Origin of the sequence: Bradyrhizobium sp. CCGUVB23, from assembly GCF_024199885.1 — a bacterium.
Lineage (GTDB): Bacteria > Pseudomonadota > Alphaproteobacteria > Rhizobiales > Xanthobacteraceae > Bradyrhizobium.
Genome location: NZ_JANADQ010000004.1, coordinates 1 through 115343, shown reverse-complemented (window position 1 = coordinate 115343; position 115343 = coordinate 1). Strand labels below are relative to the sequence as shown.

The window sequence follows — 115343 nt, the reverse complement described above, 5'->3', positions numbered from 1 at the left end:
GGGGCGGTCAATGCGCTACGCGCGCATCTGGCCGAATTCTCGCCTTGCGGTACGATCTCGCAAGATCACACTACTTTAATATGGGGTCAAGTTTCTGATCAAAAAGGGGGTTGCGAGAAGCGGGTACGCCCCGATATGCGGTAGTGCACGATCTAATCGTGTAATGCCTCGCCCTTTGTTCGATCCGAACAAGACACCTGACCGCAAGATGCGCCATGGTTTGGCGGAGTGTATCCCGGCCCAGCGCAATGCATCGGATTTGACGCCTCAGAGGAATTATAATTGTAACACGATATTTGTTAAGCTGATCGTCCTCAGATGTTAGGCTTGGAGTGTACGGAAAAGGATCAGGATAGGGATCAATGGATCACGATCGAGAGCAAGCAAGTAAACCGCAGAGTTTAGTTGGCGATACCCGATTAACGGACCTTCCGAGTGGGGCAATATTCGAAGTGGCGAAAGGTTTAACCACCGACGACCCTGTTGAAACGGCGAAGAATCTCACGAGCTTTAAGCTCATCAGTCGCTCGGTACTAGACGCAGTTCAGACGGGCCCCGTTGGGGCATTTCAGGGTCGGCTCAATCGGCTCGGCACTTCAGGCCGGGCGCTGTATGACGCCGCGGACCCCCATAGTGCCGAGCCGGAACCTGATCACCCCATCTCTTTGCTTTGGACCGCAGCTCGTAAGCTTGACGCTATCGGGCCGATATTTAAGTTTCAATCTGATCGGCGGAAATCTGCCACGGTCGATCACATTCTCGACTTGTCTCGCAGAGGTTTGAACCCTGACGCGATCCAATCCATAGCGGCCCGCCTGGGTGACCTTGACCACGTTAATAGACGGCGTCTTATTGATCAGACGATCGAATTATTCAAAGAGAATCGACCATCATGGTACGTAAACTCTTTGGAGCATAAGCTCGCAGCCGCGACGCTTATATCGGTACATCATTACTTGGATGCGGACCACAAAATCCGAATTTACGATGCATTGATAGCTCGCCCGGAGCTGGCTGAAATCTTAGGAGGAATGGCCGAGCATGTGGCGCCCTTCCAGAAGGACTCTACATCTAGGAATACGGAAACGCCGCAAAGTTCAGAGTTGGACGGGAGCATCGAGGCGATCTCGAAATCATCTTGCGAGCTGCTCGCGAACAGGGGAATCGACGAAACCGAGCGATTAGACGCTATTCTTGAGATCGGGAAATCCATAGACAAAGCCTACAATGACGCGCGAGCGGCATTACTGGGATCCGTCAGGAGCAGAGGCACAAACCTCGGTCGATGAGCCTTGTCCAAGAGCTAGATGCCGTAATGGGCCGGCCTTCGCGAGCCTAGCCAGGTTAAGTGGCTGTCCCTCAGAATGGTGATGTTGAAACGGAGTCCGAGTGATCGGCTCCAGGCATCAAGTGAGTGCCGACGTCAGGGGCGCTCATCAATCGCCGGCAAACCTTGTCGGCACGTGCGATCTTCAGCATCTCACGATGCAACGTAAGCGGGGCTCCGAGGCCCATCAGATTGTTTGTGCGTAGACCTGTGGGCACCGTTAGAAGAGTCATCTTCTGCAAGGGTGAACCGCCCCGGGTTTGCCGGAGGCCATTTGGTTTAAGTTATGCCGCCATGGCGGGTTGTTCCAGCATGGCGTAGTAGCGTTGCTCAGCTTCGGCCGGCGGTATGTTTCCGATGGGCTCCAGGAGCCTGCGGTTGTTGAACCAATCGACCCACTCCAGGGTGGCAAATTCGACAGCCTGGAAGCTGCGCCATGGCCCGCGCCGATGGATCACTTCAGCCTTGTAGAGACCGTTGATAGTCTCGGCGAGAGCGTTGTCATAGGAATCTCCGACGCTGCCGACAGAAGGTTCGATGCCGGCTTCAGCCAGACGCTCGGTGTATTTGAGCGCGACGTATTGGCTGCCCCTGTCGCTGTGGTGCACGAGCCCGCCGCGATGGACCGGCCGTCGATCATGCAGTGCCTGCTCCAACGCATCGAGCACGAAGCCCGCATGCGCCGTACGCGAGGCCCGCCAGCCGACGATCCTACGGGCATAGGCATCGATGACGAAGGCGACGTAGACGAAGCCGGTCCAGGTCGCGAATGGAGTAAGAAGCGCATAAGCGCTTCTCCTCCCCGAACCGTACGGGCACCTTTCAGCGCATACGGCTCTCCGTTCAAGTCTGGCCCATGGCCATTGCGACATCCTGATATCGCGAGGTGATGGTCTTCCTGGGCTCCTCCCTGAAGATGTAGGGATTTGCGTCCGGGTTTCTCCATCGGAACTGCCCCTTTGGACTGGATACCAATCGGTGCAAGGCTTTCCCGACACGATGGCCTCGTTCACTGACCCCGTGGACAAACCAAGTCTTGGCCTGCCCAGCGACTGGTGATCGATACCAGCTCCGCATCAATGGTTTGATGCGGCTCCGATACTTTCTCGCCAGCCAGTGCGCCATTTTCCAGAACACGACATGATCGACGTGCCGGAACGTGGTCGCAGTGAAGTCCGTGTACTTGTAGAAAGCCGCCCAGCCCCGCAGTTGGCGGTTCAGGCGGTCCACCATATCGACCTTGGCAAGATCATGGTCACCAGAGAGGACCTTCGACAATCTTCGCGCGAATGCCTTGGCCTTCTCTTTGGGTATGGTCGTGACGACCGCCATCCGTCCGCTTGATCCCCGCTTGCGAATGATCCGATGCCCCAGAAAGACGAAGCCATCATTGACGTGGGTGATATGGGTTTTCTCCATATTCAACGTCAACTTCAGCTTGCCTTCCAGAAAGGCACGGCACTCCTCGCGGACGGCCTCGGCATGGGCCTTCGTCCCTTTGACGATGACAACGAAGTCATCGGCATAGCGACAATAGGCTACGGCAGGTTTCCACTCGCGGTTCTCTCGAACCGTGATCGGACGCCCCTGTTGAATGCCGAAGTTCCACGCCCAACGATCCTTCCTCGCTTTCTTGTTCAGGTATTTCGCCTCCAGCCAGCAATCAAACTCATGGAGCATGATGTTGGATAGGAGCGGCGACAGAACGCCGCCTTGCGGAACGCCCTCACTTGCTGCGAAGAATAAGCCACGATCAACGTGACCGGCTTTGAGGATTCGCCAGAGCAGATCAATGAATCGCAGGTCCCTGATGCGACGACGTACGCATTTTAGAAGCAGCCGATGATGGACAGTGTCGAAGTAGCTCGCCAGATCACCTTCGATGATCCAGCGGCCCTTCGAGTCAGAGCCATCCTGCAACTGCATCCTCACTGTACGTACCGCGTGATGAACACTGCGTTCAGGACGGAAGCCGTAGGAGCCAGAGTGGAAGTCGCTCTCCCAGATCGGCTCCATGGCCATCAGCATCGCCCGCTGGACGATGCGGTCCAGCAGGATCGGTATACCCAATGGTCTCAACTTGCCGTTGGTCTTCGGGATATGGATTCGCTTGACCGGCGTTGGGCGGTAAGTGCCGTCCAACAGGGCCACGCGCAACCGATCCAGATGACCCTCCAGAACGGCAGCAAGTCGTCGCTTGTCCATTCCGTCAAGACCCGGTGTATTGGCGCCTTTCGACGCCAGAACGATCCGGGCCGCTTCAGCAAGCCAATTCCTGTCGGTGATGAGCCGGAGCAATCGATCAAACCGGCGGGTCTGATCGGCCGCGGCCCACGTCGCGAGCTTGTGCTGCATTTCACTGATTATCAAAGGTCTTCACCTCATTAGGTCAGATCACGTGCACTCCAAGCAACTCAAACTGCTCCCCTTCGCCATGTGACCGGCTTTCCCGGCCTCGGACTACTACGGGAGCTCTGCCAGCATGACGGACATCGGGGTCAACTCCCTTGCCATTCCGCTCATGCCTTCCCTCGTTCATATGTTGGACTACCAGCGCATCGGTGAGGTTGCCGGTCGCAGTCTTTTCCCTTGCTTGCTGCAAGTCGATGCCGTTGCCTCAGGTTTGGCTGTGTTCTCCCCTCGGCCCACGCAAGACGCCCTACATCTACGCTCGCGTTCGGGTGTCTCCGGCTACATATCCTTCGACACCATTCAGCATTCCGCCTGTTAAACCGTGTAGGCGGAGGCGACATTTCAGCCCACAGACGCGGATGAACCGGTTCGTGTTCCTCAACCTTCCGATACTCAGCCTCGGGAACCATCTCGGCGTAACGGTTTCGCCTCAATCCCCTTTACCTGCGGGCTACGTCACCCTGCCAGTTGACAGCAGGTCACCGCCGCTTGGGCTCATGCTTCCTCACAGCAGGAAGCAGGCTCATCACATTTCCTCCTTTCCCAATGCATTCCAAACATACGCTTCCCCGATTCCTCGGGGCGAGGCGCACCATAGGTGAAGTCGGAGAGCCAAAGGACGTTCGGCCTCGACGCCTTGAACTGGCGGTTGACGTGATCCAGCGGGCATGGCGCAGCCTTGTCGCTGATCGTGGTCCTGACGGATTTGCCCCGGATCACCCCTCGCAAACCCATGTCCCGCATCAGTCGCGATACCGTGCAACGGGCAACGTCAAAGCCTTCGCGCTTGAGCTGTCGCCAGACCTTGCGTACGCCGTAGACGGAGAAGTTCTGATCGAACACGCGACGAACCTCGACCTTCAGCGCGGCGTCCTGCCTGGCGCGCGCTGACAGCTTGGCGGGATCGCGCCGTTTGGCCACATGGGCATGGTAGGTCGAGGGGGCGATCGGCAAGACCTGGCAGATCGGCTCGACCCCATGCGCACCACGATGATCATCGATGAAGGCGATCATGGCTTGGACCGGCGGTCGAGCTCCGCCATCGCAAAATAGGCGCTTGCCTTGCGCAGGATCTCGTTGGCTTGCCGAAGCTCGCGGTTCTCCCGTTCCAGGGCCTTCAGCTTCTCGGCCATCTCGGTCGGAACGCCGGCCCGCTGCCCGCTGTCAACCTCTGCCTTCTTGACCCAGTCCTGAAGCGTCTGCGGCGTGCAGCCGATCTTGGCCGCAATCGAGGTGACCGCCGCCCACCGCGAGGGATGCTCGCCGGCGTGATCCAGAACCATCCGAACCGCACGGTCCCGGACCTCACGCGAAAACTTGTTCGTCGTCTTGCTTGTCATGGCTCCATCCTCTCAGGAGTTGGAGCCTCCGGCAAACCCGGGGCGGTTCAGGGTGCTCACAATGGACGACCATTCGGACGACATAAGACGACCGCTGTCGGTATGCACACGAGGAGGGCCGCGTGATCGGCTGGTGCGCGCGTAAACAGTCCGCTCTATGATCGTCGCGTGTGAGGTGCAGGCCGCCCGCTGATCGGCAGTGGCCTGTTTTTTAGCTTCGAGCAGGCGCTTCCACTCCCAGGGCAGCAGTTCGTGCAGGCGCGAGGCGGGCAGATCAGCGATACGGGCCAGGACGTCGGCGAGCATGCTTTGGGATCGACGTCGTTCAAACGGCAGGTGGTGATCATCGTCAGCATGACGGCGCAACGTTGAGCGCCGCGCTCGCTGCCTGCAAAGGTCCAGTTGCGCCTGCCCACAGCCGTTTACCGTTCATTCTGCCCATGTCGGGGCGGATTTTGAAGTCCACTATCGCTGGCATCCCTATTTTGGCCGGATGGTGAGCGTGCGTCGCGTCGAGCAACGCGCGACAGGTCGGTTTTTGCGGATCCGAACCCCATTGGGCACGGTCATCACGATTCCCAGCTGGATGGTAGATCCGGTCGCATGCGCGGGGATGACCTCTGGGCCACCACAAGTTGATCTTGCCGCATTAGCAGAGCTGAAGAGACTGGTCACCACGCTTACCGTTTCCGCAAACTCCCGAAGCGATCGAGTCGCATGGGAGAACGCTGATGAAGCAGGAGCGCGTAGCTGCACAGATTTCGGACGGGCAACTGAGCCTGATATTCGAGCCGAACAAGCTGGACAAGATGAACGAGGCGGCGCGGGTGAAGGCGTTACTGACGCTCGCCCAAATCCTCATGCAGACCGCCGGCCTGGTAGTCGAGGAGCTCGGTGATGCCCGGCACTAACCAGATCCCGGAAGTGCTCTTGAAGCGCAAAGCTGTCATCAGCAATGATGGTCCCTACCGCGATCGATGCAACCTGGCGAACTCGTTGTATTCCTCCGTTGAGGCTTGTCACGATGACGGCCGATTTCAATAAGCTCTGGACGAATCCGGGAACCCCGAACGAAAGCGCCTGCTTGCCCACATTATTGAAGATGTCACCCTCATCAAACTGCCGAAGAGAGGAACAGCATGAATGTGTCCGTCGGAGCGCCAAAAACACATCACTTACTTGCTCCACGCGACGAAAACAGCGTGTGTTTCAGATGAAATGAAGAAGAGAAACGCCAAAATCTTAGATTAACAGTCTCTGCCGATAAGCACAGACCTAGGATGAAAGCGTCTCGTTCCGGCAGGACAGGCGGCGGTGTTTAAGAATTGAGGAGATAGGAAATGTTGACGGCAACAGGGAGGCTGTCGGTGGTCTTGCTAGCTTTCATGTGCTGCGTGTCGGCGGAGGCAGCGGCACTCTCCAGCCGTGAGTTCGATCGGCTCGCGCGCGAGTGCGCGCCATCAGCTGCCCCATCGACGCTTGCGGCGATCGCTAAGGTCGAAGGCGACTTCGATCCGCTTGCGGCATATGACGACCGTACCACCGATGAGCTCCTCCACTTGAAGGATCAGACGCCCGCGCGTCACAGCGCCACGGATCGACTTGAAGCGCAACATTTAGTCGATGTTGGGCTTATCCAGGTCAGTTCTAGAAACGTTTCCAAGCTGGGCTTGACGCCCGACATGACCTTTCAGCCATGCATCTCACTATCGACCGCGGCGCGCCTGCTTGAGAAGCGTTCTGCCGACGACACGCTCGCTGCAGCAAAGCAGTTGGTCCCTCGTCAGTCAATCTCTGACTCCAATACTGGTGATCCGGCCCGGGGCATTACGAATGGATATCGACCAAAGGTCGAGCTGGCCGCCCGACAGACGACGGCGCCTCTGATCGAGGTTCCGAAAGAAGCTGATGAAACGCCGACGGAAGAAGCATGGGATATTTGGGAGTTGTATGAGCGTCAGCGTTTGGTGGAAGAGCCATCCGAACCGCCGACGGGTCGTAGAGAAACTGAACGAGAAAAGTCGCGGTCCCCCTGTCCATCGCGAACTCGGATGAGTGGAGAGCCGAAGTGCTGATCCTTAGGGGCGTGCGTGCTGCATCAGGAGCGCAATGGCCTGCAAATCCCGGAGGACAATCAATTCCTATTCGATTGAACGATGGAGGTACGCTTGATTTCCTATTATGAGTCCGCTGGCGCGTACTGGACGCGCCTGTCTGTACGCAAGGCAGTGAGGTGTGCGTATGCCGTTGGTGCAGCGATCGGCGGGACGGTTTTGTCCGTCACGCCGGCGGCGGCTGACGGCGCGGATCCTGCCGCGATGCTCAACAACATATGCAAGTTCATCCTAGGGCCATTCGGTCAGTCACTCGCGGTTCTTGGCATTGTCGCCATCGGCGTCTCGTGGATGTTCGGTCGGGCGTCCCTCGGCCTTGTTGCCGGTGTCGTTGGAGGGGTCGTGATTATGTTTGGAGCGAGTTTTCTTGCGCAAGCTCTCATAGGAAGCGGCTAATGAGTGGCCGTCTGGAAGAAGCGACGCTCTATGTTGCAGCAACGCGGCCTGCATTATTTCTCGGAGTCCCGCTGACCCTAGCAGGGTTGCTTATGATGTTAGCCGGCATTCTCATCGTAGTCGTCCAGAATCCTCTTTATGAAGTCGTTCTCGTACCGCTGTGGTACGGGGTCCGTCTCACGGTTGAACGTGACTATAACGCAGCGAGCGTTGTTCTGCTCTTTCTGCAGACAGCCGGCAGAAGCGTTGACGGGGCACTCTGGGGTGGTGCGAGCGTCGCCCCAAATCCGATTGCGGTGCCTGCACGAGGCAGAGGAACGGTATAATGCACGGTGCAAGCGGCACGAGCGAGAGGTCCGGGGAGGTCTATCTACCCTACGTCGGACACCTAAGCGAGCATGTTGTTCTGCTAGAAGACGGCTCGATCATGAGCATGGCACATATCCGTGGCGTGGCCTTTGAGTTGGAAGACGTCGAGATGCGGAATGCTCGCTGCCGCGCATTCAATACGCTGCTTCGCAACATCGCAGACGATAATGTGTCGGTATGCGCTCATCTCGTCCGGCATACGGATATCTCGGCGCCTCCTGCGCGGCAGTTTCTCAGCACTTTCGCTGCCAGCCTGAGCGAAGCTTATGAGCAGCGTGTACTCTCCGGTAAGCTCTTTCGTAATGATCACTTCCTAACGCTGATCGTGTTTCCCTACACGGCGCTTGGTAAGGTCAAAGGCAGATTCGCGAACTTTCTTAAAAGGCAAGAGCCGCGGCTCGCAGAGCAGATACGGAATCTGGAAGATGTCTGGCACGTTGTGGCGAGCTCGCTAGAGGCATATGGACTCCGCCGCCTCGGCATTCGTGAGAAGAATGATGTACTTTTCACAGAGGTCGGGGAAGCACTTCGCTTAATTATGACCTGCCGATTCATGCCGGTGCCGGTTGTTAGCGGCTCGCTCGGCGCGTCGATCTATACTGACCGAGTCATCTGCGGCAAGCGGGCCTTGGAGGTTCAAGCCCCGCAAGATAGCTACGTCGGATCTATTTTTTCATTTCGTGAGTATCCGGCGAAGACGCGGCCGGGCATGCTCAACACCTTGTTGTCTGCCGAGTTTCCCCTCGTTTTAAGCCAAAGCTTCGCCTTTCTGACTCGTGCGCAGGCTCTTGCGAAACTCAGCCTCAAATCCAGCCAGATGACGAGTGCCGGTGACAAGGCCGTAACCCAGATAGGCGAACTTGCCGAGGCCGAGGATGCACTCGCATCCAACGAATTTGTTATGGGGTCTCATCATTTGAGCCTCTGCGTCTACGCCAATAATCTCAATGACCTTGCGGATCGCAGCGCGCGCGCACGCGCGCGGTTGACGGATGCGGGCGCGGTCGTGGTCCAAGAAGGTATTGGCATGGAGGCGGCTTATTGGGCGCAACTTCCTGGCAACTACAAGTGGCGCACGCGTCCGGGGGCGATCACCTCACGCAATTTCGCGGGTTTAGTCTCGTTTGACAACTTTCCCAGCGGCAACATCTGCGGCCACTGGGGTAAGGCCGTTGCGCGGTTTCGGAGCAACGGTGCAACCGCTTTCGATTATGTTCCACATGAGAATGACGTGGGCATGACGGCGATATTCGGCCCCATTGGTAGAGGCAAAACGACCCTCATGATGTTCATCCTTGCCATGCTCGAGCAGAGCATGGCGGATCGCAGTGGGGCGATCGTCTTCTTCGACAAGGATCGTGGAGGAGAGCTGTTGGTACGGGCTACGGGAGGCGCATACCTGACGCTACGCAGAGGCGTGGCCTCCGGCTTGGCGCCACTCCGCGGGTTGGACAATACAGCGGCCTCCCGCGATTTTCTGCGGGAATGGATTGTGGCGCTGATTGAAAGTGATGGACGCGGAGGCATCTCTCCGGAGGAGGAGCGGCGATTGGAACGCGGTATCCGTCGACAACTGTCGTTCGAGCCGTGCATGCGCTCACTCGCGGGTGTGCGCGAATTCCTGTTGCACGGCCTGTCTGAGGGCGCTGGCGCACGACTACAACGCTGGTGCCGAGGCAATGCACTCGGCTGGGCATTTGATGGTGAGTGTGACGATGTAAAGTTGGACGCGTTCATCACGGGCTTCGATATGACGCATATCTTGGAGTACGAGGAGGTATGCGCACCAGCGGCAGCATATCTATTGCATCGAATAGCAGCTGTAGTCGATGGTCGCCGCTTTGTCATGAGCTGCGATGAATTTCGGGCCTATCTGCTAAACGAAAAGTTCGCGTCGATTGTCGACAAGTTCTTGCTCACTATTCGCAAGAACAATGGCATGTTGATACTGGCAACGCAGCAGCCGGAACACATTCTGGAATCGAGTCTGGGTGCCAGCCTTGTCGCACAATGTAGGACGAAAATCATTTATCCATCACCGACAGCGGACCGATCTGCCTATATCGACGGCTTGAAGTGTACCGAGAGGGAATTTCAGGCGATCCGAGAGGATATGGCAATCGGTAGCCGCAAAGTGTTGCTCAAGCGCGAGAGCGGGAGCGTGATCTGCGAATTCGATCTTCGCGAAATGCGCGAATACGTCGCGGTATTGTCGGGTCGGGCCAACACGGTGCGCTTCGCCGATAAATTGCGCGGAACATATGGCGAGGAGCCGTCTGCTTGGCTCGATAAGTTCATGGTCCATTATCATGAAGCGGTAGATTGATCAGAAAAGGGAGTGTACCTATGAATCGTACCCAACTCATGCTGGTGGCAGCGGTTGCCACCTGTGCCATTGGGTCGGAGCCGGCCCGAGCGCAGTTCGTTGTCAGCGACGTCGTCGTGGAAGCCCAAACGGCAGCAACAGCAGTGAGTACTGCCGCGAACCTTCAGAAAACAATAGCGGTTGCAGCCAATACTGCGGCGAACCTTGAGCAGACAATGGCAATGGTGTCGATGTTGACTACGCCGTTCGGCATCACCGGGCTATTAAGTGCACTCAACCAGCCGAATCAGTACCCATCCACAAATCAACTCGAGAGGCAGATGTTTTCTACGCCGATGCCGACAGCAGGCACCGCGAGTGCGATCGCGTCAGGTGCTAATCGCAACGTGAAGGGCAACGATGCGGAAGGGACGCTACTACGTGATCACATTGCAGGGTCTGCCAATGCCGCAGGTCTTGCAGCCAACAATCTGAAGGCGATGGATTACCGCCTGACGGAGAATGCCAGCACGCCGAATCAGCTTTCGCGTTCGGGAAATATTATGCAGGCGACCGTAACCAATGGTCTAGTTCTCAAGCAAATCCACGATGCGGCCATTCAGAACGTCCAAGCGACCAGTCTACTAACAATGACCACTGCGCAGGCGGGCCTCCATCGGGCGGAAGAGGCCATTGCCCAGCGAAGAGAACATCAGGCAACTGCAGACATATTTGGCCCATAACGATCGGCAGTGCGTCAAATCACTGCCCCGTTCGGTGAAGAGAGGTGTGAGCAAGGTAGAGCAATGAACCTTAGGATTCCCGCGCCGTTCACGGCTATACACGCAATCTTCGATGGCGCGTTTTCCATTGGATTGCACGCATTCCTCGAGAGGATCCAGAGCGCAGTCAGTGAGCCTTTGCTGGCCAGTGTCACGCTTTGGATCATCGTACAGGGCATTCTAGTCATGCGCGGTGCAGTCGACGTTCGTGGTGGGATAACGAAAGTCATAACGGTCTCGGTTGTTGTCGCCCTCGTCGCTGGGCAGGCGAACTATCATGATTACGTGGTTTCGGTGTTTGAGGACACAATCCCAAAGTTTATCCATCGGGTCAGTGGAAGTGGCCCCGAGTTCATCAATGTTCCGGTGAAGCTTGATGTCATATTCGCTACAGCGCAGGCGACGTTTCAGCGGGTTGCGTCCGAGATTGGGCCAGAGAACGGTCAAGACATCCTTGCTCTTCAGGGGGCTCAATGGGTCTTCTATGGAACGCTGTGGACGGCGTTTGCGATCTATGATGGGGCCTCAATCCTAACGAAGGTGCTATTGGCGATTGGACCGGTGATCCTTGTGGGCTATCTTTTTGATCGCACGCGAGATAGCGCTGCCAAATGGGTAGGACAGCTGCTTACGTACGGAGTGCTTCTCCTCTTGCTGAATATCGTTGCGACGATAGTCATTCTAACGGAAGCAGCCAGCGTTGTGGCGATACTTGTCGTCGTTAAGGTGGCCAGTACGACCGCGGCGAAAATCATCGGCCTTTACGAGCTTGACATGTTATTACTGACGGGAGACGCCTTAATCGTCGCGCTCCCAGCTATCGCCGGAAATATTGGAGGCGCCTATTGGAGCGGCATGACCAGAGCTCCTGGTAGCCTGAATCGCCACGTCGCGCAGATACTACCTCGGTAAGTCACGGGGAAGATGGAGAGGTTCAATGAAATATTGTCTGCTGACACTGACTCTCGCTTTGGCGGCGTGTCAGTCTCCTGAGAGGCTAGCGAGCTGCGAGGGACCGGTTTTTCCGCTGAACGTGGATCGATGGCAGCCTACTCAATCGGATCTTCACGTTAGAGATGCGGAAGCACTTAATGAAAGCCCCTGAACATGCGCTCTTGGTGAAGAGGGAAGTGCTGGCCGACTACTATAAGGAAGTGGAGGCGTTTCAATCAACACGTGCTAGATCCGCGCGGCGACTTTCAAAGTTCGCGGTCGCCATTGCCGCAGCCGCTGTCTTGGGGAATATCGCGCAGGCCCTCACGATTGCCACCATGGTTCCGTTGAGCAAGCTTGTGCCGGTGTATCTTTGGGTGCGACCGGATGGGACTATCGACAGCGAAGTGTCAGTCTCCCGATTGCCAGCAACCCAAGAGGTTGCCGTTGTTAATGCGTCACTCTGGGAATATGTCCGCTTGCGCGAGAGCTACACAGCCGATACGGCTCAATACGCCTATGAGCTCGTATCGAATTTCAGTGCCCCAATCGTGCGGCACGAGTATCAAGAGTACTTCAATTACCCCAATCCAAATTCACCTCAAGTCACAATCGGTAAGCGCGGTCGGCTAGAGGTCGAGCACATCGCTTCAAATGACGTCGCTCCTGGTGTGCAACAAGTGCGTTACAAGCGCTCTGTCATTCTGGAGGGGCAGAGGCCGGTCGTGAGTACTTGGACTGCAACGGTTCGGTATGAAAAGGTGAGCGGCATGCCGGGTCGATTGAGATTGTCCAATCCCGGGGGACTAGTTGTGAGCGCCTACGGAACCTCGGAAGATACTGTTTCGAATGCGGGACGCAGCGAACCATGACGAAGACCTGCTGTATTATGCTCGCCTGTTTACTTCTCATTACGGTTGGCGCGCGGTCGGAAGACACACCGATGGCCGGCAGGCTAGATCCGCGCATGCGCTCTCTGGCGTATGACCCCGATCAGGTGGTGCACCTTTCGACTGCTGTCGGGGCCACATTGGTTATTACTTTCGGAGCCAACGAGACTGTGACAGCGGTTGGGGTGTCCAATAGCAAAGACCTCGCAGCGCATCCGCGAGGCAACTATCTTTTCTTCAAGGCAAGTCAGGTCCTCCCGTCACAACCTGTCATCGTGTTGACCGACAGCGATACAGGTATGCGACGATATGTTTTTAGCATCTCTACGAGAGCCATGTCGCGTCTCGATAAAGAGCAGCAAGATCTCTACTATAGCGTACAGTTCAGGTATCCTGTCGAAGAGGCCGCTGCTCGTCGGAGGGAAGGAGAGCAGAGGATCGCAGCCGATCGGCTCCGAGCAGAATCAGCGTATCAACAGAGAACTCAGGACTTATTGAGTCATCCGGTTACGAATCCCGCCACCAACAATTGGCACTATGTTGCTCGCGGGGATCGTTCACTATTGCCGATAGAGATCGTGGACAATGGGTTTACTACGGCATTCCGCTTCCCGGGCAACGTCCGCATACCGTCGATCTATACGATTGATCCAGATGGCAAGGAAGCTGCCGCCAACTATTCGGTCAAGGGGGACTATCTTGAGGTGTCCTTGGTTTCGGGGGAGTGGCGTCTGAGGGACGGGAACACTGTGTTGTGCATTTGGAACACCGCATACAATCCCGTTGGACGAAAGCCGGGTACGGGGACAGTAAGACCTGACGTCAGGCGCGTTCTAAAGGGGGCAGGCTGATGGTCGAGGTCGATCCACCATCGACACACGATGTGAAAGGGGCCGGATCCTTGGTCTCTGACTCGCATCGCGGACGTATTCCGGGATTGCAGAAGATAATCTTCGTAGGATTAGTTCTTGCGCTATCCCTGGGCCTGATTTGGTTCGCCGGTTCAAAGAAGAACGACGAAGCGTCTCCACCGCATGCCATGATTGCCAGCAACACTAATCCGTTCAACCCGCCCCCGACTGATGTCGTTCTTGGCCCTCCGGCCGCGCCGGCGGCCGCGCAGTCGGCTGCTCCCCCGCCGGTCCCGAGCGGGCCGGAACCAAACGGCGTGCGGCCTGAAGAAACTCCGATCTTTGCTTATAGCGGTGGTGATCAAGGCATCAGCAAGCCGGTTCAGCAGGTGGGCACTAGCCGTGAACACGAAAGAGGTAAGGAAGACGCCTCACTCAGGGGCCAAGCGTCAATCGAGAATGATATTTCAATGCGCATGAAGCCGACTTTGCTGCAGCCGAGCCAGGCGACACTCCTGCCGCATCCTGATTTCATGATTACCCAAGGAACGATTATTTCTTGTGTCTTGCAAACGGCGATCGATACGAATCTGGCAGGTTACGTGAAATGTGTACTGCCCAAGGATGTACGGGGGACAACAGGCCATGTTGTGCTCCTAGATCGCGGCACGACAGTAGTCGGAGAGATTCAGCGTGGCCTGCAGCAGGGGGATGCGCGTATTTTTGTGCTCTGGAGTCGAGCCGAGACGCCGGACCATGCGGTAATTTCGCTGGCGTCCCCAGGCGCTGATGAGCTCGGTCGCTCTGGACTGCCTGGCACAGTCGATAATCACTTATGGGAACGCTTTGGCGGGACAGTGTTCTTGAGCGTCATTCAGGGTGCGTTGCAGGCTGCTGGTAGTTATGCTGCCAGCGCCGGTGGCGGGACCAGCTTCAACAGCTTCCAGAGCAATGGTGAACAAGCTGCCGATACTGCAATAAGAGCAACGATCAACATTCCACCAACCTTGAAGAAAAACCAAGGCGACACCGTGTCCATATTTGTCGCACGGGATCTCGATTTCTCAAACATATATCAGCTTCGGATGACGGGTCAGGCAACGGCCAGGAGAAACTATCATTCCAAGCCGAGATAGGATCAAGGACGACGAAAATCGGAGAACCGAATGCAAACAGAAGCAAATCCGCAATTGTGTTTCCTCCTCAAACCAATTGTGGAGTGGCTCGATGATCCAAGGACCGAAGAGATCGCGATTAATAGACCCGGAGAGGCGTTCGTCCGCCAGGCCGGCATTTTCACAAGATATTCTTTGCCTCTCACGTACGATGATCTCGAAGATATCGCCATACTAGCGGGAGCTTTGCGAAAGCAAGATGTTGGACCACAAAGTCCTCTATGTGCCACCGAACTGCCAAATGGAGAGCGGCTACAAGTCTGTTTGCCGCCGACTGTGCCGTCAGGCACCATCAGCCTGACAATTCGGCGTCCGGGCTCTCGTGTTGCGCCTCTCAAAGAGGTTTCTTCCCGGTACGAAGCGTCCCGATGGAACCAGTGGCGATCGCGCAAGACAAGCCAAGCGCGGCAGGATGAACAGATCCTTCAGCATTACGACCGCGGGGATCTGGAGGGATTTCTGCAGGCATGCGTCGCTGGTCGGCTGACCACGCTACTTTGTGGGCACACAGGTAGCGGCAAGACGACAATGAGCAAAACCCTGATTGGGGCCATCCCGCCGGAGGAACGGCTGATTACGATCGAAGATGCGCTTGAACTCGTCATTCCGCACGAGAACCATGTTAGGCTACTCTATTCCAAGAATGGAACGGGATTAGGTGCAGTGAGTGCAGAGCAGCTTCTGCAAGCGAGCCTCCGCATGCGGCCAGATCGGATACTCCTCGGTGAGATGCGCGATGACGCCGCGTGGGCTTATCTCAGTGAAGTAGTTTCTGGCCATCCAGGATCTATTTCCACGATACATGGGGCCAATCCTGTCCAAGGATTCAAGAAGCTGTTTTCTCTCGTCAAAAGCAGCGCGCAAGGAGCTGCGTTAGAAGATCGTACACTGGTCGATTTGCTGTCAGCCGCGATCGACGTCATTGTGCCATTCCGTGCATGCGGGGCCGTCTACGAAGTGGGCGAAATCTGGCTTGCGGCGGACGCGCGCCGACGAGGGGAGACAGTGGCCGATCTTCTGGATCAGCATTAGGGGCAAATGCAGCGATTTCGTCGTGCTGGCGAGACTCGAACGCGATTGGTTTCTGCAGAGGCTCGGATCGCACAAGAATCGTCCTAAGCTACGGATAGTGTGGCGGTCAACCCCATCGGTCGACGGATGTTCGTGGTGTGTCGAGTGCTCAGGCAGTCGACGCGTCATCATCAGCATCGTTGATATGATAAAGCGTACTGCTGTTGGCGTGATTGTTCGCCCCCCATATGTAGTACGCCGAAGGCGATCTACCATCGTTTTTGTGCGTTGGAGACGACGTGCGGTCTTGGAAGCCTATATTCCATCGGCCGTTCAGCCAACCGCGCAATCGATGGACGCATCGTAGGCAAACAGCAGCACGCGGCAGCGAGCGTATAGTTTGGTGCTCATGAATCCTTCTGCTGTGACACAACGATATTGTTTAAGTGTGAACGAGATATCGTCTTGATGAGCAGGACTCTGTTGCTGAACTATCTTCATCAAAGGATAACGGAAAGGAAAGGAAATGAAACTGTTGACGTGTTGCTCCTTCAAAGGAGGTGCGGGCAAGACGACGGCACTTATGGGATTGTGTGCGGCGTTCGCGCGCGGTGGCAGACGTATCGCTTTGTTCGAGGCCGACGAAAATCGGCCGCTAACGCGCTGGAAAGAGAACGCGCGACGACGCAACGCCTGGGATTCTCAGTGCGAGATTTTCGTCGCAGACGAAATGTCCCTTCTTGAGGCCGCGTACGATGGAGCAGAACGTCGTGGCTTCGACTATGCGCTTGCCGATACACATGGCGGGTCTAGCGAGCTTAATAACACGATCATCGCGAGTTCGCACTTCCTGCTGATTCCGACCATGTTGACTCCGCTCGACATCGACGAAGCGCTTTCCACCTATCGGTATGTCCTCGAGCTTTTGATGAGCGAGAACTTGGTGATCCCGACGGCGCTGTTGCGTCAACGTGTGCCGGTCGGTCGCCTCACCACCTCGCAGCGCGCGATGTCGGATATGCTGGCGAGTCTTCCCGTCATACAGTCTCCGATGCACGAGCGAGATGCGTTCGCTGCTATGAAAGAGCGTGGTATGCTGCATCTGACACTGGAAAATCTAGGGAACGATCCGATGATGCGTCTTGTCGAACGCAACCTAAGCCTCGCGATGGAGGAGCTCGTCACGCTTTCCACGTTGGTCGATCAGGCGATGGAGGGCTGAGGTGGGAATTCGCAAACCCGTCTTGTCCGTAGGGGAAGCCAAGCGTCTCGCGACCGCCCGAGGCAGGATCGACGTGCTGGAAGTGCCGGCCACCTCCGGGGACTCGACCTCTCCGGAGCTGCCAACAAGTGCTGATCAGACAGAGTCGCCGCCACGGCCGTTCCCTGGGAGGCGTCAGCGTCGTGCCGATCAGCAACCGATGTCAACAGCAGACGCACTTAGCTCGACGATTGCCCCGGAAACAATTCAGGTCTTCCTCTCGGCGCTACCGCCGGCTCGCAAGGTTTCGCCGGTCTTTGACAATCTCTGCGGGCAATATAGCCCTGTGAAGTCGTTACAAATGATCCTACGTCGGGCGCTTGATGACTACGAGGCCATGCTGGAGAATGGATCGTTTCGCTCGGCGCCGAAGAGCTATCCCGTGCCCGACCAGGCTTGCGGCGCCTGTGTCGTCGTCCAGACATCCCGCATGTTGCCGACGTCGTTGGTGCAGATTGCTCGCGCTCACTTTGATCCATTTGGACTAGAGACGGCCCGCGCCTTCGGACACAAGTTGGCGACTGCAGCACTCGCGTGTTTTTTTGCGGCAGAGACGAATTCCCGTCGTTGACCGCGCCATCCGTCCCGTGACGAGCCGTTCCCAAGCTAGGAAGGTAAGTCGGTTCAATTTGGGATTAGTCAGGATAGGGCGGCTACGCCAACTCATGACGACGAGAGGTCTGGCTAAGTTTTCGTCTGCTGCAGGGCAATGATTTGATCCAGAATTGTCTGTTGGGCCAGAATCGCGCGGGGGTCCTGGCGAGGCTTTGTGCGATCTCGCGCAACGAGGTCGTCTAGGACGTCGTCCAGTTCGGCGGTATAGGAGTCGCTCTGGTTGGCGTCCATTCGAGAAGTAGGATCCTGGAGCGTCCGTCGCTGTAGGGCAATGATTCGTTCCAGAAGCGCCTGCTGTACAAGATTCGCGTGACCGTCCGGGCTCGCCTTTGAGCGATCACGCGCAGCAAGATCTTCTGCGAATGTGACCGGTTCGGCGATATAGGAGTTCCCCTCCTGACCGACCATTTGGGGAACTACGGCATCCTGCGTATCACTCACATTTACCCTCGAAGACGTTTCTTTCGGCGTTTCCGAGAAAGAATATTCCGTTTCTTTTGCAGTTCGGGCGATCTCTTCTCGGCTACCTTCCTCCAAAACCAGGTTGGGAACCTCTGCGAGTATCAAGGGAGCGGGCTCCGGAAGACCGCCTACCTGGCTTTCGAAGATACGCTTCAGTATACGATCGGAATAATAACGAACCTTACGCAGCCGCAAGGGGGGCTGCCCTTTAATGAGGACGATCTGGCATTTGTCATCGAGCAGGCGCACTTGTTCGGGCCGCAATAGAGGGGCTCCTTGATCAGAAATCTGGATATTGTGATCGAACCGTCGCCCTTGGCTGTACGACGTCGAGCGTGCCTGAAACGTATATTCCCCGATCGCCTTCGATATATAGCTTGGCGTTTCGTCATCCGCCGTAGCCATGAAGACTTGGAGGCCGGTATTGCTAAGGAAGTTTTGTTTACCTGCCTCATCGTATGTACCCGTCAGCGCCGAAAGGCTTTGGACAATGAGCATAAAACGACCTTTGTAACCTGCGATGGTTGTAATTGCTGTCGCAATCGCATCCATCTTGCCAAGATGCTTAAATTCGTCGAGCAAGAACAACACTTCGTGTTTCTCATCCTTGCTCGGCAGTGAACGCTGTAGAATCGACACAACCTGCTGAAAGAGTAAGCGCATGAGGGGCGCAACTACCTCAAGATCGTTTGGGCTGACGCACAGATAAACGCTAGTTCTTCTACGGCGCAGATCGTAGGTGGAGAAGTCTGATCTGCTTGTTGCCGCTTTGACGAGCGGATCGGCCCACAAGTTGAGACCCCCATCGCCCAGCACTGAGGTGTAAGAGGTTAGGATCTTTGTATCGTTGCCAGCCATGTTGTCAAAGATTCGTTGAGCCTCTTTGTTTTTGCTCTCCTCCGCGAGCCGCGCGAAGAGCTTGTACTTCTCTCCTGGCTGCGCAAAGAGGTCGTATACGGCTCCAATCGTTGGGCTGCCTCGCTCGATACAGGCCAGAATGCCGGCAACAAAAAGATCTCGTGCGCCCTCTAGAAACGCTTCTGCGTTCTTTCCTTTGGTCGTAATCAGGTTCGCCGCTAGGCGGCGCGCCTCGGTGAACTGCCGCTCTGAGGGTAGCGCCACGATATCTAGCACCGGATTGTAGCAACACGTTCGTCGCTCTGGGTCGAGGGGAGCAAACTTGAACACGCTGTTGCCGTGGGTCTTGCGTGCTCTTGATGTGAGTTCAAAAAGCTCACCCTTGACGTCGAGGGCTATCAGTGAGCCCTTGAAGGTCAGTAGCGTTGGAATGACGATGCCCACGCCCTTGCCAGCTCGCGTCGGTGCAACAACGAGGCTATGCGGCTGATCGCCATTGGTCAGGTAATGGCCGAACAAAAACGGGCTGCGCGTCTTTCCAAACACTGGGCCGCTGATGCGGCTGTACCGCTGAAGATATCCTGCACGCCGCATTTCGTCGTATCGAGCCCAGCGTGCCGTGCCGTGATGTTCGCGATTGCGCGAGGATAAGACTAGCTGCATTAGGAGGGCGAGTCCCGACGTTGAGACAACGATTGCGAGGCCGCGATAGAAGGCGGGGGACGCGTACCCCAAATGGAATGGCGTCTCGTACCAAAAAGCGAGGATGTTGAGTTTCATGATCGAGTCACCGCTAATTCCTTGGCGGAATGTCACGTACAGACTTGCCATACAAAAACCTGCAGCCAGTGAACACAGGATGCTCAGAGCCAAGCTTAAGTGCGTGGGTCTACTTCTATTCATCGTTCTACCGTAATTGAGGCATCGGCCCGGTTTTGCTGAATTCTGAAGAGGTCGGACGAGATCATGCCCACTCGGCCTTCCGAATCATCCGCTGCAAGGGCGTCTCGTCGATGGTGCGAAGGCACGGCTGAAGGCGGTCCACCGGACCTTCGGCTCGTCGTACTGCGGACGCGCGCAATCGATAGGTCGCCATCTTGAGTGTTATGATTGCGCATAAGAACGTTCAGCTGTCTATCTGGTTGAGGAGGGGGGAATTTGCTGATTGGGATGCGATCCCGTGGTTGAGCGAGGGGTTCTGTCGCGCTCGTGCGGCGATAGATTGAGCGGCAGTTGTTATAAGCGAGGCGCCGGCGAAGTGCGACGCCGGGTCGACTTCGAGGTGAGAGCTGGCTCCGCAAATTCGGACAGTAGCTTGAGTGGATTTTCTGCCTGACAGCGGCGAGGCTTCTTGCCGCGAATCAGGAGCGAAGATGACGAAGAGGAGTCGCCGGACGCATTCTCCGGCATTCAAGGCGAAGGTGGCTTTGGCAGCCGTGAAGGGAGAGAAGACGCTGGCCGAGCTGGCGCAACAGTTTGATGTTCATCCGAACCAGATCACGACCTGGAAGACCCAGCTTCTGGAAGGCGCCGCCGGCGTGTTTGGGCAGGACAAGGGATTGGCCGAGGCGCCGGTCGATTTGAAGGCGCTTCATGCCAAGATAGGCGAGCTTGCGTTGGAGAACGATTTTTTGTCCGGCGCGCTCACCAAGGCGGGGCTGCTGAGCGCAAAGCGATGATCGACCGCGACCATGATCTGCCTGTTGTGCGCCAGGCGAAGGTCCTGAACCTCGCCCGCAGCACGGTCTACTATGAACCTCGGCCGGTTTCGGCCGAGGACCTTGCCTTGATGCGTCGGCTCGATGAGCTGCACCTCGATTATCCTTTCGCGGGGGCACGCATGCTGCGATCGCTGTTGCGGCGTGAGGGCGCGCAGATTGGCCGCCGCCACGTCGCGACGCTGATGAAGCGCATGGGGATCGAGGCGATCTATCGTCGGCCGAATACGAGCAAGCCCGGGCTGGGCCACAAGATCTACCCGTATTTGTTGCGCGGATTGAAGATCGAGCGGCCGAACCAGGTCTGGGCCATGGACATCAGCTACGTTCCGATGCGGCGTGGCTTCGTCTACCTCGCCGCGGTCGTCGATGTGTTCAGCCGGCGGGCCCTGGCCCAACGCGTATCGATCACGATGGAGACGGTGTTCTGCGTCGAAGCGCTCCAGGAGGCGCTGGCGAAGCACGGCAGGCCCGAGATGTTCAACACGGATCAGGGCAGCCAGTTCACCAGCCTCGACTTCACCAGTGTGCTGCTGGACGCAAAGATTGCCATCAGCATGGACGGCAAGGGCGCCTGGCGCGACAACGTGTTCGTCGAGCGGCTCTGGCGCACGGTCAAATACGAGGAAGTCTACCTGCGCGCCTACGACAGCGTGTCCGAGGCGCGAGCATCGATCTCCAGATATCTGGCGTTCTACAATCAGGGACGCCCGCACTCGAGCCTTGACGAACGCACCCCCGACGAGGCCTACTTCGGCACGCAAGCGATGGTGATGGCCGCATGACCGTCGCCGACGATTTTGTCGTTGCTCTGGTCGGGCTACGCCCTCCCGACGCAACGACAAAATCGCAAAGCCCCGCATTCAGTGTAACCTGGCAGGAATCCACTTAATTTCCGCGGGGCACTGTCCAAACAACCGGGGCCAGCTCTGTGGTCGCCCGCCAGAGCGACCAAGAGTTGGCGTGAGTTCTGGATCGATGTGAGGCAGGCGCTGCCTGCAGATCGCTCCTGAAGTGGTGGTCGGTGAGCATGTGCTGGGGTTCTGGAAGGCCCTCGATGAGGTCGTCCCCGGCCGCGACACCAGCGGTGCTGGGAGCCACAGTCAGCAACGTGCTCGACAAGGTCGCCAGAATCCATCCAAGTCGCGATGACGAACGATCTGCGGAACGTCTATCTGGCACCGAGCCGGGAAAGCCGAACCGCGGTCGACACCTTCGTCGAGAACGACCCTGGCAAATGCGGGCCGGCGGTCGAGTACTTGATCAAGGATCGTGTGGCGCCGCTCGCGTTCTTCGGCTTGCCTGCCGAGCATTGGGGTCATCTGCGCATCTCGATTCCATTGAGAGCGTGTTCACCAGGGTGCGGCAGCAGCACCGGACGGTGCGAACGAAAGGATCGCTCTCGCCGAAAATCGCGAAGCTGATAATCGTCAAGTTGACTGGCGCTGACTGAAAGGAACAAATCAGTTGCGGTGTCATCGCCGATGTAAAGTTTACTGGCGGCGACACGGTGTAACGGGCCCTCTTCCATTTATTGCAACTGTAGCAAAGAAGCGCATGCATCGACCTTGATAAGACGCATCCGGTGCTTAGACTTTGATCCGTGCTGACCTCAATGTTCCCGCAGGCCAAATGTTGGTTTCTTCCGCTCTTCTTGGAGGAAGTGGTATGTCTCACAGTACAGATCCAGTCGGGCACGATGTCTCCAGTCGACAGCGTCGACGCGCGGAAAGGAAAGGGTTCAAGGTTGTTAGCGCCAGACTACGCTCCCCCGAATACGAGAGCTTTTCCCGGCAGGCGCGCTCTGTCGGGCTGACTGACAGCATGGCCATACGAGTCGCCGTGCGCCGAATTGGCGGCTTTCTTGAAATCGACGCTGAGACACGCCGAGGAATGGAGGGCATTCTTCAGGAGATTGGAGTGCTTTCTTCTAATGTTGCCGCGCTCTTAGCTGCTTATTGCGAGGATCCGGTCGCGAATGTGGAGGCTGTGAGGATCGAGCGTATCGCATTCGGCGAGGCCTTTGCCGATCTCGATAGTTTGCTGCGCTCTATTCTGTCGGTGTCGCGTCGGCGAACTGATGGATGCTCTATGCTGAAAAATGCGGTCGAGCAGTAGTGTCGCATGGACGAGAGTGCGTGTTAGATGTCCAATTTATCCCAGGTTGTCATTCGGATCGTACCTCATGGCGGGGCTATGACCCCTGAAAGGATGATCAAACAATGGCAGTATTTGAGCCGGAACGGCAAGCTGGAGCTTCAGTTATCTGCGCGACATCTGGATATTCCCCTGAGGTGGGACAAGATGTTAGAGACGGCGCGCAGCTGGGCCTGGGAAACCGGCAACTATGTCGAGAGCCACCGAGACGAAGAGAGGGATCAGGACCTAACTACTCATATCGTTGTCAGCTTCCCGCCAGGCACCGATCAAGAGGCCGCTTATGGAGCAGGGCGCGGGTGGGCGGCCAAGATGTTCGGCTCGGGATTTGGGGGCGGTCAGTATAACTATCTTACCGCTTTCCATACGGATCGCGGCCATCCTCACCTTCATGTGGTCGTTAATCGCCGAGAACTCCTGGGACGAGGGTGGCTGAAGATATCCCGTCGCCACCCGCACTTGAACTATAAGGCCCTGCGCACTGAGATGGCGGAGATCTCGCGGCAGCATGGCATCATGCTAGACGCGAGTTCGCGAGCGGAGCGCGGCCTCACCGAGCGGCCGATGACCTTTGCCGAATACCGCCGGCGTGAGCGGGGGGAGAATTTGCTGGTGCACTCAAATATGATTGTCGAAGGTGGGAGTACGGAAGGGGCACCTTCGGCAGAAGTGTCCCAAAACCCGATGAGGCCCGCCGATCCGTTGTGCCTTCATACCTCCTCGAGCGATTCAAGTGGTAACGGGTGCAGTAATGACGAGCCGAAGCCTCTTGACCGTTTGTTGCCATTCGGCGATCGAAGCGATTCAAATGGACCGGTCGCACCGCAGGTCGGGCCTCCTCAGCAAACGGCTGTGTCGGGTACGAAGCAAACCAAAACCGTGGCGCCCCATGGGGGGCCTCCAGAAGACATGGTCATGCAGTGGGAGGCTGTCGGCCGGCGCCGACAGGAGGAGCAGGGCAACTCAAGTGGAGACGAGCAGCGCGGAGAGCAGCAAGCAACTCTTCCGCATGTCAATGACGGAGAAGAGAAAAGAACGAAAAGAGGCGGTCGCAGCCGATGAGATAGATCGCAAGGGACAAGTCACGACGAATAAGGAGACTCATGAAGGACGCCAGCTCCACCGACCCTGGGGCGAGCGGCGAACAACGCGGCTCGACGCGCGAATCCAATACATCACGAGCAAGGGAAGTGCACAGGCTCCTTTGCGACGAACCATTCCCGGGTAACGATCGAACAGCAGGGGCTACCCATCATGTCAAGGCAGAACGCTTGCGGACGCGAAGCGCCGTGCGGTAATGCATCAACTTGATGGATGCTGAAGCCTCCATATGTAGACGGTCGATTCCATGAAGCCGATTACATGATGTGTTGCTGCACAAAACGATATGGGACAGATAAATGGTAAGAAACGCCCGCGGGTTGCCAGCGATGAATCGCGAAGAGGGATCGGGCACCCACGAAGACGAATCCCTCGCCGGTTCCAGTGGCCGCGTGGGGGAGCCATCAAGCGGTCGACGCGAAAGGAGCAATACGCTTGCCGCATCGTCGTCCGCGGATAGCCAAATAGCTGGTGCCTTCCCGCCAGACGCGGCGATGCATGAAGATTTCGATGATCTCACCGAAGACGATTGGTCGAGGATCGACGAATTGTTGCTAGCGATAAATCGCGAAGAGGGATCGGGCACCCACGAAGACGAATCCCTCGCCGGTTCCAGTGGCCGCGTGGGGGAGCCATCAAGCGGTCGACGCGAAAGGAGCAATACACTTGCCGCATCGTCGTCCGCGGATAGCCAAATAGCTGGTGCCTTCCCGCCAGACGCGGCGATGCATGATAATTTCGATGATCTCACCGAAGACGATTGGTCGAGGATCGACGAATCAATGTGGTCTCATGGAGACACACCCGTTGTCGATAAGGGTAAGGCAAAAAGTGACGTTCATGACGTAGCCCTGCCTGCTACTGCGATTGGCCACCCGAGCGAAGCGATGCCGCGATCCGTGCCGCTGCGGACCTTTGAGCGCGTTGAAGTCGGCGACGACTTACTCATTGGACATGAGTCCAATTCGGAGTGGAGCCATGCGATGCTCTTCGAAACCCCTCAGCAGCATTTTAGGAGAGTGGGAAGATGGCTCGATAAAGAAGAGTACGATCAAATGTCCGTGCTGATTAAGACAGACGATCCGAAGGTGCGTACGCCCAGAGAATCGGCTGTGCTCGCAGCTTGGGAGGCAGCGGTACATCGAGAAGATGGATGAGTTAGGCTTATCGCATAGAGTCTTCGGTTCAGTGAAAAATCCGGGGCCCCATTCCTATGATACTCCCGCCGGGAGGAGAACCGCTCTCCACAACTACGAATTTCCACTCCAAACGGGAAACTACAATCCAGATATTCTGATCCGACATGACGGCGTCTTCACCGGCCTTTGGCCGAAACTTGTCGACGCGAAAACACCACTAGCAAGTCTGACACAAGAGTTCGGCGCAGACAACGTGTGGCTCAAGGCGGCCGACAACACCTATTTGACGGAGTGCGCTTATAATTATAAGGAGCGGGAGAGAGCTGAGGAAGCCTTCGCCAAGTTCATTGCTGGCGATGATGTCATGAGCGCGACGACTTACTCATTGGACATGAGTCCAATCCGGAGTGGAGCCATGCGATGCTCTTCGAAACCCTCAGCAGCATTTTAGGAGAGTGGGAAGATGGCTCGATAAAGAAGAGTACGATCAAATGTCCGTGCTGATTAAGACAGACGATCCTGAAGGTGCGTACGCACCAGAAATCGGCTGTGCTCGCAGCAGGAGGCAGCGGTACATCGAGAAGATGGATGAGTTAGGCTTATCGCATAGAGTCTTCGGTTCAGTGAAAAATCCGGGGCCCCATTCCTATGATACTCCCGCCGGGAGGAGAACCGCTCTCCACAACTACGAATTTCCACTCCAAACGGGAAACTACAATCCAGATATTCTGATCCGACATGACGGCGTCTTCACCGGCCTTTGGCCGAAACTTGCGACGCGAAAAACACCACTAGCAAGTCTGACACAAGAGTTCGGCGCAGACAACGTGTGGCTCAAGGCGGCCGACAACACCTATTTGACGGAGTGCGCTTATAATTATAAGGAGCGGGGAGAGAGCTGAGGAAGCCTTCGCCAAGTTCATTGCTGGCGATGATGTCATTGAGCGCGACGACTTACTCATTGGACATGAGTCCAATTCGGAGTGGGAACCATGCAATGCTCTTCGAAACCCCTCAGCAGCATTTTAGGAGAGTGGGAAGATGGCTCGATAAAGAAGAGTACGATCAAATGTCCGTGCTGATTAAGACAGACGATCCTGAAGGTGCGTACGCACCAGAAATCGGCTGTGCTCGCAGCAGGAGGCAGCGGTACATCGAGAAGATGGATGAGTTAGGCTTATCGCATAGAGTCTTCGGTTCAGTGAAAAATCCGGGGCCCCATTCCTATGATACCCCGCCGGGAGGAAGAACCGCTCTCCACAACTACGAATTTCCACTCCAAACGGGAAACTACAATCCAGATATTCTGATCCGACATGACGGCGTCTTCATCGGCCTTTGGCCCCAACTTGTCGACGTGAAAACGTTAGCAAGTTTGACACAAAAGTACGGCGCAGACAACGTGGCTCAAGGCGGCCGACAACACCTATTTGACGGAGTGCGCTTATAATCATAAGGAGCGGGAGGGAGCTGAGGAGCCTTCGCCAAGTTCATTGCTCGCGATGATGTCATTCAGTGCTCTCACGAGCATGACCGCAAACGCCTTCGAGATGCGGACATCGGGCGGTAATCTCCTCCGCGCCATCGGAGTAGGTGATGAATCATCGGCACATTGTCCGTCTCGTCTTCTTCATGGTCTGCTCCGTTTATCAAAACGGAACGGCATCCGCACCACCTAAGCCGCCAGTCCAAAATCCGGGGTCCACTTCTGATCCTGGACATCGGCTTCATCGGGGCGTGTCGGCAACTGGGCGAGGACGTGCTTCAGCCATGCGAAGGGCTCGATGCGACAGGCCCGACAAGTCAGCATCAGACTATAGATGACGGCACTGGCCCTGGCTCCCTCGACGGTAGCGCTGAAGAGCCAGTTTTTCCTGCCGCAGGCAAAATCCTGATATCGCGTTCCAGAAGGTTGTTGTCGATCGGCATGCTGCCGTCCTTGGCGTAGCGTCAGATATTCCCATTGGTTGAGCGTATAGGAGACCGCATCCTCAAGCTTGGTGTCGGGCACAACCTTGGGAGCGATTGCATCGAGCCACGCCTTGAGGGCGTCCAGGACCGGGAGGCTGTGAAATGGACCCCGATTTTGGGACCGGAGGCTTAGTTGGAAAAGGCCGCTCCGTCTGATAGACGGAGTGACAATGACGAAGAAGACGAGACGCAAGATCGACGCGGCACTGAAGGCAAAGATCGCGCTGGAGGCGGTGCGGGAGCAGGCGACGGTGGCCGATTTGGCCCAGCGCTACGAGGTTCACCCGAACCAGATCTATGCCTGGAAGAAGCAACTGCTGGAACAGGCGGCCCGGGCTTTTGACGCGGGTGTCGGGCGGGAGAGCGAGGGCGCTCGCGAACGCGAGATCGAGAAGCTGCACGCCAAGATTGGACAACTGACAGTCGAGCGCGATTTTTTAGTGCGGAGGTCGGAAGATGAGCACGCCGGACCGTCGAGGAATGCTTGATCGCGCCGATAAGGCGCTGTCGATCCGCCGGCAATGCATGTTGCTTGGCATCGCGCGCTCTGGCGTCTACCGGCCGCCCCGGCCGGCCAACGACAACGACCTTGGCCTGATGCGGCGGATCGACGAGCTGTTCACCGCCTGGCCGTTCCTGGGCTCGCGGCGAATGACCGCGATGCTGAAGGCTGAGGGGCTTCAGGTCAATCGCAAGCGCGTGCAGCGCCTGATGCGCAAGATGGGCATCGCGGCGCTGGGACCGAAGCCGAACACGACGAAGCCGGCGCCGGGCCACAGATCTACCCCTATCTGCTGCGCAACATGACGATCGACCGGCCGAACCAGGTGTGGGCGGCCGACATCACGTATTTGCCCATCGGCCGTGGCTTTCTTTATCTCGTTGCCATCATCGACTGGGCGAGCCGTGCAGTGCTAGCGTGGCGTATCTCCAATACAATGGATACCTCGTTCTGCCTCGCTGCGCTCGACGACGCTCTGGCACGGTATGGCAGGCCGGAGATCTCAGCGCAATGCCGTCGGCATTGTCGCGACAACACCGACCAAGGCAGCCAATTCACGAGTGCGGCCTTCACCGGCGCGTTGGCCGGCGCAGGGATCAAGATCTCAATGGATGGCCGCGGTCGTTGGATGGACAATGTCTTCATCGAGCGGCTGTGGCGCTCGCTCAAGCATGAGGACATCTATCTCAAGGGCTATGCCGACGGTCGCGAGGCCAAGGCAGGAATCGCAAACTGGATCGCCTTCTACAACGGTCGCCGCCTTCATCAGGCACTCGGCTATCGCGCGCCGATGGCGGTCTGGCGCGAACGGATGCAGGCTGCGAAGGCTGTGGACATGATGGACAACGCCGACGCGTTGACCACATGCCAACAGCAACAGCAGCAACAGGGTTTCTCGCAGCGTGATAGAAACGGATCAGGAGCGGTCAGTTTCCAACTAACAAACCGGCTCAAGCGGTGTACGCGTACGACCATGACCGCTGAATTGCGCGTTGTGAATTTTGGCGAACAGGTGAGAAATCGCCTGTATGGACGTGCATACAGTCAATTCTGTCAGTCGGCTTGAGATCGTTGATAGGGGCGGTCGACGTCGGTTCAGCGACGAGGCCAGCTGAAAATCGTCGCCGAGAGCTATTCATTGCCCCGTTTAGGGTCGGCCACGGCCCGCAAATACGGGATCACGCGCTCGCAGTTGGCTGATTGGCGTAACGCAGCCCGGGCCGGGCGTTTTGGTTCGACTTCGGTTGAAGGATTTGTGCCAGCGGTGATCGTGCCGGAGGTTCCGGCGGCGCCCGCGACGCCGATGACGAGCGCGGCCGGCAGTCGTATGGAGATTGTGGCTTCTAACGGTTGTCGGGTGATTGTGGATAGGGGCGTCGATGTTGACGTGCTGATTCGGATCATGCGTGGTCTGGAGACGCTGCGGTGATATCGCTTCCCTCTGGCCAGAACGTGGGTGTGTGGCTAGCGACGGGCTATACCGACATGCGGTGTGGATTCCCGTCTGCGTTGCGGGTACAGGAGGTGCTCCGAATGAGCCCGATGGAGGGCAATCTCTTCGTCTTCCGCGGTCGCAGTGGTTCGCTTTGAAGTGCATCTGGCACGATGGCCAGGGCGCATGCCTTTTTACAAAAAGATTGGAACGTGGGAAGTTCATCTGGCCTACCGTTGATGGTGGCGCTATTCAATATCGCCGGCGCAGCTGAGTTATCTTCTGTCCGGAATAGATTGGCGTCATCCGCAGGAAACATGGCGCCCGACGCGTGTCGGATAGCATTTTGCGATTGCAAATTTGCGCTGATCTGATTCGATTGCTTCGTGACATCGAAAACGGACGATCTTCCCTCTGACCTTGCGAGCGCCCTGGCGGCGTTGCGGGTTGAGCGCGAGGCTCTTCGGGCCGAACGAGAAGCGCGTCAGCAAGCCGAGACGAAGGCTGCGAGTGCGCAGGCCGAAGCAGCCAACGCACTGGCAAAGCTGTCCGGCAACGAAGCGCTGATTGCACATCTTGAGCTGCGCATCGAGACGCTGAAACGCGAGCTTTATGGGCAGCGCTCCGAGCGCGGGGCGCGACTGATCGACCAGCTGGAACTGCAGCTTGAAGATGTTGTTATGTCGGCGACCGAGGACGAGCTCGCCGCGGCCGCTGCAGCGGCGAAGACGCAGAGCGTACGCGCCTTCACGCGCAAGCGGCCGGTGCGCAAGCCCTGGCCGGACGACATCGAGCGCGAGCGCATCGTCATCGATCCTCCAACGGCCTGCCACTGTTGCGGCGGGTCGCGGCTGTCGAAGCTGGGCGAGGATGCAAACAGGACGCTGGAGGAGATCCCGCGCCGGTTCAAGTTGATCGAGACGGTCCGCGAGAAGTTCACTTGCCGCGATTGCGGGCAGGTCAGCCAGGCACCGGCGCCGTTCCATGCCACGCCGCGCGGCATTGGTCCGCAGCTGCTGGCGACAATCCTGTTCGACAGTAGGGTCGAGGACTGGCGCGCCGCTCAACCAGTTTTCCTGGTCATGCACGTTTCCAGTCCCCGCCACATCGCACGCAGCGTGCGGATTTCCCGCACTACGCGCCCCCATTTGCTTCATGACGAGGCTTATTGGGCCTATCATGCTGGAGCAGCTTTCACTTCGCGGCACTCGCCCGGTAGCCGTTGAACAGCTTCAGGGTGTCATACAGCCACGAGGTACTCCACTGTTTCCAGCCGAAACCCTTTTGTTTCCGTGCCTTCGCCAGATGGCGTCTGACCTTCCTCTCTACCCAGTCCCTGATGTAGGCGAAACATTTGCTGGAATCGCCTATCCGGAAGTAGTTTACCCATCCTCGGAGCTTCGGATTGATCAGGCTTATCACCCGACTAACCGGTTGCGACCGATGGGTGCGAAACACTTCCTTGAGTCCCCGCAGAAGCGCCGTCCGCTTTTTGAGCTTGGGCGTGTAGTACGGCCGCATCATTCCGCGCAGACTGCGGAGATAGCGGAAGTCGAATCCCAGGAAGCCGAAGCTCTCGCCTCGGGCCAGGTCAACTATGCGACTCTTGTCATCATTCACTTCGACCTGTAACTTGGCAAACTCATCCCGCAATCGCTTGTTTACAGCGCCGAGCAGCCAGTCATGTCGCTGATGGGCATCGATCAAGACCACCAGATCGTCAGCAAAACGTGCATATTCGATATTGGTGTACTTGCCGCGACGTGTGACTTCACGTGCTCGCTCCAGCATCTTGTCCACCTCATTGAGGTAGAGATTACTGAGCAAGGGTGAAATCACTCCGCCTTGCGGAACGCCTTTCTTGCCACATGCTTTCAGCATAAGCCGCAGAAGATGCATGATGTCCCCATCATCAACCCGCAGGGCTACCTTCTCCAGAATCCGATCATGCCGGACGTTGTCGAAGTAGGCCCGCAAATCAAGATCGAGAACCCGCGTCTTCCGCTCAGCTATTGCTTTAGCAACTCGCTTGATTGCTTCATGTGTTGTCCGCTTGGGCCGATATCCAAACGATCCCGGTTGGAAATCCGCCTCGAATACAGGTTCGAGTATGAGCTTGAGCGCCCCCTGTACCACTCTGTCGCGGATAGCCGGAATCGACAGAACGCGGACCTTGGAGCCCCCGTCCTTCGGTATTTCCCGCTTCCTTGATGGAAGTGGCTTATAAGTGCGCTCGATCAGTTCGTCTCGTAGTCGCTCGAGTAGAGACTCCACGCCTCGCGCTTCGATGGCTTCGAACGTCACCCCGTCTATTCCCGGTGCGCCGTCGTTTTCTTTCGCCATCTCATATGACCTTGCCCCCTGGGCTTAATCCAGATTGAAGTTCGCTCTGGCCCATATGAGGACCAGAGCATGAAGCGCAGCCGCTTTACGGAAGAGCAGATCATCGGGATTTTGAAGGAGCACGAGGCTGGCGTGTCGGTTGCCGATCTGTGCCGGAAGCACGGCGTCAGCGATGCCAGCATCTACAAATGGAAAGCCAAGTTTGGCGGGATGGAGGTCTCGGAGGCCAAGCGGCTGAGGACGCTAGAAGACGAGAACACGCGGCTGAAGCGGCTTTTGGCCGACGCCATGCTGGACAATGCGGCGTTGAAGGACCTCCTGGGAAAGAAGTGGTGACGCCCGCGGGGAAGCGGAAAGCTGTCGCCCATCTCGTGGACGCCCACGGGATGAGCGAACGGCGGGCGTGTAAAGCCATCGGCTGTTGCCGCATGACCATCAGATATCGGACGACCCGGGCGGATGACGCTGCCCTACGCCAACGCATGAGAGCGATCGCCGAGGTGCGCCGTCGCTTCGGCTATCGGCGCCTGCATGTTCTGCTCAAGCGGGAGGGCTATCTGGTCAACCACAAGAAGCTGTTCCGGCTCTATCGGGAAGAGAGGCTCGTGGTCCGTCGCCGTGGTGGCCGCAAGCGGGCGCTCGGGACCAGGGCGCCGATGGTGGTGCCGATAGTGCCGAATGACCGCTGGTCGCTCGACTTCGTCTCGGATCAGCTTACCGATGGCCGCCGCTTCCGCATCCTGACCGTGGTCGACGAGTGCACGCGCGAGTGCCTGGCGTTGGTGGCCGACACCTCGCTGTCGGGCTCCCGGGTGGCTCGGGAGCTTGACCGGCTGATCATCGAGCGCGGCAAGCCCAAAATGGTGGTCAGCGACAACGGCACCGAATTGACCAGCAACGCCATCCTGACATGGGCCGATCAGAGCCGCGTCGCCTGGCATTACATCGCACCCGGCAAGCCGACGCAGAATGCCTTCATCGAAAGCTTCAATGGCCGCCTCCGAGACGAATTGTTGAACGTGTTGGTGACTTTCTAAATCCGCACAAAAATGACGACAAGAATGGGCGGTAGGATGGTGAGGGAACTAAAAAGGCGGCCCGCAAAGGCCGCCGCCGAGTGTCGCAGTGGTGTGTGTTTCAGAAGGAGTGTGGTTGCTCTTCGTCGTCGCGGTGATCGGCCGGCGCTTGTTGCTCCTGGATGAGTTCCTGGATCTTGAGGCAGTAGTGCGACCAGATGCTGTCGGATAGATCCTTGAGGAGCTCGTGGACAGCGAGCGCCTGCTCCGGGGTCCATTCGGGATTGATGAGGAAGCTGATCCCGAAGTTGAGGCCGGATGGTTGATGGTGGTTTCTGGTCATGCAACGTGCTCCTTCTCGTTGGTACTGGCGGGCCGGCTTCGATGCTGTGTGCTCTGGGCCTCGGCGCGTTCCAGAGCTTCCTTGAGGCGGTAGGATTCGCCGTCGATGGAGATCACCTCGGATCGGTGCACGAGGCGGTCGACGAGGCTGACGACGCATGCGGCATTTGGGAAGACCTCCGTCCATGCGGCGAAGGGCTTGTTGGTGGTCACGATTGTGGAGCGGGCCTGATAGCGCCGGCTGACGAGTTCGAACAGCAGGTCTGCGTGACGGTTCGAGTAGGATAGATATCCCACCTCGTCGATCGCCAGAACGTCGGCGGCGGCGTAGTGATGGAGCCTTCGGCGCAAAGCGGTATCGCTGTCGAGGGCGGCAAGCTCGCCGAGCATTTCGCTGGCCGATCGGAACAAGACCAGTGACCGGCGATGAGCGCCTGGTAGGCGATATTCTGCGCGAGGGTCGATTTGCCGACGCCGTTTGGTCCGACGAAGACGATGTTGGTTGCGTCGTTCATGAAGGACAGCGACATCAATTGCTCCACTGCGGCGCGGTCGAGGCGCCTGGGCCAGAGCCAGTCGTAATCGGCCATCGGTTTGAAGTGACCGATCCTGGCGTCGCGCAGGCGTCGCTGCAGCGAGCGCCGGGCACGTTCCTCCTCCTCCCATTGCAGCATGGGGGCCAGCCATGGGGCGCCGGCGATTTCGTCCCAGTGTTCGACCAGGCCGTTGAGGCGCAGCGCCTTGGCGCGGTTCAGCAGGGCATCATCAGTGCTCATCGTCGTTATCTCCAGAAGGGGTCAGTTGGTCGTAGCTGTCGAGGCGGTGCGGCCGGACCGTTGTATCCTTGCGCCGCACATGTTCGGGCAGGCTGGTTTCGACGGGCGGCGGTTACCACGCTCAAGGCGCCGACGTTCGAGTGCGGCGCGGACCGTCGCCGCATGGACGGAGCCCGCACGCAAAGCGTCCTCGACGGCGGCCTGCAATTCCGTTGCGCCGTAGCGATCGAGCAGCCGCAGCAGCGCGGTCGTGAGCGCACCGATGTTGGCGCCACGTTCGGCGGCCCTGATCATCAGGGTCTGACAGACCGGCACGGTTCGGGTGAGGCTGTTGAGGCCGCGATGCTGGCGCGCCTCACGCTTGATCTCGGCGAGATCCTTCAGGTGTCGTCGGTCTTCGATCTCTTGGCCACGATCATAGCTGCGACGGTGACTGGCGATCATTTGCGCGCCGTCGAAGATCCGGACCTGGCTGAGATCGGCCCGCACGCTCAGCATGCGCCGAACATGGGTATGGGGAACCGTGTAGTCGTTCAGGTCGAACCGCACATAGGGCGTTTTGCCGACCTTCACGGCGACCTGCTCCTCAACGGGATACGGGTTGGCGGGCAGCGGCAGAAGCAGTGGTTGCTCCTTTGCGAACGCCTGGCGTACTGTCATCTCGCGATCCTCCGGACATGGTCGGTCCGCCGCTTCGGATCGGCACCATTGTTCGGCCTGGGCATTCAGCTCGTCGAGATCGGTGAACTTGCGGGCGATGAAGAATGCCTCCCGGATATGCCGTATAGCGCGCTCGACACGGCCTTTTTCGTTGCCCCGGGCAACCGCGACAGGACGCGGCTCGAACCGATAATGGCCGGCGAAGGCAAGCAGCGTGGGATGGAATCGGATCGCATCGCCCTGGCGCTCGAGCACCGCGCTCTTAAGATTGTCGTAGAGCAGGACCCGGGGCAGCCCACACCATGTGTTGAACGCGCCGATGTGGCCGCGCAGGAAGTTTTCCATGCGCGCATCGAGGAAGAAGCGCAGGTAGATGTCGCGCGAGTACGACAGCACCATGACGAACGCCATCAGCGGACGGCGGGCGCGACCGATCTCGATGTGACCGAAGTGCCCCCAATCCACCTGCCCTTGTTCAGACGGCAACGTGCGCAGCCGCAGGAACGCCTCGGCTGGCTTGCGTGGACGGTGCAGAGCGATCAGGTGCCGGAAGTAGCTGGGCGACCCGCGGTAGCCGCGCTCACGCATCATCGCATACAGGCGGCTGGCCGTGAGTGCGGGGAACTGCTCCAGCGTCTTCAGGACGATCGGCAGATAGGGCTCGATCTTCGTGGGGCGCAATATCGGCCTATTCCTGGGCAGTCCGGCCTGGGTCAGGACGCGATGCACGGTCGTGTGATGAACGTGCAACTGCTTCGCAATGGTGCCGCAGCGCCATTTCTCGACGTGATACAGACGCAGGATCTGCGCTTCCAATTCAGGGGTAACGGTCATCGGTCGGGTCTCGGCCTCCATAGGGGTGAGCATGACGAGGCCCCCGGCGACGCACGAAGCCGGTACGAAGGAACAGCGACAACCGACAGCCGCAGAACCGACAGCTCGGCATGGGCATGATCGATGTCGTCGCTCGCTCGCCGACGTCAGTAGGTGCAACAACGACATCGTCCGCAGGCCGGCGCAGTAGTGAACCGACAGGCCATGCGGGTGGAGAGTGATGCGTCACGTTATTGTGCCGCGCCCGGTATCGTCGGGCGCGGGTCGCATGCGCCAGGCGTCCGCGGCGGCTGCGCTGATAACGCCGTCCCGCCTCGCGCAGGCTCTCGCGGCGGGCAGCACGGGCGCAGTCATGGCCGCAATAGCGTTGTCCCCGGTCGCAGTTGCGGCAGATCGTTACCTGCGAACGGCAGCGGCCGCACAGAAAGAAGCGGCCCGTGAGCATCCGCGGCGGTCCTTTCGGAGCGCCGCCGGAGGTTGGTGGAAAAGGTCGACGGAATGCGCTGACAGTGCGATAGTGCAGGCCGCGCACCGTCCGTGGGGCGTGACATCGAGCCCCACTTGCCAGTTGAGATCGGTGTTACGCCGGCTTTGTTTCTGCGGCGCTGATTACCCGCAGATCTACCATAAGGCAGGCGCAAAGCGGGGTACGTCGAAAGGAGCCTCAGGGCGCCCGGAGACGTGCCCCGCGTCTTTATTCCTCAACTCAGACGCTGGTCGTCGCCGCAAAGGCGTCCGCCCGCTTCGGCGCGATTGGTGAGCGCGCGTGCGGACGCCTTCGCTCTACCGCCGTCGACCTCGTCGTCATTCTTGCGCGGTTTTCGACAGTCAACGACAGAACGAGACGCTGTTCACTTCGCTGGCCCAGGCCCGGGTCGAACTCGGACATTGGCGGGCCGACTACAACCGCGCATCAGAACACCCATTTGTCTATGTTGTTGAAGAAGAGACTTTGCTGATCGGGATGCGATCCTGCGGGGTATCTTGGGTTCTGCCGCGCTCGTTCGGTGATGGATGTGGCGGCATCCGTGGTCAAAGCCGCGCGCGCGAAGATCCATGGCCCATCCGGTAGAGGGTGGACGGCTTCGATCTGACCAGCTTCTGCGGCCAAGCGCAGCGTCTTGGATGCGACCTTGAGAAGCCTGGCGGCGTCGGAGAGATTGAGCCACGGCTCGACGCTATCCTCGGCCCGCCGGAAGACGGGTATCCGATGATAAGATCGTGTGGTTGTGACGCGCTCGCGGGTCCAGCGGTTGCCGTTGCCTGTCCTAAGGCCGTTGCGGTTGAGCAAGCCCGCAATCAGGTCGTCGCTGGCGATCAGCACCAGTTGCCGGACGGCTGCGATGATGTCGTCGGAGGTGCTGTTACGCTGCCCACGTCGACGCTTCGGCAGCCGCATCTCGCTGTGAGCGCCGCCCGCCCAATGCACGACGAGAACGATCTCGGACGCTTCGTCATCGATATCGGCAATGACCTCGTGAATCAGCGTACGGACGATGCGCTTCTTCAGCCGCGCATCGGTGGTCGGCCCTGACCAGACTGACTTGAGGTTTGAGGCCAGTACGCTGAGCAGCGTTGGATCGATCGCTGTCGGTGCGGTCGCCGCATCATGCGCGGCAATCTTGCTCTCTACCTCGGCGACGCGGGCAAGCGAGCGATTCCAGCGTGCCTCAAGCTCCGCGGCAACCAGACGATTTGCCGGATCCGCCGTGTCATATTGCCGGAAGGCGCGATCGGCGGCGTAACGGGCCGCTTCGAGATCACGGCCGAGCGCTTCGCGAACTTGATCCCTCTGATGTGTGGCCTGGGCTGCGGCGGCGGTAGCCGCCGCGACGGCGCCGGGCCCGACAACGCCGAGCAGTGCCTCTTCGATCGCATCATCGACGCGCAAGCCTCCGAACGCGATGCAGCGCGGTTCGCCGTTGTCCATCCAGCCGCGCGAGCAGCTGTAACGGGGATGTGATGCTTCATACCGCTGTAGCGCAGCGTCAGCTTGCGGCCACAACGCCGGCAGCGGATGAGCCCAGCGAGCAGCGCCTCGCCATGCTTGGGCGCGCCATGATGCCGGCTCGTGGGCACGTTACTGGAGACCATTGTACGGATCGCTTCGAACCTCTCCCAGTTCACATAGCCTTCGTGGGCGTCCGGCTTGAGGGCAAGCCACTCCGCGCGCGCCTTCCGGCGGATCTTCGCGCCTGCGCCATGGACGCCGTACCCCGTCGCTACGGCTGTTCTACCATAGGCGTAGGCTCCGCCGTAGACCGGGTTCTCGACCATCCTGTGGAGAGTCGCGTAGCTGGGCCGCCGCCAGGCGGTGTCGCCGTTCGGCTGCTTCACCGGTAGGTCGAGGCCGTGCTCATGGAACCACAGCAGCGCCTGCCGCGCGGTCCCGAGTTCCTCGATCTTGTCGAAGACGAGCGTAATGGCCTCCTGCACACGCCGGTCCGGATCCTTCTCGTAGCGATCGCCGACCTTCACAAAACCGACGGGCGTGGCCGCAATCAGTTCGCCGCGGCGGGCCTTCTCGTAGCGTGCCGAGAGCGAGCGTTGTCGCAAAAGGTCCAGCTCATACTCGTTGAGGCTACCCTTCAGCCCCAGAAGCAGTCGGTCGTTGCCGTGCCGCGGAGCATAGACAGCTTCCTGGTCAACCAGCACCGTGTCGACGACGCGACACATCTCGATCAGCTGTTGCCAATCCCGGCTATTGCGGGCGAAGCGCGAGACCTCCCGCGCACAGACTGCGCCGACCTTGCCGAGGCACACTTCAGCCACCATCCGCTCGAAGCCCGCGCGCTGGACGCCGCCGGCTGCGGAACGTCCAAGATCATCGTCGATCACCTCGATCTTGGACCACCCCAGCGCCGTCAATCGGTCGCGCATCGCGTATTGCAACGCGCTGCTCTCACGATTGTGCAGAACCTGATGGGCGGAGGACTGGCGCACATAGAGGATCGCCTTGCGTTCAAGGTGGTGAGGGCGGACCTTGTCACTGATCATGACCGTCATCCCTCTTCGCGAGTGTTGCGCTCACCCGCGCATGGTCCAGCACCAGCTGCATCATCAAGTTCACCAGCGCATCCTGCGCCTCCTTCGGCAGCTCCCGCCATTCCGGAACCCCGACGGCGCTGTGCGCGACGCCACCCGCGAACAGGTCCATCTGATGCATGCCGAACCGCCGGTTGCGCCGAACCGGGTTCGCCGATATCGCCGTCCTGCTTGCCATGAGCCTCTCCCCGATTCTGGTCGTGAGAGACTCCGCATGCACCGGAAAGCGGTTCATTCAATGATGATGTCGCGCTCTTGACCGCTAAATCGAGAAGCGACGACAACGCGTTGAGCGCTTCCAGGCTGACAAAGGGCTCTGCCGTTAGGCTGCACCCCCGGGCACATGCCGCGCGGTCGAACATCCAGGATGGGACCTCCAGAAAACGCTGCGTCTCCGATCCATCCAGCGTGCAGCGGAAAACAACGCCGTCCGCCTTGTCGATCACGGCATGGACGAAAACCTCGCGGCCTGCCCAAGGGTGAAGCCGGTACAGAACCTCACGGCAAACGGTCCCGTGGGCGTTCTCAAGCCTTGTTGTACAACGATACGCGACCCCACTCGCAACTCGGATGGAAAACACCATCCGAGTTCGCCTTCACCTGCAACCCGCGACGGGATCTGGCGCTGCGCTATGCCGATGGCTCCGCACCAGCTCCCGTCGCTACCACCGCCCATTCGGGTAAATCCACCAGCCAGAGCGAACTCAGGACTGGATAAAACTTGGGGGCAAGGTCACATACGCTGCGCGCAGGGTCTCCATCTTGCACACGTGGACGTATAGACCCCAGAAACGCCAGGACGGTTCAGCCTTCGCCTTGACGTATAGTCTCCGCCTCAGGTCCTGCAAATCGATGGACGCCTTTGTCATTCGTCCTTGCCTTCCTTACGTTAGAGACATCACAAATGGCAGGGACCCTTTGCTTCACGGGCGTTACTCCGCTTCATCGCTACTACGGTCCCGGCCGCCACCTTCTCATCTTCGGCCGATTTCCCGGGATCTCCGGTTATTCGACCTACCTTCTTCCGGTGATTTCTCCCCGGGATGAGGAAGGCTTCTCCAGTTGCTCAGCATGTCCTTGTCACCGTGCTGTCGCTTTCACCCCGCCGAAATGACCCGTCGCGTCAGTTAGCATTCGACGGATCATGCTGCCTTCGCCCCTAAACTGCGGGCTCGACTTTCGGTTTTCAGCATTTTCGAGGCCACAACGCGTTCTCTTTTGATACGGCCCGGTGACTCGTGGTCTCCCCAAGGGAGTTTTGTCGATAGGCTTCAAAGGTTCTATTTCTATCTCCTCTGCTATCCACACTACGGGGAGCTAACTTTTTCCCCGGCAGGACTGACTCCTGCTGAACATGCCAGCCTTCGCTGGACGCACAGTTCGGCATGCACATCCCGCTCAACCGCCAGAGCTCCCGGTTCAGATGCGAGGGCATCGACATGCCGGTGACCACGCTGGCCGACCAGGTCGGCCACGGGACCTTCGCCCTGGCTCCGATCTTCGAGCTGATCGAGAAGCATGTCTTCGCGGCCGAGCGTCTTCACGGCGACGACACCACCATCCGCATCCTGGCGAAGGGCAAGTGCACAACTGGACGCATCTGGGTTTATGTTCGGGATGACAAGCCCTTCGCGGGCACCGCTCCGCCAGCTGCAGTCTATTACGCCTCGAGCGACCGACGGGGTGAACATCCCCAGAAACACCTGGTTGGGTACCAGGGCATCCTTCAGGCTGACTGTTACAGCGGTCTCAATCCGTTGTTCGACGAGCGGCGGAAGGACCGGCCGCTCACGCCCGCCTTCTGCATGGCCCATGCCCGCAGGGGGTTCTTCGAGCTGGCCGACATCGAGAAGAATGCCCGGGACGGCGGAAAGGGCAAGCCGATCTCCCCGATCGCGCTGGAGGCCGTCAAACGGCTCGACGCCTTGTTCGAGATCGAACGTGGGATCAACGGCAAGACAGTCGCCGAGCGGCGTGCCGTGCGCCAGGAAAGGAGCAAGCCGTTGTTCGACGAACTGCACGCCTGGCTGCTGCGCGAGCGCGAAATCCTCTCGCGTTCTTCCGAGGTCCTGAAGCCAATGAACTACAGTGCGCCACGAAGGCGAAGGAACGAGGGAGAACATGAAAATGTAACCCAAACTTCGAGTAGCCTTGCTGCGCGAGAGATGGGGGTTGGCCCTCCGGACTCGGATTACAGGATCAGGGTCCAAACCACCACAAGCTGCGTCGGCACAATGGCCGAGGTGGTGAGCGTTGTTGGAAAAAGCGGGCGACATGCCCGTCAGGTAAGCCTCAGGAAGGCGAGTGGAAACGAACCGCCGATGAAGCATCGAAAATTGGATCAGATGTTGTCGAAACCAAGGGCTTGTAGTTCCCTTGGGACCAAATCTGGCAAGGGCCTGTATTTTGGCCAGGTGGCAACCGGTGTAAAGGCGGCGCGATCCTGATGGCAGGCTCTTGCGTGGAACGTGGGAACCTGCGTCGTGATGACAAGGGGAGAACCTGAAGGCGGCAGCACCGCTGAGGGGAGAGTACCGATGCACGGCGCAGGGGCGGACGGGTTCGCAGTAGTGATGAAGCCCGGTAATGCGGGTAGAGCGAAGGGACCCGATCATCTGGCCAACGACGACAGCCAACCCGAAAAGGGGAGGAGCTGATGTCCGAGGCAAAGCCGTATGACATTTCCAAACACCTTGTTTGGCAAGCCTGGCAACAGGTCAAAGCAAACCAAGGAGCTGCGGGCGTGGATGGCGTCTCTATCGCGGCGTTCGAAAAGGATCTGAAGAGGAATCTCTACAAGGTCTGGAATCGCATGTCGTCGGGGACGTATTTTCCACCGCCCGTTCGTCTCGTGGAAATCCCCAAATCTGACGGCAAGAGTGTCAGGAAACTCGGCATTCCCGCCGTCGGAGACCGCGTTGCCCAGACGGTCGCAAAGATGGTCATAGAAAAGGAAGTGGAGCCAATCTTCCACCCCGACTCCTACGGCTATCGACCCCGACGGTCTGCGCTCGACGCAGTGGGGAAGGCGCGCGAGCGCTGCTGGAAATTCGATTGGGTCATAGACCTGGACATCAAGTCATTCTTCGATACGATTCCATGGGACCTGATGGAAAAAGCTGTAGCCCACCATGTGGAATTGGGCTGGGCTCGTCTCTACGTCAAGCGGTGGCTGCAAGCTCCCGTGGAACGGAAAGACGGAGCCCGTGACGAGCGAACACGGGGAACCCCTCAGGGCTCCGTTGTCTCGCCCGTGCTCTCCAATCTCTTCATGCATTACTGTTTCGATGCATGGATGCAGCGGACCTTCTCACATCTGTGTTTCGAAAGATCTCGCCGATGATGCGATCGTCCATTGCAGGAGTGAGGAGGAGGCCAAAGCCGTATTGGAAGCGATCCGAGAACGTCTTGCCGAATGCGGTCTAGAACTCCACCCGGAGAAAACCCGGATCGTCTACTGCAAGGACAACAATCGGAGCGGAGGATATGAGCAAATCACGTTCGATTTCCTCGGGTATACCTTCCGGCCGCGAAAAGCCCGCAACAGGAGCGGTAAGAAGTTTGTTAGCTTCGTGCCGGCCATCAGCCGCAAGGCAGCCAAGGGAATCCGGCAGACTATCCGCGAATGGCGGATAGCATCGACACGGAATAACCAGGAGCTGAAAGACCTTGCCAAGCTGATCGATCCTGTGGCGAGGGGATGGCTGAACTACTACGGGCGATACTACCGCACGGAGTGCGTCAACGTCCTTCGCCATGTCAACGAGACGCTCACGCGATGGGTGATGCGGAAATATAAGAGGTTCAAACGCCGAAAGACCGCAGCAGTACACTGGCTCGGACGTCTCGCAAAACGAGAGCCGAAGCTGATGTACCTGTGGACGGCCGGCATTCGACCCGCGGCTGGATGATAGAAGCCGGATGAAGCGCGAGTTTCATGTCCGGATTCGTGAGGGCGGAGAGGTGAAATTCCTCTCCGCTACTCGACTGCTCAGCCGCTGGGACGACTTCGCCCGCTTCCTCGACGACGGTAGAATCTGCCTGACGAACAATGCCGCAGAAAGAGCGCTGCGCGGCGTGGCAAGCCTTGAGTCATTGTGCGCCCCTTCTTTAAGTGCTTGTAAACATTGGAAGCGTGTCTGCGTCAATTTGGCGAGACGGGCGACCCTTTCGGGCAATCGCTGTTTTGACCGCCTCGGACGCCAAATCGGCAGCTCGAATCTGACAGGGCGCTCGCGGAACAACCTGCGCAGCAGGAAGAACGCCGCTGGAGACAAGGCGGCGGATCATATGACTTGAGACACTGAGCGCTTTTGCGGCCTCGATCTGCGTAAGCCATTCGCCGTTTTTTTCCGCTGAACGGTAGGCATGGATGCCACGCACACGGCGAATAGAGCTGACCCGATGTGCTGTCCAGGTCTTACCCATGCCGGTGGGCAAGCCCATCCGATTGAGCGTAGCGGCGATGTGCTCGTCAGACCAGCGCCCGGCCATGCTGCGGATAACAGCCAAGGCATCTTCCGCCGTGGAGGAACCGTGTTCACCGGAGCGCGGCTTGCGGATCCGAAGCTCGGAGTGCTGCCCACCCTGCCAATGGATCGTGAGCACAACGTCGCGTGCCGCATCGTCGACGTCCGCGATGATGTCGACAATCAAGGCTCGCAGCAGCTGCTGGCGTGCGCGCATCGTCACATCAGGGGATTTCCAGGCTATGGACAGGTTATCCGCCAGATCGGCAAAGATGCCGGGATCGACCGCGTGGCCGCATGACTGATGGTCATTCTGGCGATTTTCCAGCTCGCGCACACGGCGCAAAGCGTACTCCCAGTTCTTCTCCAACTGCGCAGCGATCAGGCGATTATCGGGGTCACAGGCGGCGTAGCGGCGCTCAGCAAGCGTGCCATCGTACCGGGCTTGCTGGAGTTCCAGATCAAGGATCCGGCGCTTGTCGTCTTGGCGTTCCCGTTGCATGCGCTGTGCCTCGAACGCGGCCTCGATCGCCAAAGGTTCTACCGCTCGTAACAGTTCTCGTGCAACTGCCGCGTCGATTTTTGAAGCACCGAATATCATACAGCGAAGCCGACCTGCCAGACTACCCTTGTCACAGCGGTAGACCGGGTAGCTGATTCGACCGCCCCTATAGCTGACGCTCAGGCGCTGACCACAACGAGCGCACGTCAGAATGCCCGACAAGAGCGCCTGGCCGCCCCGGCCTGATTTTGCACCATCTGGGCGACCGTAGGCGTTAAGCGCCAATTGCTTCTGGTTGCGCTCGTAGTCATCCCAGGTGATGTACCCTTCGTGATGATCCTTTATCATCACATCCCAGGTGCCCGCCGGTTTGTAGTGCCCGTAGGTCCGCCGCGCTCTCCCTTCGATAATCGCGGTTCGCTTCTCGCTTTTGCCGTATACGTAAACACCCGCATAGAACGGATTCTTCAGCACACTAATCACATTGCGGTAGCGGATGGGCTGCCAAACGAAGTTTGTCATGCGACCTTCATCAGCAGGTCGGGGGAAATGGATTTGCTCCGCCTTCATCGACAACAACACTTGGCGAGCGCTACCAAGTTCGCGAAAGCGAGTGAAGATAAGTCGAATCACCTCTTGCAGACGCAGGTCAGCATCCAGGCCCAGACCGGCTTCGCGATGCCAGACATAACCAAACGGCACTGATAAGCGTAGCTCACCACGTTGGGCCTTCGCCCTGGCTGCGTCTAGCATCCGTGCCCGGATTATGCCCAGCTCAAACTCGCTTATGCTTCCCTTCATGCCGAGCAAGAGCCGATCGTTCGGAAGGCAAGGATTATAAACGCCATCGTGATCAATCACCCTCGCTTCGACAAGCCCGCATAACTCAAGCAGATGATGCCAATCGCGGCCGTTGCGCGCGAGCCGCGATGCATCGAAGCAAATCACGGCGCCGACGGCTCCTGCGCACAACCATGCGACCAGTCGATCAAAGCCGGGCCGGGCCACCGTTCCACTCGCCGAACGGCCGAGGTCATCATCAATGACTTCCACATCGGAGAAGCCGTGCCGGCGCGCAATATCCACAAGATCGTACTGTCGCCGTTGGCTCTCCAGATTGGCCATCACCTGGGATTGCGTTGACTGCCGCACATAGACGACAGCTTTGCGCTTCAAGAGCGCTTCCGGGATCTGGTCAGTGTCAGGCATCACCGAGCTCCTCGACTACCAGGCCGGCGGCCTGCATGAGGATTTGGGCGAGCGTCAGTAACGCCTTCACCCGCGCCGCCTCGTTCATCCTGTCCAGCCTGTCTGGCTCGAATATCAGGCTCAGTTGCCCGTCTGAAATCTGTGCAGCTACGCGCTCCTGCTTCATCGGCGTTCTCCCATGCGACTCGATCGCTGGGGAGTTTGAGGAAACGGCGAGCGCTGTGACCAGTCTCTTCAGCTCTGACAATGCGGCAAGATCAACTTGTGGTGGCCCGGAGGTCATCTCCGCGCATGCGATTGGATCTACCATCCAGCTGGGAATCGTGATGACCGTGCCCAATGGGGCTCGGATCCGCAGAAACTGACCTGTCGCGCGTTGCTCCACACGACGCACGTTCACCATCCGGCCAAAATAAGGATGCCAGCGATAGTGGACCTCGAAATCCTCCCCGACATGGGCAGAATGAACGGTAAACGGCTGTGGGCAGGCGCAACTGGACCTTGCGGGCAGCGAGCGCGGCGCTCAACGTTGCGCCGTCATGCTGACGATGATCACTACCTGCCGTTTGAACGACGTCGATCCCAAAGCATGGCTCGCCGACGTCCTGGCCCGTATCGCTGATCTTCCCGCCTCGCGCCTGCACGAACTGCTGCCCTGGGAGTGGAAGCGCCTGCCCGAAGCTAAAAAACAGGCCACTGCCGATCAGCGGGCGGCCTGAACCTCACGCGCGACGATCATAGAGCGGACCGTTTACGAGCGCACCAGCCGATCACGCGGCCCTCCTCGTGTGCATACCAAGCGGTCCGCTCCGCGGGTCCATTTCAGCTGTGTTTCTGGCGCAAGCGGCGTATGTAATCGACCTGCGTTTCGCCGTCGCCGGGCTTTTCGTCCCGCACCTGTCTTTCAATCCGGTAGAGCTGGTCGAAGAACTTGAGGGCTTGGGCCGGTGGCCCACCCGGTTTCTTCCTGGCCTTGAGGGCGTCGACAAACTTCCGTCTGGCGTGGGCCATGCATCCGACGTGCGTGGCGCCTTTCAATGTGCGCCAGGCCGCGTAGCCATCGCTCATCAGGATGCCACGATAGTCGCCAAGGAAGGCCTGCGGGTGTTCCTGTCCGCGACCAGGCTGATAATCGAACAGCACGATCGGCTGCTCGCTATCCTCGCCGCTGCGATAAGCCCACATATACGAGGTGCTGGTGGGGTCCTTGCCCGCTTCTTTCAGCACCTGAACGGTGGTCTCGTCGCCATGGATGACGGTCTGCGACCGCAACCGTAGCCTTAGCGCGTCGTAGATACGAACGAGGTGCTTCTCGCTCGAACCGATCACCCAGTGGCCCAGAGCGCCGCGGCTGACGGGAACACCAGCGCGCTCGAAGGCCTTCGCCAGACGATAGAGCGGCGTGCCATCGACATATTTATGGACGAGTGCGAAGGCCTGTCAATCGGCATTGAACTGGGACCCCGCGTCCCGATTGGATGCCGATTACCCCGAATACGGGGTCCTTATTCCATGCCGAAACACACCCTCGGCCCACGCAAGACGCCCTACATCTACGCTCGCGTTCGGGTGTCTCCGGCTACATATCCTTCGACACCATTCAGCATTCCGCCTGTTAAACCGTGTAGGCGGAGGCGACATTTCAGCCCACAGACGCGGATGAACCGGTTCGTGTTCCTCAACCTTCCGATACTCAGCCTCGGGAACCATCTCGGCGTAACGGTTTCGCCTCAATCCCCTTTACCTGCGGGCTACGTCACCCTGCCAGTTGACAGCAGGTCACCGCCGCTTGGGCTCATGCTTCCTCACAGCAGGAAGCAGGCTCATCACATTTCCTCCTTTCTCAATGCATTCCAAACATACGCTTCCCCGATTCCTCGGGGCGAGGCGCACCATAGGTGAAGTCGGAGAGCCACAGGACGTTCGGCCTCGGCGCCTTGAACTGGCGGTTGACGTGATCCAGCGGGCATGGCGCGGCCTTGTCGCTGGCCGTGGTTTTGACGGGCTTGCCGCGGACGACCCCTTGCAGGCCCAAGTCCCGCATCAGCCGCGACACTGTGCAACGGGCAACATCGAAGCCTTCGCGCTTGAGCTGGCGCCAGACCTTGCGCACGCCATAGACGGAGAAGTTCTGATCGAACACTCGCCGAACCTCGATCTTCAGGGCTGCATCCTGCCTGGCGCGGGCCGACAGCCTGGCCGGATCGCGCCGCTTGGCGACATGGGCGTGGTAGGTCGAGGGGGCGATCGGCAAGACCTTGCAGATCGGCTCGACCCCATGCGCCCCACGATGATCGTCGATGAAGGCGATCATGGCTTGGACCGGCGGTCGAGCTCCGCCATCGCAAAATACGCGCTTGCCTTGCGCAGGATCTCGTTGGCCTGCCGAAGCTCGCGGTTCTCCCGTTCGAGGGCCTTCAGCTTCTCGGCCATGTCGGTCGGAGCGCCGGCCCGCTGCCCGCTGTCGATCTCGGCCTTCCTGACCCAGTCATGCAGCGTCTGCGGCGTGCAGCCAATCTTGGCGGCAATCGATGTCACCGCCGCCCAGCGAGAGGGTGCTCGTTCGCGTGATCCAGAACCATCCGTACCGCTCGGGCCCGGACCTCGGGTGAAAACTTGTTCGTCGTCTTGCTCGTCATGGCTCCATCCTCTCAGGAGTTGGAGCCTCCGGCAAACCCGGCGCGGTTCACTCTACGATTTTGTTGTTGCGTCGGGAGAAGCTATGGGAGGCGGCGAGGCTGAGGCACTATCGACGCTGGACCACCAAAGATGGATGTAGATCATGCCCGCAGTCGATGATTTGAGTCGTTCCCTCACCGCGCTGAACCAAGATAGCACGTTGATGACGGTTATCGAAATGAGCAAGTCAAGTTGGCTCGTCGCCGGGATGGTGCCTGGCATTGAGCGGCATCCCATGAAGAAGCTCGATCCCGATCCGGTGGCGTTACTCAACCTGGTCAGTCGCTGGCGCTGCGAAGCGGAGAGGAAAGAGCGGCGGATCGACCGGGTCGCGGTCGCCTTCGAGGCAGGCCGCGACGGCTTCTGGCTAGCGCGATGGCTGCAAGAGCGCGGCATCGAGGCGTATGTGATCCATTCGACGAGCGTTGCGGTCACGCGCGAGCACCGGCGGGCGAAGACCGACCGGCTGGATACGGCGATGCTGATGCGAGTCTTTCTCGGTTGGCTGCGCGGCGAACGCGGGCATTGCCGAATGGTCGCGATTCCGACCTTCGAGGAGGAAGACGCCAAGCGGCCGAGTAGAGAGCGAGAAAGTCTGGTTGGCGAACGGACTCGGATCATCAATCGAATGAAGGGCGCGCTGGCACGGCTGGGGATTCGTGGCTTCAAGCCAGAACTGCGGCGGGCTCCCAAAGAACTGAGCGCCTTGCTTACTCCGGAAGGTCAGCCGCTTCCCCCGAATTTGCTGGAAGAGATGCGGCGCGAGATGACGCGGCTCTCCTTAATCCGAGAGCAGATCATGGCCATCGAACAAGCGCGACTTGCACGATTGCAGCAAGCATCCCCTTCGCGACCGAACGCGATGATAGCGCTCCTGGCCAGGGTTATCGGGGTCGGAATGGAGACGGCCGATATGTTGGTTCAGGAAGTGCTGAGCCGCAATCTGCGGGATCGCCGGGCGGTGGCCCGCTATGCCGGCTTGACGGGATCTCCTGACGAGAGTGGCTCGAGGCGACGGGAAAAGGGGCTTGCCAAGGCGGGCAATGCCCGAGTGCGCCGTGGGTTGATCCAGCTCGCTTGGCGATTCTTGATGTTCCAAAAGGATAGCAGGCTGGCGCAATGGTACCGGGCTCGAACCGCTCGGGGTGCGCGCAAGACGACGATGATCGTGGCGCTCGCCAGAAAGCTGCTGATCGCGCTCTGGCGCCTGGTGACAATCGGCGAAGTCCCAACCGGTGTCGTGCTGCGACCGGGAATGTGAGCAAGAGGTCCAACAGGAGACACGTCTTTGACGGCCGGTAACGACGTTGCGACAGGCGGTCAATGCTGATCCGAGGTGGCGGTGACCCGAGCTACGCCCTGGCTTCGACGCCGTAGGGAGAATGGGCCTGCCGCTTCGGAGCCTCGCCCCCGAAGCGAATGTCTGCTTCATGGTTTGGATCCCGTGAGGACCCAACCGAATACAAGGTTGCGGCGCGAGGCATCGCGTCTCATGGCGCGCTCCGCTCGGCTCAGAAAATATCGGGAGAACCGACTCGAGAAGCCTTGAGAGAACAACTCCCATACAAGGTCGTAGCCCGACCAGAGCGACGACAAAATCGTAAACGACGGTCATGCGGCCATCACCATTGCTTGCGCGCCGAAGTAAGATTCTATGGGGGTGGATGACGGCTGACGTTTTTGCAGAATGACGCCGTCGAACCCTGTAATTCTGAGTGTCCGACCGAAAAATAAGTTGAGTGATATCAGCGAGTTCTGATTCCATTGGTGTTGCGAAGCATCAAAGGGATCGCGAATGTGGACTTGTCCGTCGTCAGATAATTTGAGACTGATCAGGCGGTTTGAGAAGGGAGGCTCTGGTTCACTCGGATTAGAGTTTAAGCGGCCTGCAGCCGATGCTGCAAGCGTCGGTTTGCGATGGTGTCGCGCTTGATGCGGTTGCGTTCTGCAAGGATCGCCTCGGCCCTGCCGAAGTAGACGTCGGCTGGTGTGAGGTTGTCGATGCTCTCGTGGTAGCGAACGTGATTGTAGTGTTCGACAAAGGCTCCTACTTGTCGTTCGAGATCGCCAGGAAGGTAGTAATTGTCGAGCAGAATGCGGTTCTTCAGGGTCTGATGCCAGCGCTCGATCTTCCCCTGGGTCTGGGGATGATACGGAGCGCCACGGACATGCTGCATGCCTTTCTGTTCGAGCCACATGGCCAGATCGTCTGCCACGTAACTCGACCCATTGTCGCTCAGAAGCCGAGGTCGCTGTGTGACGGTGATGTGGTCGAGGCCGGACGCTGCGAGTGCCTGATCGAGCGTGCCCATGACGTCGGAGGCGCACATCGTCGGAGCCTTCAGGCCACGATGTAGCGCGAGAAGTCGTCGAGCACGGTCGACAAATAGTACCAACCCCAACCGGTGATCTTGAGAAGCGCATGAGCGCTTCTCCTCCCCGAACCGCACGGGCACCTTTCAGCGCATACGGCTCTCCGTTCAAGTCTGGCCCATGGCCATTGCGACATCCTGATATCGCGAGCTTGTGCTGCATTTCACTGATTATCAAAGGTCTTCACCTCATTTTAGGTCAGATCACGTGCACTCCAAGCGACTCAAACTGCTCCCCTTCGCCATGTGACCGGCTTTCCCGGCCTCGGACTACTACGGGAGCTCTGCCAGCATGACGGACATCGGGGTCAACTCCCTTGCCATTCCGCTCATGCCTTCCCTCGTTCATATGTTGGACTACCAGCGCATCGGTGAGGTTGCCGGTCGCAGTCTTTTCCCTTGCTTGCTGCAAGTCGATGCCGTTGCCTCAGGTTTGGCTGTGTTCTCCCTCGGCCCACGCAAGACGCCCTACATCTACGCTCGCGTTCGGGTGTCTCCGGCTACATATCCTTCGACACCATTCAGCATTCCGCCTGTTAAAACCGTGTAGGCGGAGGCGACATTTCAGCCCACAGACGCGGATGAATCGGTTCGTGTTCCTCAACCTTCCGATGCTCAGCCTCGGGAACCATCTCGGCGTAACGGTTTCGCCTCAATCCCCTTTACCTGCGGGCTACGTCACCCTGCCAGTTGACAGCAGGTCACCGCCGCTTGGGCTCATGCTTCCTCACAGCAGGAAGCAGGCTTATCATATTTCCTCCTTTCTCAATGCATTCCAAACATACGCTTCCCGATTCCTCGGGGCGAGGCGCACGGTAGGTGATGTCCTCCGACCACGCCTGGTCGGCCCGTTCGATCTTCAATCCGCGCAACAGGTACGGGTAGATCTTGTGGTCCGGTGCCGGCTTGCTGGTGTTCGGACGGCGATAGATCGCCTCGATCCCCATCCGCTTCATCAGCGTCGCGACGTGGCGGCGGCCAACCCGCACGCCCTCACGCCGCAACAGCAATCGCAGCATCCGCGCTCCCGCGAAGGGGTAATCGAGGTGCAGCTCATCGAGCCGGCGCATCAAGGCAAGGTCCTCGGCCGAAACCGGCCGAGGCTCATAGTAGACCGTGCTGCGGGCGAGGCTCAGGACCTTCGCCTGGCGTACAACAGGCAGATCATGATCGCGGTCGATCATCGCTTTGCGCTCAGCAGGCCCGCCTTGGTGAGCGCGCCGGACAAAGAATCGTTCTCCAACGCAAGCTCGCCGATCTCTGCGCAAACGAAGTTTGTCGCTTGGCGTGCAACGCCTTCAAATCGACCGGGGCCTCCGCCGATTCCTTGTCCTGCCCAAACACGCCGGCGGCGCCTTCCAGGAGCTGGTTCTTCCAGGTCGTGATCTGGTTGGGGTGAACATCAAACGCTTGCGCAAGTTCGGCCAGTGTCCTCTCCCCCTTCACGGCAGCCAAAGCCACCCTCGCCTTGAAGGCCGGAGAATGCGTCCGGCGGCTCCTCTTCGTCATCTTCGCTCCTGATTCGCGGCAAGAATCCTCGCCGCTGTCAGAAACTCCACTTAAGCTGTCCGAATTTACCGAGCCACCTCTTTGTGCCGCGAACGGTTTACACTCATCCAGCCAAGTTGGAATGTTCTCTGCTTCTGTCAGATGCCATCAAATCTGCTCGTGCGCTGTTGTATGCTTCGCTGATGGATTCTCCGATGGGACGAATGGCATCCACTTGCTCACGTGCACTACCTTCCCATGGGGCTACTCCCACATCCACGATTGACTCCCAGATCTCCTGGAGTCTCTGGCCCAAATCCGCATTCTGCGGCTCCGCTGCATGTCCAGATGCGGATCGAGAGGTCGAAGTCAAGCTGGCATCCAGATGGTGGGATTGAGCGGCACACACTGAAAACAGGTCCGGATTGGTTCGCATCGCATCGAGAGTCTTCACTTTTTGGTCTGCATTCAAATGGTCATATCCTGTTAGAAGAGCTTGGGCTGCACAGTGGCGACTTTGTTGATCCACCCAGTCTTGACCTTCCTGCCCAAACAGTTCGATCGCCCTATTGACGAGGCGGTCTTTGTTTCCATCGTCAAGGTCACCTAGGCGGGTCGCTATACTGGCGATAGTCTGAGCCTGGTCAACCGCGCGAGACAAGATAAGAATATGATTGACGAAAGCCGACTTGCTCTCAACAGACTGAAATTTAAGTATAGCTCCAACGGATTGGGCGCGATGTGAGGGGGCGGAAAACTCATCTTCATGTTGCTGGGGCAGCTGCGCATTTTCCGGTAACCCTTCCGAGGGTATCGCGATGCGATGCAGAACCCTGGCACATTTGACGAGTTGCTTGAGCCGACGGCGAAACGTCTTAATGGAGGCTCCCTCAACCTCCTTTTGGACTGAGCGACTCACGAGTCTAAGATTTGTGAGGTTTTTTACTGTTTCGAGCGGATCGTCCGTGGGTAACCGCTTCGCCACCTCGCCGAATACCTCATTCGGCAAGTCAGCCACTCGTCTGACACCACCGCTATCTCGATCCATTGATCAGAATCTCCACGCTGCTGTAAGGCTAACATCTAGAAGGATCGGTTGAACCTGCTGTCGCGTTACACATGTAGTCGATTGGAACCGTCAAGCGAACGAAGTGGATCCGCCGCGAAACGATTCGCAGCTATGGCGAGATCGTTTATCGATGACGGTGAAGACCGGCCGGAAGGATGCGCACGGCATCGCGCAGCTTGCGAATGGGTTGGTATCGCCCGGTGTATGCCAGATCATCGCCGGCCTACGATACGCGCGCGCTCAGTTGGTCGGCCGCAAGCTTTTGTGGAGCAAGATTCTCGGCGTCAAGCTCAGCATTCGCGGCATTATTCGCAGCTATGGGGCTCAAGGTGGGTGAGGTGAGCCGCAGCTGGTTTGATGCACGCATTCGGGAACTGATCGCCGGACACGCGACGTTGTCGATCGTGACCGGTGGAATGCTGGCGACACGAGCGTTGTTGTGGAGCGAGTTCACGAAGCTTCACACGCCGCCGACAAGGTCTGCCGCCCGTTGATGTCGACTCCTGGCGTGGGCGCGCGTTGGTCGCTCTGACCTACCGTTCAACCGTGGATGATCCAACATGCTTTCGAAAGTCAAACGTAACCGGTGTGAGCTCGGCGGTGATCCGCGGGCGCGTGCGTAGCGGATTGGAATCCAGTATTGGCGCATGGCTTCGACGGCTCCGGGAATATCCAGGTAGGCGTTGCGCAGAACGTCTCGGGTCACGCGGCCGGTCTGCGGTGGTCCGAGTAGCGGCTACCCTGATCGCAGCGATCACCCACGAAAATAGGACAATTCAGGCGACCCGGGGCCAACTCAAACCGATTAGCGCCGATGCCTATCGTGGCTTCATCGACCGCTCGCCCGGCCGTCGCAATACCCCATAGTACCAGACAGCGGCACGACTGTCCTGTCACAACAAAACTGCTGCTCATTGACGCTCCCAGGCCTCGCCTTCAACAAAACGCTTGCGCGCGAGAGGCCGTAGCGGCAATTATCACCACGCTTCGTCACTGATGCGACGATCCTGACCGTCGCGCGCCTCCATCTGGAATGCCAAGCGATCTTGAAGGCTTAGTCGTTGAAACACGTCCTTGTCATCGATGACGATGCCCCTATGAGGCACCTGATCGCAGATTATCTTGCGATGCATGCCCTTAAGGTAACGACAGTAGCCGATATTAAGCAGTTCAATCGCGTGCTCTTGTATGAGCCCGTCGATCTCGTAGTCGTTGATCTTAACCTCGGTCGTGAGGATGGACTCGAACTCGTCCGCAATCTGGCCATAAGGTCCGATGTGCCAATCATCATAATCAGCGGCTATCGTCTGGAGGAGGCCGACAAAGTCGTTGCACTGGAGCTCGGAGCTACTGACTTCCTTGCCAAGCCTTTCGGAATGCGCGAGTTCCTGGCGCGTGTTCGCGTGGCGCTGCGTGCGCGACACGTCACTCATCGAATAAAAGATCGACGTTGTTTTTGTTTCGCTGGCTGGACGCTTAACGTTAAACAACGTCGACTTACTTCCGAACAGAGTGGCGAGGTAACGCTGACGGCAGGTGAGTTCAACCTTCTAGTCGCCCTCCTGGAAAAGCCACGCGACGTTCTATCCAGAGAACAGCTTTTGATTGCGAGCCGAGTGCGCGAAGAAGAGGTCTATGATAGAAGTGTTGATGTCCTCATCCTCCGCTTGCGCCGAAAGCTTGAGTCTGATCCGGCGAACCCTAGTCTGATTAAAACGGCACGGCGTGCCGGCTATTTCTTCGATGCTGACGTAGATACCTGTCTGGATCGTCCAGGGATCACCGGCGGCCATTTGAACCGGGATGAACGCCGGGCGTGAGGACGGCCGCAGCGACCTGGTCGCGGTGTGCTTCTTAATCCACTTCCGAAGGAGGTTCGTGTTGACCCCAGGTTCGAGTGCAAGTCTCGATAGCGAAACTCCAGGCTCAAGGCAGGCCGTGACAAGACGCTCTTTCGATGCCGCCTCGTAGCGCCGGCGACCGTTCCGGCCAACAAGCCTGACCCGCAGTTTCTGATCATCGTCTGCCACAAGGTGAGGTGTCCACCTATTTGGGTGGACACCTCATGCATCAGAGTACTCAAAAGCAAAAGGTGCGGAGAAATTCGCGCTTACAGATGAATGTCGTCGATCCGCAAGCCTGGCTCGCTGACGTGCTGGCCGGACTTCCAGATTACCCTGTCGACAGAGTCGCCGACCTGCTCCCATGGAATTGGAAGGCGACTCGACAGTCCAAAGCGCCGGGAATCCCACTTCATTGCAAACCCTTTGCCGCCACGACGTCGGTGCCGCGGAAGGCGAACCGCGGCGCCGGCGAGAAGATGTCAATGACCGTGAGCACCCGGAGCTTGCTTCCAGCTCAATGCGGATCTTCTCTTCCGCCTAATAATGCCGGCGGGTCTGCCGCCGAATGTCCTTTTTCTAGAACTTGTTCCGCTGGTGCTATGCGCGGTTGGGATTTCTGTTTCATGTTCGCTCCCTCCGCAAAATCCTTCCGTTTGTCTCACAGACCCTGACGGCTAACAGACGGACACTCAAGCTCCAAATCCGTGCAATCTTGAATGCCTCCAAGCCTCGAAAAACGGACGCTCGCTCAATCGCTTAAAGCCTAGTTCACCGGCGACTCATTAAGCTATGGACATGAATCAACATGTGGCGAAACGACACACAAGTGGTTGCGAAGGTAAACCTAACCTCACAATTCCGTATGTATGTTTGCGAAGTTGCGTCATGTGAACCGCCGGACGAATGCGCAAGTCACGACAAGAAAGATGTTAAAGCGAACTCCTGGTCATTCCCAGGTTCCCGTTGCCCTGTTCCAACCGCGACCGCGATCATCACGCCAACGGCAGTTGAGCGCCTTGCGGCTGAAGCTGAGCGACAGGGGGGGGGGGCGTGGCCGGGTCGAGGCCTTGGCTCGCCAGGATCCGCCGATCGCGAGCAGCGTCACTGTCGCGCTCGGCCCCTTCCAATTCCATGGGCAGCCGGTTGATTGATCGTTGTGCGTCTGAAGAGGATGCTCACGACCATGGCAACACTGGTGCAAATAGTGAAAATGAAACAACGTCGATCCAGTTACTTGGCTCGCCTGACACTCAGCGCCAACGGCAGGCCAAGCAGCGAAACCAGGGTTCCCATGCCGTGGGAGCATACCGTGTAACGGCCTCAGTTTGCCGCTCACATTTGTAGTTCGAGGGGCTCACCGATGATCTTGCGCAGCGAGCGATGCAACGCCTCGACCGCATTGGTCGTGTAGATGATCTTGCGGATGCCCGGCGCGAAGGCGAAGAACGGCACCACGTGCCCCCACGCATTGCGCCAGATCTGGCCGATGGCGGGATAGCGCTTGCCCCATTCGGCCTCGAACTCCGCAAGCGAGAGCGCCGCCGCGGCGGCGCTCTCGGCCCGATAGATCGCCTTGATCGAGGGCAGGATCGCCTTGCGGTCCTTCCAGGGGACGAAGGCCAGGCTGTTGCGGATCAGGTGCACGATGCAGGTCTGCACCAGCGTCTGCGGGTAGACCGATGTGATCGCCTCGGGGAAGCCCTTCAGGCCGTCGACCACGGCAATCAGGATGTCGTTGACGCCGCGCGCCTTCAGCTCGTTGACGACCCGCAGCCAGAACTTGGCGCCCTCAGTCTGCTCGATCCAGAGCCCGAGCACGTCCTTCTCGCCGTCGCTGTTGTAGGCGAGCGCAACGTAGACTGCCTTGTTCTTGATCAGCCCTTCGTCGCGGATCTTGACGCGCAGCGCGTCGAAAAAGACGATCGGGTACACGGCGTCGGTCACCCGGCTGATGAGATCGGGCGAGACCTCGGCGCCGTAGAGCTCGGCCAAGTGGCCCTGGATCTCCCGCACTGTCATGCCGCGGGCATAGAGGCTCAGGATCTTGTCGTCGAAGCCATCGAACCGGGCCTGCCTCTTGGCGATCAACTGCGGCTCGAAGCTGCCCGCCCGATCGCGAGGCACGGTAATCTCGATCTCGCCATCCTCCGTCAGGATCGTCTTCGAGCTCGTCCCGTTGCGGCTGTTGCCTGAGCCCCGGCCGGCGGGATCACCCTTCTCGTAGCCCAAATGCTCAGTCAGCTCTGAGCGCATCGCTCGTAGTCTTTGAATCGTCTTGGCGATCCGGCCAATCTCGGCGCGAGCGTCAGTGTTGGCGGGCGTGACATGCAGCGGTTGCTCAATCTGCTGGGAACTCACTTCAACAATATGAGCGTCAAAGAGTCTCAGTTTGAGCGCCACATACAGAGTTCAAAAACAGAATTTCTTATTGATTTTGAACCGACCTTCAAGAGGCTCGCCGGCGAAACCGGAATCAGCGCTTCGACCATCGCGATTAGAGGAAGGTTGTCCTCTCCTGATCAGTGATGGACGAAAACCCTCGCCGCCATTGTCGTCGGCTGCATCCCTCAACACGCGGTTGCGAGCCAGTCTGCGAGGGCACCTACTCGAATTGTCCCGAAGAAGCCCACGACCGAAGAATTCGTGCTCGGGCCTATCCTGAAGCATAGATCAAGCAGCAGACCTGTTGAGTTCAATGAGCGCGCGATTGCCGAGATTGGCTCCCTAATCGACATTGCTGTTCCTCAACCAGCGTCGAGCGGCTGCGACTCAATTTGAGAGGAGAATCGACGCACGAAGAATCGCGTCAAACGTCATCTTGACGCATGAGCTGACTTTCCGAGAGTGATTCGGGGCGACGGCGAGTATGACCGGCGATAAGTTTATGTTCATCCGCACGGCCTTCTGCGCTTCGCTCTCGACAGCGGGATAATTATATTGAATCATAATTCGTAAGAATCATAATAGATGGTCTTTGCCGTGCTTTCTTCTTGTCGAAGCCCCTCTCCTGGTGAAACGAGTCTGCAAATGGAGATGCTTGGCCAAAAGCCGATGGCCCCTTTCGGAGCGGGTAACCTATCGCTTGCTGTCGTTCGAGCGCAGCAGGAGCTCAAAGCTTGCGTGCCCGGAAAGTTCGTCCACAAATGGCAGGTGTTTCGACACATCTGCGCGGTCAGATCTCAACTCGGTGTGTCCGATCGCGCGCTCGCAGTTCTCGATGCCCTTCTGAGCTTTCATCCCGAAGCGGTCCTCGTCTCGGGCGCCGACGACCTCGTAGTCTATCCATCGAATCGTCAACTGGCCTTACGAGCGCATGGGGTTGCCTCCTCGACCCTCCGCCGTCATCTCGCCACTCTCGTCAAGGCGAGACTTGTTCTGCGGCGCGATAGCCCAAATGGAAAGCGCTACGCGCGACGCGGTGCAAGCGGCGCCATTGAACAAGCCTTTGGCTTCGATCTTGGTCCGATCGTCGCCCGGGCGGATGAGTTTGCTTGTCTGGCTGATCACGTTGCTAGGGAGCAACACGTCCTCGATCTGCTACGGAAGCAATTTACGCTGGTCCGCCGCGATATCGCCAAGATGATCGCGGTCGGTATGGAGGAAGGGGTCGATGCCGATTGGTCGGCGATCCACGGCAACTTTCGTGGTCTGGTCGGTAATCTCCCTCGTGTTCCATCCCGGGCGGATCTAGAGCCGCTTGTTCGCGAACTCATAGTTCTGGCTGCGGCTATCCTTGAGATTCTGCAGCGGCACCTCGCGCAGGGCGAGACTGCAACTGACACTCGGCGTTTAGACGATTGCGTGGAGTCGCAGCCGGAAACGCTATCGACGCGTCAGGCCGAGGGCGAACCGAACTTCAAGACCGGAACGAGCATGATCCCCATTCGGTTCATCGTCGAGGCTTGTCCGGACTTCCTGGACTATTCCAGCGGCGATATTCGGACCACTCGGGATATGATCGCTACTGCGCGCCTCGTTCGGCCGCTGCTTGGCATCAGTCAGAACGCTTGGGAGGAAGCCTGTTCGGTGATGGGAGAGGGGCAAGCCAGCACCACTCTTGCCGCAATCTTACAAAAGGGGGACTCGATCAAGAGCGCTGGTGGATATTTGAGAGCGCTGACACGACGAGCCTCCAGGGGTCAGTTTTCAATATGGTCCATGCTCACCGCGTTGAGGATGTGTCGAAAGCGTGAGGGGTCCCGTCACGGGATTGGCAGGAATTGAAGGTGGTGGAGCTGCACCAAAACTGCGTCAGAGCCAACTTTGGGTCTGACGCACATCTGATGATGTTTCTTACGAGCTTGCGGTTCTCCACGGGAGAATCAGCGCCATGCGAGCCGGTGTTCGAATTTCGTCGCTTGTACCGAGTGGGCTGGCTATCGAGAGCGTAAGTGATTTATCTGACTCGATTATTTAGTCGTCCGATCCGAAGGCGGCATGGCCGAGTGCCCATGGCGCGGGCGAGATCGCGCCGAATCCATAGCCGATATGACAGACTAGACGATCGATTCCAAGAAGCCTGCGCTGGAACTGATTGAGTGTTGGCGGATTCCTCGGTTGCGGTTGGCGCAACGAGGAGCGGTTTCATGGCAGGATGGCGGCAAGCGATCGAATTGGCGATGACCGACGATGAGATTGAAGCGCTGGCAGCTCTTTCGCGATCGAGAACCGAGCCATCGAGCCGGGTCTCGCGGGCGGAGATGCTGCTGGCCTACCGGGACAATCCGTCGTTCTGTGCTGTGGGGCGCAGACTTGGGGTCCATCACCAGACCGTCGAGCGCTGCGTCGAACGGGCGCTGGCCCACGGGGTGCTGGCAGCCCTCGACGATCGGCCGCGGCCGGGCAAGGAGCCCACGATCACGCCGGAGGCCAAGGCCTGGCTGGTGTCGCTGGCGTGCGACAAGGCCAAGGATCACGGCTATCCCCATGAATTGTGGACGACGCGATTGCTGGCACGCCATGCGCGCGAGCACGGACCGGCGGCCGGGCACAAGTGTCTGGCCAATTTGGTTCAGGGCACGGTGTGCAAGATTCTCGGCAAAGAGGAAATCAAGCCGCACAAGGTGCGCTACTATCTGGAGAACCGCGACGCCGAATTCGAACAGAAGATGGCCGAGGTTCTGTGTGTCTATCGTGAAGTCGAGGTTCTGAAAAAAGCCGCTGCCAGATCGAAGAGGGGCAAGCCGGTGGCAATCGTCTCCTGTGATGAAAAGCCGGAATCCAGGCTATCGCAACGACGGCGCCTGATTTGCCGCCCGAGCCTGGCGTCCACGCCACCTTTGCGCGGGATCATGAGTACAAACGTCATGGCACGCTCAGTCTGCTGGCCGGGATCGATCTGCTGACCGGCAAGGTCCATGCGCTCGTGAGAGATCGCCATCGCAGCCGAGAGTTCATCGAACTCCTCAAGCTGCTCGATGCCGCTTATCCGAGGGGCACCGCAATCAAGCTGATCCTCGACAATCATTCCGCGCACATATCGAGAGAAACCACAGACTGGCTCAACGCCCGACCCGTCGGACGCTTCGAGCTCACCTTCACCCCAAGCACGGCTCTTGGCTCAACCTGATCGAGGGCTTCTTCTCCAAGTTTGCTCGCTCGGTGTTGCGCCACATCCAGGTGACATCAAAACACGAGCTGAAGCAGCGCATCATGGCCGGCATCGACGACGTGAACCGCCATCCGGTCATCCACACCTGGTCCTATAAACTCGCCGAGGCCGCCTGATATGATTCGAACCAAGGAAACGCTCGACTAGTCTTACTGCGTCACAAATTTCGATAGCTACTTTGACGTGAGACTGCCCTGATGCAACAGGGGCATCGAGATAGTGTGGACGCGAGAGCGACGCTCAATCCTCGCCGAACGGTCGCGATCGAATTTGGAACGTGCCGTTCAGGCCGCAATGGCGGCCCCCTCGGGCGATAAGTTTCGGGAATTGTAATTTCTTTGAAAAGCCCGGCGGAACCTGTTGCTGAGGGGGAATCGTCTCCCGCTCGGAGACCAGGAATCCGTAGGCCGCGATGCACAGCGTTGCGTGATGGTGGAAGCCGCGCCAGCCTCGCCCCTCGAAGTGGCCAAGGCCGATCTCCTGTTTGAGTTCGTAGTAGTCGCGCTCAATGCGCCAGCGCAGCTTGGCGGTGTCGACCAGCTGACGGAATTCAATGTTCGCCGGAAGCGTCGAGAACCAATATTTGGTGGGTGCTTCCTCGCCCTCCGGCCATTCGATCAGCAGCCATTCCTCCGGCCGGCTTTCGGCGAGCCAGTAATCTCGATGTGCCGCACGGATGCGCACACGGGCAAAGCGCGAGGATAAGCGTTCTGCCGTCCCCTCACGCCACGTGATCTTGCGCCAAGCATCCATTGGCAGACCAATCGCAAGCTTCTTAACTGAGATCGGTTGATACTTGCCATCACGTCGCAGCAACTTCGGAGGTCGTCCGCTCCCCGACCACTTCTTCGGCGCCCGCGGCCAGTGCCAGGGCGCCATACGGACGTTTGTGGCTGGATGCCGGCCACATAGTTCAAGCCGAGATCTGTGATGTTCGTACGCAGATCAGTATCAGTACCATAGCCGGCGTCCATCAGCACTACGCCACGCGGCAAGCCCCCTGCACAGGCCCAGCGCAATTGCTCAAGCGCGATGGCCGGCTTGGTTTTGAAGGTGATCTCGTTGGGCACACCGGCTTTGCGCCGACGCGGACGGTCGGTCGCCCATTCCTTTGGTAGATAAAGGCGATACGCCACCGGCAGGCTCGCGTGATGGTTGGCAATCGAAAGGGTCACGGCGACCTGACAATTGTCTTGCTTGCCCAGTTGGCCGCAATATTGCCGTGCAACCCCGACCGAATGCCGCCCCTTCTTAGGAAAGCCCGTATCATCGATGATCCAAGCTTCGATCTCTCCGTGGCGTTCGATGCTCGGCAGCACTAACTCACGGACTTTGGCCAACACTTGCTGGTCCGACCAGTCGCCTTGACCGACAAAATGCAACAACGACTGGTGCTGCGCTGCTGTCCGCTCAGGAGCCGTGATGGCCGCCATCGGCTCGACACTCTTGCGATCGCAAGGCATCATCAGACCGGTGCAGTAATCGCGAAGCGGTTTGGCTCGGTCTGCGTGTCCGATCACGCTCGTAAGACCCTCAACATACGCCGAAAACCGCGACGCGACGTCCCCGATTTTGCCAGACCCATCTCAGCCTCTCCGCATGCTGAAAAGATGAGTCTTCTCAAATACATGATTCTTCTCGGTAAACGCCGCGACACTCTGACTCAGTAAGACTAGGTGTCTGTACCTAAATAGCGCCACGTGATTCTCTTGCCTCTGTGTTTTTGATTCGGGGGCGAGAGAATGCGTGCGGGTTTGTTTTGGCTGAATGACAGGCAATGGGCCCGTATCGAACCTCATCTGCCGACGGGACTGACGGGGCCGGATCGGGACGATGATCGGCGCATCATCAGCGGCATCGTTCACATGCTGCAATCGGGTGCGCGATGGCGTGATTGTCCGCGCGAATACGGTCCTTACACGACGATCTACAATCGCTTCAATCGCTGGGCCAAGCGCGAACGATGGTGCGCAATCTTTGAAGCCCCCAAGCCTGGCAAAGATGCCGTCGTGCTGTCGCTCGACTCGACTTCGATCAAAGCTCATCGGTGTGCCTCCGGCGGAAAAGGGGGGAGCACAATCAAGCAATCGGCCGCTCGCGCGGAGGCCGCACGACAAAAATCCATGCGCTGAGCGATCCGCTCTGCCGGCCGGTCGTCCTGCATCTGACTCCAGGCCAGGATGCCGATATCGCTGCGGCTCCCGATGTCCTGGCGCTCGCGCCACCCATGAGCGCGCTCCTCGCCGACAAAGGGTATGACGGCGACAAGCTTCGCGGCGAAATCGTTCGTCGCGGCGCAAAGCCCGTAATCCCCAATAAATCCAACCGCGTCGTCATCCATCGCTTCAACAAACGCGCCTACAAAGGCCGAAATGTCATCGAACGCTGCTTTTGCAGGCTCAAGGACTTCCGGCGCATCGCCACGCGATATGACAAGCTCGCTCGGAATTTCTTGGCCGCTGTTCATCTCGCCGCCCTCGTCGCATATTGGCTCAATTGAGCCTGGACCCTAGTGGTTCATCACAGGGGAGTAGCCCCGCGGAATTTCACCCCGGGGCTCTCGCAGAACCGGACATGACAGTCTCCCGTCATCCGGCTCCCATCAGGCAAACGTCCCAGTCATACCGAGTCGCCAGTGCACAAAGAGTTCCGCACTTTCCTTGACGAGTCTTAGGAAGAACTGACTCGCACCAGCTTTAGTGCGGCGGAAGCGCTTGAACTTCCGCACCGCCCACGCCACGAGCGTCTGATTGACGTATCGAAGGAAGGGATACAGTGCCGACCGAGTATAGCGCCCATAGTATGCAATCCATCCCCTGAGGAGAGGATTGATCTCTGAGGCTAGGTCCTGCAAGGACAGGTGTGTCTGCCGGCGCAAGTTCAAGGCCCGAATCGTTTCCCGCATGGTCTTCATTGCCGATGGACTGACTGCTGGAGTAAATCCTCCAAACAGCGAGTTGGTTCGGGAATTCATTACCTGACGGGAGCGAAAGCAAAATCCGAGGAAGTCAAAGCTGACATTCGGGTAGTTGCCTTTGCGATTCCCATCTCTGCAGTAGACGATCTTGGTTTTCGTTGGATGCATCTCCAGATGGCACTCTGCCAACCGGGCTTGAAGCTCAACCTTGAGGGTTTCTGCTTCTAGCTCGGTACGGCAGTGCACCAGTCCATCATCTGCATAACGGCACCACGGGAGGTCGGGGTGCGTCCTCGTCATCCAGAGATCAAACGCGTAATGGAGAAAAAGATTCGCCAGAGTCGGGCTGACCACTCCCCCTTGCGGGGTACCGCGGCTTCGCTCGATGATGGCTCCGTCTTCCTTCATCATGGGCGCCTTGAGCCATCTTTCGATGTACAACACAGCCCAGTTGCACGTTATGTGTTTCCGGACAGCCCGGAGCATCAAATCGTGGTCGATGTTGTCGAACAGACCCTTGATGTCAAACTCTAACACCCAGTCATACTTCCAGGACCGCTGTCGCGTGACCCCTACAGCATCCAGCGCCGATTTGTTCGGCCTGTACCCGTAGGAGTCTGGAAGAAAGATTGGTTCTAGAATCGGGCGAGTAGGCCGGCGGAATCTCACCACCGGCCTCTCTCAGATCCCAGCGTGAGGGTCTCCCCTCACTGGGCTCCCATCAGGCCAACGAGCCGCGTAGTCCGAGTTTCCAGTGTGCGAAAAGATCACTCCATTCTCGAGATAATCGAGCGATGATCTTTCCTGCTCGGGTCTTCCGTCCCTTAAAGCGCTTGAACTTCCGCATCAGCCACGCCCGGAGCGTCTGATCGACGAATGCCAGAAATGGGCCCAGAGCCGAGCGCGTGTATCGTCCGTAATAGGCAATCCACCCTCGAAGGAGCGGATTGATCTCACGGGCGATGTCTGCCAGCGACACCTGGGTTCTTTGGCGGATGTCCAAGTCCCGAATCGCCGAACGCATAGACTTCAACGCTGACGGGCTGACCGCTGGGAGAAAATTACAGAACACTTGCTTGCTCCGTGTATTTTCTGCCCGGCGGGGCTGAAAGCGATACCCGAGAAAGTCGAAGCTGACGTTCGAATATTCGCTGCGTCGGTTGCTGTCTTTGCAGTAGACGATCTTGCTCTTGGTGGGATGCATCTCCAGCCCGCACTCCATGAACCGAACCTGAAGATCGGCCCTTAGGGCCATCGCTTCCTGCTCAGTCCGGCAGTGGACTAGGCCGTCATCTGCATAGCGGCACCATGGGAGGTCAGGGTATTTCCGTGTCATCCAGAGGTCGAAACAATAGTGCAGGAAAAGATTGGAGAGAATCGGACTAACAACGCCCCCTTGAGGGGTACCGCGAGTTCGCTCGATCAACACTCCGTCCTTTTCCATGGGTACCTTGAGCCATCTTTCGATGTAGAGCAGAACCCATTTGCACGTTACATGCTTTCGAACCGCTTTGAGCAAAAGATCGTGCGGGATGTTGTCGAATAGTCCTTTGATATCGAATTCAAGAACCCAATCATACTTCCAGCACCGCTCGCGCGTAACACCCACGGCTTCCAGGGCCGATTTCTTCGGTCTGTAACCATAGGAGTCTGGAAGAAAAATTGGATCAAGAATCGGTTCAAGGTACTGCGCAACAACCATCTGCGCGATGCGATCGCTGACGGTCGGAATACCCAGAATCCTTTCGCCATCTCCTCCCTTTTTCGGAATAGAGACTGCACGCACTGACGGAGGAAAGTAGCTGCCCGAGCTCATCCGATTCCAGATCTTATAAAGGTTGCCCTTCAGATCTTTATCAAACTCCCCGAGCGTCTGCCCGTCCACGCCAGCCGCACCACGTTTGGATTTAACCGCTTTATAAGCCCGAACCACACTTCTCTTATCGATGCTAAACGGCTTGTCTGTCGTGATCGTCGTATTCATCCTGTCTCCAGTTGGTCCATGATCACAACCGTCCTGATCCGACCCCTTTGCTTCGGCCCCATTACAGAGCCTTCAACGCTCTTACGAGTCGGTCCGCCCCAGACCTTGGCATCGGTACTCTCGCCTCGCGATTTTGATCGCTTCAGCTTCTCCCTTGGCATCCAGAGTCTGGTTCCTGCAGTTCCACGCGAAAGCCTGCATCCGCTTCACGCCCCCTCTACGCCGGTTGCTGCCTACCCAGTAGTCAGGTTGCCGATAGGCTTATCCCAGAAGATTGAGCCGCCTCTGGTTTTAGCAACGTCCACCAGCTTTCGACGCGTCGTCGAGGGTTCATTTTCATTCGTCTCGCGAACGCTCACCTGCCCGAATTTCTCTTCGGACTTTTGATCCAACGCTCACGACCACACCTTTTGAGCGCAGCCGCTTGGACTGGTTTGGGGCCCGCGCCTGAACGCCGATCCCGGAGGGCCCACCCCCATCTTTTCGCGCAGCTTACGCACATGGCTAGGCGTTCATCTCGAACTCTCCTTTTCTATGCTGCTGCAGCACACGCTCAATGACCTGCTTGACCACCATCTGCGCGATTCTGTCGCTCACAGTGGGCACACCTAAAATCCGTTCGCCTCCAGTCTTCTTCGGAATGGAGACGGCGAGCACCGGTGGGGGAAAGTAGCTTCCCGAACTCATTCGATTCCAGATCTTATACAGATTTCCTGACAGAGCCTTCTCAAATTCGTCGATCGTCTGCTTGTCCACTCCGGCCGCGCCCTTGTTGGATTTGACCGCTTTGTACGCCTCGTACACGAGACGTTTCTCGATGTTGAACGGTTTGTTTGTCGCATTCGTCGAGTTCATCCTGTTTCCAGTTGTTTCGGTGAATGCCACCGCCTGACCCGACCCCTTTGCTCCAGTCCCATTACAGACTTTCAACGCTCGTACGGGTCGGTCCGCCCCAGTTATCCGCATCGGTACTCTCGCCTCGCGGTTTTGGCCGCTTGTGCTTCTCCCTTGGCATCGGAGAACTGGTTCCTGCAGTTCCGTGCAATCGCCTGTATCCGGTTCACGCCCCCTTTACGCCGACCGCCACCTGTCCAGTCATCAGGCCTCCGACAGGTTTATCGCAGGAGAATCACCACCCCTGGTTTTGACGGTACTTGAAAGTATAACGACGCGTGATCGAAGGGTTCATTTTCATTCGTCTCCCGGACACATACTGCGCGGGTCTTCCCCGCGCTTTGTCTTCAACGCTCACCACCACGGATTTTGGCCGCAGCAGCTTGAAGTGGTTTGAGACCCGCTCCTGAAAGCCGATCCCGAGGGGCCTACCCTCATCAATCGCACAGCTCGTCTTCAATTAGGCTAAGTCATTTCAACTTCTCCTCGTTCGTCAACTTCTGCAGCACACGTGATTTTGACGTTTTGATGCCGAGCCATTGGAGGATGGGCAAGTTTTCGGGTGGCAAGAGGATCTCGATGCTTCGTGCGACGCCAGGCTTGCGACGAATGAACCCGTTGCGTTCGAGGGTGACGATCATCTGGTGAACTGACGGTGGGCTGACGCGGAAGTGGCGCTGGATGTCGGCCTCGGCGGGCGGCTGTCCGAACATGTACGAATAGGTATGGATGAAAGCGAGATAGTGCCCCTGTTTCTCGGTGAAGTGCACGCCTGATTTTTGACTCATAGCTGGATTCGTCCCGGCCTCCGACAAGGAGGCGAAGCGTGAATGTACGTTATCGGGTGGAATTGAGCCAAGTCGAACGGGACGAACTGACGGCGATGCTCGGCGGCGGCAAGCATGCCGCCCGCAAACTCAAACGGGCTCAGATTTTGCTGGCGGCCGATGGGGACGGTTCTGACGCAGAGATTGCCCGAACCGTCCGGGTCAGCCTCTCCACTGTCGGCCGGACCAAGCGCCGCTTCGTGGAAGGCAATCTGGAGCGGGCCTTGAGCGAGGAGCCGCGTCCGGGCGCCGAGCGCAAGCTGACCGGCAAGGAGGAGGCCCTGCTGGTGGCGACCGCATGCGCCAAGCCGCCAGCTGGCCGCAAACGCTGGACGCTGACACTGCTGGCCGACACGATGGTCAAGCTCACCGATCACGACAGCCTGTCGAGCGAAACCGTGCGCCGCCAGCTCACCGAGAACGATCTCAAGCCCTGGCGCAGGGAGATGTGGTGCATTCCCCAGGTCGACGGCGAATACATCGCCCGCATGGAGGACGTGCTCGATCTCTACGCCGAGACGCCGGATCCGGACCGGCCGTTGGTTTGCTTCGACGAGACCCCCGTCCAGCTGATCGGCGAGGTGCGCCAGCCGATCCCCGCCCAACCGGGACAGCGCGAGCGATACGATTACGAATATTGCCGCAACGGCACCGTCAATCTCTTCGTCACCTTCGATCCGCATCGCGGCTGGCGCAACGTCCAGGTCACCGACCGCCGCGCCGCCGTGGACTACGCCCACTGCATGCGTGAGCTCGTCGACGTCCACTATCCCGATGCCGTCTGCATCCGGGTCGTGCAGGACAATCTGTCGATCCATACCGCCGGCGCGCTGTATCAGGCATTTGCGCCTGCCGAGGCCCGTCGCATCCTGCGCCGCCTCGAGTTCCACTATACCCCGAAACACGCCAGCTGGCTTAATATGGTCGAGTGCGAGATCAGCGTGCTGCAGCGCCAGTGTCTCGGCCGTCGCATCGACGATCCCAAAAGGCTTCGAAAAGAGATCGCAGCATGGCAACGGCAGCGAAACAAAGTCCGAGACCGCATCAAATGGATGTTCACAACCGACAAAGCCCGCGCCAAACTCGGTCGCGCCTATCCGGTTGCCACCAAAGAGTCAAAACCACAGTGATGAACCACTAGAACTCCACCCGGAGAAAACCCGGATCGTCTACTGCAAGGACAGCAATCGGAGCGGAGGATATGAGCAAATCACGTTCGATTTCCTCGGGTATACCTTCCGGCCGCGAAAAGCCCGCAACAGGAGCGGTAAGAAGTTTGTTAGCTTCGTGCCGGCCATCAGCCGCAAGGCAGCCAAGGGAATCCGGCAGACTATCCGCGAATGGCGGATAGCATCGACACGGAATAACCAGGAGCTGAAAGACCTTGCCAAGCTGATCGATCCTGTGGCGAGGGATGGCTGAACTACTACGGGCGATACTACCGCACGGAGTGCGTCAACGTCCTTCGCCATGTCAACGAGACGCTCACGCGATGGGTGATGCGGAAATATAAGAGGTTCAAACGCCGAAAGACCGCAGCAGTACACTGGCTCGGACGTCTCGCAAAACGAGAGCCGAAGCTGATGTACCTGTGGACGGCCGGCATTCGACCCGCGGCTGGATGATAGAAGCCGGATGAAGCGCGAGTTTCATGTCCGGATTCGTGAGGGCGGAGAGGTGAAATTCCTCTCCGCTACTCGACTGCTCAGCCGCTGGGACGACTTCGCCCGCTTCCTCGACGACGGTAGAATCTGTCTGACGAACAATGCCGCAGAAAGAGCGCTGCGCGGCGTGGCAAGCCTTGAGTCATTGTGCGCCCCTTCTTTAAGTGCTTGTAAACATTGGAAGCGTGTCTGCGTCAATTTGGCGAGACGGGCGACCCTTTCGGGCAATCGCTGTTTTGACCGCCTCGGACGCCAAATCGGCAGCTCGAATCTGACAGGGCGCTCGCGGAACAACCTGCGCAGCAGGAAGAACGCCGCTGGAGACAAGGCGGCGGATCATATGACTTGAGGACACTGAGCGCTTTTGCGGCCTCGATCTGCGTAAGCCATTCGCCGTTTTCCGCTGAACGGTAGGCATGGATGCCACGCACACGGCGAATAGAGCTGACCCGATGTGCTGTCCAGGTCTTACCCATGCCGGTGGGCAAGCCCATCCGATTGAGCGTAGCGGCGATGTGCTCGTCAGACCAGCGCCCGGCCATGCTGCGGATAACAGCCAGAGCATCTTCCGCCGTGGAGGAACCGTGTTCACCGGAGCGCGGCTTGCGGATCCAAGCTCGGAGTGCTGCCCACCCTGCCAATGGATCGTGAGCACAACGTCGCGTGCCGCATCGTCGACGTCCGCGATGATGTCGACAATCAAGGCTCGCAGCAGCTGCTGGCGTGCGCGCATCGTCACATCAGGGGATTTCAGGCTATGGACAGGTTATCCGCCAGATCGGCAAAGATGCCGGGATCGACCGCGTGGCCGCATGACTGATGGTCATTCTGGCGATTTTCCAGCTCGCGCACACGGCGCAAAGCGTACTCCCAGTTCTTCTCCAACTGCGCAGCGATCAGGCGATTATCAAGGGTCACAGGCGGCGTAGCGGCGCTCAGCAAGCGTGCCATCGTACCGGGCTTGCTGGAGTTCCAGATCAAGGATCCGGCGCTTGTCGTCTTGGCGTTCCCGTTGCATGCGCTGTGCCTCGAACGCGGCCTCGATCGCCAAAGGTTCTACCGCTCGTAACAGTTCTCGTGCAACTGCCGCGTCGATTTTTGAAGCACCGAATATCATACAGCGAAGCCGACCTGCCAGACTACCCTTGTCACAGCGGTAGACCGGGTAGCTGATTCGACCGCCCCTATAGCTGACGCTCAGGCGCTGACCACAACGAGCGCACGTCAGAATGCCCGACAAGAGCGCCTGGCCGCCCCGGCCTGATTTTGCACCATCTGGGCGACCGTAGGCGTTAAGCGCCAATTGCTTCTGGTTGCGCTCGTAGTCATCCCAGGTGATGTACCCTTCGTGATGATCCTTTATCATCACATCCCGGGTGCCCGCCGGTTTGTAGTGCCCGTAGGTCCGCCGCGCTCTCCCTTCGATAATCGCGGTTCGCTTCTCGCTTTTGCCGTATACGTAAACACCCGCATAGAACGGATTCTTCAGCACACTAATCACATTGCGGTAGCGGATGGGCTGCCAACAGTTTGTCATGCGACCTTCATCAGCAGGTCGGGGAAATGGATTTGCTCCGCCTTCATCGACAACAACACTTGGCGAGCGCTACCAAGTTCGCGAAAGCGAGTGAAGATAAGTCGAATCACCTCTTGCAGACGCAGATCAGCATCCAGGCCCAGACCGGCTTCGCGATGCCAGACATAACCAAACGGCACTGATAAGCGTAGCTCACCACGTTGGGCCTTCGCCCTGGCTGCGTCTAGCATCCGTGCCCGGATTATGCCCAGCTCAAACTCGCTTATGCTTCCCTTCATGCCGAGCAAGAGCCGATCGTTCGGAAGGCAAGGATTATAAACGCCATCGTGATCAATCACCCTCGCTTCGACAAGCCCGCATAACTCAAGCAGATGATGCCAATCGCGGCCGTTGCGCGCGAGCCGCGATGCATCGAAGCAAATCACGGCGCCGACGGCTCCTGCACAACCATGCAGACCAGTCGATCAAAGCCGGGCCGGAGCCACCGTTCCACTCGCCGAACGGCCGAGGTCATCATCAATGACTTCCACATCGGAGAAGCCGTGCCGGCGCGCAATATCCACAAGATCGTACTGTCGCCGTTGGCTCTCCAGATTGGCCATCACCTGGGATTGCGTTGACTGCCGCACATAGACGACAGCTTTGCGCTTCAAGAGCGCTTCCGGGATCCTGGTCAGTGTCAGGCATCACCGAGCTCCTCGACTACCAGGCCGGCGGCCTGCATGAGGATTTGGGCGAGCGTCAGTAACGCCTTCACCCGCGCCGCCTCGTTCATCCTGTCCAGCCTGTCTGGCTCGAATATCAGGCTCAGTTGCCCGTCTGAAATCTGTGCAGCTACGCGCTCCTGCTTCATCGGCGTTCTCCCATGCGACTCGATCGCTGGGGAGTTTGAGGAAACGGCGAGCGCTGTGACCAGTCTCTTCAGCTCTGACAATGCGGCAAGATCAACTTGTGGTGGCCCGGAGGTCATCTCCGCGCATGCGATTGGATCTACCATCCAGCTGGGAATCGTGATGACCGTGCCCAATGGGGCTCGGATCCTGCAGAAACTGACCTGTCGCGCGTTGCTCCACACGACGCACGTTCACCATCCGGCCAAAATAAGGATGCCAGCGATAGTGGACCTCGAAATCCTCCCCGACATGGGCAGAATGAACGGTAAACGGCCTTGGGAAGGCGCAACTGAACCTTCGCCGGCAGCCAGCGTGGCGCCGATCGTGCCGCCATCATGCTGACGATGATCACGACCTGTCGCCTCAACGACGTCGATCCCAAGGCCTGGCTCGCCGACGTCCTCGCCCGTATCGCCGATCTTCCCGCATCGCGTCTGCACGAACTGCTGCCCTGGGAGTGGAAGCTTCCGCGCCAAGCGAACAAGCCCGCCGATCAGAAGGTCGCCTGACCTTCACGCAAAGCCATCATAGAGCTCGCCGTACCCGCGCGCATGCGTCAATCAGGCGGTCTTCGTCGTCTTACGATTACCCACATTCTTTGAGGTGCACTGAGCCGAAAAACTTGAGTCGCCAGAATCACTTGTGATTCTTTGATGGGCACCTGATTCGAGAAGAGGTGCTCTATGGGACTGACTTCACGCGCCCGGGATGAGAAGTCGCATCGTTTGGCGTCTGACGCGGTGACTTGGTTTGATCGTGAAGCTGCGCTGTGCGAATTCCAGGACGCTCGACTTGGCGAGAGATTTCGCATGCTGCTGAAGCAGATTGGTGGAGACATCGGACAGAGCATTCCGATGGTTTGCCAAGACTGGGCGAATACCAAGGCGGCCTATCGTTTCTTCTCCAATGAACGAGTAAGCGAGGCCGACATCCTGTCTGGTCATTTTAGATCGACGCGGGAACGTATCGCGGCTGCGAAAGGGCCTGTTCTTGTTCTGCATGATACGACCGAATTCACCTATCAAAGGGAGCGCCCGGATCTGATCGGGATGATTAAGCGCATCCCCAAAAAGCAACTCTCGAAGATTGGACGGAAAACCCCAAACGTACACGACATGCGGAATATTGATGCATTCGAGCCTTGCGGTGACCCTTGAGGGGCTTCCACTGGGGCTCAGCGCCGTGAAGTTCTGGACCAGAAAGAAATTTAGAGGGGTCGCTGCGCTCAGGCGCGAGGTCAACCTGACACGGATCCCCATTGAAACCAAGGAGAGCATTCGTTGGCTGGAGAACAGAGCTGGCTCCGCAAATTCGGACAGTAGCTTGAGTGGATTTTCTGCCTGAGAGCGGCGAGGCTTCTTGCCGCGAATCAGGAGCGAAGATGACGAAGAGGAGTCGCCGGACGCATTCTCCGGCATTCAAGGCAAAGGTGGCTTTGGCGGCCGTGAAGGGGGAGAAGACGTTGGCCGAGCTGGCGCAATTGTTTGATGTCCATCCGAACCAGATCACGACCTGGAAGACCCAACTCCTGGAAGGCGCCGCCGGAGTGTTTGGGCAGGACAACGGACCGGCCGAGGCGCCGGTCGATTTGAAGGCGTTACATGCCAAGATCGGCGAGCTTGCGTTGGAGAACGATTTTTTGTCCGGCGCGCTCACCAAGGCGGGCCTGCTGAGCGCAAAGCGATGATCGACCGCGACCATGATCTGTCTGTCGTGCGCCAGGCGAAGGTCCTGAACCTTGCCCGCAGTACGGTTTACTATGAACCTCGGCCGGTTTCGGCCGAGGACCTTGTCTTGATGCGCCGGCTCGATGAGCTGCACCTCGATTATCCCTTCGCAGGGGCGCGCATGCTGCGATCGCTGTTGCAGCGTGAGGGCATGCAGATTGGCCGCCGCCACGTCGCGACGCTGATGAAGCGCATGGGGATCGAGGCGATCTATCGCCGTCCGAACACGAGCAAGCCCGCACCGGGCCACAAGATCTACCCGTACCTATTGCGCGGATTGAAGATCGAGCGGCCGAACCAGGTCTGGGCAATGGACATCAGCTACAGTGCGCCTCGCCCCGAGGAATCGGGGAAGCGTATGTTTGGAATGCATTGGGAAAGGAGGAAATGTGATGAGCCTGCTTCCTGCTGTGAGGAAGCATGAGCCCAAGCGGCGGTGACCTGCTGTCAACTGGCAGGGTGACGTAGCCCGCAGGTAAAGGGGATTGAGGCGAAACCGTTACGCCGAGATGGTTCCCGAGGCTGAGTATCGGAAGGTTGAGGAACACGAACCGGTTCATCCGCGTCTGTGGGCTGAAATGTCGCCTCCGCCTACACGGTTTAACAGGCGGAATGCTGAATGGTGTCGAAGGATATGTAGCCGGAGACACCCGAACGCGAGCGTAGATGTAGGGCGTCTTGCGTGGGCCGAGGGGAGAACACAGCCAAACCTGAGGCAACGGCATCGACTTGCAGCAAGCAAGGGAAAAGACTGCGACCGGCAACCTCACCGATGCGCTGGTAGTCCAACATATGAACGAGGGAAGGCATGAGCGGAATGGCAAGGGAGTTGACCCCGATGTCCGTCATGCTGGCAGAGCTCCCGTAGTAGTCCGAGGCCGGGAAAGCCGGTCACATGGCGAAGGGGAGCAGTTTGAGTTGCTTGGAGTGCACGTGATCTGACCTAATGAGGTGAAGACCTTTGATAATCAGTGAAATGCAGCACAAGCTCGCGACGTGGGCCGCGGCCGATCAGACCCGCCGGTTTGATCGATTGCTCCGGCTCATCACCGACAGGAATTGGCTTGCTGAAGCGGCCCGGATCGTTCTGGCGTCGAAAGGCGCCAATACACCGGGTCTTGACGGAATGGACAAGCGACGACTTGCTGCCGTTCTGGAGGGTCATCTGGATCGGTTGCGCGTGGCCCTGTTGGACGGCACTTACCGCCCAACGCCGGTCAAGCGAATCCATATCCCGAAGACCAACGGCAAGTTGAGACCATTGGGTATACCGATCCTGCTGGACCGCATCGTCCAGCGGGCGATGCTGATGGCCATGGAGCCGATCTGGGAGAGCGACTTCCACTCTGGCTCCTACGGCTTCCGTCCTGAACGCAGTGTTCATCACGCGGTACGTACAGTGAGGATGCAGTTGCAGGATGGCTCTGACTCGAAGGGCCGCTGGATCATCGAAGGTGATCTGGCGAGCTACTTCGACACTGTCCATCATCGGCTGCTTCTAAAATGCGTACGTCGTCGCATCAGGGACCTGCGATTCATTGATCTGCTCTGGCGAATCCTCAAAGCCGGTCACGTTGATCGTGGCTTATTCTTCGCAGCAAGTGAGGGCGTTCCGCAAGGCGGCGTTCTGTCGCCGCTCCTATCCAACATCATGCTCCATGAGTTTGATTGCTGGCTGGAGGCGAAATACCTGAACAAGAAAGCGAGGAAGGATCGTTGGGCGTGGAACTTCGGCATTCAACAGGGGCGTCCGATCACGGTTCGAGAGAACCGCGAGTGGAAACCTGCCGTAGCCTATTGTCGCTATGCCGATGACTTCGTTGTCATCGTCAAAGGGACGAAGGCCCATGCCGAGGCCGTCCGCGAGGAGTGCCGTGCCTTTCTGGAAGGCAAGCTGAAGTTGACGTTGAATATGGAGAAAACCCATATCACCCACGTCAATGATGGCTTCGTCTTTCTGGGGCATCGGATCATTCGCAAGCGGGGATCAAGCGGACGGATGGCGGTCGTCACGACCATACCCAAAGAGAAGGCCAAGGCATTCGCGCGAAGATTGTCGAAGGTCCTCTCTGGTGACCATGATCTTGCCAAGGTCGATATGGTGGACCGCCTGAACCGCCAACTGCGGGGCTGGGCGGCTTTCTACAAGTACACGGACTTCACTGCGACCACGTTCCGGCACGTCGATCATGTCGTGTTCTGGAAAATGGCGCACTGGCTGGCGAGAAAGTATCGGAGCCGCATCAAACCATTGATGCGGAGCTGGTATCGATCACCAGTCGCTGGGCAGGCCAAGACTTGGTTTGTCCACGGGGTCAGTGAACGAGGCCATCGTGTCGGGAAAGCCTTGCACCGATTGGTATCCAGTCCAAAGGGGCAGTTCCGATGGAGAAACCCGGACGCAAATCCCTACATCTTCAGGGAGGAGCCCAGGAAGACCATCACCTCGCGATATCAGGATGTCGCAATGGCCATGGGCCAGACTTGAACGGAGAGCCGTATGCGCTGAAAGGTGCCCGTACGGTTCGGGGAGGAGAAGCGCTTATGCGCTTCTTACTCCATTTCCGATGCGACGTGGATTCGTCTACCTCGCGGCGGTCGTCGATGTGTTCAGCCGACGGGTGTTGGTCCATCGCGTATCGATCACGATGGAGACGATATTCTGCGTCGAAGCGCTCCAGGAGGCGTTGGCGAAGCACGGCAGGCCCGAGATCTTCAACACGGATCAGGGTAGCCAGTTCACCAGCCTCGACTTCACCGGCGTGCTGCTGGACGCGAACATCGCCATCAGCATGGACGGCAAGGGTGCCTGGCGCGACAACGTGTTCGTCGAGCGGCTGTGGCGCACTGTCAAATACGAGGAAGTCTATCTGCGTGCTTACGACAGCGTGCTCGAGGCGCGAGCATCGATTTCCAAATATCTGGCGTTCTACAACCGAGGACGTCCTCACTCGAGCCTTGACGAACGCACGCCCGACGAGGCTTACTTCGGCGCGCAAACGATGGTGACGGCCGCATGATCGTCGCCAACGATTTTGCTGCGGCTCTGGTCGGGCTTACGCCCTCCCGACGCCACAGCAAAATCGTAAAGCCCCGCCTTCAGCATAACCCGGCAGGAATCCACTTAATTTTCGCGGGGCGCTGTCCAAACAACCGGGGCCAGCTCTAACAGCGCTCTTACCGAACACCGAAAATCTTGAGGCCTTCATCGTCGTCCGCTCCTCCCAGCCGAGAGGATTCGGCAGGCGCAAACTCTAGCCAAAAATGGTCGAGTTTACCGGCCTCAGATCATCCTTTTGCTGCGGGCCATGATTCTGTGGTGCCCTACCGATGAGCGAGGTGTGGAAATTGTAGAGCGGCGCATTTGATTACCGAAGCTCTGCGACCTCATCGACCGACGATTGTGCGTCCTCTGCTTCCGACGGAAGTCATCAATTCAGATCGGGCGCGATTGTATGCGTCACTCAAAGCCTTCCCTGCCTCGCGAATCGCAAACTCTCGGTTGATGTTTCTATTCACGGCGGCGTAGGCGCGATGCGCGATTGCATCGATACTGCTGTCTAGATCTGAACCTTGCTGTTCCGCCGCATCCTTGGATCGAGAAGCACTCTGGAGGACCGTCATACGGTATCTAATGTCGGCCAAGAGGTCCGCCCGTTCCGGACAATCTACCAGTGCGTCGTAAATGCGCGCCTTTTGATCAGTATCCAAGTGGTTATGCGCCAATATAAGGGTTTCGGTCGCCCGCTGTTTCTGAATGAAATCCAGCTGGGGTGATGGTCGTTCAAATATATCGATGGCTTGATCAATAAGGCGACGTCTATCTAGGCGGTCAAGGTCGCCGATGTTTTCCACGATTGCGCGGATCGCAGCACAGTTGTTAGCTGCGTGAGATAGATGGACGATGTGATCGACGGTGGCAGACTTCCGTGCTGCGGATTGAAACTTAAGTATTGGTGCGTAAGCGTGTGCCCGAGTAGCTTCGCGCCGAACCTCTTCGTCAGGCGGACCCGGCTGTGGGCGATTGTCGCGCCTTGCGGCGCCATATAACGCCTGGGCCGCAGCGCCGAGCCGGTTGAGACGCGCCTGAAACGCCCTAACGGGGGCTGCCTGAGCTGCGTCTCGTGCTGAACGGCTGACGAGTGTAAAGTTCGTGAGGTTGTTCACCGTTTCAATCGGATCACCAGTCGTTAAACGCTTAGCCACTTCGACCAAGACCTCACTTGGCAGGTCAGTTATTCGTGTGACAGCGTTGCTATCGTGACCCGGAGTTCCCGGTTCAGCCGCTAACCGTCTAGCTCGCCTCATTGACCGGGCTCCCACGGCATGTCTCTCCAACCGAGAGCCTACTGCTTAAGCGGAGCCAGATGAATAGACATCGCGTTAAATTTGTAATTCTGCTTGGGACTGTGATGCAATGCATCGCGCATTTGGTGCGGGCCCTGAAGCGAAAGATTCCATCCGACGCGGGTTCCGATCGAGCAGAAGGAGAGGAGGATTCGCTGGCTGGAGAATTGGAGAATTTACGGCAATCGATCTGTGGTGGCGTGGCAGGATATATCGTGATGTAAACCAAACATCGGTTGCTGTTTTGCTCAGTTCTTCTCGAAGCGAGCAATCTCGCTCGAGAAGGAGCTTTGCGTGAGATCTGAATTGAACTTTTCGTGAAACGTCGAAATGAGATGGTAAACCAGATTAGAAAACGCTTAATCCTTGCTTAAGACCGTTAGCGATACGAGCAGATCACGGGCCTGGCATGGACGGACTGTTATTCCTGTTCGAGGTCGTCTGTAGCCTCCCATCTGTTTCGGGTTGTATGTTGAGCGTTATTTTTAGTTGCAGGTTTATTATTGTGGTGTGTCTAGAGGGTTACTCTTTGTGCCTCTTGGCTTGAAGAAACAACTAGTGGTTTTATTGAATTGTAGATGACATGACGCAACAACAGATTACAATGGAGTGATGCTCACGGAGCCATACAGCGAGTGGGATAACAAAGTTCAAATAAGACGGACACCATCGCGCCGCCACATAATGTGAAAGTAGTAGTAGAACTAGTCTAGAACTAATTAAAAAGATGGATCCTGGCAAAGCTAACGCCAGGGCAATTCAAAACAGACATTAGCGGCCTGCAGCTAGCTATAGCTAGACCTCACTAAGAAAAGTACACTGGCACAGCGGCGATCACGTCAAACGCGCCAGGTGCGAGATAGTAAACGTTTAGGTTGCCACATTTCATCGAGTTCATCGAGTCGGCGACAGGGACAATAAGGCAATAGCTGATGTCGTCGAATGTCACATCGGCGCACCCGAGCTGTCGGTACATTTGCACTATGGAGCCTCGGTCGGAGGCCGGAGCATATGGCGGGATGTCCAGTGCGGCAACATTTCCAGAACTGGCAGCATTTCCTGAACCCTGGACGGCGAAGCGCATCTGATTTTCGTTGGACATCAGCGTCTGGTACAGCAAACATGCTGCCGCAATATTCGGCGGCAGATAGATGTACGCTATCTCAGGATGTGTAGCGTCGCGCATTCGAATTTGGTTCAAAGGACGCCCTGGAATCGGGCCTGCCAGGCACGGAAAGTTATCGAATTCATTTAGCAGGTGCTCTTCAACTTCAATAACAGACCCCTGGCCGCGTACAAGATCAACCCAATTGCGCTGGGCCGGCAACAGGCAGTCATTCAGGAAACGCGCATAACGGTTTATCTCGCAAGAGATGTGGGTCTGGATCATTTCGCGATTTGCGGTGTTGCAAGCCGGTCTAAACGTTGGACGGGTGAAGTGAGGAGGCGCCATAATAGGAAAAGTGTAACAGGATCGTGCTGTGGATGTTAGCCTCGTGAAGAACGGGAGGCTTATATAGAAGCGAAGGGGATCTGGGTCCCGCCAACTGGAGAGAGGAGAGTTGATTGTCCTTGGAGGATGCGAGGACGCAATGAGGCTTATATAGATCCAGCTCAGTTATCTCGTTTGCGCGTGACCCCACGCCATTGTGTGATTGCGATTGCGGATCTATCGAGGCTTGGCGGATCGCGCGAGAAGAGGGACACTCTTTCCTTCTTGGACCGCAATTTTATAATCTTGAAGCGGCACAGTTGTTGTCGTTGCGGTGCAATAAACACGCATCTTTTGGATGTGTCCCTTAGCCCGCGGAGAGTTGCAGCTTCTCTCCAGCCGTTAGATTAGCTCTCGCTACAATTCAAGAGGCACCACTTAGCGTTCCGCTAAGGGCAGCCCGGATTGCCAAATCGACAACACGTCACATCACATGTGTGCGTTGCTGCTTCCGCACTGTTGCGGCGAAGTCAGCGAAACCGCATGCCTTGGGCTCGCTTCCAGAGGCTGCTTCACAAATACCTGCCACCATGCCGTCTTGCGCATCCGCACCCGGATGCGCGGTTCACCGTCACAACATCCGATAGGAGCCGTATGCGGTAGTGCCGCACGTACGGATCTGACCATCTGACCGGGGGGCGATGGGCAACCATCGTCCCTACCGGGACCCTTTGATCTTTAAGCAGTTGCGTACCATAGCTTCGCTATTGACCTTGTGAGCTGCGCGGCTCTCAAAAGGAGAACCACGGGGACGTTCAGGTCGATTCCGCTTTGTTCTCGATCCCGATTCAATGTCCGGCTCCCGGTTCATATGGGATTGCCCCGAAGAACGCAGAATTTGAGTTTCATTTGGCTTAGTCGGTGTGTTTGTGCATGCGTGCGTATGTTCGTATTGGGAGGGCGCTCATTTACACCAAAGAATGAACCTTCCCAGATAACTGCTTTTGCGCCGTGTCATGCATGCATAAAATGGCCCAATGTGAACAAAGAAAGAAAATACAAAAACGTGCTTGGCCTCTTATTCATTGACTTAGTACAACGACGTCATGGACGCAACAACGTAACTAACGAAACAGGGACAGCAACAACAATAGAAAACGCTTACAAACCAAAAAGGAAAGTAGAAACGGCGATAGAACCAAACGCACAACATCACAGATACGCGGCCAAGCCGATCACCTCCGTAACATCCGGCCCCCATGCCACCAGAAACCTCACGCCCGGAACATCCAGACCCTCCGGAGCGCTGTTGAGTTTCCAGTGGAAAGACCAAGCCATCTACTTGCCCGAGATAGCAAGACCGATCGCGATCAAGATCAGGAAAGCGGCTATGACGTTAAGGCCACTGAGCAGCGCCACGAGCGCGCTAACTACCACGAGCGCAAGCATTTCAGGCGAGAGCATGGTTGAGGGGAGAGAACCTAATTCGTGCTTCGAGAACGTTTGGTGCTAGGCGAAGCAAGGATGTGAGACAAAGATTGTCATGGGTGAATGCCAGATGCAACCAGGCTTATATAGATCCAGCCGGGCAGTTCTCACGTGAGCGCGTGATTTCACGCATTGTGCTCTTTGCGGGAATTTGATTGCGACTCGGAACCATTGCTCGAGTAGGAACTTTGCGCGAGATCTGAACGGAACTTTTCGTAAAACTTCGAAATCAATTCTGCAAGAAGGATTGTTTGTGGCTTGAGGAGCTCTCAGTCGGAGGACTTGGCTATCGCTTTCAAGCCGGCGCTGTGTGACGCCCAACCCGTTTCTCTGAAATAAACAATTGAAGTGTGGGCCTGACACAGCGCAATTGACGGTCCCTGATAGGGCCGCTTGATTGTAGTGACAGCCACCAATTGCGAACAGTAGCGACAAACCGGACAAAAACAAAGCATCTATCAGTCATTATATTCTGCATATCATTTCAAGCGTTGATTGCGATGCGCGGATTTTGAGTTGTGCTCAGGGTGATGCCCAATAGAGTATATCTAACGTTCGAATATGCCTCAGCGGTCCAATTAGCTGTTTGAAATAATCAAATTGTCACAACATCGGGACCTAAACCCACTGCGCCCGTGTAGAGCTTTGGTGGGGACCGCCGCGGCCCTCGCCCCAATGCAGAGAAGGGCCTCTGTTTGTGCAGGCGTGCGTTGGTATTGTCGCTCGTTAGAATGTTAATGAAGCCAGGGGACGTTCAGCCAGATGGTTGCTCTGCTCGCTAGGGAGCCGCGGCCCCTCACTACGTCGTAAGGGCGCCGATTTTAGTATGGTATCGCTCCTGAATATTATTCATGGATGAATGGTGTGACACTCATAGTGAGAGTTTTGAGGCCTTGGAAAGGCGACCTCCGTGTACTGGGCTACTGGGCAGGATGAATAGTTTATAGAAAGTGTCTTTTCGGGGCGCCGCAGGACGCGACTCACCAAACGCGATCTTTCGAAAATCGAGGCGGCTATTGCCTCTTACTCTCTTACTTTCGTGAACTCATCAAAAGACGCCCATTGAATGCAACAGTAGAATGTGGCCCCTGCGGGAAGCAGGGGCTATTCACTTTTGAACGGCCTAGCAATCTATATTGCCTTTGTCATTTTCCGTCCGCAGAGAACAACTCGTCGCGGTCCCTAAGGGGCAATGTTGGGGCGCGTCGTTGATATCTCAAGCCAACGTCTTCCTATTTAAACCCGCGAGTGTCTTTTGGGCTTTTCGCCAACACTCACAACACAACTAAGCTTCTTTTGCATTGTGTCCCTTTCTACACATCCGCTTTTCATTATGGCCAACAACTACCCAGCCTATGAGCGCCCCCAATTTGCTAGCGTCGATTTGAGTAACGTGAAGGATTTAGGCAGTTTGAGTGGGGGGCTCGACCAGGCATTCCAACAATACCGGGAATTCACCACTCAGCTTCTGGGACGCCAACAAGAGTGGGTCGTTGCAGCTCGGGAGATTGAAGAACTTAAACACCTCGCTCCGCGGAACTTCGAAGAATTCGAAACCGAACCGTGTATGAATCGTTCCCCGCTGGTCGGTCCAATGGAGTGTATCAAGGGTAAAACCTTGTATGTCTATCTGACGGACGAGGCTGCAAGGGCTTGTGCCCAAAATAAGAACCTCCAGATTCCCGTTAGATATGGCGGAGACGATCAGATTGTGATGGCCATGGATACCCAGCCAGGTCGGGCGTCTGCCAGCTTCATAAGAAAGAAGTACCACAAGCGGGGATGCGACTTGGTCACGCAGGGAGACGTTAAACATTTCGTCGCGATCTGTTCCACAGACTTCTTCGACGAAGAAGGAGGAGGTATTTGGACTCGCAGCATCAACAGCGATAAGTTTGACATTGTGGCTTATGGGCCGGCGCACTTTTCGAAGTAAGCGGACGGAGATTAGGGTGATCCGTGCTGCGGGACACGCCCCGCCACTGCTGGGACCTGGTCTACCGCGAGAAGTTCAAATTTCGTTGGGATTATGTGCCGTCTGTCATGTGTGTTGTTGAATTAGCGTTGTGTTTAAATGTATGGCTTTATGAGCATCTGTTCTATTGTCGTGTAGTCCTGGTGTCTTGTCCGAAGACGCGTCTGTTGCGATGTAATGTTATTTGCAATTCAATAAATCAGGTTCTTATTAAGTATGAACAATGTGGTGTGTCCAATTTGCACTTAGTTAGTCGATGCGTCTGCAGGTAGCAAATTTGGCGAAATCGCAGCCTCATCCAGTATTCACCCCATCGCCCCCGTCATTTTCTCTCAGTGTAGTCCAGTTTCGAAAAACCCAAGTTCTCGCGAGAGCGCGTGATTTTCCACATCGGCCCGCAGTGATCTACGAAATGATGCGGCGATTTCTGCATTAGGGCTGTCATTGTCTGTCGCGTATCCAAAAGCGAAATCCTTTCGCCTCACCAAGGGGCGACGTCGATCGTGAGCGCATCGACACACGAAGTGCCCCTTTGCAGAATCGTAGAGCGATTTCAGCAGCTGCCCGAGACCGTGGACCGGCATTTTCTGCGGCTGCGGCTGCGGCTGCGGCTGCTGCGGCGGCGGCAGGATATATGGTTGTGTCTCGTTTCTTTCTTTGCTTGTGCATATGTGCGCTCGTATGGTCGGTCAGAGATGGGTTCGGGTGTCTGAACAGTAATTTCGCGTGGGTGTGTCAAGCGTAAGCTGTAGAAGTGTCGACTTAATCTTACGACATGGTTCGAAGTGTTCGCCGTCAGCGTCGAGCGTCCTTCTGCCTACTTGAAAACGGCAGAGCGAGTATTCGACCCCGGTCGACCAAGCTACTTTAATATGAGGACCGATTATTGTCTTATGTTTGGAGTGAGGGTGGGCTTTATAGTCGCCCGTATTTTGGCGAGTCTGACGTTCTGCGACAGTGCTTTGAAGCGGTTTCCTCGGGATGAAGGTGCTTGTCACCAGCAATAGAGTAAATTGGTGGAGACTGATGTTCCGGTTTGAGGTCGTCGGGTTGTATGTTGAGCGTTATTTTTAGTTGCAGGTTTATTATTGTGGTGTGTCTAGAGGGTTACTCTTTGTGCCTCTTGGCTTGAAGAAACAACTAGTGGTTTTATTGAATTGTAGATGACATGACGCAACAACAGATTACAATGGAGAGATGCTCACGGAGCCATACAGCGAGTGGGATAACAAGTTCAAATAAGACGGACACCATCGCGCCGCCACTAGTCTAGAACTAATTAAAAAAGATGGATCCTGGCAAAGCTAACGCCACGGCAATTCAAAACAGGCATAGTGGCCTGCAGCTAGCTAACCTCCCTGAAGTCTTGGTCTGAGCCAAACAAACAAGCCTCGTGGATTATTCTCACTCGGTTCGACGCAGTTTTGTTGGTCCAATTCGGCCGAGTAAAGGTGGCCGTTGATGTAAAAGGCCGCTCCTGGGTCGATGAGTGCGCGGCGTAGCACTTCGGGCACCATGGTGTCCGGAGCCCGCTGCAGCCCATGGTGCCAGTTTTGCCCGGCAAAGGATGTAAGATCTGGTCGTGCCTGATGGCCTGATGGACCGGCAGATGAGGCCGCAGCCGGCGCTGATTGAGCTTGTTGGGGGGGGTGATCATAATAGCCTGGAAAGTTAGTCCACGGCCCGGGAGACCAGGTCCCAGCCGGCGGTGATTGAGCTTGTTGGGGGGGGTGATCATAATAGCCTGGAAAGTTAGTCCACGGCCCAGGAGACCAGGTCCCAGCCGGCGGTGATTGAGCTTGTTGGGGGGGGTGATCATAATAGCCTGGAAAGTTAGTCCACGGCCCGGTAGACAAGATCCCAGCCGGCGGTGAGGGAGCGTGTTGGGTTGGTGGTGGAGACTCCGGCGGGGCCGGAGCGGTGTCCTTCGCCCTCAGAGCGCGGAATGTGTTAAGGTTCCTCATCGCGGCGCGCAGGTATCTGAGCCGTTGTGGTGGCTTCAGTTGCTCGAATGCGCTGACAGCGCGCACCTGCTCCTCATAGTCAGCTTCCAAGATACTTGCGTCGCGTTCGTTTGCCCTGTACCAGCTAGCGAACTCCTTAAGAATTTGGCTGTGGAAGTAGGAGGTTTTCTTCGTCAGCCAGTGTCGTTCAATGGCACACTCCTGTGAAGCTTGGATCAATTGCTCATCTTCATTTAATCTGTTTTTTGGCACCCTCGTGCCTTGATCGAGCTCCCGGAGCCTTGTCAAGGCACGAAGAATCGCTTCGCGGTCGCGTCGAATCGCGAGGCGGTCGCTCTGGCGATCTTTCGCAAAGCGGGTCATCTCGTCATTGAGCCCGTTATCATGAAGCCGACCAGTGATTGGTGGCTTCCCGGCCAGCTGGAGCCACCGACTGAACTCCTCGAGCAGCAAACAATCGTTGATGCACGTGCGCCTTTGTATTTCTGTCGCCCAATTTGCATTCCTGTATTGGTCAATAAGCTCCTTGTCTGGGAAGTCGTCTGGGGGGTCTTCGCGGCCACGCTTTGCGTAATCCACGTAGACCCGGCCTGACACCACCACCTCGTGCTGCTTTGATCCGCTTGAGCGGTCTTTGGCTCGACTCAGCCCCAATCCTTTCAGGAAGCTCTTAGCCCCTGACTTAACCCCTGACTTAACCGACGAGACCAGCGATCGGCCCTTGCCATGTGGTGGAGAGGAGGGGGCGCGTCCTTCCGCCGAAGAAGTCGATCTCCAAGTCCCCGAATGGCGAGCGCTTCGTGACGATGGCGCGATATCAACGCTGTGACGTGAGCTTCTGTGAGACCCGTCGTCGTACCGGCCGGAGTGCGACAAGGGGATTGAGTCGTAGAGCTGAGCGTCTGCAAACTGCGCACTTAGTTCCTCATAGTCGTGCTGATTCTCATTATCGTCTGAGCTCGACATAGCGTTTCAAGCGTTGATTGCGAGCTCCTGATTTTGAGTTGTGCTCAGGGTGATGCCCAATAGAGTATATATAACGTTCGAACACGCCTCAGTGGTCCAATTAGCTTTTTGAAATAATCAAATGGTCACAAACATCGGGACCTAAACCCACTGCAGCCGTGTAGAGCTTTGGTGGGGACTGCCGCGGCCTGCCCCAATGCAGAGAAGCGCCTATAGGGCTTTGTCGGCTTTCTCTTTGTTTGTTTCGGCTTTCTGTTTGTTTGTTTGTGCAGGCGTGCGTTGGTATTGTCGCTCGTTAGAATGTTAATGCAGTCAGGGGACGTTCAGCCATGATGGTCGCTCTGCTCGCTGAGGAGCGAGGCCCCACCCTACGTCGTAGGGGCGCCGGTTTGAGTATGGTATCGCTCTGGAATATTATTCATGGATGGATGGTGTGATGGTGTGACACTCATAGTGCGGGTTTCGAGGCGAAGGGCGGCCTCCGTTTATTGGGCAGGATGAATATTCGATAGAGAATGACGTTTCGAGGCGCCGCAGGACGCGACTCACTAAGCGCGATCTTTCGAAAATCGAGGCGGCAGCTAAGGGCTGCCCGGATTGCCAAATCAGCAACAAGTCACATCAGATATGGCCGGCCCAATGAACCATTACCCACGTGCCTCCGACTCTTCGGCTAAGAGCCGTTTTGTTTAATCAAAGATCAAGTGTGTCTTGTTCCGAGGGACAGCAACAACAATAGAAAAACGCTTACAAACCAAAAAGGAAAGTAGAAACGGCGATAGAACCAAACGCACAACATCACAGATACGCGGCCAAGCCGATCACCTCCGTAACATCCGGCCCCCATGCCACCAGAAACCTCACGCCCAGAACATCCAGACCCTCCGGAACGCTGTTGAGTTTCCAGTGGAAAGACCAAGCCATCTACTTGCCCGAGATAGCAAGACCGATCGCGATCAAGATCAGGAAAGCGGCTATGACGTTAAGGCCACTGAGCAGCGCCACGATCGCGCCAACTACCACCACGAGCGCAAGCATGTTAGGCAAGAGTATGGTTGAGGGGAGAGAACCTAATTCGTGCGTCGAGAACGTTTGGTGCTAGGCGAAGCAAGGATGTGAGACAAAGATTATCATGGGTGAATGCCAGATGCAACCAGGCCTATATAGATCCAGCCGGGCAGTTCTCACGTGAGCGCGTGATTTAATTCTCAAGCCTTGTGCGTGTTTTGAGACGATCTCTGGCACAAAAACTCGCATTAAAAGCACCACCGCAATAATCAAACACAAACCATCACTTTATTAATTGGCCTCGACTTATTTTGAAAGAGACTATTACAGAAAACCCGCCGCTATGACGGGGCGCCAAATACAGACCCTAGAGGGGCAAACAAAAGCATGCAAAACGACACACACACAACACCACAATAAGCGCCAGGCCAATATACGGCGACTTCGATCATTCCTTTTTCCCACGCCCCCATGCTACCACCTCGATCTCACCGGTCAGGTCCGGGGCGCTCTTGACAGCGATGAACCACTCGCGCCCCCCCTCCTCCGTAGCAACTGGTCGACCGCCTTCGACCCAAGTTCCGAAAAAACGTCGACCTGACACGGTCGTTTGAGCGTCAGCCTCATTCCCATAATAGTATTTAAGCGTAACATTGGCTTCATTATCTGGGCCTTCATAATTTATCCTGGCGTTCTCAAGAGCGGATCTAAGGTTGCTGGTCACATTATGGCTGGTGAACTTCCATGTGTAACGTTCCGGCATCCTGAAACGAGATATTGTGTGATGAAAAGAAGTAGTGTTGTGAGATAGCAAGAATATGAGCGTTATAAATAGATGACCGCTGAGGCCTTTCAAGCCTCGCAAAAAAGTTGCGTGCCGTTTTGGGCAAGCGAAAGAGAATAATGGCTTTTCGGCTCTCAGCGGGAACCGAGAATATTTGGGACAACGACAGAAAATGGCGTGCTCGTCACCACCATCCTCAAAGGACGTCTTTTCGAGTGACCCGAATGCTTGAACCGTTGAGGGCAAATTTTGGTGAGGCCAAAGTGGCTGTTGGAAAATGACAGAAAATGAACATTCAGCCAGCCAGCCAGCCAGAGAAGGCGTCGCAAAATGAGTTGCTCCCCCAGACACGCTAAGCTCAAATGCGCGTCTGTCATGTGTGTTGTTGAATTAGCTTTGTGTTTAAATGTATGGCTTTATGAGCATCTTTTCTATTGTCTTGTAGTCCTGGTGTCTTGTCCGAAGACGCGTCTGTTGCGATGTAATGGTCACAAACATCGGGACCTAAACCCACTGCAGCCGTGTAGAGCTTTGGTGGGGACCGCCGCGGCCCTCGCCCCAATGCAGAGAAGCGCCTATAGGGCTTTGTCGGCTTTCTCTTTGTTTGTTTGTTTGTGCAGGCGTGCGTTGGTATTGTCGCTCGTTAGAATGTTAATGCAGTCAGGGGACGTTCAGCCAGATGGTCGCTCTGCTCGCTAGGGAGCGAGGCCCCACCCTACGTCGTAGGGGCGCCGGTTTGAGTATGGTATCGCTCTGGAATATTATTCATGGATGGATGGTGTGATGGTGTGACACTCATAGTGCGGGTTTCGAGGCGAAGGGCGGCCTCCGTTTATTGGGCAGGATGAATATTCGATAGAGAATGACGTTTCGAGGCGCCGCAGGACGCGACTCACTAAGCGCGCGATCTTTCGAAAATCGAGGCGGCTAAGGGCTGCCCGGATTGCCAAATCAACAACAAGTCACATCAGATATGGCCGGCCCAATGAACCATTACCCACGTGCCCTCCGACTGAGCTGCGAGTTTAGAGTGCCCTTTGGAGTATAGCCGTCTCTTCCGAAACGGCAGCGTGTCTTTACGCAAAAAGGCCAACCCTCTGCGCGGCTGGAATCTATAATTAGACCGCCAGAAGCGTGGCTGACCAAGGCCAGCGCTCGCTCACGTAAACCGTTGTATTTTGTATTGCCTTTTCGTGCAACTTCGAACATGGGCGGTTGCCTCTCTCGTGCTTTGTCAGTTTATAGGCGCCCGGTCTTTCTGACTCTGGACCTCGTCTCGCCGACGAGCAGAGACGCCCTGAAGAATCGCATAGCGGCGCAGGAAACTAGATACAATGAGTTTCTTAATGACGACCTGCTGCCGGCGCAACGCACGTGGCTTTTGAACGCGCAGATGCGCGGCTTTAATGTCGATTCAGCTGACGCATTCTTGACCAGTCCGTGCATGAATGATCCGACGAGCCGCTTCGGGTTGGAGGAGATTAAGACGGAGGTGGGTTCAACCGGCCAGCAGGAGGTGGGTCGCTTACTGTTCATCTACATGCCGGTAGACAGTGCAGAGCGATGTTGTCGAGAACAAACCCTGGATTACATTCCCGATCACATGCGCTTTATGGACTTCGATGATAAAAGGAAGATGCTGGCAACGGATGTTGCACCATATGCGACCAATAGTTCTATAGAGGGTGGTATCGTCGAAAGATACCATTCAGTCGGATGTGATGTCGGAGCAGAAGACGTGACATGTTGCCTCGTTGTTCCCGAGACCGTTTGGACCGAGCATGATCAGTCTAGAGACGTGTTTAAACGAAGTGGGTTTGGCCCGTTCGACGTGCTAGCTATTGCTCCAGTTCTGCTTCCCAGGACATTCCCGGCGTCGTCAACGGACGACGAAGAGTCGGACTAGAGGCGGGTCCCGGGAGCAACGCTAGTCTTCGGCTCATGCAAAGTAGATTAGAGAGTCCTGTTTTGGTTGTATGTTTAGTTGTAAGTGGTTTCCTATGTATCAAGCGTAGTTGTGCGTTGCTGCTTCGTCGTCGTTTTAGATTACCAAGAGCCGTTTTGTTTTAATTAAAGATCAAGTTGTGTCTTGTTCAGATATTCGTTTTGTGTTCTGTAGCCATCCTAATAGTCTTTAATCGATTAGTTGCGACTAAATCCCTTGGGCCTCTTGGCTTGAAGAGCTTAGTGTTTTTTGATTGAATTGCAAATGACATGACGCAGCAACTTGTCTTCGAGTACGCGCCCGGACAATAAAAAGATTGCCGGACACACGTTGTTGATGTGATCAATGCGCGTTGAACTGGCGCCGATTGTCTGAACGGAAATTCGGCGTGGATAAGGGGAGCGTCTGCCAGAGTTAAGCTGCCGTGCGGAACGGCAGCTGGTTGAAGTAAGCTTAATCCGGAGTGCCGCGCCACGGTCGCTCGACGAGCACGTTGTCGCGCCAGTCCCCCGACCATCCATGCTGTTAGCGATGCCGAGATTGGCGAGTACGCGGTGAACGCGGCGCCCGTGAACTGCGAGGAATGGTCCAATAGAAATAAATTGAGGCAGGCAGGCAGGCAGGCAGGCAGGCAGGATATATGGTTGTGTCTCGTTTCTTTCTTTGCTTGTGCATGTGTGCGCTCGTATGGTCAGAGCTGGCCCCGGTTGTTTGAGCTATGGCCGAAACTGGGTGATGACGGGTTGAAGAGGGCGGCGTATCGAGATCCCATGGGTGGATGGTAGCCGGCATTTTTGGTGCAGAATGTGGTTGCCAATAACACACATGCTGAGGGACCATGCTTATGGCCAGAGCTGGCCCCGGCCTTGTTTGGACAGCGCCCCGCGAAAATTAAGTGGATTCCTGCCGGGTTATGCTGAAGGCGGGGCTTTACGATTTTGCTGTGGCGTCGGGAGGGCGTAAGCCCGACCAGAGCCGGCAGCAAATCGTTGGCGACGATCATGCGGCCGTCACCATCGTTTGCGCGCCGAAGTAAGCCTCGTCGGGCGTGCGTTCGTCAAGGCTCGAGTGAGGACGTCCTCGGTTGTAGAACGCCAGATATTTGGAAATCGATGCTCGCGCCTCGAGCACGCTGTCGTAAGCACGCAGATAGACTTCCTCGTATTTGACAGTGCGCCACAGCCGCTCGACGAACACGTTGTCGCGCCAGGCACCCTTGCCGTCCATGCTGATGGCGATGTTCGCGTCCAGCAGCACGCCGGTGAAGTCGAGGCTGGTGAACTGGCTACCCTGATCCGTGTTGAAGATCTCGGGCCTGCCGTGCTTCGCCAACGCCTCCTGGAGCGCTTCGACGCAGAATATCGTCTCCATCGTGATCGATACGCGATGGACCAACACCCGTCGGCTGAACACATCGACGACCGCCGCGAGGTAGACGAATCCACGTCGCATCGGAAATGGGAAGAAGCGCATAAGCGCTTCTCCTCCCCGAACCGTACGGGCACCTTTCAGCGCATACGGCTCTCCGTTCAAGTCTGGCCCATGGCCATTGCGACATCCCGATATCGCGAGCTTGTGCTGCATTTCACCGATTATCAAAGGTCTTCACCTCATTTTAGGTCAGATCCGTGCACTCCAAGCAACTCAAACTGCTCCCCTTCGCCATGTGACCGGCTTTCCCGGCCTCGGACTACTACGGGAGCTCTGCCAGCATGACGGACATCGGGGTCAACTCCCTTGCCATTCCGCTCATGCCTTCCTCGTTCATATGTTGGACTACCAGCGCATCGGTGAGGTTGCCGGTCGCAGTCTTTTCCCTTGCTTGCTGCAAGTCGATGCCGTTGCCTCCAGGTTTGGCTGTGTTCTCCCTCGGCCCACGCAAGACGCCCTACATCTACGCTCGCGTTCGGGTGTCTCCGGCTACATATCCTTCGACACCATTCAGCATTCCGCCTGTTAAACCGTGTAGGCGGAGGCGACATTTCAGCCCACAGACGCGGATGAACCGGTTCGTGTTCCTCAACCTTCCGATACTCAGCCTCGGGAACCATCTCGGCGTAACGGTTTCGCCTCAATCCCCTTTACCTGCGGGCTACGTCACCCTGCCAGTTGACAGCAGGTCACCGCCGCTTGGGCTCATGCTTCCTCACAGCAGGAAGCAGGCTCATCACATTCCTCCTTTCTCAATGCATTCCAAACATACGCTTCCCGATTCCTCGGGGCGAGGCGCTACTGTAGCTGATGTCCATTGCCCAGACCTGGTTCGGCCGCTCGATCTTCAATCCGCGCAATAGGTACGGGTAGATCTTGTGGCCCGGTGCGGGCTTGCTCGTGTTCGGACGGCGATAGATCGCCTCGATCCCCATGCGCTTCATCAGCGTCGCGACGTGGCGGCGGCCAATCTGCATGCTCCTCACGCTGCAACAGCGATCGCAGCATGCGCGCCCCTGCGAAGGGATAATCGAGGTGCAGCTCATCGAGCCGGCGCATCAAGACAAGGTCCTCGGCCGAAACCGGCCGAGGTTCATAGTAAACCGTACTGCGGGCAAGGTTCAGGACCTTCGCCTGGCGCACGACAGACAGATCATGGTCGCGGTCGATCATCGCTTTGCGCTCAGCAGGCCCGCCTTGGTGAGCGCGCCGGACAAAAAATCGTTCTCCAACGCAAGCTCGCCGATCTTGGCATGTAACGCCTTCAAATCGACCGGCGCCTCGGCCGGTCCGTTGTCCTGCCCAAACACTCCGGCGGCGCCTTCCAGGAGTTGGGTCTTCCAGGTCGTGATCTGGTTCGGATGGACATCAAACAATTGCGCCAGCTCGGCCAACGTCTTCTCCCCTTCACGGCCGCCAAAGCCACCTTTGCCTTGAATGCCGGAGAATGCGTCCGCGACCTTCTTCGTCATCTTCGCTCCTGATTCGCGGCAAGAAGCCTCGCCGCTCTCAGGCAGAAAATCCACTCAAGCTACTGTCCGAATTTGCGGAGCCAGCTCTGACGAAGAGCCTGGATGCCCTGCTGCCGATCCTTTACCTGCGCGGCATCTCGACCGGCGACTTCCAGGAGGCGCTGCTCGGCAAGGACGCGCCGAACCTGTCGCCGTCGGTGATTGCGCCTGACGGCCGACTGGCAGGCCGAGTACGAGCGTTGGCAGCGACGTGACCTGTCGGCGCGGCGCTACGTCTATCTGTGGGCCGATGGGGTTTATTTGCAGGCCCGGATGGAGGATCACAGCGAGATGTATCCTGGTGCTGGTCGGCGCGACGCCGGAGGGCCGCAAGGAATTGGTCGGCTTCCAGGTCGGCGCCCGCGAGAGCGCCCAGAGTTGGCGTGAGCTCTTGATCGATGTGAAGCAGCGCGGCCTGCGGGTCGCTCCCAAGTGGCGGTCGGTGACGGCGCGCGGGGGTTCTGGAAGGCCCTTGATGAGGTCTTCCCTGGCACGCGCCACCAGCGGTGCTGGTGCCACAAAGTCAGCAACGTGCTCGACAAGGTCGCCAAATCCGTGCAGCGCGCGATGAAGAACGATCTGCGGAACGTCTATCTGGCGCCGAGCCGGGCGAAAGCCGAAACCGCGATCGACACCTTCGTCGAGAAATACCGTGCCAAATACGGACCTGCGGTCGAGTGCTTGATCAAGGATCGTGAGGTGCTGCTTGCGTTCTTCGACTTCCCTGCCGAGCATTGGGTTCATCTGCGCACCTCGAATCCGATCGAGAGCGTGTTCGCCACGGTGCGGCACCGGACGGTGCGAACGAAAGGATCGCTCTCGCCGAAAACCGCCAAGCTGATGGTGTTCAAGTTGATCGACGCCGCATCGAAGACCTGGCGCCGACTGAAAGGAACAAATCAGTTGCCGAAGGTCATCGCCGGTGTAAAGTTTACCGACGGCATCGAGGTCATTCCGACCGCTGAAAGCCACGCCGCCTGATCAGGCCGCGTCACCCAGAATCAGCCATAGCTCTGGCCAGGAACACCTTCACACCAGAGGAGATCATGCCGAACGGACCGCCCGGATCACCCGCTGCAAGTGCGCCTCGTCGACATCCATGCCGGCGCGCACGACGATCTCGCCAATGGCAATCTCGATCACTGCGTCCGCCACAGAAGCCACCGCACCCTCGCAACCCGAGTGCCGCGAGCGATAAAGCTGCTCAGCCCGAGCACCACGGCGCCAAGCGAACAGCTGCGACGGGTGGATGCCGATCCGGTGGGCGATCGCCGATACGCTCGCGCCAGGCTCCAGTGCCTCTGTCACAACTTGCGCCTTGAACTCGTCCGACCAGCGTCGGCGAAGCTGTCGCGGCGCTCCTCAAGACGCTCGGCGACCGCTTCGATCATATGGAAGGTTTTAGTTCCAGAACTAGGCGCAGACATAGAAGCTCACATCGGCTCACAAACTCAGCAGCCGATAGCCGATCGCTCACTCACTCCGCTAGATGGGGTCTCTTTGAGTCTCTTTGCCGCTTACAAAGCATCGACCCGCGGCACTATCTGACCGATGTTCTCGAGCGCATCATCTCTGGACGTACCAAGATCAATCAGCTGCACATGCTGCTGCCGTGGAATGGAAGGCCGAGCGCGACAGTTCGCCGGCAAAGCTCGCCGCCTGATCAGTTCGACGGCAGGGCATCTGGAACTTCCTGCGCATCGCTGGTGTCGTCATAGATCTCCTCGCGGATCACGCGCAGCGTCACCTCGTGCAGATAGACTTGCAGCGCCCTCTCCAGCTCGGTGAACTCCGGCAGCAGCACTTTGTCGACGAAGCCTCGTGACGCGCGGATCATCACCGTGTTGCGTCGCTGGCGGTGATAACGCAAACGGCCGCAGCCCGCAGCGACGGCAAAGCGCCAAGAACAGGTGCCGCGACCATTGGTCGGGAAGTGAGAATTGCTGTTCGATCGGTGGATCGTGGCGAGCGAGCTCCTCGACCCGGGCCCGCACCTGCCGCAGCGCGGCTTCCGCCGCAAGGCGCTCACCAGCAGTTCCGCACCCACGAACAACGCCTCGATCTTCCGAAGCTTCTCGCGCAGCTGGGACTCGCTGGTCATTCTGATCCCCGTTGCCCGCTCCGAACCGGGATCACCCCATCACCGCGTGCCTGCGGCGTCAATCATCCCGACCGCGCTATCCAGAGCATTCCGCGCGAGTCAAGGCCCGGCACGGTGAGCTTCCCGTGACGCCTCACGCCTGGCGCAAAGCTCAGCGGGACATAGGCTGATGCTGTCGAGGTGCCGCGCTCCCGGCTCCAGCGTCGCGCGTAGCGACCGAACCGCGTCATAGCCGCCGTTATAGCCCAAGCCGCGAAGCTCTTCGAACAACCGGATCAGCGTCAGCCGTTCCCGTGCCGCCTTGCTCTCATTTGCCGCCAACAGCCGGTCAAGCTCGGAACTCCACAGCCCCATCTTCGGGAGCGGCTGCGTCTCCCGTTCGTATCGGAACTCCGTTGCTTGAGAACGAATAACCTTGCGGACCACCTTCCGCGACACGCCGAGTTCTCGGCAGATCGCCTTGATCGGACGACCATCAACAAAATAGGCGCGACGGATCTTGGCAATCGTCTCCACTACCTGCATCCCAACCTCGGCTTCCATGACTCAATGGAAGCCACTGTGGACCCTTGCCCCGGGGTCCCGATTGGATGCCGATTACCCCGAATACGGGGTCCTTATTCCATGCCGAAACACATTTGGGGTTTTCCGTCCAATCTTCGAGAGTTGCTTTTGGGGATGCGCTTAATCATCCCGATCAGATCCGGGCGCTCCCTTTGATAGGTGAATTCGGTCGTATCTGTCCGATGTCTCCACCAATCTGCTTCAGCAGCATGCGAAATCTCTCGCCAAGTCGAGCGTCCTGGAATTCGCACAGCGTAGCTTCACGATCAAACCAAGTCACCGCGTCAGACGCCAAACGATGCGACTTCTCATCCCGGGCGCGTGAAGTCAGTCCCATAGAGCACTCGGCGAGGCATTCCCATGTCAAAGACCGCGTGATGCGTCATTTCTCGGACGGTCGTGAAGCTCCGAACGCGCGGCGCTTGCTGCCGACTGAACATGCGGCACCGGCGTGCGAAGCAGACTGGCCAGTCTCGTTTGCTCTTCTGGATCTGACACATGCTCACTTGCCGACGCCGACGCCGACGCTGGCGCAGCTTCTGGTTGGCGTCCTGGTTCCGGTACGCCCACCAATGTCTGCGCATCAAAGTACTCCAGCGAACCGCTTGACGAAGCTGACAGAGTGCCTGGCTGCTGTTCTGTTTTACCGAATTCTGACGGTGGATCAAAGTACTCCAGCGAACCGCTTGACGAAGCTGACAGAGTGCCTGGCTGCTGTTCTGTTTTACCGAATTCAGACTTTGCATCGTAGTAGCGCTCCTGCCAAGCCTCTTTGTGCCGTGCAGCTTCCACTGCACGCAGGTTCTGAGCCTCACGTTCACGCTCGCTTACCGACCTCAGCCTCTTCCCAACCGTCACTCCGAGTATTTTCTTCGAGACAGTCTTGGCATCCGAAGACAGATACACTGCTTCACTTTTGTAAAGCTTGCCGAAAGTATGTTTTGTGCTTCTTAGCGCTCCGGTCCCTTCGTCATAGGTTGCCGATCGCTTGTTTAGGAGCCGTCGATGGCTAGCGATATCTCGCCCGAGTTCGTTACCGTCCGTATCCAGAAGTGATCTGTACGACTTGCTAAAAGCGCCACCAAGCTTGCGAATGTCGGTCTGGGAAGTTCTGTGGTCAGCCGCCCTCCGGAAGTGCTTGGAATTGCTCAGACTGCCGATGAGCTCCAGGTTGCCCTTGTCGCTCCGCTCATAAATCTCCTGCATCGAGCCTCGCCGACGCGTCAATGTGCGATAAGACCGATCCTCGGGTCCGGTTCTAGAGGAAGCACTGATCTCCTCGGAGACCGGTTGAAACAGCCCTTTGAGGCCGGTTCGATTGACATATCGTGTACGGATAAGTTCCCCGTTTTCGTCCCGCTCCCATTTCTCTTGGAAGCGTCCACCCCGACGGGTCACCTCCTTTGCACTGAGCGCGCCATCTTTGTCAAACTGATATAGGCTGGTGTTTTTTTTGCTTTCTCTTTCGTACCGGCTCACATGAACAGTGCCCGTCGACGCGTCACGTTCTAGAACCTTTTTAGTCCTACTCAACATGCCATGTTGGCGCGTCAACTCTCCAGGATTGTCGGTCCACAACCGCTTGTTTCCCAGAAGCTTATAGCTGAGCTCGCCTCTAAAATTGTCGTCAAGCTTATCAAGCATGCGAAAATCTGCGGCATATTTTTCTTGCTTCCGCGGATCCTGAAGCCGGGCGCGCCGCTTCTCCGCATCCGCCTTTGTATGCAATTCTTCCAGCGTCTGATCATGCTGGCGCTTAGCTGAGCGGCGCATAGTAGTCGAAACGGGCCTTGTCCTGCTTTTCTTGTCCGTGCTGACCATAGCACAGTCCTTTCATCTGCTTGCTTTATGCCGTTCAGTATCGCGGCGTTGCCGAGCTAAGTACGGGCGTCGCCCTTAAAGCGGCTTACGACAGAAGTACTACGAAAGATTAGAGGGCGACGCTCAAGTGCTCGCGCTCCCGGCTGTCATAGATTGGCGGTCTTGCCGGGTTTGGCGGAATGAAGGAACGCGAATAGTGGTCTTGGGCTACACCTAGCAGATTAGCTGCATCCTGCGGCAGCGCCTTACTGGCACGTTGGTAGTCAGCAAGGATGGTGTACGTGCCGGTCCTCTGGCCCTCTGCATTACGATCCGCAATCAAGATCCGCGTCGCATCGGTCAGGTCCATGTTTGGCTCGCGAGCGTCGCGCAACTCTGGACCGTTCACCAAAAGCACCGGTGGCTTTGCGTCAAATTCGTCAAATTTAACGTGCCCTTTATATCTTTGCTCCCCCATCTCCTTCGGTAGCCCGACGCCGTCCATCAGCGACGCGAAATGCGTTGGATCAGAATAGTGTAGCCTCCAAGGGGACATATAACCGTTTCCATCGTGCGTCAGAACCTGCACGCGATCCCACAATTCGCCCCTTTTTAGGGCTTGCGCCCATGGCGAATTCGGCGCGCTCGCAAACAGGAACTCAACGCTAACGTGATGGTCGAGGGTCAGCCCGCCGTGCTCGTCCGGTTGCCGACCAAAATTGACCGTTGCGCGCGGCAATTCTCTATTGTGCGTACGAACCTGTCCCGCAAATGCAGCAAAGCGGATATCAGCGGCACCCCGTTCCCATGATTCCAAGTACTTGCTATCATGCATAATACCGGACTTCGATCTGAGTTTGATCTCAGTATTTTGACCGAGCCGTTCCTTTATGTCACGCTCGAAGTCGCTGAATGTTTTATTCATGTACGCATCGCCCGCGTAGCGATGCACGAACTGGATATCATGCGCAGGCGTTTTGATCATGATGTCGGGCAAGAGCGATCCGGCCTGGAATTTGTGCTCATAGTTCTTCAAAATCTCTCGACGGCCATATTTTGTTGCCACATATCTTTGTTCCGGTATCAGCCGGCCGTTGTTATCGGTTACCGTGCTCTTGTCGATATCAAAGAAGACTCTGGTACCTGTGACATTCATCTCGGCATGAGCACGATGCCAGACGTCTAGCTTATAGTCTTTCCGCAGAGTAGTAGAGATCTGACTCTGCTCGAGAGAGAGCCACTTTGCTCTTTCGTGCTCCGGGACCTTAATCCGGTCCCACGCCAGTGGAGGTGGATAGTAGTTGCCAACGCCGTCTCTATAGAGACGACAACACTCATTGAATTCCCTCGGCGTGGGTTGGCGCTCTAGCTTGCTGTTGACAGTGCCGGCAATCGTGTCCCGGCCAGTTCGGCGAACAAGAATATACTCATCCGGAGGACGACGACTCTTTGGTAGTGCTGGCATGTTCGCAAACAGGGGATGGGATGGATCTGCATCCTCAGTGACGTGCGCCTCTTCGTCCGTCGGTACGTGGTGAGTCGAGCCGCTACCCTCATTAGTAATGACCTTGCTAGAACTCGTTCCGTCGTCGTTCAAAGCGGCGTTGTTAGGAGTCCCCTGGCGATCACTAACGACACTTGACGTTGCTGGGCTCTTCATAGCGGCCTCACGTGGTGCGTCTACCTTTCTTGCATGGGCCCTTGTGTAGGGTCTATTGCGACTTGTCGGCGTCATCGTTCGCTCCTCCTCTTGTCAGCCAACTCTCTCCCTCTTTCGGGAGCGGGCATTGATTTATGAAATCTTCCAGCTCGATCATGTCGAGGTCCAGTTTTGTAAAAGGACCGCTGTGTTGATCCCGGTTGGAGGTCACGGAAAAATCGTCCTCTTGCGCCCCGACCGATAAGGCACTCGTTCTGTTGTTCGTACCAAGCTTGATTGTTGTCATATCGTTGCCTCTCCAAAGGAGCATTAGGTTGCGATCGCGACCTTCTTGCCATTCAAACGGCGCGGGGCACTGATATCACAGTGGAAGAAGGCGCTCTTCAGGCAGGACTTTCTATCGATGGTTCATCCGATACTCACGCTAAGTAAGTACAAATGATCAAGGCCCTTCGTCTATATGGGAATGGTTTCAGTTGAAATTATGAAGGTTCTAGAGAATCAGTGACCGGGGGGCAGGCGCGCTCAAATGCGCGCCTCGTGCATCGCCGACTCTCACCGATGATAATCGCCGGGAAACACCATGTCTTGGTCGACGAGGACGTTGAACACATAGCCCGGTCGAATCTCGAGTGTCGGCTGGACGTTCATGTTCTTGCTGATCGTCTGTTCGGCGACGCGGCCGAACGACTCAGCAAAACTGTTGCGCGCGGCATCCGAGGGTGTCTGTCGATATCCGTACGGCGAACTCGCCGGCACGGACATGTCGATGCCAGCGCCAATTGCGGCAATCAGGATCGCCGAGCCGAACACCTGGAAATAGTGATTGTCGACCTCGTCATTGAAGCCGCCATAGCCTTCGGCATCGGTGCCGGCCATGCCGCCGATCTGGAGGGTTGCGCCGTTCGGGAAGATGATGTCGGTCCAGACCACAAGGACGCGGCTTTGGCCGAACGAGATCTTGGAGTCGTAACGGCCGAGGAGCCTGGCGCCCTGCGGGATCAACAGGTGATGGCCGGTCGCGCTGTCGTAGACATTCTGACTGACCTGGGCCGTGATGCGTCCGGGAAGGTCGGAATTGATGCCAGTGATCAGCGTTGCGGGGATGACCGAGCCGCGCTTCAATTCGTAAGCGGAGGTCGGCGAAACAACCTTGTTGGGCAGGTAGCCGAGCTTCTTGAGGTCCGCGTTGAAGAAATCCTCTTTCGCCGCCTGTCTGTTCTGATCGGTGGTCTGTAGGCCGTAGTCGGCACGCAGCGCCGCCGCATAGAGATCGGGCGGCCCGCCCGTAAGGCCAGGTGTCGTCGTCTTTGCCGGCGCCGTATTGCTCGTCGCCGTCGCACCTGTCTGGAGTTTGCTCAAATTGATGGCGAGCGGTGAGTCATGGGCGGCATCACCCGCCTGCACGCGCGCCATTCGCTCGCGCTGTCGCTCCCGCAGATATTGCTCATGCGCTTCCCGATCGAGGCGTGCCCGCCACAATTCTTCGGACTCGAGCTGTGATGCCGCCCTTGCCTCGGTCTGTTGTCGGCCGGAAAAGGGATTGTTGGCCGGCTTTGGCGTGTCGGGCTGCGGTGGGGCGGGCTGGAACGTTTGCGCTTCGGTCTGATCTCCGATGATGCCGTTGGAGACGCCTTTCTTCAGTTGATCGGCGTAGGTCGAGGCCGGATTGGACGAGGCCGTCTCGATGCCGGCGTTGCGTCGGAAGTACAGTCCGCGCGACGTCAGGCCGTAGAAGATCACGGCAAAGAACACGACCACCAGCACGATCGCGACGATGATCGGCAAGCGGTTGAGACGGCGGATTCCTCTTGCCTCCTCTGCATCCGGGCTGCCGCCGAGCTTCAGGGATTGCGCCATCGCCGCCTCCTACCCGCGCTGCATGACGGAGACCGGACTTGCCGGCGACGCACCCGCCGCCGTCGCTGAATAGGCGCGGCCGAGCTCGACGCCGTCGGTCGACAACCGCGCCAGCACCTGACCGTCATAAAACTCGAGCACGTAGGCAAGCGGGATGGTCTTCTCAGCCCCGGTCTTCTGGTCGGTCGCGACCGCATATCCCCAGCTTTTGAGGGACGTCACTAGCGCCTGGCCGAAGGGCGTGCCGTCGGGCTTCAGGATAATCGTGCCGTCGCCCGGCCCGACCTGTTCGGCGAATTTCGTCACCATGTCGCCGGCGATCGCGGAGGCGGCAGGGCCGGAGAGCTCAGGTGGCGCTGAACTCGCGACCAGGCGGCCACTTCCCAACGATGCGCATCCGGCGAGCGACAGGCTGAGCAAAGAGAGAACGGCAAACCGACATCTGGAAGAGATGGAGTGCATAATCAGCCTCCCCTCCGGATCGTCACCTTGTCCTGATTCCAAAAGCCGACGCCGGACACCAGAATGGCGGTGTCGATCTGATAATCGACCACCATCATGTCGTCCTTCAGCCGATAGTTGACGATGCGGTTTTGGCCGCCCGACACGACGAACAGGACTGGGGCATCCCCTCCGGAGAGCGACGAGGGAAACTGGATGTAGGTCTTGACGCCGTCGCTGTAGACGCGTGTCGGCCGCCACGAGGCGCTGCCGCTGACGCTGTAGCCGAAGTTCAACTGCTCGGCCGGAACGCCGGCGCCCGGAATGGTGTCGGAACCGAGCCGGGCGTTGACGTCGGCGAGCCTGCTGCCGACATCCTCGGGATATTCGAAACCGACACGCGCCATATATTGCGTCGCGTTCGACTTGAGCTGGATATGATAGGTCCGCCGCGAGGTCGTCACCACCATCGAGGTGACGAGCCCCGGCTCGGCGGGTTTGACGATCAGGTGGATGGCCTGGCCGCCGACCGCGCCCGACGTCGCCGGCTCCACTTTCCAGCGCACGGTGTCGCCGACCAGCACATCGCGCACGACTTCGCCCGCCTGCAGCTCGATGTCGCACACCTCGAGCGGCGAGCAGACGACGGAGGGCTGCACCTCGCCGAACAGGAAGATCACCTTGCCGTCCGCTCCGCGCGTCACGAGTCCGGTCGATCCCCGCCACTGGCTCGAGATGTTCGTGCCTTTTCGCTCCTTGGCGTTCATCGCCTGCGCCTGCGCACTGACATCGGCCACCAGCAAGCCAAAGGCGGATGCCAAAAAGAGAGTGCCAATCTTGAATCCGATCATGTTTGAGTGCATCAGCGTCCCCGCCCCTTTCATAGTTGCGCCGTCCAGTCGAAATCGCGGAGGTAAAGGCCGATCGGATTGAGCCGGATAGTCTGCTCGTCCTGGGGCGCGGTCAGCGTGACCGTGGCGATGCCGCGAAAGCGGTGCGTGCCGATTTCCTTCCCCTTCCTGTCGCGCTCGAATTCGGTCCAGTCTATCTGATAGGACTGGTTGGACAGGGCGACGATGTTGTTGACTTCGACAGCGACCGTCGACGTCTTGGCCTTCTCGAACGGCGAGTTGCTGCGGAACCAGTCGTTGATCTTCTGCGTGGCGGGATCGGAAGTCCGCAACAGCGCATAGGTCCGATCGATATATTGCTTCTGCACGACGGCATCGGGGGTCACCGAGCGGAAGTTCGAGACGAGGCTTCCGAGCGCTGCGCGCACCACGCGGGGATCGGCATATTCGATCTGCTGCGGATAGCCGGCGCTCATGGCCGTGCCGAGTTTGTCGACCTCGACGATGTAAGGCACGAGCTTGACCTGCGTGCTCTGGAACAGTGCGTAGGCGAAGCCGATCACGGCCATCACCATGGCGATGATGCCGACCAAGCGCCATGCGGCGGCCGCCCTTACATAGGAGCCGTAGCGCTCGTTCCATTCCTGGCGCGCAGCGAGATAGGGATTGTCGGGGGGATTTAGCGCGGCCATTCGGATCGTGGTCTCCACTCATGATGTTGCTGGATGGAAGGGCTCAGCTCTTTGCGCCCGATCCGTTTCGTGGCTGGCGCTGATCGAGCTTGGCGTTGGCAAGGCCTAAGGTGGACGTGCCGAACGAGCCTGGCGCGCCGATGGCCTGATCGCGGGCGGCGGAGGCGAGCGCGCCGCCTGCCGCTCCGACGCCTCCCGTCATGGCCTTTAGCGCAGCCGCGCCGAATGAGGCGCCATCGGCCCGCGCCGCGCTGAAGCCCGCGGCCCCTGCCCGCGCCCCTCCCATGGCGAGCGCGGCGCCGCCGGCAGCGAAGCTTGCCGCCTGTCCCGCATGCTTGACCACTTCCATGCCGCTGCCGACGGAGACGCCCTGTACGACGCCTTGCACGATGCTCGGCACATACATCGAGATGATGAAGACGACGACCGAAATGCCGCCGATCGCCAGTGTCCCGACGAAGGCGTCGTTGCCGGTTCCGGTCTGGTTGGCGAGGTTCAACAAGGCGTCGGAGCCGATCTTGGCGATCATCACCAGCGCCATCAGCTTCATGCCGACCGAGAAGGCGTAGACGAGATAGCGGATGGCAAAATCCTTGGTGAAGGACGAGCCGCCGAGACCGAGCATGATCATGCCGGCGAGCAGGCCGACATACATCTCGACCATCACGGCGACGAAGATCGCCGCGACCAGCGAGAAGGCGATCACCACGATCACCATGGCGAATACGGACGCGATGGCGAGCGCATTGTCCTGGAACAGGCCGAACTGCGCATTCTGCGACATTGCGGAAGCAACCTTGAGCCCGGCGTTGAACACGTCCGCCGGCGAGGCCGAGCCGCCGCCCGCGCCAATCTGATAGAGACTGTCGACGACCGCTTTCGCGAACGTAAAGCCCTGGTCGAGCACGAAGGCGAAGAAGCCGATGAACATGATCCGACGCACCATCTCGGCGAACCAGGCGTCGAGCGTTGCGGTCTGAATGGCGAGCCAGACCGCGGCGATGCCGACCTCGATCCCTGCGAGGATCCAGAACAGCGACTTCGCCGCCTGCATGACGGTTGTCTGCCAGCCCTTGGCGGCCGTTGTCACCGAATTCTCCAACGTCGTGAGAACGCTGCCGTTCTGCTGCGCCAATGCGGGATGCGCGACGACGATGAGTCCGACCGCCACGATCAGAATGAGCCCGGGTTTGTGTTTCTGCATCCCCTACCCCCTTCCTCTACCAGCGTGGTTTCATCGGCTGACCGCCGGATGTCTTGTAGTTCTGTGGCGGTTTGAGAAAGTCGCCTGCGCGCTGCGAGCCGCCCTGGGACGAGCCGGCGCCGTGGGGTGCAAAGAACAGCCACGCGCCTGCGGCGCCGGCGCCGATCACGATGACAATGATGATTGTGAACGGTCTCACCAACGCGGCTCCATGGTCTGGCCGCCGGAGGTGGCTGGTGCGGTCGCGTTGAAGAACTGCTCGCGACGCGCCTGCGAGAGGTCCTTGCCCGCCTCCGACGACTGGAACCAGGTCGCCATCATCGTGGTCTGCTGGGCGACGAGACCCCGCAGCTTCTGCATCTGGGCGACTTCTTGGGCTGCGATCTCATGGCCGACCTGCAGGGCCTTCATCTGCCCGTCGGCGCTCTCGGAGGCCGTCTGGAGCTGCGCCATCGTCGAGTTCTCGGTCGCAAATTGCTGCGAGGTGAGACCCGCCGCCTGCAACGTGCCCGAAATCGTGTCGCGGTTCGTCGCCGACCAGGTCTGATAGGTGGAGGCGAAGCTTGCGCCATCAGGTAGATTGGTCTTGAACTGTGCGTAGCTCTGGAAGCGCTGTTTGAGCACGTCATCGATGTTGCCCATCGAAAAGGCCATGCCCTGGCCCTGACCCACGATGTTCTGCAGCTGCTTGAGGTCATTCTCGGCCTGCCCCCAGACATGAGCCGGCAATTGCGCCGTGTTCTGCAGCATGTTTTGGTAGATCTTGAGCTGATTCTGGATCTGCTGGGCGAGCTGCGAAATCTGCTGGATCTGGTTGTTGATCTGTTGCGCGGATTGGCCGGCAAGCTGGACCAACTGTCCGTTATTGAGAATCTGCGTGAACTCGGTCGCGCCGCCGGCCGCGGCGCCCGCGATCGCCGGAGCCGCCGCGAGCGATCCGATACCGGTAGCAACGATGAGCGCCTTACATATCGGCGAGAAGCGTCTCGGCATGGCCGATCCCCCGTTCCTTGAGCCAGTAAATGGGCCAGTCAGCCCCGGCCTTCTTAAGCGCCAGAATGCGCTTCAGGTCGTCCTTGCCGGCGGCGCCGACGAAGGAGAGCGCGACGGGGCCGAGCGCCATGTTGAAGAGACGGCGGCCTTCAGGTGAGGCGACGTAGTATTCGCGCTTGGGGACTGCGGTTGCGACGATCTCGATCTGCCGCTCGTTGAAGCCGATGCGCTCGTAGAACTCGCGCGTGCCGGGCTCGCGCGCAGCGCCGTTCGGCAAGCAGATCTTGGTCGGGCAGCTCTCCTTTAGCACATCGATGATGCCAGAGCGCTCGGCATCCGAGATCGACTGCGTTGCGAGCAGCACGGCGCAATTGGTCTTACGCAGCACCTTCAGCCACTCGCGAATCTTGTCGCGGAAGACCGGATGGCCGAGCATGAGCCAGGCCTCGTCGAGGATGATCAGGCTCGGCGCGCCGGTCAGGCGCTTCTCGATCCGCCGGAACAGATAGGTGAGGACCGGGACGAGGTTGCGCTCGCCCATATTCATCAGCTGCTCGATCTCGAAGGTCTGGAATGATCCGAGCAGCAAGCCGTCCTTCTCGGCATCGAGCAACTGGCCCATTGGACCGTCGACTGTATAGTGATGCAGCGCGTCCTTGATCTCGCGCATCTGCACACCTGACACGAAGTCCGACAGCGAGCGCCCGCGCGCCTCGGCCATCAGGCCGACCTGCCGCGAAATGGCGTTGCGATGATCGGGTGTGATCGTGACCCCCTGGACGGTGACGAGAGTTTCGATCCATTCCGAGGCCCAGGCGCGGTCGGTATCCGCTGACAAGTCTGACAATGGACAAAAGGCCAGCGTTGCCGCGCCGTCCGCGTCGTCGCCGCCGATCTCGTAATGATCGCCGCCGGCGGCCAGCGTCAGCGGTAGCATCGAGCGGCCCTTGTCGAAGGCGAAGATTTGCGCGCCGGCGTAGCGGCGAAACTGCGCCGCGATCAGCGCCAGCAGCGTCGACTTACCAGAACCCGTTGGGCCGAACACCAATGTGTGTCCGACGTCGTCGAAATGCAGGTTCAACCGGAAGGGTGTGGAGCCGGACGCGACTTGCATGAGCGGCGGCGACGCGTGCGGATAGAACGGGCACGGCGCGGTCGGATTGCCGGACCACACCGAGTTGAGCGGGATGAGGTCCGCGAGGTTGCGCGTGTTGATCAGCGGCTCGCGGATGTTGGCGTACCAATTGCCCGGTAGCGAGCCGAGGAAGGCTTCGGTCGCATTCAGCGTTTCGATTCGCGCGCCGAACCCCTCGGCCTGAATCAGGCGCCGGACCGCCTCGGCCTTCTCCTGCAGGCGCGTGCTGCTGTCGTCGAACAGGATGATGACGGGCGTGTAATAGCCATAGGCGACGAGCTGCGAGGAGGCTTCCGCGATCGCATCCTCAGTCTCCATCACCATGGCAGCCGCGTCCTGGTCGATCGAGCGGCTTTGTGTCTGGAACAGCTGGTCGATGAAGGGGCGGACTTTCTGCTGCCACTTCTTGCGGGTGCGCTCGAGCTTTTGCCGCGCGTCCTGGTCATCGAGAAACATGAAGCGTGAGGACCAGCGGTAGGTCAGCGGCATCAGGTCGAGCGAATTGAGGATTCCCGGCCAGCTCTCGGCCGGAAAGCCGTCGATCGCCACCACGCCGAGGAAGCGGTTCTCGACCATCGGCGACAGCCCATGCTGTAGCTCCGCCGTCGCCAGCCAATCGAGATACATCGGAATATCCGGCAAGCGGATCGGATGGTTCTCGCCGGTGATGCAGAAGCGGATGAACTGGAACAGTTCATCATAGCGCGCCATGCGCGCGCCCTCGCGCTCCTGGACCTCGCGGGTTTCCATGCGCCGGATGGACAAGACGCTGGCGAGATATTGCTCGACCTCGCGGACCGAGGTGCGGAAGCTCTCGATCGCGGTGTCGGCATAAGAGGCCGAGCGGCTTTCGATATCGGAGTAGATATAACGGGCGAGGCCCGCGCGACGCCGCTCGGGCGGCCGCCAGGTCAGGATGATTGCGTGCCGGCTCTCGAAATGCCCACTCTCCTGCTCGAAGCGGCTTCGGCGTTCGTCGTCGATCGCACGCGTGACGGAATCGGGAAAGTAGCAATCCTGCCGCGCCGGATAATCGGTGGTCGGCACCCGCACCGCCTCGACCTGGATCATCCAGCCGGAGCCAAGGCGCGCCAGGATCGTGTTGATTTGCCGCGAGACCTCGTTGCGCTCGGCATCCGTCGAGCTCTCCGAGTCCGGCCCGGCAAAATACCAGCCCGCCATCAGCGAGCCGTCCTTCAGCAGGACGATTCCGTTTGCGACCAGTCCGGCGTAAGGCACGAGATCGGCGAAAGACGGGCCGGAATGACGGAAGGAGCGCAGCGCGACCATTGAAGCGGACCTTTAGTAGCGGCGCCAGGGCGTCGAGGTCGCCCGGTAGTAAGGTCGGTAGGAGATGTGGCGGGCATAGACGCGCCGCATCATCGGGTCCGCTTTCGCCATCATCCGCAGCGCCGCCACGACAACGATCCAGATCACAGCGCCAAGGATTGCCGCGTACCAGGTGAGCACGACGAAGATCAGGATGACGGCGGCAAGGCCGGTCAGCAGCACGAGCTCGCGGTCGGCGCCGAACAGCAGGTTCGGTCGCGACAGGGCGCGATGAATGCGGTTGCGTCTGAGATTGGCGCCGACCTCAGCCATGGCCGAGGTCCCCTGCCCTATCCGCGATCGGCGGCGTGCCCGCGACATCGCCGATCGAGGCGCCGCTCGAACCAAACAAGGCGACGATCTGCGTGGCGCCGAGGAGGATGCCGGCGACGAGCACGATGTACATGAGGCGTCGCGCGAAATCGTTGAGCTCGCCCCCGAAAATCAGCATGCCGCCGGCAACCGCCACGGCCGCAAGCGCGATGAACCCGGCTACCGGGCCGGTGATCGATTGCTGGATCTGCTGAAGCGGGCTCTCCCAAGGCAGATTCCCGCCGCCGCTGGTCGATGCGAAGGCAGGGTCTAACATCACGAGTGCGAGCAGCAGGCCGCCGGCGCCTGCAAAGATCATGCGGTTACGCGACATGGCGCTCCTCCTTCGGGGCATAGGATTGGGTTTGGTATTGGCCGGCCGAGAAGCTCTCGACATGGAGCACGTCGCGTATCTGTCGGCCGCGATCCGTCCGCTCGATCGAGACAACCAGGTCGACCGCTTCCCCGATGACCTCGCGCATGGGCTGTTGACTGACCTCGGCCGTGAGTTGCTCGAGACGGCGCAACGCGGAAAGTGCGCTGTTGGCGTGGATGGTGGTGATGCCCCCCGGATGGCCGGTGTTCCACGCCTTGAGCAGCGTGAGGGCCGCGCCGTCGCGGACCTCGCCGACGATGATGCGATCGGGGCGCAGCCGCATGGTGCTCTTGAGCAGGCGCGCCATATCGACCGTGTCGCTCGTGTGAAGTGAGACGGCGTTCTCGGCCGCGCATTGGATCTCGGCCGTGTCTTCGAGAATGACGAGGCGGTGGTCAGGTGCGTGCGCGACGATCGCCGCGATGACAGCATTGGCGAGTGTGGTCTTACCCGAGCCCGTGCCGCCCGACACGACGATGTTCAGGCGCGAGGCGATGGCGTTGCGGATGACCGCGAGCTGGTCGGCGGTCATCACGCCCTGCGTCACGTAATCCTCGAGATCGAAGAGACGCGAGGCCCGCTTCCGGATCGTGAATGTGGGGCCGCCGACGATGGGCGGCAGCAAACCTTCGAAGCGATGGCCGCCGATCGGCAGTTCCCCTGAAATGATCGGACGCTCGTCGTCGGCCTCCGATTGCAGCGCATGCGCGACGCTGCCGATAATGATCTCGGCGGTCGCGGCAGGCATGTTTCCGGCCGCCGCCATTCCGTGACCGAGCCGTTCGATGAACAGCCGGCCGTCCGGGTTGAGCATCACCTCGACCACGGCCGGATCATCGAGCGCCGAGCAGACGTGGTCGCCAAGGGCGTCCTGGAGTTTGCGGACAAGCCGCGGATGCGAACGAAGTTCGGTCATGGCGATCGCCCGTAGCTCACGCGGCCATGCGCTGAAGGCGGCGCAGGTCGGATCGATAGCCTGGCGGACGGATCCGGTCGAAGCTCGCCTGGTCGGCCGGCAGGATGCCGGCGACACTCAGCGTCTCGCCGATGAGCTCAACGCCGCTGTCCGTCAGGGCCAAGATGTAGGTCGAGTCGATCGCGTCGTATTCGTCGCGCTCGCGTCCGTACTCGATCCTCACCTGCCAGCCGAACCGGCCGGCGAACACCCGTGCGCGCAACGGATGCGTCTCATCGAGGAGGGACCCCAATCCGCCTGGTCCATTTAGATCAATCGCAATTGCCTGCATTCGCCGAATCCTCCGTCGCGTTCAGGTGAACGGAGGCAAGTCAGCATGATACGGCGGCTCGCACCCTCTGTTGAATTAACGGGGGGGGGGGCGGCGAGCTCTGAGTCGGGTGAGTCGCGTTGTGAGCGTCGATTCTGGTCTCTCGGTTCTCGAAATCCGGGCGGCAAAGAGCCTCGCTCGAACTGTAGAATTTACGGGGGAACGAAGCGTGACCGCGCGGTTTTGGACACGCAAGCTAAGCCCAAGATAAGATTGGATGAATGGAAGGGAATCGCCCGGCGCTGAGCGCTCGTGCGTGATGCTCGGTAAGTATCTGTTAACCAAATAAAGTTTGACCCGGTGCGGGAATCGCGCAATCGTCCGGCGACGCTTTTTCAGCGATTATCAGGAAATTTCCGTCGAGAGCGACATGACCGCAGCGGTTGCCCTTAATTCTGATAGTGAGGCCTCGATCGCCAAGATCACGCGGCACTCGCATTTGCTCGCGGCGCAATTGCAGGCGCTGCGGTCACAAATGTATCCCCCGGAAGCGAAAAAGTCGCTCAAGACGTTCACCTCGCGTGAAGCTGCTGCGATGATGGGGATCGCAGAATCCACACTCAGGCAGATGTCGCTGGACGGCGAAAGCGTCGTTCCGGAGTTCCACGGCAAGGACAATCGCCGTCGCGCCTACAGCCTCGGTCAAATCAATGAAATTCGCGAGCACCTCGCAAGAAAGCGTCCCAAAGACGCGCTGGATTTTCTTCCGCGTCGTCGGCCGGGTGAAAAGCTCCAGATCGTAGCAATCGCCAATTTCAAGGGTGGCTCAGCAAAGACCACGACGACGGTCCATTTGGCTCATTTCCTTGCGCTTCAGGGGCTACGGGTCCTTGCCATCGATCTTGATCCTCAGGCCTCACTCTCAACGATGTTCGGGTTTCAGCCGGAGCTCGACGTCGACGAGAATCAGACCATTTACGGCGCGATTCGGTATGATGAGGACCTCCGAGTTCCGCTGCCTAGCGTCATACGCAAGACCTATTTCGATGGTGTCGACCTCGTGCCGGGCAATCTCGAGCTCATGGAGTACGAGCACGAGACGCCTCAAGCAATTGCGCGGGGTGACGGCCGCGGTGAAGCGATGTTCTTTCGCCGCCTTCGGTCCGTGATCGGCAGCGTCGAGGACGATTACGACGTCGTTCTGATCGACGCTCCGCCTCAGCTTGGATATCTGACGCTCGGCGCGCTCTATGCAGCGACAGCCCTTCTTGTCACAGTCCATCCGGCGATGCTCGATGTGTCGAGCATGAATCAGTTTCTCAAGATGACAAGCGATATCCTGCACGTCATCCAGGAGAACGGTGGAACGCTCCAACACGACTTCATCCGATACATCCTGACCCGCCACAATCCTCACGACGTGCCGCAGGTGAATATCGTTGCACTGCTGCGGTCTCTCTTCGGCGAGGACGTGTTAGCGCCTGTTGTGGTTGAGACGACGGCCATCGCAAACGCCGGCCTGGAAAAGAAGAGTCTTTACGAAATGGCGAGAGCGGCGGTTGGTCGTGACACACTCAGCCGGGCGCTGGAATCGGTTGACGCCGTGAATCAGGAGATTCTGAACCACCTTACACACGTATGGGGGCGGCCATGACGAACGCCAAGGATCGCTCCAATCGGATGAAGAGTTTGTTCGGCAACGTCGACCGTTCGGAACTCGAAAAGCACTTGCCTGCCCCTGCCCTCGAAAAACCGCGCCCGAATTCATCGGGTATGTCGGGCGCCGTGAAATCGATGCAGCAATCGTTTTCAGCGGTCGAGGCGGAGAACGAGCGCCTGCGCGCGCAGCTCCAGTCCGCCGATATGACTGTCGAGCTTGATCCAGCATCTGTGGTCCCATCATTCGTCCGAGACCGACTGGATATTGAAGACAACCCGCAATTTCCGCAGTTTGTTGAAGGCATTCGGAGAGAGGGACAGAAGCTCCCTATCTTGGTTCGCCCGGTAGCGGATCAGACCGGCGCCTATCAAGTCGCCTACGGCCATCGGCGCCTGCGAGCCTGCCAGATCATCGGGATTCCTGTTCGAGCGATCGTCATGCCGCTCACTGACGAGGAATTGGTGGTCGCACAGGGCGTCGAGAACACCGAGCGCGAAAACTTGACCTTTATCGAGCAAGCTCTTTTTGCCGCCGAACTGAAAAAACGGGGATTCTCGCGAGAGACGATCGCGAAGGCGCTGGGCCGTAGTGAGGAGAAAGGCCTAGCCTACATTTCGATTTTGACCTCCACGGCGAGCGCGCTGCCCGACGCGCTGATCCGCAAGATCGGACCGGCCCCGTTTGTCGGTCGCCCGAAATGGGAGAAGCTCGGCTCCTTCTTCAAGGACCAGAAGTTGCCAGCGGACGCAAATTCTGCAGTGAACGGGCTGGTGGCCTCCGAAAAATGGCAGGCGCTGAGCACGAACGAGAGATTTGCTAGCGTGCTTCGAATTCTCGATCGTCCCGCTCCTGCGAATGAAGCAGAGATCGCACAAGTTGATCTGGGCCAAGGGCTCTCGATCACAACGAAGCGAACGCCGAAGGCCACTCAGATTTCCATTCCACACGCTCCCGCTCCCGGCCTCTCAGCCTGGCTAATCGACCGGCTGCCCGACCTTATCGAGGAGTTCAAACGCTCAGAACGAGAGGCGAAGCAATGAGGTGACACTCAGAAAAGGAAAAGGGCTCGCCGACTGCAATCGGCAAGCCCTGTAATCCGAGCCAACAGAACGGTGTGGTTCCGTCAGTATCAGCAGTAACAAACTGATTCTATGATGGCGCGCTAGCGCAATCAAGCCCTGGTTCCTCTCGGGGCATAAGGTTGTGCGCCAATTTGCTGGCTTTTCATCCACTCAAGCGATGGAGCCGCGGCTAATCAAGTCGTGGAATGGCTGGCTATGGTTCGAGCTACAGAAATTGCATCTTTTCGACGCGTCACTCCGGCGATCCTGGCGAGCGCGCGGCTCGCTATGGCGAACGACGTACCCGAGGTGTCGAAGGCGGAAGTCGCGATAGTTCTCAAGAAGGCCGCGCCCATATTGGGAATTGACGGTTCGACATATCACATCATGGATATTCTAATCGGTCTCTCGCGATCGGACGACTGGAAGGGGGCGAACCGCCCGATCGTTGCGATATCGAACGGTAAGCTTGCCGAATACACGGCGCGATCGGAGCGGCAGGTTTCCCGCTGCATCAAGCGTTTGGTCGAAGCGGGCATCGTCGCTTACCGGGATAGTCCGACAGGTCGCCGTTTCGTATATCGAGATAAGGGAGGCGGCATCGACAAAGGCTATGGCCTCGATTTCACGCCGGCGCGTGTTCGTATCAAGGAGCTAAAAGGCCTCGTCGACGACTTCCAGGCGCGATTGAACAGCGAGCAGGAGGCTCGCCGAGCGACGACTCGCCTCTCTCGGGCGATTGTTGACGCATGCGACGCCTATCCTGAGCGGGCCGAGGAGTGGACGGCGGCGCTAGGTGGGGTTCGGGAGCAGAATCTTACGAGCGAGGGAGAGGCGGCGGCGTTGGACGATCTGCATCGTCGAATCGTCAGGGAAGTCACCGCAGAATACGCGACAGATAAGATGTCATGCGAGGGTGACACTGATGTCGCTCCTAATATTAATACAACCTCTCAAAACTCATTTGAAAGTAAAAATAACCCGCCTCGCTCTAACGAGCGAGAAGTTCTTCATGAAAAAAACGACCGCATAGCGGTCGTTCCGCCATCCGAAAGAAAGTCTGGCCCAAGTTCGCCATTGTTGCTCCATAACGTTGGAGGGCACCCGCCGCGTGGCTCAGAGGAAATTCAGTCTCAAATTCTGGCTGCGGTATCCGTCAGCTTGATCAGATCGGCTTGCCCTCAAGCCTGCGAGATCACCGGGCGGGCCTTCAAAAATTGGCCCGAGCTGGTCGCGGGGGCCGATATGATGAGGATTATGATAGGCCTTTCGGATGCCGCTTGGTCAGACGGGACTACCCGAGTCGGTCGCTATGCCGCGGCTGCTATTCTCGCGACGGTTCTTGAGAAGTCGATGAGAAGTCCGGACCGGATATCGAGTCCCGGCGGGTATTTCCGGGCGATGGTGGACCGGGGCGTAGAGGGCAGCTTGCACCTAGAGAAGAGCCTGTTCGGTCTCGCGGACGGTGCCCTCAAGCGCGCACGGGAGCATAAGCCGTGATTAAGCTTCCAAAGGTTACAGCTGTAACTTTCGGCAGACCTTCGGCAAACCGCCTTGAATTCTGCTGGGCTGACGGGCGCATGCCACCTAAAACCGGATCAAGCTCAATTGGTTGGTGGGCAGGGGTTACAGCTGTAACGCCCTCCCCGGCCCCAACGACAGCCTTCCGGAGCTAAAGGAAGCTCGTCGAATGGCCGAACGCGACATAGATCAGATCAAGGCAAAGGTGCCGTGCTCTTCGGTGCTTGAGAGTAATGGATGGAAGGTCGACCTGCGCGAGAGTACCCCCAAAGCTGTCAAGTATCGGCGAGGGGACGGCGAGGTCATCATCGTAATCCATCAAGGTCGAGGCTGGTTTGATCCGACGTCCGAAGCTAAGGGCGATGTGTTTACCCTCGCCCAGCGCCTTGGCGCTTACGATTTCAGCTCTGCTTTGAAGGTGGTGACTGATCTTGTGGGCTTTGAGCCTTCTGTTGCCGCCTGGCAGCGGAAATCTAGGCAGCATCCTTCATCGGCAATTGCGAAACGTTGGTCAGGGCGTCCGCGACCGGTGCCGGGCTCCGCTGCATGGACGTATCTAACAGAGGTCCGAGCCGTTCCAGATATCGTCGTGGCGAGGGCGACTGACGCGGGAAAGCTTCGCGAAGGGCCGAAGGGGTCGATATGGGCCGCGCACCTCGGTCCTTCCGGCCAGATCGTGGGTTGGGAAGAGCGGGGGCCGAACTGGCGCGGCTTTGCCACGGGCGGCGCAAAGGCGCTCTTCTGTCTGGGCAATGAGAGCGCGCGACGTGTCTGTGTTACGGAAGCTGCGATCGACGCCATGAGCCTCGCCGGTATCGAGGGCGGCCGGTCGGACACAATTTACGCCAGCACAGGTGGCGGATGGGCACCAGCGACCCAGCGTAATATCACGGCTTTGGCCTCTCGGCCCGGAACCCAACTTGTCGCCGCATGCGATGCGAACGATCAGGGCGACGCATATGCCGCACGCCTTCGAGACATCGCCATAGCTACTGGGGCAAGCTTTCTCAGGCTGTGGCCCGACGCGATAGATTGGAATGACCAGATAACTGAAGCCCGCACAGCCGGCTAAGCGACCGCCGATCCGAAGCTGGGCTACCTTGCTGCGTCACAGGCCCGCAGCCTTCGTGAGGTTGACGCGGAAGCGGTCGCGCCGCCGCTGGTAGCGGCGGGTCATTTCCGCGCTGGCATGGCCGAGCTGCTTCTGGACATAGCGCTCGTCGACCTCGGCCGAGGAGGCGAGGCCGGCGCGCAGCGAATGCCCGGCGAACTTCGTCTCCCGCTCGCCTTCGGGCAGGTCGGCGCGCACCCCGGCGGCAAGGGCCGCGCGTTTGACCAGCCGGGCGACCTGCTGGTCGTTCAGGCGATCGGGTCCGACGTCCTTGCCTTGGCCGCGCACCCGCCGAAACAGCGGGCCGTGGCCGATCCGGGCCAGTTTCAGCCAGATCTGCAGGGCAACGATCGGGCAGGTCGCATCCGACGAGCCGCGGCCGATCTCGATCTCGCGCCAGCCGGTTTTGCCGCGCAGCGTGACGATCAGGCCCTTGTCGAGGATCTCGACCCAGCCTTGGCCGTCCTCCGTCTGGTCGCGCTGGACGTCGAGGCCGACGATCTCCGAGCGCCGCAGGCCGCCGGCAAAGCCGAGCAGCAGCATGGCGCGGTCGCGCAAGCCCCGCAGCGTGCCGCGGTCGAGGGTCTCGAGCATGGCGATGACGTCCTCCGGCAGCACGGCTTCCTTCTGCCGGGGTGGGGCGGCGTGGGTGTTGCGGATGCCGGCGAGCACGGTCGCGATGTGCCGATCCGCGCGGTCGAGCGGCGTCCCGCGCTGCGCATAATTCCAGGCGATCGGCGGTCGCCGCGCCCGAAGCGCAGGCGGTGATGTAGAGCCCGACCGTCTGCGCCGACGGTGGCAGCACCTCGAGGCCCTGGCGTCGGCACCAGGCGGCAAAATGCTTCCAGTCAGCCGCATAGGCCCGGCGCGTGTTGGCCGAGCTTGCGGCCGCGACATAATCGCGGGCGCGGTTGGCGAGGCGCTCAAGATGCGCCGGCAGGGCGGGGGAGGGGGCTTCGGCCAGTTCTTGGCCAACCGCCGTGGTGTCGGGGGAGGCCTCGTCGCTGGTGGAGCTTACGACCTTGGTCATGCCGCGTAGATGTCAGTTTGCGAAAAGTCGTTGCCCTTGAACAGCAACGGGTTGCCGTCAGTGTCGCCAGAGCATACAAAAGGCAATCATCGAAGTTCAACCCCGGCGGATGGTGGTCTTTTCCGTAGCAGCGCCAAGGCGCGCCCGCGCCTGATCGTCGTGTTCGGGGTTACGGCGTCGAAAACGTTATCATAATCATCGTCGCGCCTGGGCGATGGGGCTCGGCGGCTGCCTCCAAGAGGGAAGGGGCGCTGATCGTCTTGCTCTGAATGAAGGGCAAGCGCCGTATCCGCGCAATCGTCTCCACGACCAGCATACCCGCATTGAAATATCTAGCACCAGGTGCTATCTTTTGTCATGCCCGATCGAATATTCAAGACAGCCTGGTTCGCCAAGGCGGCGCGCAAGGCGCGGCTTGCGGATGCAGCGCTTGTGCGTGCGGCCAGGGAGGCTGCCCAGGGCAAGGCGGACGATCTGGGTGGAGGCGTTTTCAAGAAGCGCCTCGGTGAGAATCGCTTTCGGTCGATCCTGCTCGCCAAAAGCGGTGGGTTCTGGGTCTACGTCTATCTGTTCGCCAAGCAGGACCGGGCGAACATCGATGATGATGAATTGCGTGCGTTTCGCGAGTTGGCGACGCTGTATCGGCGCAAATCCCCGGCGGATTTGGACGCGGAACTAAATGCTGGAGCTTTGATGGAGATTGGCGATGGCCACTAAGTGGAAATTCAAGAGCGACGCCTTCGAAGCGATCCACAGCGCGGTGGAAGGCATGGTGCGGGCCGGGACGGTCGATAAGCAGACCCTGCGTTCCTTTGATGAGGCCTGCCTGGTCCGGCCGACGATATTCGACGCCAAGAAAATCAAGGCGTTGCGCGAGCGCAATCAAGTCAGCCAGCCGGTGTTCGCACGCCATTTGAACACCTCGGAATCGACGGTGCAGAAATGGGAGAGCGGTGCCAAGCGGCCGAGCGGCATGGCGCTGAAGCTTCTGACGGTGGTCGAAAAGCACGGCCTTGATGTCCTGAGGTAGGACTTTGTCGGAGCGCTGGGTTTTTTGACCGGATGGAGAACGAACAGCGCTGGCGGGAGGCGCGACGGCGCGCTGAGATCCTCGCCAGGCTTCCTGACCGGCCAGGCGAGGCGGAGGTCCGGAGCGCCTTCGGCGAGCTTCGGATCAGCCGCGCGACCCTGCTTCGCTGGTTGAAGCGGTTTCTGCAGGATGATCGGACCAGCACGCTGCTGCCGCGTCGGCGTGGCCCGAATGCGGGCATGCAGCCGTTGGATTCGGCGGTGCTTATCATTGTCGATGGGTCTCATTTCGAGAAGCTCTATGCCATGCGTCGCAAACCGCCGTTGACACCCGCTTTCAGCGGGAGGTGGCGGCGGATTGCCGGACTGCGGGCCGGCAAGCGCCATCGATCCGCCGCCTTGGACGCTGGCTCGAAACGAAAAATCAGGCCGATGTGATGCGGCAGCGCGAAGGGGCCAGCAAATCCGAGCCGATATTCTTGGCGACGCCCGGTGGACTGGAAGCGCCTGCTCCGCTCGACATCGTGCAGATCGTTGGCCGAGCAGCCCGCCTGTCGCTGCAAGCCCCTAGCCCAGGGCTAGGAGCCCGTCCAGATAGCTTTCTGGTTGGCGCATTTTGACACGAAATCCCGCTCATGCGGCCCTTGCGAGGTTAGCGAGCTTCACGAGGTTGTGGGCGGTGCAGATCATCGCCCATTCGGCACGCACGTTGT

74 protein-coding genes, 41 pseudogenes and 2 other annotated features (1 of these 117 running past the window's edge) are annotated in these 115343 nt (G+C 58.2%); of the genes and pseudogenes, 61 read left to right on the top strand and 54 right to left on the bottom strand.

Features of this window, described 5'->3' with window-relative positions:
* Window positions 1-144, top strand: the 3' portion of a protein-coding gene (locus tag NLN62_RS52690) for a hypothetical protein (RefSeq protein ID WP_254114485.1). Its footprint begins 183 nt before the window's first position; the window shows 144 of its 327 coding nt (coding positions 184-327); its start codon lies off the left edge, out of view; its stop codon occupies window positions 142-144.
* Window positions 145-362: 218 nt separating this feature from the next.
* The gene (locus tag NLN62_RS52685) at window positions 363-1289 is read left to right on the top strand and encodes a hypothetical protein (protein WP_254114456.1); all 927 of its coding nucleotides are present in this window, start codon (window positions 363-365) and stop codon (window positions 1287-1289) included.
* Window positions 1290-1611: 322 nt separating this feature from the next.
* On the opposite strand, the pseudogene NLN62_RS52680 reads toward NLN62_RS52685, so the two are convergent.
* The 4 genes and pseudogenes from NLN62_RS52680 to NLN62_RS52665 form a co-directional block, all read right to left on the bottom strand.
* Window positions 1612-2103, bottom strand: a pseudogene (locus NLN62_RS52680) (IS3 family transposase); the annotation flags it as partial.
* A gap of 67 nt (window positions 2104-2170) precedes the next feature.
* Window positions 2171-3697: a group II intron reverse transcriptase/maturase gene (ltrA, locus tag NLN62_RS52675; protein ID WP_254114420.1), complete on the bottom strand. Its 1527-nt coding sequence runs from the start codon at window positions 3695-3697 to the stop codon at window positions 2171-2173.
* A 636-nt stretch (window positions 3698-4333) separates the two neighbouring features.
* Window positions 4334-5079, bottom strand: a pseudogene (locus NLN62_RS52670) (IS3 family transposase); the annotation flags it as partial.
* Window positions 4679-4795 (bottom strand) — a sequence feature (AL1L pseudoknot). Its footprint overlaps the pseudogene before it by 117 nt.
* Window positions 5080-5280: 201 nt before the next feature.
* Window positions 5281-5498 (bottom strand): annotated as a pseudogene (locus tag NLN62_RS52665) (transposase domain-containing protein); the annotation flags it as partial.
* Window positions 5499-5810: 312 nt separating this feature from the next.
* Between NLN62_RS52665 and NLN62_RS52660 the strand changes: the two are divergent.
* From NLN62_RS52660 to NLN62_RS52595, 14 genes are all read left to right on the top strand, one after another.
* Window positions 5811-5990, top strand: a complete 180-nt coding sequence (locus tag NLN62_RS52660; protein ID WP_254114455.1) for a hypothetical protein — start codon at window positions 5811-5813, stop codon at window positions 5988-5990.
* A gap of 429 nt (window positions 5991-6419) precedes the next feature.
* Entirely contained in the window at window positions 6420-7154 is a 735-nt protein-coding gene (locus tag NLN62_RS52655; RefSeq protein ID WP_254114454.1) for a type IV secretion system lytic transglycosylase VirB1, read from the top strand.
* 96 nt (window positions 7155-7250) lie between these two features.
* On the top strand, window positions 7251-7589 hold the full coding sequence (virB2, locus tag NLN62_RS52650; RefSeq protein ID WP_371933208.1) for a pilin major subunit VirB2: 339 nt from the start codon (window positions 7251-7253) through the stop codon (window positions 7587-7589).
* A complete protein-coding gene (locus NLN62_RS52645) occupies window positions 7589-7915 on the top strand; it encodes a type IV secretion system protein VirB3 (protein WP_254114453.1) in 327 nt (108 codons plus the stop codon). Before virB2 ends, NLN62_RS52645 begins: the two co-directional genes overlap by 1 nt.
* Window positions 7915-10284, top strand: coding sequence for a VirB4 family type IV secretion/conjugal transfer ATPase (locus tag NLN62_RS52640; protein WP_254114452.1), 2370 nt, complete (start codon window positions 7915-7917; stop codon window positions 10282-10284). The genes NLN62_RS52645 and NLN62_RS52640 overlap by 1 nt, the downstream gene beginning before the upstream one ends.
* Window positions 10285-10304: 20 nt before the next feature.
* Window positions 10305-11006 (top strand): type IV secretion system protein VirB5, encoded by a 702-nt coding sequence (locus NLN62_RS52635; protein WP_254114451.1) that lies wholly within the window; start codon window positions 10305-10307, stop codon window positions 11004-11006.
* 63 nt (window positions 11007-11069) lie between these two features.
* The gene (locus NLN62_RS52630) at window positions 11070-11957 is read left to right on the top strand and encodes a type IV secretion system protein (protein ID WP_254114450.1); all 888 of its coding nucleotides are present in this window, start codon (window positions 11070-11072) and stop codon (window positions 11955-11957) included.
* 25 nt (window positions 11958-11982) lie between these two features.
* Window positions 11983-12150, top strand: a complete 168-nt coding sequence (locus NLN62_RS52625) for a type IV secretion system lipoprotein VirB7 (RefSeq protein ID WP_254114449.1) — start codon at window positions 11983-11985, stop codon at window positions 12148-12150.
* On the top strand, window positions 12137-12850 hold the full coding sequence (locus NLN62_RS52620; RefSeq protein ID WP_254114448.1) for a type IV secretion system protein VirB8: 714 nt from the start codon (window positions 12137-12139) through the stop codon (window positions 12848-12850). The genes NLN62_RS52625 and NLN62_RS52620 overlap by 14 nt, the downstream gene beginning before the upstream one ends.
* Window positions 12847-13719 carry a TrbG/VirB9 family P-type conjugative transfer protein gene (locus tag NLN62_RS52615; protein WP_254114447.1) on the top strand — a complete coding sequence of 291 codons (873 nt, stop codon included), beginning with the start codon at window positions 12847-12849 and terminating at the stop codon, window positions 13717-13719. The genes NLN62_RS52620 and NLN62_RS52615 overlap by 4 nt, the downstream gene beginning before the upstream one ends.
* Window positions 13719-14855 carry a type IV secretion system protein VirB10 gene (virB10, locus tag NLN62_RS52610; protein WP_254114446.1) on the top strand — a complete coding sequence of 379 codons (1137 nt, stop codon included), beginning with the start codon at window positions 13719-13721 and terminating at the stop codon, window positions 14853-14855. Before NLN62_RS52615 ends, virB10 begins: the two co-directional genes overlap by 1 nt.
* A 30-nt stretch (window positions 14856-14885) precedes the next feature.
* Entirely contained in the window at window positions 14886-15926 is a 1041-nt protein-coding gene (gene virB11, locus NLN62_RS52605; RefSeq protein WP_254114445.1) for a P-type DNA transfer ATPase VirB11, read from the top strand.
* A 505-nt stretch (window positions 15927-16431) separates the two neighbouring features.
* Window positions 16432-17127 carry a conjugal transfer ATPase VirC1 gene (locus NLN62_RS52600; RefSeq protein WP_254114444.1) on the top strand — a complete coding sequence of 232 codons (696 nt, stop codon included), beginning with the start codon at window positions 16432-16434 and terminating at the stop codon, window positions 17125-17127.
* A 1-nt stretch (window position 17128) separates the two neighbouring features.
* The gene (locus NLN62_RS52595; RefSeq protein WP_254114443.1) at window positions 17129-17737 is read left to right on the top strand and encodes a conjugal transfer protein VirC2; all 609 of its coding nucleotides are present in this window, start codon (window positions 17129-17131) and stop codon (window positions 17735-17737) included.
* A 113-nt stretch (window positions 17738-17850) separates the two neighbouring features.
* On the opposite strand, the gene virD4 is transcribed toward NLN62_RS52595, so the two are convergent.
* Window positions 17851-20004 (bottom strand): type IV secretion system ATPase VirD4, encoded by a 2154-nt coding sequence (gene virD4, locus NLN62_RS52590; protein WP_254114442.1) that lies wholly within the window; start codon window positions 20002-20004, stop codon window positions 17851-17853.
* Window positions 20005-20474: 470 nt separating this feature from the next.
* Between virD4 and NLN62_RS52585 the strand changes: the two genes are divergently transcribed.
* The 6 genes from NLN62_RS52585 (at window position 20475) to NLN62_RS52560 (ending at window position 26666) form a co-directional block, all read left to right on the top strand.
* Window positions 20475-21604, top strand: a protein-coding gene (locus NLN62_RS52585; RefSeq protein ID WP_254114441.1) for an IS3 family transposase whose coding sequence is annotated in 2 segments (ribosomal slippage) — window positions 20475-20727 and window positions 20727-21604 — 1131 coding nt in all. Because the reading frame shifts where the segments join, the coding sequence is not laid out codon by codon here.
* 847 nt (window positions 21605-22451) lie between these two features.
* The gene (gene virD1 / locus NLN62_RS52580; RefSeq protein WP_371933207.1) at window positions 22452-22937 is read left to right on the top strand and encodes a T-DNA border endonuclease subunit VirD1; all 486 of its coding nucleotides are present in this window, start codon (window positions 22452-22454) and stop codon (window positions 22935-22937) included.
* 27 nt (window positions 22938-22964) lie between these two features.
* Window positions 22965-24038 carry a relaxase/mobilization nuclease domain-containing protein gene (locus tag NLN62_RS52575; RefSeq protein ID WP_254114439.1) on the top strand — a complete coding sequence of 358 codons (1074 nt, stop codon included), beginning with the start codon at window positions 22965-22967 and terminating at the stop codon, window positions 24036-24038.
* A 368-nt stretch (window positions 24039-24406) separates the two neighbouring features.
* A complete protein-coding gene (locus tag NLN62_RS52570; protein WP_254114438.1) occupies window positions 24407-25234 on the top strand; it encodes a hypothetical protein in 828 nt (275 codons plus the stop codon).
* Window positions 25235-25707: 473 nt separating this feature from the next.
* Entirely contained in the window at window positions 25708-26118 is a 411-nt protein-coding gene (locus tag NLN62_RS52565) for a hypothetical protein (RefSeq protein WP_254114437.1), read from the top strand.
* A gap of 95 nt (window positions 26119-26213) precedes the next feature.
* Window positions 26214-26666 carry a hypothetical protein gene (locus tag NLN62_RS52560; protein ID WP_254114436.1) on the top strand — a complete coding sequence of 151 codons (453 nt, stop codon included), beginning with the start codon at window positions 26214-26216 and terminating at the stop codon, window positions 26664-26666.
* 225 nt (window positions 26667-26891) lie between these two features.
* Here NLN62_RS52560 and NLN62_RS52555 read toward each other — a convergent pair whose 3' ends face one another.
* The gene (locus NLN62_RS52555) at window positions 26892-27380 is read right to left on the bottom strand and encodes a transposase domain-containing protein (protein WP_256576133.1); all 489 of its coding nucleotides are present in this window, start codon (window positions 27378-27380) and stop codon (window positions 26892-26894) included.
* On the opposite strand from NLN62_RS52555, the pseudogene NLN62_RS52550 reads away from it, so the two are divergent.
* The 4 genes and pseudogenes from NLN62_RS52550 to NLN62_RS52535 all read left to right on the top strand — a co-directional run.
* A pseudogene (locus tag NLN62_RS52550) lies at window positions 27358-28479 on the top strand (IS3 family transposase); the annotation flags it as partial. The gene NLN62_RS52555 and the pseudogene NLN62_RS52550 sit on opposite strands and share 23 nt — an antisense overlap.
* 348 nt (window positions 28480-28827) lie before the next feature.
* On the top strand, window positions 28828-29118 hold the full coding sequence (locus tag NLN62_RS52545) for a hypothetical protein (RefSeq protein ID WP_371933201.1): 291 nt from the start codon (window positions 28828-28830) through the stop codon (window positions 29116-29118).
* Window positions 29115-29463 (top strand): annotated as a pseudogene (tnpB, locus tag NLN62_RS52540) (IS66 family insertion sequence element accessory protein TnpB). The gene NLN62_RS52545 and the pseudogene tnpB overlap by 4 nt, the downstream one beginning before the upstream one ends.
* Before the next feature lie 44 nt (window positions 29464-29507).
* Window positions 29508-30158: pseudogene (locus tag NLN62_RS52535) on the top strand (IS66 family transposase zinc-finger binding domain-containing protein); the annotation flags it as partial.
* Between the two features lie 157 nt (window positions 30159-30315).
* Here NLN62_RS52535 and ltrA (NLN62_RS52530) read toward each other — a convergent pair.
* Complete coding sequence (ltrA, locus tag NLN62_RS52530; RefSeq protein WP_254114434.1) at window positions 30316-31464, bottom strand: group II intron reverse transcriptase/maturase; 1149 nt, start codon at window positions 31462-31464, stop codon at window positions 30316-30318.
* Between the two features lie 69 nt (window positions 31465-31533).
* Here ltrA (NLN62_RS52530) and NLN62_RS52525 point away from each other — a divergent pair.
* A pseudogene (locus NLN62_RS52525) lies at window positions 31534-32483 on the top strand (IS3 family transposase); the annotation flags it as partial.
* A 118-nt stretch (window positions 32484-32601) separates the two neighbouring features.
* Here NLN62_RS52525 and NLN62_RS52520 read toward each other — a convergent pair.
* The 5 genes and pseudogenes from NLN62_RS52520 to NLN62_RS52500 all read right to left on the bottom strand — a co-directional run bounded on the left by NLN62_RS52520 (window position 32602) and on the right by NLN62_RS52500 (window position 38315).
* Window positions 32602-32823, bottom strand: a complete 222-nt coding sequence (locus tag NLN62_RS52520) for a hypothetical protein (RefSeq protein ID WP_254108354.1) — start codon at window positions 32821-32823, stop codon at window positions 32602-32604.
* Window positions 32820-33598: pseudogene (gene istB, locus NLN62_RS52515) on the bottom strand (IS21-like element helper ATPase IstB). The gene NLN62_RS52520 and the pseudogene istB overlap by 4 nt, the downstream one beginning before the upstream one ends.
* Window positions 33588-35092, bottom strand: a pseudogene (gene istA / locus NLN62_RS52510) (IS21 family transposase). The pseudogenes istB and istA overlap by 11 nt, the downstream one beginning before the upstream one ends.
* Before the next feature lie 913 nt (window positions 35093-36005).
* Window positions 36006-38089, bottom strand: a pseudogene (locus tag NLN62_RS52505) (recombinase family protein).
* The gene (locus tag NLN62_RS52500) at window positions 38079-38315 is read right to left on the bottom strand and encodes a hypothetical protein (RefSeq protein ID WP_254114432.1); all 237 of its coding nucleotides are present in this window, start codon (window positions 38313-38315) and stop codon (window positions 38079-38081) included. Before NLN62_RS52500 ends, NLN62_RS52505 begins: the two are co-directional and overlap by 11 nt.
* A gap of 360 nt (window positions 38316-38675) precedes the next feature.
* Between NLN62_RS52500 and NLN62_RS52495 the strand changes: the two are divergent.
* The 6 genes and pseudogenes from NLN62_RS52495 to NLN62_RS52480 form a co-directional block, all read left to right on the top strand.
* Window positions 38676-38855: pseudogene (locus NLN62_RS52495) on the top strand (IS3 family transposase); the annotation flags it as partial.
* A 658-nt stretch (window positions 38856-39513) separates the two neighbouring features.
* Window positions 39514-40236 (top strand): annotated as a pseudogene (locus NLN62_RS52490) (IS66 family transposase); the annotation flags it as partial.
* Window positions 40237-40793: 557 nt separating this feature from the next.
* The gene (locus NLN62_RS53965) at window positions 40794-41480 is read left to right on the top strand and encodes a reverse transcriptase domain-containing protein (protein WP_371933200.1); all 687 of its coding nucleotides are present in this window, start codon (window positions 40794-40796) and stop codon (window positions 41478-41480) included.
* A pseudogene (locus NLN62_RS53960) lies at window positions 41425-41601 on the top strand (reverse transcriptase domain-containing protein); the annotation flags it as partial. The gene NLN62_RS53965 and the pseudogene NLN62_RS53960, both read left to right, overlap by 56 nt.
* Window positions 41602-41709: 108 nt before the next feature.
* On the top strand, window positions 41710-42048 hold the full coding sequence (locus NLN62_RS53955; protein WP_371933206.1) for a group II intron maturase-specific domain-containing protein: 339 nt from the start codon (window positions 41710-41712) through the stop codon (window positions 42046-42048).
* Between the two features lie 76 nt (window positions 42049-42124).
* Window positions 42125-42220: pseudogene (locus tag NLN62_RS52480) on the top strand (transposase); the annotation flags it as partial.
* Between the two features lie 27 nt (window positions 42221-42247).
* Here NLN62_RS52480 and NLN62_RS52475 read toward each other — a convergent pair.
* Both NLN62_RS52475 and NLN62_RS52470 read right to left on the bottom strand, forming a co-directional pair.
* Window positions 42248-44317: a recombinase family protein gene (locus NLN62_RS52475; protein ID WP_254114431.1), complete on the bottom strand. Its 2070-nt coding sequence runs from the start codon at window positions 44315-44317 to the stop codon at window positions 42248-42250.
* Window positions 44310-44483 (bottom strand): hypothetical protein, encoded by a 174-nt coding sequence (locus NLN62_RS52470; protein ID WP_254114422.1) that lies wholly within the window; start codon window positions 44481-44483, stop codon window positions 44310-44312. The genes NLN62_RS52475 and NLN62_RS52470 overlap by 8 nt, the downstream gene beginning before the upstream one ends.
* Window positions 44484-44794: 311 nt before the next feature.
* Between NLN62_RS52470 and NLN62_RS52465 the strand changes: the two are divergent.
* Window positions 44795-45036: pseudogene (locus NLN62_RS52465) on the top strand (transposase domain-containing protein); the annotation flags it as partial.
* Between the two features lie 106 nt (window positions 45037-45142).
* On the opposite strand, the pseudogene NLN62_RS52460 reads toward NLN62_RS52465, so the two are convergent.
* Both NLN62_RS52460 and NLN62_RS52455 read right to left on the bottom strand, forming a co-directional pair.
* A pseudogene (locus tag NLN62_RS52460) lies at window positions 45143-45754 on the bottom strand (IS66 family transposase); the annotation flags it as partial.
* Window positions 45755-46211: 457 nt separating this feature from the next.
* Window positions 46212-46956: pseudogene (locus NLN62_RS52455) on the bottom strand (IS3 family transposase); the annotation flags it as partial.
* Window positions 46557-46673, bottom strand: a sequence feature (AL1L pseudoknot). (Overlaps the previous pseudogene by 117 nt.)
* 143 nt (window positions 46957-47099) lie before the next feature.
* Between NLN62_RS52455 and NLN62_RS52450 the strand changes: the two are divergent.
* Entirely contained in the window at window positions 47100-48257 is a 1158-nt protein-coding gene (locus NLN62_RS52450) for an IS110 family transposase (RefSeq protein ID WP_254114430.1), read from the top strand.
* A gap of 616 nt (window positions 48258-48873) precedes the next feature.
* Here the strand turns inward: NLN62_RS52450 and NLN62_RS52445 are convergent.
* The 3 genes and pseudogenes from NLN62_RS52445 to NLN62_RS52435 form a co-directional block, all read right to left on the bottom strand.
* A pseudogene (locus NLN62_RS52445) lies at window positions 48874-49412 on the bottom strand (transposase); the annotation flags it as partial.
* Window positions 49413-50183: 771 nt separating this feature from the next.
* Window positions 50184-50877, bottom strand: a pseudogene (locus NLN62_RS52440) (IS3 family transposase); the annotation flags it as partial.
* Between the two features lie 103 nt (window positions 50878-50980).
* Window positions 50981-51904 (bottom strand): hypothetical protein, encoded by a 924-nt coding sequence (locus tag NLN62_RS52435; RefSeq protein WP_254114428.1) that lies wholly within the window; start codon window positions 51902-51904, stop codon window positions 50981-50983.
* Window positions 51905-52055: 151 nt separating this feature from the next.
* Between NLN62_RS52435 and NLN62_RS52430 the strand changes: the two genes are divergently transcribed.
* A complete protein-coding gene (locus NLN62_RS52430) occupies window positions 52056-52262 on the top strand; it encodes a hypothetical protein (protein WP_254114427.1) in 207 nt (68 codons plus the stop codon).
* Between the two features lie 724 nt (window positions 52263-52986).
* Window positions 52987-53745, top strand: coding sequence for a response regulator (locus NLN62_RS52425; RefSeq protein ID WP_256576132.1), 759 nt, complete (start codon window positions 52987-52989; stop codon window positions 53743-53745).
* On the opposite strand, the pseudogene NLN62_RS52420 reads toward NLN62_RS52425, so the two are convergent.
* Window positions 53710-53955 (bottom strand): annotated as a pseudogene (locus tag NLN62_RS52420) (transposase); the annotation flags it as partial. The gene NLN62_RS52425 and the pseudogene NLN62_RS52420 sit on opposite strands and share 36 nt — an antisense overlap.
* A gap of 83 nt (window positions 53956-54038) precedes the next feature.
* On the opposite strand from NLN62_RS52420, the pseudogene NLN62_RS52415 reads away from it, so the two are divergent.
* Window positions 54039-54146: pseudogene (locus NLN62_RS52415) on the top strand (transposase domain-containing protein); the annotation flags it as partial.
* A gap of 982 nt (window positions 54147-55128) precedes the next feature.
* Here NLN62_RS52415 and NLN62_RS52410 read toward each other — a convergent pair.
* A pseudogene (locus NLN62_RS52410) lies at window positions 55129-56136 on the bottom strand (IS256 family transposase); the annotation flags it as partial.
* Between NLN62_RS52410 and NLN62_RS52405 the strand changes: the two are divergent.
* From NLN62_RS52405 to NLN62_RS52395, 3 genes and pseudogenes are all read left to right on the top strand, one after another.
* Complete coding sequence (locus NLN62_RS52405; protein ID WP_254114484.1) at window positions 56035-56295, top strand: hypothetical protein; 261 nt, start codon at window positions 56035-56037, stop codon at window positions 56293-56295. The pseudogene NLN62_RS52410 and the gene NLN62_RS52405 sit on opposite strands and share 102 nt — an antisense overlap.
* 501 nt (window positions 56296-56796) lie before the next feature.
* Window positions 56797-57993: a plasmid replication protein RepC gene (gene repC, locus NLN62_RS52400; protein ID WP_254114426.1), complete on the top strand. Its 1197-nt coding sequence runs from the start codon at window positions 56797-56799 to the stop codon at window positions 57991-57993.
* A 362-nt stretch (window positions 57994-58355) separates the two neighbouring features.
* Window positions 58356-59496, top strand: a pseudogene (locus NLN62_RS52395) (IS630 family transposase).
* 57 nt (window positions 59497-59553) lie between these two features.
* On the opposite strand, the pseudogene NLN62_RS52390 reads toward NLN62_RS52395, so the two are convergent.
* Window positions 59554-60951, bottom strand: a pseudogene (locus NLN62_RS52390) (IS701 family transposase).
* A gap of 152 nt (window positions 60952-61103) precedes the next feature.
* On the opposite strand from NLN62_RS52390, the pseudogene NLN62_RS52385 reads away from it, so the two are divergent.
* Window positions 61104-61880, top strand: a pseudogene (locus NLN62_RS52385) (IS5 family transposase).
* A 102-nt stretch (window positions 61881-61982) separates the two neighbouring features.
* On the opposite strand, the pseudogene NLN62_RS52380 reads toward NLN62_RS52385, so the two are convergent.
* From NLN62_RS52380 to NLN62_RS52365, 4 genes and pseudogenes are all read right to left on the bottom strand, one after another.
* Window positions 61983-62942, bottom strand: a pseudogene (locus tag NLN62_RS52380) (group II intron reverse transcriptase/maturase); the annotation flags it as partial.
* Between the two features lie 76 nt (window positions 62943-63018).
* Window positions 63019-64281 (bottom strand): group II intron reverse transcriptase/maturase, encoded by a 1263-nt coding sequence (gene ltrA / locus NLN62_RS52375; protein ID WP_254114424.1) that lies wholly within the window; start codon window positions 64279-64281, stop codon window positions 63019-63021.
* Between the two features lie 552 nt (window positions 64282-64833).
* Window positions 64834-65136 (bottom strand): annotated as a pseudogene (locus tag NLN62_RS52370) (group II intron reverse transcriptase/maturase); the annotation flags it as partial.
* A gap of 509 nt (window positions 65137-65645) precedes the next feature.
* Complete coding sequence (locus NLN62_RS52365) at window positions 65646-65963, bottom strand: LexA family transcriptional regulator (protein WP_254106498.1); 318 nt, start codon at window positions 65961-65963, stop codon at window positions 65646-65648.
* Window positions 65964-66001: 38 nt separating this feature from the next.
* Between NLN62_RS52365 and NLN62_RS52360 the strand changes: the two genes are divergently transcribed.
* From NLN62_RS52360 to NLN62_RS52355, 3 genes and pseudogenes are all read left to right on the top strand, one after another.
* The gene (locus NLN62_RS52360) at window positions 66002-67132 is read left to right on the top strand and encodes an IS630 family transposase (RefSeq protein WP_254114423.1); all 1131 of its coding nucleotides are present in this window, start codon (window positions 66002-66004) and stop codon (window positions 67130-67132) included.
* A 288-nt stretch (window positions 67133-67420) separates the two neighbouring features.
* The gene (locus NLN62_RS53950) at window positions 67421-67627 is read left to right on the top strand and encodes a group II intron maturase-specific domain-containing protein (protein ID WP_371933205.1); all 207 of its coding nucleotides are present in this window, start codon (window positions 67421-67423) and stop codon (window positions 67625-67627) included.
* Window positions 67628-67703: 76 nt separating this feature from the next.
* Window positions 67704-67799: pseudogene (locus tag NLN62_RS52355) on the top strand (transposase); the annotation flags it as partial.
* A gap of 27 nt (window positions 67800-67826) precedes the next feature.
* On the opposite strand, the pseudogene NLN62_RS52350 reads toward NLN62_RS52355, so the two are convergent.
* Both NLN62_RS52350 and NLN62_RS52345 read right to left on the bottom strand, forming a co-directional pair.
* Window positions 67827-69886, bottom strand: a pseudogene (locus NLN62_RS52350) (recombinase family protein).
* Window positions 69883-70056, bottom strand: coding sequence for a hypothetical protein (locus NLN62_RS52345; RefSeq protein ID WP_254114422.1), 174 nt, complete (start codon window positions 70054-70056; stop codon window positions 69883-69885). Before NLN62_RS52345 ends, NLN62_RS52350 begins: the two are co-directional and overlap by 4 nt.
* A 312-nt stretch (window positions 70057-70368) precedes the next feature.
* Between NLN62_RS52345 and NLN62_RS52340 the strand changes: the two are divergent.
* From NLN62_RS52340 to NLN62_RS52320, 5 genes and pseudogenes are all read left to right on the top strand, one after another.
* A pseudogene (locus tag NLN62_RS52340) lies at window positions 70369-70605 on the top strand (transposase domain-containing protein); the annotation flags it as partial.
* A 174-nt stretch (window positions 70606-70779) separates the two neighbouring features.
* Window positions 70780-71253 (top strand): transposase DNA-binding-containing protein, encoded by a 474-nt coding sequence (locus tag NLN62_RS52335; protein WP_254114421.1) that lies wholly within the window; start codon window positions 70780-70782, stop codon window positions 71251-71253.
* Window positions 71254-71477: 224 nt separating this feature from the next.
* Window positions 71478-72148, top strand: a pseudogene (locus tag NLN62_RS52330) (IS3 family transposase); the annotation flags it as partial.
* A gap of 636 nt (window positions 72149-72784) precedes the next feature.
* Window positions 72785-74311, top strand: a complete 1527-nt coding sequence (ltrA, locus tag NLN62_RS52325) for a group II intron reverse transcriptase/maturase (protein ID WP_254114420.1) — start codon at window positions 72785-72787, stop codon at window positions 74309-74311.
* Between the two features lie 64 nt (window positions 74312-74375).
* A pseudogene (locus NLN62_RS52320) lies at window positions 74376-74843 on the top strand (transposase); the annotation flags it as partial.
* A 367-nt stretch (window positions 74844-75210) separates the two neighbouring features.
* Here the strand turns inward: NLN62_RS52320 and NLN62_RS52315 are convergent.
* Together NLN62_RS52315 and NLN62_RS52310 are read right to left on the bottom strand one after the other, a co-directional pair.
* The gene (locus NLN62_RS52315; protein WP_254114419.1) at window positions 75211-76038 is read right to left on the bottom strand and encodes a hypothetical protein; all 828 of its coding nucleotides are present in this window, start codon (window positions 76036-76038) and stop codon (window positions 75211-75213) included.
* Between the two features lie 937 nt (window positions 76039-76975).
* Window positions 76976-77623 carry a RolB family protein gene (locus NLN62_RS52310; protein ID WP_256576131.1) on the bottom strand — a complete coding sequence of 216 codons (648 nt, stop codon included), beginning with the start codon at window positions 77621-77623 and terminating at the stop codon, window positions 76976-76978.
* Between the two features lie 2800 nt (window positions 77624-80423).
* Between NLN62_RS52310 and NLN62_RS52305 the strand changes: the two genes are divergently transcribed.
* Together NLN62_RS52305 and NLN62_RS52300 are read left to right on the top strand one after the other, a co-directional pair.
* A complete protein-coding gene (locus NLN62_RS52305; protein ID WP_254114417.1) occupies window positions 80424-81026 on the top strand; it encodes a RolB family protein in 603 nt (200 codons plus the stop codon).
* Window positions 81027-86994: 5968 nt separating this feature from the next.
* Window positions 86995-87693, top strand: a complete 699-nt coding sequence (locus tag NLN62_RS52300; RefSeq protein WP_254114416.1) for a RolB family protein — start codon at window positions 86995-86997, stop codon at window positions 87691-87693.
* Window positions 87694-88200: 507 nt separating this feature from the next.
* Here NLN62_RS52300 and NLN62_RS52295 read toward each other — a convergent pair.
* From NLN62_RS52295 to NLN62_RS52285, 3 pseudogenes are all read right to left on the bottom strand, one after another.
* Window positions 88201-88321 (bottom strand): annotated as a pseudogene (locus tag NLN62_RS52295) (IS3 family transposase); the annotation flags it as partial.
* 410 nt (window positions 88322-88731) lie between these two features.
* Window positions 88732-89253, bottom strand: a pseudogene (locus tag NLN62_RS52290) (transposase); the annotation flags it as partial.
* A gap of 713 nt (window positions 89254-89966) precedes the next feature.
* Window positions 89967-90589, bottom strand: a pseudogene (locus tag NLN62_RS52285) (IS3 family transposase); the annotation flags it as partial.
* Window positions 90590-90724: 135 nt separating this feature from the next.
* Here NLN62_RS52285 and NLN62_RS52280 point away from each other — a divergent pair.
* Window positions 90725-91655 (top strand): annotated as a pseudogene (locus tag NLN62_RS52280) (IS256 family transposase); the annotation flags it as partial.
* Between the two features lie 63 nt (window positions 91656-91718).
* Here NLN62_RS52280 and NLN62_RS52275 read toward each other — a convergent pair.
* On the bottom strand, window positions 91719-91982 hold the full coding sequence (locus NLN62_RS52275; RefSeq protein ID WP_254114415.1) for a transposase: 264 nt from the start codon (window positions 91980-91982) through the stop codon (window positions 91719-91721).
* Window positions 91983-92188: 206 nt separating this feature from the next.
* On the opposite strand from NLN62_RS52275, the pseudogene NLN62_RS53945 reads away from it, so the two are divergent.
* Window positions 92189-92293 (top strand): annotated as a pseudogene (locus tag NLN62_RS53945) (transposase domain-containing protein); the annotation flags it as partial.
* A 44-nt stretch (window positions 92294-92337) separates the two neighbouring features.
* Here the strand turns inward: NLN62_RS53945 and NLN62_RS52265 are convergent.
* From NLN62_RS52265 to NLN62_RS52185, 18 genes and pseudogenes are all read right to left on the bottom strand, one after another.
* A pseudogene (locus NLN62_RS52265) lies at window positions 92338-92775 on the bottom strand (hypothetical protein).
* A gap of 137 nt (window positions 92776-92912) precedes the next feature.
* A pseudogene (locus NLN62_RS52260) lies at window positions 92913-93300 on the bottom strand (IS21 family transposase); the annotation flags it as partial.
* Between the two features lie 172 nt (window positions 93301-93472).
* On the bottom strand, window positions 93473-93676 hold the full coding sequence (locus NLN62_RS53940) for a transposase DNA-binding-containing protein (RefSeq protein ID WP_371933199.1): 204 nt from the start codon (window positions 93674-93676) through the stop codon (window positions 93473-93475).
* Between the two features lie 26 nt (window positions 93677-93702).
* Window positions 93703-95160 (bottom strand): effector protein, encoded by a 1458-nt coding sequence (locus NLN62_RS52255; protein ID WP_254114413.1) that lies wholly within the window; start codon window positions 95158-95160, stop codon window positions 93703-93705.
* A gap of 109 nt (window positions 95161-95269) precedes the next feature.
* On the bottom strand, window positions 95270-96799 hold the full coding sequence (locus NLN62_RS52250) for a VirE2 family protein (protein WP_254114412.1): 1530 nt from the start codon (window positions 96797-96799) through the stop codon (window positions 95270-95272).
* 52 nt (window positions 96800-96851) lie between these two features.
* Window positions 96852-97085, bottom strand: a complete 234-nt coding sequence (locus NLN62_RS52245) for a type IV secretion system protein VirE1 (RefSeq protein WP_254114411.1) — start codon at window positions 97083-97085, stop codon at window positions 96852-96854.
* Between the two features lie 269 nt (window positions 97086-97354).
* On the bottom strand, window positions 97355-98659 hold the full coding sequence (gene trbI / locus NLN62_RS52240; RefSeq protein ID WP_254114410.1) for an IncP-type conjugal transfer protein TrbI: 1305 nt from the start codon (window positions 98657-98659) through the stop codon (window positions 97355-97357).
* Window positions 98660-98668: 9 nt separating this feature from the next.
* Entirely contained in the window at window positions 98669-99121 is a 453-nt protein-coding gene (gene trbH, locus NLN62_RS52235; protein WP_254114409.1) for a conjugal transfer protein TrbH, read from the bottom strand.
* Window positions 99122-99123: 2 nt separating this feature from the next.
* Window positions 99124-99951 carry a P-type conjugative transfer protein TrbG gene (gene trbG / locus NLN62_RS52230; protein ID WP_256576129.1) on the bottom strand — a complete coding sequence of 276 codons (828 nt, stop codon included), beginning with the start codon at window positions 99949-99951 and terminating at the stop codon, window positions 99124-99126.
* A gap of 29 nt (window positions 99952-99980) precedes the next feature.
* Window positions 99981-100643: a conjugal transfer protein TrbF gene (locus NLN62_RS52225; RefSeq protein WP_254114408.1), complete on the bottom strand. Its 663-nt coding sequence runs from the start codon at window positions 100641-100643 to the stop codon at window positions 99981-99983.
* Between the two features lie 43 nt (window positions 100644-100686).
* Window positions 100687-101847: a P-type conjugative transfer protein TrbL gene (gene trbL, locus NLN62_RS52220; RefSeq protein WP_254114407.1), complete on the bottom strand. Its 1161-nt coding sequence runs from the start codon at window positions 101845-101847 to the stop codon at window positions 100687-100689.
* Window positions 101848-101863: 16 nt separating this feature from the next.
* Window positions 101864-102046, bottom strand: coding sequence for an entry exclusion protein TrbK (gene trbK, locus NLN62_RS52215; protein WP_254114406.1), 183 nt, complete (start codon window positions 102044-102046; stop codon window positions 101864-101866).
* Entirely contained in the window at window positions 102043-102840 is a 798-nt protein-coding gene (gene trbJ / locus NLN62_RS52210; protein ID WP_254114405.1) for a P-type conjugative transfer protein TrbJ, read from the bottom strand. The genes trbK and trbJ overlap by 4 nt, the downstream gene beginning before the upstream one ends.
* On the bottom strand, window positions 102812-105265 hold the full coding sequence (locus tag NLN62_RS52205; protein WP_254114404.1) for a conjugal transfer protein TrbE: 2454 nt from the start codon (window positions 105263-105265) through the stop codon (window positions 102812-102814). The genes trbJ and NLN62_RS52205 overlap by 29 nt, the downstream gene beginning before the upstream one ends.
* A 12-nt stretch (window positions 105266-105277) precedes the next feature.
* A complete protein-coding gene (locus tag NLN62_RS52200; protein ID WP_254114403.1) occupies window positions 105278-105577 on the bottom strand; it encodes a conjugal transfer protein TrbD in 300 nt (99 codons plus the stop codon).
* Window positions 105570-105950 carry a TrbC/VirB2 family protein gene (locus tag NLN62_RS52195; protein ID WP_254114402.1) on the bottom strand — a complete coding sequence of 127 codons (381 nt, stop codon included), beginning with the start codon at window positions 105948-105950 and terminating at the stop codon, window positions 105570-105572. The genes NLN62_RS52200 and NLN62_RS52195 overlap by 8 nt, the downstream gene beginning before the upstream one ends.
* Window positions 105940-106908: a P-type conjugative transfer ATPase TrbB gene (gene trbB, locus NLN62_RS52190; protein WP_254114401.1), complete on the bottom strand. Its 969-nt coding sequence runs from the start codon at window positions 106906-106908 to the stop codon at window positions 105940-105942. Before trbB ends, NLN62_RS52195 begins: the two co-directional genes overlap by 11 nt.
* 16 nt (window positions 106909-106924) lie before the next feature.
* Window positions 106925-107200 carry an acyl-homoserine-lactone synthase gene (locus tag NLN62_RS52185; RefSeq protein WP_371933198.1) on the bottom strand — a complete coding sequence of 92 codons (276 nt, stop codon included), beginning with the start codon at window positions 107198-107200 and terminating at the stop codon, window positions 106925-106927.
* A 448-nt stretch (window positions 107201-107648) separates the two neighbouring features.
* Between NLN62_RS52185 and repA the strand changes: the two genes are divergently transcribed.
* The 4 genes from repA (at window position 107649) to NLN62_RS52165 (ending at window position 112532) form a co-directional block, all read left to right on the top strand.
* On the top strand, window positions 107649-108872 hold the full coding sequence (gene repA / locus NLN62_RS52180; RefSeq protein WP_254114399.1) for a plasmid partitioning protein RepA: 1224 nt from the start codon (window positions 107649-107651) through the stop codon (window positions 108870-108872).
* A complete protein-coding gene (repB, locus tag NLN62_RS52175) occupies window positions 108857-109918 on the top strand; it encodes a plasmid partitioning protein RepB (protein WP_254114398.1) in 1062 nt (353 codons plus the stop codon). The genes repA and repB overlap by 16 nt, the downstream gene beginning before the upstream one ends.
* A gap of 237 nt (window positions 109919-110155) precedes the next feature.
* Window positions 110156-111439, top strand: a complete 1284-nt coding sequence (gene repC, locus NLN62_RS52170) for a plasmid replication protein RepC (RefSeq protein ID WP_254114397.1) — start codon at window positions 110156-110158, stop codon at window positions 111437-111439.
* A 190-nt stretch (window positions 111440-111629) separates the two neighbouring features.
* Complete coding sequence (locus NLN62_RS52165; protein WP_254114396.1) at window positions 111630-112532, top strand: DUF3991 and toprim domain-containing protein; 903 nt, start codon at window positions 111630-111632, stop codon at window positions 112530-112532.
* Between the two features lie 36 nt (window positions 112533-112568).
* Here NLN62_RS52165 and NLN62_RS52160 read toward each other — a convergent pair.
* Together NLN62_RS52160 and NLN62_RS52155 are read right to left on the bottom strand one after the other, a co-directional pair.
* A pseudogene (locus NLN62_RS52160) lies at window positions 112569-113601 on the bottom strand (site-specific integrase).
* Window positions 113598-113766: pseudogene (locus NLN62_RS52155) on the bottom strand (PIN domain nuclease); the annotation flags it as partial. The pseudogenes NLN62_RS52160 and NLN62_RS52155, both read right to left, overlap by 4 nt.
* A gap of 192 nt (window positions 113767-113958) precedes the next feature.
* Between NLN62_RS52155 and NLN62_RS52150 the strand changes: the two are divergent.
* The 3 genes from NLN62_RS52150 to NLN62_RS52140 are packed head-to-tail and all read left to right on the top strand — an operon-like array spanning window position 113959 to window position 115068.
* Window positions 113959-114318 carry a type II toxin-antitoxin system RelE/ParE family toxin gene (locus tag NLN62_RS52150; protein WP_254114395.1) on the top strand — a complete coding sequence of 120 codons (360 nt, stop codon included), beginning with the start codon at window positions 113959-113961 and terminating at the stop codon, window positions 114316-114318.
* A complete protein-coding gene (locus tag NLN62_RS52145) occupies window positions 114308-114631 on the top strand; it encodes a DNA-binding transcriptional regulator (RefSeq protein WP_254114394.1) in 324 nt (107 codons plus the stop codon). Before NLN62_RS52150 ends, NLN62_RS52145 begins: the two co-directional genes overlap by 11 nt.
* A 32-nt stretch (window positions 114632-114663) precedes the next feature.
* Window positions 114664-115068, top strand: coding sequence for a hypothetical protein (locus tag NLN62_RS52140; protein ID WP_254114393.1), 405 nt, complete (start codon window positions 114664-114666; stop codon window positions 115066-115068).
* Window positions 115069-115343: the final 275 nt, after the last annotated feature.

Coding starts and splice junctions, on each gene's coding strand:
- NLN62_RS52435 (WP_254114428.1), bottom strand. CDS start 51,904: ATGGATCGAGATAGCGGTGGTGTCAGACGAGTGGCTGACTTGCCGAAT.
- NLN62_RS52195 (WP_254114402.1), bottom strand. CDS start 105,950: ATGTCGCGTAACCGCATGATCTTTGCAGGCGCCGGCGGCCTGCTGCTC.
- virD1 (WP_371933207.1), top strand. CDS start 22,452: ATGTTGGTTTCTTCCGCTCTTCTTGGAGGAAGTGGTATGTCTCACAGT.
- virB11 (WP_254114445.1), top strand. CDS start 14,886: ATGCAAACAGAAGCAAATCCGCAATTGTGTTTCCTCCTCAAACCAATT.
- trbJ (WP_254114405.1), bottom strand. CDS start 102,840: ATGCCGAGACGCTTCTCGCCGATATGTAAGGCGCTCATCGTTGCTACC.
- NLN62_RS52365 (WP_254106498.1), bottom strand. CDS start 65,963: ATGAGTCAAAAATCAGGCGTGCACTTCACCGAGAAACAGGGGCACTAT.
- NLN62_RS52305 (WP_254114417.1), top strand. CDS start 80,424: ATGGCCAACAACTACCCAGCCTATGAGCGCCCCCAATTTGCTAGCGTC.
- NLN62_RS52660 (WP_254114455.1), top strand. CDS start 5,811: ATGAAGCAGGAGCGCGTAGCTGCACAGATTTCGGACGGGCAACTGAGC.
- NLN62_RS52145 (WP_254114394.1), top strand. CDS start 114,308: ATGGCCACTAAGTGGAAATTCAAGAGCGACGCCTTCGAAGCGATCCAC.
- NLN62_RS52575 (WP_254114439.1), top strand. CDS start 22,965: ATGTCCAATTTATCCCAGGTTGTCATTCGGATCGTACCTCATGGCGGG.
- repB (WP_254114398.1), top strand. CDS start 108,857: ATGGGGGCGGCCATGACGAACGCCAAGGATCGCTCCAATCGGATGAAG.
- repC (WP_254114426.1), top strand. CDS start 56,797: ATGGAGATGCTTGGCCAAAAGCCGATGGCCCCTTTCGGAGCGGGTAAC.
- NLN62_RS52300 (WP_254114416.1), top strand. CDS start 86,995: ATGGGCGGTTGCCTCTCTCGTGCTTTGTCAGTTTATAGGCGCCCGGTC.
- NLN62_RS52560 (WP_254114436.1), top strand. CDS start 26,214: ATGCTCTTCGAAACCCCTCAGCAGCATTTTAGGAGAGTGGGAAGATGG.
- NLN62_RS52615 (WP_254114447.1), top strand. CDS start 12,847: ATGACGAAGACCTGCTGTATTATGCTCGCCTGTTTACTTCTCATTACG.
- NLN62_RS52225 (WP_254114408.1), bottom strand. CDS start 100,643: ATGGCCGCGCTAAATCCCCCCGACAATCCCTATCTCGCTGCGCGCCAG.
- NLN62_RS52450 (WP_254114430.1), top strand. CDS start 47,100: ATGCCCGCAGTCGATGATTTGAGTCGTTCCCTCACCGCGCTGAACCAA.
- trbH (WP_254114409.1), bottom strand. CDS start 99,121: ATGCACTCCATCTCTTCCAGATGTCGGTTTGCCGTTCTCTCTTTGCTC.
- NLN62_RS52165 (WP_254114396.1), top strand. CDS start 111,630: ATGGCCGAACGCGACATAGATCAGATCAAGGCAAAGGTGCCGTGCTCT.
- NLN62_RS53965 (WP_371933200.1), top strand. CDS start 40,794: ATGTCCGAGGCAAAGCCGTATGACATTTCCAAACACCTTGTTTGGCAA.
- NLN62_RS52200 (WP_254114403.1), bottom strand. CDS start 105,577: ATGGCTGAGGTCGGCGCCAATCTCAGACGCAACCGCATTCATCGCGCC.
- trbL (WP_254114407.1), bottom strand. CDS start 101,847: ATGCAGAAACACAAACCCGGGCTCATTCTGATCGTGGCGGTCGGACTC.
- NLN62_RS52600 (WP_254114444.1), top strand. CDS start 16,432: ATGAAACTGTTGACGTGTTGCTCCTTCAAAGGAGGTGCGGGCAAGACG.
- trbI (WP_254114410.1), bottom strand. CDS start 98,659: ATGGCGCAATCCCTGAAGCTCGGCGGCAGCCCGGATGCAGAGGAGGCA.
- NLN62_RS52310 (WP_256576131.1), bottom strand. CDS start 77,623: ATGGCGCCTCCTCACTTCACCCGTCCAACGTTTAGACCGGCTTGCAAC.
- NLN62_RS52625 (WP_254114449.1), top strand. CDS start 11,983: ATGAAATATTGTCTGCTGACACTGACTCTCGCTTTGGCGGCGTGTCAG.
- trbB (WP_254114401.1), bottom strand. CDS start 106,908: ATGACCGAACTTCGTTCGCATCCGCGGCTTGTCCGCAAACTCCAGGAC.
- NLN62_RS52500 (WP_254114432.1), bottom strand. CDS start 38,315: ATGGCAAGCAGGACGGCGATATCGGCGAACCCGGTTCGGCGCAACCGG.
- NLN62_RS53940 (WP_371933199.1), bottom strand. CDS start 93,676: ATGGGACTGACTTCACGCGCCCGGGATGAGAAGTCGCATCGTTTGGCG.
- repC (WP_254114397.1), top strand. CDS start 110,156: ATGGTTCGAGCTACAGAAATTGCATCTTTTCGACGCGTCACTCCGGCG.
- NLN62_RS52635 (WP_254114451.1), top strand. CDS start 10,305: ATGAATCGTACCCAACTCATGCTGGTGGCAGCGGTTGCCACCTGTGCC.
- NLN62_RS52570 (WP_254114438.1), top strand. CDS start 24,407: ATGAATCGCGAAGAGGGATCGGGCACCCACGAAGACGAATCCCTCGCC.
- NLN62_RS52475 (WP_254114431.1), bottom strand. CDS start 44,317: ATGCCTGACACTGACCAGATCCCGGAAGCGCTCTTGAAGCGCAAAGCT.
- NLN62_RS52520 (WP_254108354.1), bottom strand. CDS start 32,823: ATGACCAGAAACCACCATCAACCATCCGGCCTCAACTTCGGGATCAGC.
- NLN62_RS52255 (WP_254114413.1), bottom strand. CDS start 95,160: ATGGTCAGCACGGACAAGAAAAGCAGGACAAGGCCCGTTTCGACTACT.
- ltrA (WP_254114434.1), bottom strand. CDS start 31,464: ATGGCGAAAGAAAACGACGGCGCACCGGGAATAGACGGGGTGACGTTC.
- virB10 (WP_254114446.1), top strand. CDS start 13,719: ATGGTCGAGGTCGATCCACCATCGACACACGATGTGAAAGGGGCCGGA.
- NLN62_RS52150 (WP_254114395.1), top strand. CDS start 113,959: ATGCCCGATCGAATATTCAAGACAGCCTGGTTCGCCAAGGCGGCGCGC.
- virD4 (WP_254114442.1), bottom strand. CDS start 20,004: ATGAATAGAAGTAGACCCACGCACTTAAGCTTGGCTCTGAGCATCCTG.
- ltrA (WP_254114424.1), bottom strand. CDS start 64,281: ATGAATACGACGATCACGACAGACAAGCCGTTTAGCATCGATAAGAGA.
- NLN62_RS52245 (WP_254114411.1), bottom strand. CDS start 97,085: ATGACAACAATCAAGCTTGGTACGAACAACAGAACGAGTGCCTTATCG.
- NLN62_RS52345 (WP_254114422.1), bottom strand. CDS start 70,056: ATGAAGCAGGAGCGCGTAGCTGCACAGATTTCAGACGGGCAACTGAGC.
- NLN62_RS52335 (WP_254114421.1), top strand. CDS start 70,780: ATGGGACTGACTTCACGCGCCCGGGATGAGAAGTCGCATCGTTTGGCG.
- NLN62_RS52645 (WP_254114453.1), top strand. CDS start 7,589: ATGAGTGGCCGTCTGGAAGAAGCGACGCTCTATGTTGCAGCAACGCGG.
- repA (WP_254114399.1), top strand. CDS start 107,649: ATGACCGCAGCGGTTGCCCTTAATTCTGATAGTGAGGCCTCGATCGCC.
- NLN62_RS52630 (WP_254114450.1), top strand. CDS start 11,070: ATGAACCTTAGGATTCCCGCGCCGTTCACGGCTATACACGCAATCTTC.
- NLN62_RS52470 (WP_254114422.1), bottom strand. CDS start 44,483: ATGAAGCAGGAGCGCGTAGCTGCACAGATTTCAGACGGGCAACTGAGC.
- NLN62_RS52620 (WP_254114448.1), top strand. CDS start 12,137: ATGAAAGCCCCTGAACATGCGCTCTTGGTGAAGAGGGAAGTGCTGGCC.
- NLN62_RS52430 (WP_254114427.1), top strand. CDS start 52,056: ATGACGGTGAAGACCGGCCGGAAGGATGCGCACGGCATCGCGCAGCTT.
- NLN62_RS52685 (WP_254114456.1), top strand. CDS start 363: ATGGATCACGATCGAGAGCAAGCAAGTAAACCGCAGAGTTTAGTTGGC.
- NLN62_RS52140 (WP_254114393.1), top strand. CDS start 114,664: ATGGAGAACGAACAGCGCTGGCGGGAGGCGCGACGGCGCGCTGAGATC.
- NLN62_RS52250 (WP_254114412.1), bottom strand. CDS start 96,799: ATGAAGAGCCCAGCAACGTCAAGTGTCGTTAGTGATCGCCAGGGGACT.
- NLN62_RS52655 (WP_254114454.1), top strand. CDS start 6,420: ATGTTGACGGCAACAGGGAGGCTGTCGGTGGTCTTGCTAGCTTTCATG.
- NLN62_RS52565 (WP_254114437.1), top strand. CDS start 25,708: ATGTCCGTGCTGATTAAGACAGACGATCCTGAAGGTGCGTACGCACCA.
- trbG (WP_256576129.1), bottom strand. CDS start 99,951: ATGATCGGATTCAAGATTGGCACTCTCTTTTTGGCATCCGCCTTTGGC.
- NLN62_RS52640 (WP_254114452.1), top strand. CDS start 7,915: ATGCACGGTGCAAGCGGCACGAGCGAGAGGTCCGGGGAGGTCTATCTA.
- NLN62_RS52205 (WP_254114404.1), bottom strand. CDS start 105,265: ATGGTCGCGCTGCGCTCCTTCCGTCATTCCGGCCCGTCTTTCGCCGAT.